Source organism: Lederbergia citrisecunda (assembly GCF_018343695.1).
Classification (GTDB): Bacteria; Bacillota; Bacilli; order Bacillales; family Bacillaceae_C; genus Lederbergia; species Lederbergia citrisecunda.
On the sequence record NZ_JAGYPJ010000001.1, the window covers coordinates 1,483,086 to 1,598,428 of the forward strand.

At 36.3% G+C, this 115,343-nt stretch carries 126 protein-coding genes, 1 pseudogene and 2 riboswitches (2 of these 129 cut by a window edge); of the genes and pseudogenes, 21 read left to right on the plus strand and 106 right to left on the minus strand.

The window, feature by feature from the left end; genetic code table 11:
• Nucleotides 1-696, minus strand: partial view of a DEAD/DEAH box helicase gene (locus KHA93_RS07370; protein WP_285891551.1) — the beginning only. The gene continues 1,587 nt to the left of window position 1, outside the view; the window shows 696 of its 2,283 coding nt (coding positions 1-696); it begins with the start codon at nt 694-696; its stop codon lies off the left edge, out of view.
• A gap of 133 nt (nt 697-829) precedes the next feature.
• On the opposite strand from KHA93_RS07370, the gene KHA93_RS07375 reads away from it, so the two are divergent.
• Nucleotides 830-1,300 carry an Hsp20 family protein gene (locus KHA93_RS07375; protein ID WP_213110147.1) on the plus strand — a complete coding sequence of 157 codons (471 nt, stop codon included), beginning with the start codon at nt 830-832 and terminating at the stop codon, nt 1,298-1,300.
• Nucleotides 1,301-1,687: 387 nt separating this feature from the next.
• Here the strand turns inward: KHA93_RS07375 and KHA93_RS07380 are convergent, their stop codons facing one another.
• The 3 genes from KHA93_RS07380 to KHA93_RS07390 form a co-directional block, all read right to left on the minus strand.
• Nucleotides 1,688-2,188 (minus strand): YppG family protein, encoded by a 501-nt coding sequence (locus KHA93_RS07380; protein ID WP_213110148.1) that lies wholly within the window; start codon nt 2,186-2,188, stop codon nt 1,688-1,690.
• A gap of 61 nt (nt 2,189-2,249) precedes the next feature.
• A complete protein-coding gene (locus KHA93_RS07385) occupies nt 2,250-2,615 on the minus strand; it encodes a YppE family protein (RefSeq protein ID WP_213110149.1) in 366 nt (121 codons plus the stop codon).
• 290 nt (nt 2,616-2,905) lie between these two features.
• The gene (locus KHA93_RS07390) at nt 2,906-3,124 is read right to left on the minus strand and encodes a hypothetical protein (RefSeq protein WP_213110150.1); all 219 of its coding nucleotides are present in this window, start codon (nt 3,122-3,124) and stop codon (nt 2,906-2,908) included.
• Nucleotides 3,125-3,695: 571 nt separating this feature from the next.
• Between KHA93_RS07390 and recU the strand changes: the two genes are divergently transcribed.
• On the plus strand, nt 3,696-4,301 hold the full coding sequence (gene recU / locus KHA93_RS07395) for a Holliday junction resolvase RecU (protein ID WP_213110151.1): 606 nt from the start codon (nt 3,696-3,698) through the stop codon (nt 4,299-4,301).
• 30 nt (nt 4,302-4,331) lie between these two features.
• Nucleotides 4,332-6,992: a penicillin-binding protein 1A gene (locus KHA93_RS07400; protein WP_213110152.1), complete on the plus strand. Its 2,661-nt coding sequence runs from the start codon at nt 4,332-4,334 to the stop codon at nt 6,990-6,992.
• A 69-nt stretch (nt 6,993-7,061) separates the two neighbouring features.
• Here KHA93_RS07400 and nth read toward each other — a convergent pair whose 3' ends face one another.
• The 15 genes from nth to KHA93_RS07475 all read right to left on the minus strand — a co-directional run bounded on the left by nth (nt 7,062) and on the right by KHA93_RS07475 (nt 22,795).
• Nucleotides 7,062-7,706, minus strand: coding sequence for an endonuclease III (gene nth, locus KHA93_RS07405; RefSeq protein ID WP_213110153.1), 645 nt, complete (start codon nt 7,704-7,706; stop codon nt 7,062-7,064).
• Nucleotides 7,707-7,730: 24 nt separating this feature from the next.
• Nucleotides 7,731-8,426: a DnaD domain-containing protein gene (locus KHA93_RS07410; protein WP_213110154.1), complete on the minus strand. Its 696-nt coding sequence runs from the start codon at nt 8,424-8,426 to the stop codon at nt 7,731-7,733.
• Between the two features lie 282 nt (nt 8,427-8,708).
• Nucleotides 8,709-10,001, minus strand: coding sequence for an asparagine--tRNA ligase (asnS, locus tag KHA93_RS07415; RefSeq protein WP_213110155.1), 1,293 nt, complete (start codon nt 9,999-10,001; stop codon nt 8,709-8,711).
• A gap of 48 nt (nt 10,002-10,049) precedes the next feature.
• Entirely contained in the window at nt 10,050-11,246 is a 1,197-nt protein-coding gene (locus tag KHA93_RS07420) for a pyridoxal phosphate-dependent aminotransferase (RefSeq protein ID WP_233711078.1), read from the minus strand.
• 17 nt (nt 11,247-11,263) lie between these two features.
• A complete protein-coding gene (locus KHA93_RS07425) occupies nt 11,264-11,740 on the minus strand; it encodes a cell wall elongation regulator TseB-like domain-containing protein (RefSeq protein WP_213110156.1) in 477 nt (158 codons plus the stop codon).
• 322 nt (nt 11,741-12,062) lie between these two features.
• Nucleotides 12,063-14,861 carry an ATP-dependent DNA helicase DinG gene (gene dinG, locus KHA93_RS07430; protein ID WP_213110157.1) on the minus strand — a complete coding sequence of 933 codons (2,799 nt, stop codon included), beginning with the start codon at nt 14,859-14,861 and terminating at the stop codon, nt 12,063-12,065.
• Nucleotides 14,862-15,038: 177 nt separating this feature from the next.
• Nucleotides 15,039-15,425: an aspartate 1-decarboxylase gene (gene panD / locus KHA93_RS07435; protein ID WP_213110158.1), complete on the minus strand. Its 387-nt coding sequence runs from the start codon at nt 15,423-15,425 to the stop codon at nt 15,039-15,041.
• Between the two features lie 14 nt (nt 15,426-15,439).
• A complete protein-coding gene (gene panC, locus KHA93_RS07440) occupies nt 15,440-16,291 on the minus strand; it encodes a pantoate--beta-alanine ligase (protein WP_213110159.1) in 852 nt (283 codons plus the stop codon).
• Between the two features lies 1 nt (nt 16,292).
• Nucleotides 16,293-17,126 (minus strand): 3-methyl-2-oxobutanoate hydroxymethyltransferase, encoded by an 834-nt coding sequence (gene panB, locus KHA93_RS07445; RefSeq protein ID WP_213110160.1) that lies wholly within the window; start codon nt 17,124-17,126, stop codon nt 16,293-16,295.
• A 260-nt stretch (nt 17,127-17,386) separates the two neighbouring features.
• Nucleotides 17,387-18,370 (minus strand): biotin--[acetyl-CoA-carboxylase] ligase, encoded by a 984-nt coding sequence (locus KHA93_RS07450; RefSeq protein ID WP_213110161.1) that lies wholly within the window; start codon nt 18,368-18,370, stop codon nt 17,387-17,389.
• Complete coding sequence (locus tag KHA93_RS07455; protein ID WP_213110162.1) at nt 18,355-19,548, minus strand: CCA tRNA nucleotidyltransferase; 1,194 nt, start codon at nt 19,546-19,548, stop codon at nt 18,355-18,357. Before KHA93_RS07455 ends, KHA93_RS07450 begins: the two co-directional genes overlap by 16 nt.
• A gap of 2 nt (nt 19,549-19,550) precedes the next feature.
• On the minus strand, nt 19,551-20,693 hold the full coding sequence (gene bshA, locus KHA93_RS07460; RefSeq protein ID WP_213110163.1) for an N-acetyl-alpha-D-glucosaminyl L-malate synthase BshA: 1,143 nt from the start codon (nt 20,691-20,693) through the stop codon (nt 19,551-19,553).
• Nucleotides 20,690-21,406, minus strand: coding sequence for a bacillithiol biosynthesis deacetylase BshB1 (bshB1, locus tag KHA93_RS07465; protein WP_213110164.1), 717 nt, complete (start codon nt 21,404-21,406; stop codon nt 20,690-20,692). The genes bshA and bshB1 overlap by 4 nt, the downstream gene beginning before the upstream one ends.
• A gap of 245 nt (nt 21,407-21,651) precedes the next feature.
• Nucleotides 21,652-22,455: a 4-hydroxy-tetrahydrodipicolinate reductase gene (gene dapB, locus KHA93_RS07470; RefSeq protein ID WP_213110165.1), complete on the minus strand. Its 804-nt coding sequence runs from the start codon at nt 22,453-22,455 to the stop codon at nt 21,652-21,654.
• Nucleotide 22,456: 1 nt separating this feature from the next.
• On the minus strand, nt 22,457-22,795 hold the full coding sequence (locus KHA93_RS07475) for a nucleotide pyrophosphohydrolase (RefSeq protein WP_213110166.1): 339 nt from the start codon (nt 22,793-22,795) through the stop codon (nt 22,457-22,459).
• A 161-nt stretch (nt 22,796-22,956) separates the two neighbouring features.
• On the opposite strand from KHA93_RS07475, the gene KHA93_RS07480 reads away from it, so the two are divergent.
• Nucleotides 22,957-23,832: a YitT family protein gene (locus KHA93_RS07480; RefSeq protein WP_213110167.1), complete on the plus strand. Its 876-nt coding sequence runs from the start codon at nt 22,957-22,959 to the stop codon at nt 23,830-23,832.
• 235 nt (nt 23,833-24,067) lie between these two features.
• Here the strand turns inward: KHA93_RS07480 and purU are convergent, their stop codons facing one another.
• The 37 genes from purU to KHA93_RS07665 all read right to left on the minus strand — a co-directional run bounded on the left by purU (nt 24,068) and on the right by KHA93_RS07665 (nt 56,240).
• Entirely contained in the window at nt 24,068-24,961 is an 894-nt protein-coding gene (purU, locus tag KHA93_RS07485; protein WP_213110168.1) for a formyltetrahydrofolate deformylase, read from the minus strand.
• Nucleotides 24,962-25,065: 104 nt separating this feature from the next.
• Nucleotides 25,066-25,752, minus strand: coding sequence for a zinc metallopeptidase (locus KHA93_RS07490; protein WP_213110169.1), 687 nt, complete (start codon nt 25,750-25,752; stop codon nt 25,066-25,068).
• Nucleotides 25,753-25,809: 57 nt separating this feature from the next.
• The gene (gene ypjB / locus KHA93_RS07495; RefSeq protein WP_213110170.1) at nt 25,810-26,598 is read right to left on the minus strand and encodes a sporulation protein YpjB; all 789 of its coding nucleotides are present in this window, start codon (nt 26,596-26,598) and stop codon (nt 25,810-25,812) included.
• A 78-nt stretch (nt 26,599-26,676) separates the two neighbouring features.
• Nucleotides 26,677-27,273 (minus strand): lipoprotein heptaprenylglyceryl N-acetyltransferase LhaT, encoded by a 597-nt coding sequence (gene lhaT, locus KHA93_RS07500; RefSeq protein WP_213110171.1) that lies wholly within the window; start codon nt 27,271-27,273, stop codon nt 26,677-26,679.
• 63 nt (nt 27,274-27,336) lie between these two features.
• The gene (locus tag KHA93_RS07505) at nt 27,337-28,104 is read right to left on the minus strand and encodes a menaquinol-cytochrome c reductase cytochrome b/c subunit (RefSeq protein ID WP_213110172.1); all 768 of its coding nucleotides are present in this window, start codon (nt 28,102-28,104) and stop codon (nt 27,337-27,339) included.
• A 30-nt stretch (nt 28,105-28,134) separates the two neighbouring features.
• Nucleotides 28,135-28,809 carry a menaquinol-cytochrome c reductase cytochrome b subunit gene (qcrB, locus tag KHA93_RS07510; protein ID WP_213110173.1) on the minus strand — a complete coding sequence of 225 codons (675 nt, stop codon included), beginning with the start codon at nt 28,807-28,809 and terminating at the stop codon, nt 28,135-28,137.
• A 14-nt stretch (nt 28,810-28,823) separates the two neighbouring features.
• Nucleotides 28,824-29,336: a Rieske (2Fe-2S) protein gene (locus KHA93_RS07515; RefSeq protein ID WP_213110174.1), complete on the minus strand. Its 513-nt coding sequence runs from the start codon at nt 29,334-29,336 to the stop codon at nt 28,824-28,826.
• A gap of 145 nt (nt 29,337-29,481) precedes the next feature.
• Nucleotides 29,482-29,943, minus strand: a complete 462-nt coding sequence (locus KHA93_RS07520; protein WP_213110175.1) for a YpiF family protein — start codon at nt 29,941-29,943, stop codon at nt 29,482-29,484.
• A 188-nt stretch (nt 29,944-30,131) separates the two neighbouring features.
• Nucleotides 30,132-30,677, minus strand: coding sequence for a ReoY family proteolytic degradation factor (locus KHA93_RS07525; RefSeq protein WP_213110176.1), 546 nt, complete (start codon nt 30,675-30,677; stop codon nt 30,132-30,134).
• A 28-nt stretch (nt 30,678-30,705) separates the two neighbouring features.
• Nucleotides 30,706-31,950 carry a tetratricopeptide repeat protein gene (locus KHA93_RS07530; protein ID WP_233711079.1) on the minus strand — a complete coding sequence of 415 codons (1,245 nt, stop codon included), beginning with the start codon at nt 31,948-31,950 and terminating at the stop codon, nt 30,706-30,708.
• A 134-nt stretch (nt 31,951-32,084) separates the two neighbouring features.
• Nucleotides 32,085-32,969 carry a hypothetical protein gene (locus KHA93_RS07535; protein ID WP_213110178.1) on the minus strand — a complete coding sequence of 295 codons (885 nt, stop codon included), beginning with the start codon at nt 32,967-32,969 and terminating at the stop codon, nt 32,085-32,087.
• An 83-nt stretch (nt 32,970-33,052) separates the two neighbouring features.
• Nucleotides 33,053-34,144: a 3-dehydroquinate synthase gene (aroB, locus tag KHA93_RS07540; RefSeq protein WP_213110179.1), complete on the minus strand. Its 1,092-nt coding sequence runs from the start codon at nt 34,142-34,144 to the stop codon at nt 33,053-33,055.
• A gap of 8 nt (nt 34,145-34,152) precedes the next feature.
• Nucleotides 34,153-34,932, minus strand: a complete 780-nt coding sequence (locus tag KHA93_RS07545; RefSeq protein WP_213110180.1) for a CheR family methyltransferase — start codon at nt 34,930-34,932, stop codon at nt 34,153-34,155.
• Between the two features lie 107 nt (nt 34,933-35,039).
• On the minus strand, nt 35,040-35,486 hold the full coding sequence (ndk, locus tag KHA93_RS07550; RefSeq protein WP_213110181.1) for a nucleoside-diphosphate kinase: 447 nt from the start codon (nt 35,484-35,486) through the stop codon (nt 35,040-35,042).
• A gap of 131 nt (nt 35,487-35,617) precedes the next feature.
• Nucleotides 35,618-36,580: a heptaprenyl diphosphate synthase component II gene (gene hepT, locus KHA93_RS07555; RefSeq protein WP_213110182.1), complete on the minus strand. Its 963-nt coding sequence runs from the start codon at nt 36,578-36,580 to the stop codon at nt 35,618-35,620.
• Nucleotides 36,581-36,598: 18 nt separating this feature from the next.
• A complete protein-coding gene (locus tag KHA93_RS07560; protein ID WP_213110183.1) occupies nt 36,599-37,303 on the minus strand; it encodes a demethylmenaquinone methyltransferase in 705 nt (234 codons plus the stop codon).
• A 6-nt stretch (nt 37,304-37,309) separates the two neighbouring features.
• Nucleotides 37,310-38,089, minus strand: a complete 780-nt coding sequence (locus KHA93_RS07565; protein ID WP_213110184.1) for a heptaprenyl diphosphate synthase component 1 — start codon at nt 38,087-38,089, stop codon at nt 37,310-37,312.
• A gap of 121 nt (nt 38,090-38,210) precedes the next feature.
• Nucleotides 38,211-38,444 carry a trp RNA-binding attenuation protein MtrB gene (mtrB, locus tag KHA93_RS07570; protein ID WP_213110185.1) on the minus strand — a complete coding sequence of 78 codons (234 nt, stop codon included), beginning with the start codon at nt 38,442-38,444 and terminating at the stop codon, nt 38,211-38,213.
• 21 nt (nt 38,445-38,465) lie between these two features.
• Nucleotides 38,466-39,032: a GTP cyclohydrolase I FolE gene (gene folE, locus KHA93_RS07575; RefSeq protein WP_213110186.1), complete on the minus strand. Its 567-nt coding sequence runs from the start codon at nt 39,030-39,032 to the stop codon at nt 38,466-38,468.
• 130 nt (nt 39,033-39,162) lie between these two features.
• Entirely contained in the window at nt 39,163-39,435 is a 273-nt protein-coding gene (locus tag KHA93_RS07580) for an HU family DNA-binding protein (RefSeq protein WP_213110187.1), read from the minus strand.
• Nucleotides 39,436-39,764: 329 nt separating this feature from the next.
• Nucleotides 39,765-41,243 (minus strand): stage IV sporulation protein A, encoded by a 1,479-nt coding sequence (gene spoIVA / locus KHA93_RS07585; protein ID WP_213110188.1) that lies wholly within the window; start codon nt 41,241-41,243, stop codon nt 39,765-39,767.
• A gap of 156 nt (nt 41,244-41,399) precedes the next feature.
• Nucleotides 41,400-42,107, minus strand: a complete 708-nt coding sequence (locus tag KHA93_RS07590; protein ID WP_213110189.1) for a YphF family lipoprotein — start codon at nt 42,105-42,107, stop codon at nt 41,400-41,402.
• 44 nt (nt 42,108-42,151) lie between these two features.
• The gene (locus KHA93_RS07595) at nt 42,152-42,352 is read right to left on the minus strand and encodes a DUF2768 domain-containing protein (RefSeq protein ID WP_213110190.1); all 201 of its coding nucleotides are present in this window, start codon (nt 42,350-42,352) and stop codon (nt 42,152-42,154) included.
• A gap of 617 nt (nt 42,353-42,969) precedes the next feature.
• Complete coding sequence (locus KHA93_RS07600; protein ID WP_213110191.1) at nt 42,970-44,043, minus strand: NAD(P)H-dependent glycerol-3-phosphate dehydrogenase; 1,074 nt, start codon at nt 44,041-44,043, stop codon at nt 42,970-42,972.
• 9 nt (nt 44,044-44,052) lie between these two features.
• The gene (gene der / locus KHA93_RS07605; protein WP_213110192.1) at nt 44,053-45,363 is read right to left on the minus strand and encodes a ribosome biogenesis GTPase Der; all 1,311 of its coding nucleotides are present in this window, start codon (nt 45,361-45,363) and stop codon (nt 44,053-44,055) included.
• Nucleotides 45,364-45,447: 84 nt separating this feature from the next.
• Nucleotides 45,448-46,044 carry a YphA family membrane protein gene (locus KHA93_RS07610; protein WP_213110193.1) on the minus strand — a complete coding sequence of 199 codons (597 nt, stop codon included), beginning with the start codon at nt 46,042-46,044 and terminating at the stop codon, nt 45,448-45,450.
• 185 nt (nt 46,045-46,229) lie between these two features.
• Nucleotides 46,230-47,363: a 30S ribosomal protein S1 gene (rpsA, locus tag KHA93_RS07615; RefSeq protein ID WP_213110194.1), complete on the minus strand. Its 1,134-nt coding sequence runs from the start codon at nt 47,361-47,363 to the stop codon at nt 46,230-46,232.
• A gap of 292 nt (nt 47,364-47,655) precedes the next feature.
• Nucleotides 47,656-48,246, minus strand: coding sequence for a lysophospholipid acyltransferase family protein (locus KHA93_RS07620; protein WP_213110195.1), 591 nt, complete (start codon nt 48,244-48,246; stop codon nt 47,656-47,658).
• Nucleotides 48,243-48,920, minus strand: coding sequence for a (d)CMP kinase (cmk, locus tag KHA93_RS07625; protein WP_213110196.1), 678 nt, complete (start codon nt 48,918-48,920; stop codon nt 48,243-48,245). The genes KHA93_RS07620 and cmk overlap by 4 nt, the downstream gene beginning before the upstream one ends.
• Nucleotides 48,921-49,011: 91 nt before the next feature.
• Nucleotides 49,012-49,194, minus strand: a complete 183-nt coding sequence (locus KHA93_RS07630) for a DUF5359 family protein (RefSeq protein ID WP_213110197.1) — start codon at nt 49,192-49,194, stop codon at nt 49,012-49,014.
• A gap of 235 nt (nt 49,195-49,429) precedes the next feature.
• Nucleotides 49,430-50,080 carry a flagellar brake protein gene (locus KHA93_RS07635; protein ID WP_213110198.1) on the minus strand — a complete coding sequence of 217 codons (651 nt, stop codon included), beginning with the start codon at nt 50,078-50,080 and terminating at the stop codon, nt 49,430-49,432.
• A gap of 102 nt (nt 50,081-50,182) precedes the next feature.
• A complete protein-coding gene (ypeB, locus tag KHA93_RS07640; protein ID WP_213110199.1) occupies nt 50,183-51,532 on the minus strand; it encodes a germination protein YpeB in 1,350 nt (449 codons plus the stop codon).
• 18 nt (nt 51,533-51,550) lie between these two features.
• Nucleotides 51,551-52,321 (minus strand): spore cortex-lytic enzyme, encoded by a 771-nt coding sequence (gene sleB, locus KHA93_RS07645; RefSeq protein WP_233711434.1) that lies wholly within the window; start codon nt 52,319-52,321, stop codon nt 51,551-51,553.
• Between the two features lie 354 nt (nt 52,322-52,675).
• On the minus strand, nt 52,676-53,365 hold the full coding sequence (gene prsW, locus KHA93_RS07650; protein WP_213110201.1) for a glutamic-type intramembrane protease PrsW: 690 nt from the start codon (nt 53,363-53,365) through the stop codon (nt 52,676-52,678).
• A 386-nt stretch (nt 53,366-53,751) separates the two neighbouring features.
• Nucleotides 53,752-54,711: a YpdA family putative bacillithiol disulfide reductase gene (locus KHA93_RS07655; protein WP_213110202.1), complete on the minus strand. Its 960-nt coding sequence runs from the start codon at nt 54,709-54,711 to the stop codon at nt 53,752-53,754.
• A gap of 125 nt (nt 54,712-54,836) precedes the next feature.
• Nucleotides 54,837-55,409, minus strand: coding sequence for an adaptor protein MecA (locus tag KHA93_RS07660; protein WP_213110203.1), 573 nt, complete (start codon nt 55,407-55,409; stop codon nt 54,837-54,839).
• Between the two features lie 69 nt (nt 55,410-55,478).
• A complete protein-coding gene (locus tag KHA93_RS07665) occupies nt 55,479-56,240 on the minus strand; it encodes a metallophosphoesterase (protein WP_233711080.1) in 762 nt (253 codons plus the stop codon).
• 154 nt (nt 56,241-56,394) lie between these two features.
• Between KHA93_RS07665 and KHA93_RS07670 the strand changes: the two genes are divergently transcribed.
• From KHA93_RS07670 to KHA93_RS07680, 3 genes are read left to right on the plus strand one after another with little or no spacing between them, the layout of a single operon-like run.
• Nucleotides 56,395-56,625: a spore coat associated protein CotJA gene (locus KHA93_RS07670; RefSeq protein WP_213110205.1), complete on the plus strand. Its 231-nt coding sequence runs from the start codon at nt 56,395-56,397 to the stop codon at nt 56,623-56,625.
• Complete coding sequence (locus KHA93_RS07675) at nt 56,622-56,882, plus strand: spore coat protein CotJB (RefSeq protein ID WP_213110206.1); 261 nt, start codon at nt 56,622-56,624, stop codon at nt 56,880-56,882. Before KHA93_RS07670 ends, KHA93_RS07675 begins: the two co-directional genes overlap by 4 nt.
• A 51-nt stretch (nt 56,883-56,933) precedes the next feature.
• Entirely contained in the window at nt 56,934-57,503 is a 570-nt protein-coding gene (locus KHA93_RS07680) for a manganese catalase family protein (protein WP_213110207.1), read from the plus strand.
• Nucleotides 57,504-57,693: 190 nt separating this feature from the next.
• Here KHA93_RS07680 and KHA93_RS23185 read toward each other — a convergent pair.
• From KHA93_RS23185 to KHA93_RS07705, 6 genes and pseudogenes are all read right to left on the minus strand, one after another.
• Nucleotides 57,694-57,866: pseudogene (locus tag KHA93_RS23185) on the minus strand (L,D-transpeptidase); the annotation flags it as partial.
• A 68-nt stretch (nt 57,867-57,934) separates the two neighbouring features.
• Nucleotides 57,935-58,390, minus strand: coding sequence for a DUF2663 family protein (locus KHA93_RS07685; RefSeq protein ID WP_213110208.1), 456 nt, complete (start codon nt 58,388-58,390; stop codon nt 57,935-57,937).
• A 63-nt stretch (nt 58,391-58,453) separates the two neighbouring features.
• Nucleotides 58,454-59,161 (minus strand): LysM peptidoglycan-binding domain-containing protein, encoded by a 708-nt coding sequence (locus KHA93_RS07690; protein WP_213110209.1) that lies wholly within the window; start codon nt 59,159-59,161, stop codon nt 58,454-58,456.
• A gap of 15 nt (nt 59,162-59,176) precedes the next feature.
• Nucleotides 59,177-59,764, minus strand: coding sequence for a CPBP family intramembrane glutamic endopeptidase (locus KHA93_RS07695; RefSeq protein WP_213110210.1), 588 nt, complete (start codon nt 59,762-59,764; stop codon nt 59,177-59,179).
• Entirely contained in the window at nt 59,761-61,212 is a 1,452-nt protein-coding gene (locus KHA93_RS07700) for a RecQ family ATP-dependent DNA helicase (protein ID WP_213110211.1), read from the minus strand. The genes KHA93_RS07695 and KHA93_RS07700 overlap by 4 nt, the downstream gene beginning before the upstream one ends.
• The gene (locus KHA93_RS07705; RefSeq protein WP_213110212.1) at nt 61,209-62,264 is read right to left on the minus strand and encodes a YpbB family protein; all 1,056 of its coding nucleotides are present in this window, start codon (nt 62,262-62,264) and stop codon (nt 61,209-61,211) included. The genes KHA93_RS07700 and KHA93_RS07705 overlap by 4 nt, the downstream gene beginning before the upstream one ends.
• Before the next feature lie 221 nt (nt 62,265-62,485).
• Here KHA93_RS07705 and KHA93_RS07710 point away from each other — a divergent pair, with 221 nt between their 5' ends.
• Complete coding sequence (locus tag KHA93_RS07710) at nt 62,486-62,734, plus strand: ferredoxin (RefSeq protein WP_213110213.1); 249 nt, start codon at nt 62,486-62,488, stop codon at nt 62,732-62,734.
• Nucleotides 62,735-62,766: 32 nt separating this feature from the next.
• On the opposite strand, the gene KHA93_RS07715 is transcribed toward KHA93_RS07710, so the two are convergent.
• The 14 genes from KHA93_RS07715 to KHA93_RS07780 form a co-directional block, all read right to left on the minus strand.
• The gene (locus tag KHA93_RS07715) at nt 62,767-63,348 is read right to left on the minus strand and encodes an ECF transporter S component (protein ID WP_213110214.1); all 582 of its coding nucleotides are present in this window, start codon (nt 63,346-63,348) and stop codon (nt 62,767-62,769) included.
• Nucleotides 63,349-63,499: 151 nt separating this feature from the next.
• Nucleotides 63,500-63,635, minus strand: a riboswitch (FMN riboswitch).
• A gap of 72 nt (nt 63,636-63,707) precedes the next feature.
• The gene (locus KHA93_RS07720; protein WP_213110215.1) at nt 63,708-64,892 is read right to left on the minus strand and encodes a GerMN domain-containing protein; all 1,185 of its coding nucleotides are present in this window, start codon (nt 64,890-64,892) and stop codon (nt 63,708-63,710) included.
• The gene (sigX, locus tag KHA93_RS07725; protein ID WP_213110216.1) at nt 64,879-65,418 is read right to left on the minus strand and encodes an RNA polymerase sigma factor SigX; all 540 of its coding nucleotides are present in this window, start codon (nt 65,416-65,418) and stop codon (nt 64,879-64,881) included. The genes KHA93_RS07720 and sigX overlap by 14 nt, the downstream gene beginning before the upstream one ends.
• 203 nt (nt 65,419-65,621) lie before the next feature.
• On the minus strand, nt 65,622-67,394 hold the full coding sequence (locus tag KHA93_RS07730; protein WP_213110217.1) for an ATP-binding protein: 1,773 nt from the start codon (nt 67,392-67,394) through the stop codon (nt 65,622-65,624).
• Nucleotides 67,391-68,107: a response regulator transcription factor gene (locus KHA93_RS07735; RefSeq protein ID WP_213110218.1), complete on the minus strand. Its 717-nt coding sequence runs from the start codon at nt 68,105-68,107 to the stop codon at nt 67,391-67,393. The genes KHA93_RS07730 and KHA93_RS07735 overlap by 4 nt, the downstream gene beginning before the upstream one ends.
• Nucleotides 68,108-68,195: 88 nt before the next feature.
• Nucleotides 68,196-69,413, minus strand: a complete 1,218-nt coding sequence (ccsA, locus tag KHA93_RS07740) for a cytochrome c biogenesis protein CcsA (RefSeq protein ID WP_285891560.1) — start codon at nt 69,411-69,413, stop codon at nt 68,196-68,198.
• A 155-nt stretch (nt 69,414-69,568) separates the two neighbouring features.
• Nucleotides 69,569-71,194 carry a cytochrome c biogenesis ResB family protein gene (locus KHA93_RS07745; RefSeq protein ID WP_213110219.1) on the minus strand — a complete coding sequence of 542 codons (1,626 nt, stop codon included), beginning with the start codon at nt 71,192-71,194 and terminating at the stop codon, nt 69,569-69,571.
• A 16-nt stretch (nt 71,195-71,210) separates the two neighbouring features.
• Nucleotides 71,211-71,744 (minus strand): thiol-disulfide oxidoreductase ResA, encoded by a 534-nt coding sequence (gene resA / locus KHA93_RS07750; protein WP_213110220.1) that lies wholly within the window; start codon nt 71,742-71,744, stop codon nt 71,211-71,213.
• 101 nt (nt 71,745-71,845) lie between these two features.
• Complete coding sequence (locus KHA93_RS07755) at nt 71,846-72,589, minus strand: pseudouridine synthase (RefSeq protein ID WP_213110221.1); 744 nt, start codon at nt 72,587-72,589, stop codon at nt 71,846-71,848.
• A gap of 135 nt (nt 72,590-72,724) precedes the next feature.
• Nucleotides 72,725-73,258, minus strand: a complete 534-nt coding sequence (locus tag KHA93_RS07760; RefSeq protein ID WP_213110222.1) for a spore maturation protein — start codon at nt 73,256-73,258, stop codon at nt 72,725-72,727.
• A 2-nt stretch (nt 73,259-73,260) separates the two neighbouring features.
• Entirely contained in the window at nt 73,261-73,854 is a 594-nt protein-coding gene (locus tag KHA93_RS07765; protein WP_213110223.1) for a nucleoside recognition domain-containing protein, read from the minus strand.
• Complete coding sequence (locus KHA93_RS07770; RefSeq protein ID WP_213110224.1) at nt 73,847-74,992, minus strand: D-alanyl-D-alanine carboxypeptidase family protein; 1,146 nt, start codon at nt 74,990-74,992, stop codon at nt 73,847-73,849. Before KHA93_RS07770 ends, KHA93_RS07765 begins: the two co-directional genes overlap by 8 nt.
• A 407-nt stretch (nt 74,993-75,399) precedes the next feature.
• The gene (scpB, locus tag KHA93_RS07775) at nt 75,400-75,993 is read right to left on the minus strand and encodes an SMC-Scp complex subunit ScpB (protein WP_213110225.1); all 594 of its coding nucleotides are present in this window, start codon (nt 75,991-75,993) and stop codon (nt 75,400-75,402) included.
• Nucleotides 75,971-76,732, minus strand: coding sequence for a segregation/condensation protein A (locus tag KHA93_RS07780; protein WP_213110226.1), 762 nt, complete (start codon nt 76,730-76,732; stop codon nt 75,971-75,973). The genes scpB and KHA93_RS07780 overlap by 23 nt, the downstream gene beginning before the upstream one ends.
• Before the next feature lie 249 nt (nt 76,733-76,981).
• Between KHA93_RS07780 and KHA93_RS07785 the strand changes: the two genes are divergently transcribed.
• Nucleotides 76,982-77,485, plus strand: a complete 504-nt coding sequence (locus KHA93_RS07785) for a DUF309 domain-containing protein (RefSeq protein WP_213110227.1) — start codon at nt 76,982-76,984, stop codon at nt 77,483-77,485.
• Nucleotides 77,486-77,691: 206 nt separating this feature from the next.
• Here the strand turns inward: KHA93_RS07785 and KHA93_RS07790 are convergent, their stop codons facing one another.
• The 16 genes from KHA93_RS07790 to KHA93_RS07865 all read right to left on the minus strand — a co-directional run bounded on the left by KHA93_RS07790 (nt 77,692) and on the right by KHA93_RS07865 (nt 92,094).
• The gene (locus KHA93_RS07790; protein ID WP_213110228.1) at nt 77,692-78,039 is read right to left on the minus strand and encodes a GNAT family N-acetyltransferase; all 348 of its coding nucleotides are present in this window, start codon (nt 78,037-78,039) and stop codon (nt 77,692-77,694) included.
• Between the two features lie 276 nt (nt 78,040-78,315).
• Nucleotides 78,316-79,635 (minus strand): diaminopimelate decarboxylase, encoded by a 1,320-nt coding sequence (lysA, locus tag KHA93_RS07795; protein ID WP_213110229.1) that lies wholly within the window; start codon nt 79,633-79,635, stop codon nt 78,316-78,318.
• Between the two features lie 137 nt (nt 79,636-79,772).
• Nucleotides 79,773-81,254: a spore germination protein gene (locus tag KHA93_RS07800; protein WP_213110230.1), complete on the minus strand. Its 1,482-nt coding sequence runs from the start codon at nt 81,252-81,254 to the stop codon at nt 79,773-79,775.
• 27 nt (nt 81,255-81,281) lie between these two features.
• Nucleotides 81,282-81,707 carry a stage V sporulation protein AB gene (locus KHA93_RS07805; RefSeq protein WP_213110231.1) on the minus strand — a complete coding sequence of 142 codons (426 nt, stop codon included), beginning with the start codon at nt 81,705-81,707 and terminating at the stop codon, nt 81,282-81,284.
• Nucleotides 81,697-82,335: a stage V sporulation protein AA gene (locus KHA93_RS07810; RefSeq protein ID WP_285891552.1), complete on the minus strand. Its 639-nt coding sequence runs from the start codon at nt 82,333-82,335 to the stop codon at nt 81,697-81,699. The genes KHA93_RS07805 and KHA93_RS07810 overlap by 11 nt, the downstream gene beginning before the upstream one ends.
• 377 nt (nt 82,336-82,712) lie before the next feature.
• Nucleotides 82,713-83,471 (minus strand): RNA polymerase sporulation sigma factor SigF, encoded by a 759-nt coding sequence (gene sigF / locus KHA93_RS07815; protein WP_213110232.1) that lies wholly within the window; start codon nt 83,469-83,471, stop codon nt 82,713-82,715.
• 12 nt (nt 83,472-83,483) lie between these two features.
• Nucleotides 83,484-83,924 (minus strand): anti-sigma F factor, encoded by a 441-nt coding sequence (gene spoIIAB, locus KHA93_RS07820; RefSeq protein WP_213110233.1) that lies wholly within the window; start codon nt 83,922-83,924, stop codon nt 83,484-83,486.
• A gap of 3 nt (nt 83,925-83,927) precedes the next feature.
• On the minus strand, nt 83,928-84,278 hold the full coding sequence (spoIIAA, locus tag KHA93_RS07825) for an anti-sigma F factor antagonist (RefSeq protein ID WP_213110234.1): 351 nt from the start codon (nt 84,276-84,278) through the stop codon (nt 83,928-83,930).
• Nucleotides 84,279-84,524: 246 nt separating this feature from the next.
• Complete coding sequence (locus KHA93_RS07830) at nt 84,525-85,688, minus strand: D-alanyl-D-alanine carboxypeptidase family protein (RefSeq protein ID WP_213110235.1); 1,164 nt, start codon at nt 85,686-85,688, stop codon at nt 84,525-84,527.
• Between the two features lie 336 nt (nt 85,689-86,024).
• Nucleotides 86,025-87,206 carry a phosphopentomutase gene (deoB, locus tag KHA93_RS07835; protein ID WP_213110236.1) on the minus strand — a complete coding sequence of 394 codons (1,182 nt, stop codon included), beginning with the start codon at nt 87,204-87,206 and terminating at the stop codon, nt 86,025-86,027.
• A gap of 123 nt (nt 87,207-87,329) precedes the next feature.
• Nucleotides 87,330-88,223 (minus strand): site-specific tyrosine recombinase XerD, encoded by an 894-nt coding sequence (gene xerD, locus KHA93_RS07840; RefSeq protein WP_213110237.1) that lies wholly within the window; start codon nt 88,221-88,223, stop codon nt 87,330-87,332.
• A gap of 6 nt (nt 88,224-88,229) precedes the next feature.
• On the minus strand, nt 88,230-88,457 hold the full coding sequence (locus KHA93_RS07845; protein WP_213110238.1) for a YqzK family protein: 228 nt from the start codon (nt 88,455-88,457) through the stop codon (nt 88,230-88,232).
• Nucleotides 88,458-88,887: 430 nt separating this feature from the next.
• Nucleotides 88,888-89,367: a ferric iron uptake transcriptional regulator gene (fur, locus tag KHA93_RS07850; protein ID WP_213110239.1), complete on the minus strand. Its 480-nt coding sequence runs from the start codon at nt 89,365-89,367 to the stop codon at nt 88,888-88,890.
• 285 nt (nt 89,368-89,652) lie between these two features.
• Nucleotides 89,653-90,300: a stage II sporulation protein M gene (spoIIM, locus tag KHA93_RS07855; RefSeq protein ID WP_213110240.1), complete on the minus strand. Its 648-nt coding sequence runs from the start codon at nt 90,298-90,300 to the stop codon at nt 89,653-89,655.
• A gap of 80 nt (nt 90,301-90,380) precedes the next feature.
• Nucleotides 90,381-91,544, minus strand: a complete 1,164-nt coding sequence (locus KHA93_RS07860) for an endonuclease Q family protein (RefSeq protein WP_213110241.1) — start codon at nt 91,542-91,544, stop codon at nt 90,381-90,383.
• Nucleotides 91,537-92,094, minus strand: a complete 558-nt coding sequence (locus KHA93_RS07865) for an NUDIX hydrolase (protein ID WP_213112820.1) — start codon at nt 92,092-92,094, stop codon at nt 91,537-91,539. The genes KHA93_RS07860 and KHA93_RS07865 overlap by 8 nt, the downstream gene beginning before the upstream one ends.
• Before the next feature lie 122 nt (nt 92,095-92,216).
• On the opposite strand from KHA93_RS07865, the gene KHA93_RS07870 reads away from it, so the two are divergent.
• The 3 genes from KHA93_RS07870 to KHA93_RS07880 all read left to right on the plus strand — a co-directional run bounded on the left by KHA93_RS07870 (nt 92,217) and on the right by KHA93_RS07880 (nt 94,078).
• Nucleotides 92,217-93,137 (plus strand): aldo/keto reductase, encoded by a 921-nt coding sequence (locus tag KHA93_RS07870; protein ID WP_213110242.1) that lies wholly within the window; start codon nt 92,217-92,219, stop codon nt 93,135-93,137.
• Between the two features lie 245 nt (nt 93,138-93,382).
• A riboswitch (cyclic di-GMP riboswitch) is annotated at nt 93,383-93,469 on the plus strand.
• 27 nt (nt 93,470-93,496) lie between these two features.
• The gene (locus tag KHA93_RS07875; RefSeq protein WP_213110243.1) at nt 93,497-93,631 is read left to right on the plus strand and encodes an anti-repressor SinI family protein; all 135 of its coding nucleotides are present in this window, start codon (nt 93,497-93,499) and stop codon (nt 93,629-93,631) included.
• 123 nt (nt 93,632-93,754) lie between these two features.
• On the plus strand, nt 93,755-94,078 hold the full coding sequence (locus KHA93_RS07880) for a helix-turn-helix domain-containing protein (protein WP_213110244.1): 324 nt from the start codon (nt 93,755-93,757) through the stop codon (nt 94,076-94,078).
• A gap of 114 nt (nt 94,079-94,192) precedes the next feature.
• Here KHA93_RS07880 and KHA93_RS07885 read toward each other — a convergent pair whose 3' ends face one another.
• Both KHA93_RS07885 and KHA93_RS07890 read right to left on the minus strand, forming a co-directional pair.
• Nucleotides 94,193-94,828, minus strand: coding sequence for a 3-oxoacid CoA-transferase subunit B (locus tag KHA93_RS07885; protein ID WP_213112821.1), 636 nt, complete (start codon nt 94,826-94,828; stop codon nt 94,193-94,195).
• A 39-nt stretch (nt 94,829-94,867) separates the two neighbouring features.
• A complete protein-coding gene (locus tag KHA93_RS07890) occupies nt 94,868-95,557 on the minus strand; it encodes a CoA transferase subunit A (protein WP_213110245.1) in 690 nt (229 codons plus the stop codon).
• Nucleotides 95,558-95,714: 157 nt separating this feature from the next.
• Here KHA93_RS07890 and KHA93_RS07895 point away from each other — a divergent pair, with 157 nt between their 5' ends.
• Both KHA93_RS07895 and KHA93_RS07900 read left to right on the plus strand, forming a co-directional pair.
• Nucleotides 95,715-96,365 (plus strand): 5-bromo-4-chloroindolyl phosphate hydrolysis family protein, encoded by a 651-nt coding sequence (locus KHA93_RS07895; protein WP_213110246.1) that lies wholly within the window; start codon nt 95,715-95,717, stop codon nt 96,363-96,365.
• Nucleotides 96,365-97,546: a toxic anion resistance protein gene (locus KHA93_RS07900; protein ID WP_213110247.1), complete on the plus strand. Its 1,182-nt coding sequence runs from the start codon at nt 96,365-96,367 to the stop codon at nt 97,544-97,546. Before KHA93_RS07895 ends, KHA93_RS07900 begins: the two co-directional genes overlap by 1 nt.
• A gap of 74 nt (nt 97,547-97,620) precedes the next feature.
• Here the strand turns inward: KHA93_RS07900 and KHA93_RS07905 are convergent, their stop codons facing one another.
• Nucleotides 97,621-97,989, minus strand: coding sequence for a hypothetical protein (locus KHA93_RS07905; RefSeq protein WP_213110248.1), 369 nt, complete (start codon nt 97,987-97,989; stop codon nt 97,621-97,623).
• Nucleotides 97,990-98,079: 90 nt separating this feature from the next.
• Between KHA93_RS07905 and KHA93_RS07910 the strand changes: the two genes are divergently transcribed.
• Complete coding sequence (locus KHA93_RS07910; RefSeq protein ID WP_213110249.1) at nt 98,080-98,976, plus strand: hydroxymethylglutaryl-CoA lyase; 897 nt, start codon at nt 98,080-98,082, stop codon at nt 98,974-98,976.
• Between the two features lie 299 nt (nt 98,977-99,275).
• Here the strand turns inward: KHA93_RS07910 and KHA93_RS07915 are convergent, their stop codons facing one another.
• Nucleotides 99,276-99,611, minus strand: a complete 336-nt coding sequence (locus tag KHA93_RS07915; protein ID WP_213110250.1) for an iron-sulfur cluster biosynthesis family protein — start codon at nt 99,609-99,611, stop codon at nt 99,276-99,278.
• Nucleotides 99,612-99,725: 114 nt separating this feature from the next.
• On the opposite strand from KHA93_RS07915, the gene KHA93_RS07920 reads away from it, so the two are divergent.
• Nucleotides 99,726-99,938, plus strand: a complete 213-nt coding sequence (locus tag KHA93_RS07920; RefSeq protein ID WP_213110251.1) for a CDGSH iron-sulfur domain-containing protein — start codon at nt 99,726-99,728, stop codon at nt 99,936-99,938.
• A 31-nt stretch (nt 99,939-99,969) separates the two neighbouring features.
• Here KHA93_RS07920 and KHA93_RS07925 read toward each other — a convergent pair whose 3' ends face one another.
• The 4 genes from KHA93_RS07925 to KHA93_RS07940 form a co-directional block, all read right to left on the minus strand.
• Nucleotides 99,970-100,302 (minus strand): YolD-like family protein, encoded by a 333-nt coding sequence (locus KHA93_RS07925; protein ID WP_213110252.1) that lies wholly within the window; start codon nt 100,300-100,302, stop codon nt 99,970-99,972.
• A gap of 43 nt (nt 100,303-100,345) precedes the next feature.
• Nucleotides 100,346-101,608 carry a Y-family DNA polymerase gene (locus KHA93_RS07930; RefSeq protein ID WP_213110253.1) on the minus strand — a complete coding sequence of 421 codons (1,263 nt, stop codon included), beginning with the start codon at nt 101,606-101,608 and terminating at the stop codon, nt 100,346-100,348.
• 583 nt (nt 101,609-102,191) lie between these two features.
• Nucleotides 102,192-102,989: an SDR family NAD(P)-dependent oxidoreductase gene (locus KHA93_RS07935; RefSeq protein ID WP_213112822.1), complete on the minus strand. Its 798-nt coding sequence runs from the start codon at nt 102,987-102,989 to the stop codon at nt 102,192-102,194.
• Nucleotides 102,989-103,963, minus strand: a complete 975-nt coding sequence (locus tag KHA93_RS07940) for an MBL fold metallo-hydrolase (protein ID WP_213110254.1) — start codon at nt 103,961-103,963, stop codon at nt 102,989-102,991. Before KHA93_RS07940 ends, KHA93_RS07935 begins: the two co-directional genes overlap by 1 nt.
• A 491-nt stretch (nt 103,964-104,454) precedes the next feature.
• Here KHA93_RS07940 and proC point away from each other — a divergent pair, with 491 nt between their 5' ends.
• Both proC and namA read left to right on the plus strand, forming a co-directional pair.
• The gene (gene proC / locus KHA93_RS07945; RefSeq protein ID WP_213110255.1) at nt 104,455-105,279 is read left to right on the plus strand and encodes a pyrroline-5-carboxylate reductase; all 825 of its coding nucleotides are present in this window, start codon (nt 104,455-104,457) and stop codon (nt 105,277-105,279) included.
• Between the two features lie 76 nt (nt 105,280-105,355).
• Complete coding sequence (gene namA / locus KHA93_RS07950) at nt 105,356-106,378, plus strand: NADPH dehydrogenase NamA (protein WP_213110256.1); 1,023 nt, start codon at nt 105,356-105,358, stop codon at nt 106,376-106,378.
• Here the strand turns inward: namA and rnz are convergent.
• On the minus strand, nt 106,375-107,304 hold the full coding sequence (gene rnz, locus KHA93_RS07955) for a ribonuclease Z (protein WP_213110257.1): 930 nt from the start codon (nt 107,302-107,304) through the stop codon (nt 106,375-106,377). The genes namA and rnz overlap by 4 nt on opposite strands.
• A gap of 157 nt (nt 107,305-107,461) precedes the next feature.
• On the opposite strand from rnz, the gene zwf reads away from it, so the two are divergent.
• Nucleotides 107,462-108,961: a glucose-6-phosphate dehydrogenase gene (zwf, locus tag KHA93_RS07960; protein WP_213110258.1), complete on the plus strand. Its 1,500-nt coding sequence runs from the start codon at nt 107,462-107,464 to the stop codon at nt 108,959-108,961.
• Nucleotides 108,962-109,351: 390 nt separating this feature from the next.
• Nucleotides 109,352-109,795 (plus strand): YueI family protein, encoded by a 444-nt coding sequence (locus tag KHA93_RS07965; RefSeq protein ID WP_213110259.1) that lies wholly within the window; start codon nt 109,352-109,354, stop codon nt 109,793-109,795.
• 1 nt (nt 109,796) lies between these two features.
• On the opposite strand, the gene KHA93_RS07970 is transcribed toward KHA93_RS07965, so the two are convergent.
• Complete coding sequence (locus KHA93_RS07970; protein ID WP_213110260.1) at nt 109,797-111,011, minus strand: DNA polymerase IV; 1,215 nt, start codon at nt 111,009-111,011, stop codon at nt 109,797-109,799.
• A gap of 115 nt (nt 111,012-111,126) precedes the next feature.
• Nucleotides 111,127-112,260, minus strand: a complete 1,134-nt coding sequence (locus KHA93_RS07975; protein WP_213112823.1) for an MGDG synthase family glycosyltransferase — start codon at nt 112,258-112,260, stop codon at nt 111,127-111,129.
• 133 nt (nt 112,261-112,393) lie between these two features.
• On the opposite strand from KHA93_RS07975, the gene KHA93_RS07980 reads away from it, so the two are divergent.
• Nucleotides 112,394-113,251, plus strand: coding sequence for a metallophosphoesterase (locus tag KHA93_RS07980; RefSeq protein WP_213110261.1), 858 nt, complete (start codon nt 112,394-112,396; stop codon nt 113,249-113,251).
• A gap of 47 nt (nt 113,252-113,298) precedes the next feature.
• Here the strand turns inward: KHA93_RS07980 and KHA93_RS07985 are convergent, their stop codons facing one another.
• From KHA93_RS07985 to KHA93_RS07995, 3 genes are all read right to left on the minus strand, one after another.
• On the minus strand, nt 113,299-113,868 hold the full coding sequence (locus tag KHA93_RS07985; RefSeq protein WP_213112824.1) for a YkoP family protein: 570 nt from the start codon (nt 113,866-113,868) through the stop codon (nt 113,299-113,301).
• Between the two features lie 210 nt (nt 113,869-114,078).
• Nucleotides 114,079-114,549, minus strand: a complete 471-nt coding sequence (locus KHA93_RS07990; protein ID WP_213110262.1) for a chemotaxis protein CheW — start codon at nt 114,547-114,549, stop codon at nt 114,079-114,081.
• 36 nt (nt 114,550-114,585) lie between these two features.
• Nucleotides 114,586-115,343: the 3' portion of a M20/M25/M40 family metallo-hydrolase gene (locus KHA93_RS07995; RefSeq protein ID WP_213110263.1), read on the minus strand. 361 nt of this gene lie beyond the right edge of the window; 758 of the gene's 1,119 nt are visible here — the last part of the coding sequence; its start codon lies beyond the right edge, outside the window; its stop codon occupies nt 114,586-114,588.

The following is a 115,343-nucleotide window of genomic DNA, read 5'->3' on the forward strand; positions in this document are numbered from 1 at the left end:
ATTCGCAATTGTTGCAGATGTACAAATAAAAACGGGATTCGAACCATAAAAGCGACAAATTCTTTTTAACCTGCGAATGACATTTGCTACATGACTTCCAAAAACTCCTCGATAAATATGAAGTTCATCCAGAATAACGAACTTTAAATTTTCAAATAACGAAACCCATTTTGTATGATGAGGCAAAATGGCGGAATGAAGCATATCAGGGTTTGTAATAACGATATTCCCCGCTCTCCTTACTTTTTGGCGAATATTTGCAGGTGTATCCCCATCATACGTATAACTATTTATCGGTAATCCAGCAGCATCAATCACTTCATGTATTTCACTCTTTTGATCTTGCGCAAGGGCTTTTGTTGGAAATATATATAATGCACGAGCCGAATGATTATGTAAAATCGTTTGAAGAACTGGTAAGTTGTAGCATAATGTCTTCCCTGATGCTGTCGGAGTAACAGCTGTTAGGCTGTGATGGGACATTGCGAATTCATAGGCATCTTTTTGATGAATATATAATTCGTTTATCCCTTTATTTTGTAAAGATTTCACTAAATCAGGATGTAAATCGTGAGGGAATGGAGTTGTTTTAGCTGGTTCCTCTTGCAAAGTATGCCAGCCAACAATGTTCTCTTTAAAAGCAGGATTTGTTTTTAACTCCATCAATATATCATTAAAATTCTTTTTCCAATTCAAACTAATCACCTCTTCTTCATTTTAGCGAATAAGCGTTCGTTTTCATAGTGGTTGGAATATGAAATATGATGAAAAGAACTCTTTGTTTTTCTTCTTCATACAATAGGATAAAGTGAGAAGGAGGTGCTTTACAATGGCGGAAAATCGGCCGTCTAAAAGGGAAGAACATCCTTTATTCGAGCCTTTCAACCAACTAATGAGTAATATGAATCGGCTTTTTTCGGAACGGTCAGATAAGAATTTTTTACAAAGTATGGATGACTTTTTTTTACACTCAAAGCCATTTGGCGGATTTGTGGCTGAACTAAAAGAAAACGACAAGGAATATATTGTCCAAGCACAAATCCCAGGGACGAAAAAAGAACAGATCAACATTGAAATTCTTCCACAATATATAACGATAACAGTCAACCATCGAGAATCTGTCACAAAAGAAGATAAAGAAAATACAATTATTCATAAAAAGGAATCTTGGAAGCAATCTTCACGTACAATCCCTTTCTCGAAACCAATTGATCAAGGGAAGGTAACAGCAAATTACGAAGACGGAGTCTTGACCGTCATCGTTCCAAAGAAAAAAGGAAAGAAAATAAATATTGGCTAAAAAGGAAAAAAAGCAATTGGAATTCGAATCAGTGCCGACATGCAACTGTTGTGAGGCAAAAAAGTCTGGTACTTGACTTTTATTGCCTCCGATTCTATTTTGCTAGAATCATGCATCAGAAGCTAATAATTTAAGCAATGTTTAGAAAATGAGTACTTTAATAGATTTTTTCATATAATACAAAAAAGGAATCGCTGTACAACGATTCCTTTTATTCTTTTTACTTTAACTCTTTTATTGTAAATTGCTGTTTTTACTCAAGGCTAAAAATATCTTCCAGGAATGAAGAGCAAGGGAAATCCCCGCAGGCACTTTTAATCACTGAGGAATCGCTTGCCGCCTGCGGATAGCTAGCGTTTGAGAGCAAAATCATAAAGAGCCTTTACTCTAAACTTTGAAAATACCACCTATACCCTTTGCCATATTGGATACTTGATTTATTGCGTTTACTACTTGGCCCGCAGTGTTCACCATTTTATTTATATCAAGTGAACCCGTTTGCGTTTTAAAAGAATTTAAAACTGTATTAAATCCTCCATTAGGAGGTTTTGGTAGTTGAGGCGGTTTAGGATAAGCGTTTGGTAAACCTTGTTGATTAGCATACTTTTCATAAAAATATCCATCCTCAGGCTGTAAAGGGTTTTGAAACAATTGACTCGCTTGATTGTCGTTTCCATTATGATACAACCCTTGATCCGTATGAGTATACGGATACTGCATCCCGTTCATATAAGGCATTTGTGGGTAGGGTGAAGGAATTCCATGCATATTAGAGAATTGCGATGGATACATGCCATAAGGATGGGGGAACTGAGCATTTGTATGTTGATAAGGTGGCCCCATTGGCATTCCCGGTGGCATATGAACATTTCGGTATCGATGCAGCATAAAACAAGCCCCCTGAGTAATTTAAGGTACTATACTATATGCCTATATTCAGAAAAAGGTGTCATGAAGAAACTTCCAGACGTTCTAACATTCTCCTTAAAATAAAATCAATGGATTGAATATGACTCTTAAATTTATTTAAGCTTGTATCAGGAAAAAATGCTCTAACTGAAACCATTTGTATATTTTCCGCAGTATTTCTAATTTGCAACGCATGCAGGTTTTTTGGGCTCTCACTCATTACCCATTCCATTGCCAGCGGTTCCCATTGTTCACAACAATCTTTTACCTTATCTGCAAACGGTTTGACTTCTTTAAAAAAATCTCCCTGCTTACCCGTCTCCCTGGAGAGGATAAAATTTTTCTTTGCTTCCTCATTGTATTGAAGCAGTGTTTCTGTTAAATTGCGTAATTCATCGATTTTCATAGTATAGCTCCCCTTACATACTAAAAAGCAGCTTGATAGCTGCTTTCTGACTGTTGACAAACGCTTACTTTCTTCGTTGCTCGCCTTCTAGTGAAGCTCATTGCGGAGTATGGCAACTTCGCTCCACAGAAGGCTTCGTGCCTCTAAAGACAAGCGTTTTTAACTAGTCTGAATGTACTTTAGAATTAGTTTGAATACAAACAGAAAGCAGCTCAATAGCTGCTTTCTAAATATTTCCTTAATTCTACTGTTTATTTACGATGTTTTCAAGTTTCCTTATCTTACAATGATTAAATTGCTTCACTTAATGCTTCTGACTGATGGCTTCTTTTTTCTTCAAAAGAAGTTTCTAGTTTTCTTATTGTACGTTCTAGCTGCTGCTCGCGTAATTCCATCGAATTATACATTGCTCGCCGATTCTGCAATGATTTTTGTTCTATCATTTTTTCTAGATGATCTATTTGGGAGCTAATTGACTCAAGCCTCTCAATCATTTCATTTTTAGTCATTTTGTCAGCCTCCATTCACACCCTTTTCTATGTTATTCTGTATAATTTTTTTACTTCCTTCGTGACTGACAAAACTAGAAGAGATTCGCTAAACAAAGTGGATAAATAGGAATTTTTTTGGATTTGGTTCGACAAATATTTAGGTTGAAGGTCTATTAGGACCTGTTAACTTTGGGTTCCCTTCTCCAGCTTTTTTTTGCTCATTTCTCTTATTTTCTTTTCTTTGACCTTTTTTGTTTTCCATATTAATATACTCCTATTCATTTTTTTCTTGGGTTCTGTTAAACTTGTATGTTGATTTCCGTGGGTGAAGCAGACTCTTCGGTGATAAACGTACCTGCGGGATCTCTATTTAATCAACAGGAGTCCACCCCTTCTTCTCCAATTAACTTAAAGTCAAAATCAACTTTTTCAAAAAAAGTGAAACATATTGATGCCTTAGTCCGTCAAATAATGTTATAGCGAAATATATTTCCTTTCCATTATCAGGATGGCTCTTAAAACATTTTTTATTCATCTAACAGTCATTTTTCTCTGCTGTGGTATAATTTAGCGAGTGAGGTGTAGGTAAATGGAATTTCATTATCCAAATGGAAGGAAATATACGTCCCAGCAAAAGCTCATACCGAAGAACAAAGAGAAAATTATTTCTTACGGTAAGAGAGGCATGACGCTCGAAGAAGATTTAAATGATACGAATATGTATTATTTATCTAACGGAACTGCTGTTATTCATAAAAAACCAACTCCGATCCAAATAGTTCAAGTAGACTATCAATCTCGAAGTACAGCTGTTATAAAAGAAGCATATTTTCGCCAAGCATCCACTACCGATTATAATGGCGTATACAAAGGTAAATATATCGATTTTGAAGCGAAGGAAACCCAGAGTGCTACATCGTTTCCATTACGGAATTTTCACGAACACCAGATTAACCACATGAAAAATGTGGTGAGTCATAATGGTATTGCATTCGTAATTTTGCGTTTTGTAAGTACAGATGAAGTATTTTTATTAGAAAGCAAAGACTTATTTTTATTTTGGGAACGTATGGAAAACGGAGGAAGAAAATCTATAAAAAAAGATGAAATTATTAGCTGCGGACATCGTATTGAATATGGTTTACATCCGAGAATCGATTATTTAAAAGTAATTCAGCATTTATTACTTGTATAATCATCTCTTAGAAAGTGAGGAATACTGCTTATGGCAGAAAATTATAAAACACGTATGGAGCGAAGAAAAACACAAGCTCCTGTAAAAAAACAAAAAACTAAAAAGAAATCAAAAAAAATAATAAAAGCAATCTTTTTGACTTTCTTTCTTATTGGAGTTGTCGGTCTGATTGCAGGAGCAACTACATTTGCAATTTATGCAAAAGATGCGCCTCCACTTGATAAAGTACTTTTAATCGATCCAATTGCATCTGAAGTGTTAGATAAAAATGGTGATGTATACGCGGTGCTAGGAACTGAAAAAAGAGATTATGTTGAATATGATAAAATTCCTAAAAAAGTCGAAGATGCTGTTTTAGCCGCAGAAGATGCACGGTTTTACAAACATGGTGCCATTGACTTCCGCAGACTTGCTGGAGCCGTTTTTGCTAATGTTACACGTGGATTTGGAGCTGAAGGCGGCTCAACTCTTACTCAACAAATAGTTAAAAAAACTTATTTATCAGACGAGAAAAAACTAAAAAGAAAAGCCCAAGAAGCTTGGTTATCTTATAAACTTGAACAACACTATACGAAGCAGCAAATATTTGAAATGTACGTCAATAAAATTTACTACGGCAATGGAATCCATGGAATTGAAACTGCGTCAAAGTTTTATTTTAATAAAGATCTTGATCACTTAGAGCTCCAAGAAAGAGCCTTTTTAGCTGGGTTACCACAATTACCTAATGGATACGACCCTTACAAACACCCTGAGCGAGCAGAAAAAAGAAAAAATCTTGTGCTTTCTCTTATGTATCAACATGGAAAAATAACGAAAGAGGAAATGGACAAGGCGAAAAAAATTCCTATAACAAAAACATTAGTTCCAGAAGAAAATAATAAGGCGAATCCTTATAAATATGATTCTTTCGTCGATCAAGTTATTCGTGAAGTCGAAGAAATGGGCGAATACAACGTATATGCGGATGGCTTGAAAATCTATACTACCCTGGACCCTGATGCACAAGAATACACTGAGAAAATGTTTTATACAGACGACATCGTCCAATTTCCTGATGATAAAATGCAAGCAGGACTTGTAATGTTAGATACAAAAACAGGTGAAATCAGTGCAATCGGTGGAAACAGATATAAAGATATTAAACGCGGGCGAAATTTTGCAACACAGTTATCAGATCGCCAACCTGGTTCAACAATTAAGCCTATATTGGATTATGGTCCTGCCATCGAATATTTAAACTGGTCAACATACGAACAAATTGTAGATGAACCATATAAATATTCTACTGGTGAAACAATCAATAACTTTGACCAAGGCCATCTTGGACGTATGTCTATCCGTGAAGCACTATATCGTTCTAGAAACATTCCAGCACTAAAGGCATTCCAAGAAGTTGGGGCTGATCGTGCAAAGGAATTTGCTGCTAATATTGGTATGGATTTTGGCAAAGACTTGTATGAATCTGCCTCTATCGGTGGAATAGAAAATGTTTCTCCGTTAAAATTAGCAGGAGCTTATGCTACTTTCGGTAATAACGGGATGTATAACAAGCCTCATACCGTTAAGAAAATTGTTTTACGTGATGGAGAAACAGAAATATCGAATAAAATCAAACCAACCCTTGCAATGAAAGATTCTACTGCTTATATGGTTACAGATATGCTAAAAGACGTATTGTCTTATAAACAAGGTGCAACTGGAAAGTCAGCAATCATTCCAGGACTTCCTGCAGCTGCGAAAACAGGAACAACAAATTATTCCACTGATGATATACAAAAATATGGCCTAAATAGAGGTGATGTACCAGATGCTTGGTTTGCTGGATACACCACGAATTACACCATTGCTGTTTGGACAGGGTATGAAAAACGAAGTATTCCATTACGATATGGTACGAATGACCAACAAATCGCAAAAGAACTTTATACAAATTTAATGACCCATGTATCATCCGGGATCGACACTCCAGATTTTCCAATGCCTAAAAGTGTTGTGAAAACTGCTGTAGAAAAAGGTTCTAATCCTGCTAAAAAACCAAGTAAGTATACACCAAATAGTAATATCATCTATGAATTATTTGTTGCAGGTAAAGAGCCTAAAGAAGTTTCTACTGTATTTGATAAGCTTGATGCTCCTTCTGTTAGCGGTGAATATCGTGAAGCGGAAAATGAAGTTGCATTCGCTTGGGATCATCCGAAGACAAAAGATAAAAAACTTAAGTTTGATGTAACAATTAAGTCATCTGACGGGAAGAAGCAATCTCTAGGAATCATAAACGAGCAAAGTTATACAATCAAAAATGCTAAACCTGAAATCACTTATTCCATTGAAGTTACCGCAGTAACCGATCAACAACGAAGTACACCTGGTACAGCAAGCGTGACTGTGCCAAAAATTGAAGAAGAAGAGCCTGCTCCACCTGACGAGAATCAAAGTAATGATCATGGTAACGGTAAAGACAAGGACAAAGATAAAGACAAAGATAAAGATAAAGATAAAAACAAAGAAAATAATGGTAACAGCGGAAATAACGGAAAAAAACCAGGTCAAGGAGATAATGGATCTGATTCAGGAGGAACAAAGAAACCTACTAATCCTGGAGATGATAATTCCAATCCTGAACCACCTGGAGAAGAGAATCCTGGAGAACCAACTGAGCCAGCCAATGGCTCTGAAGGTGGAAACTAAATAATAATATAAGAACTAGGTGGCTACATCAAAAAGATGAGTGCACCTAGTTCTTTTTTTCTCATTACATTAAATTTTCACTCTCTTTTTCCCTTCCCTACACACTTCTAATAACGGACAAATCGTGCATTGCGGGTTTTGGGCTTTACAATGGTATCTTCCAAAAAATATCAACCGATGATGAGTGACTGACCATTCATCTTTAGGGATTTTCTTCATTAATGTTTTTTCGACTTCCAAAACACTATCCTTCCAACGACAAAACGCCAATCGTTTAGTAACTCTTTCTACATGAGTATCTACTGCGATTGCTGGAATTCCAAATGCTACAGACATTACTACATTGGCTGTTTTCCTGCCAACTCCAGGAAGTTTTATTAATTCTTCATACTCTGAAGGTACTATACCATCGTACTCTTCTATTAGCAATTTAGATAATTTTTGAATATTTTTTGCTTTATTACGAAATAATCCAATCGATCTTATGTCGGATTCAAGTTCAGTTAGAGGCACTGATAAATAATCTTCTGGTGTTTTATATTTCTTAAAAAGATTTTCAGTCACACGGTTGACTAGAGCATCCGTACATTGTGCTGAAAGAGCAACTGCAACTACAAGTTCAAATGGGTTTGAATGAACCAATTCACAATGGGCATCTGGAAACATTTTAGCCATTTCATCTAAGCAAAAACGAATTTGTTGTTTATTTAACATTTATTATCACCTACTTGGCTATGATTACTGCTCTAGCCAGTTATAAAAGGGAACAGTATTGGAACTTTTACTAGGTTGACTTGCTTGTCTTGATTTTTGCCTGTACTTTAAACTATGCACCTTTGCTTGCTCTATGGTTGTAATACCATTCTTTTTCCATTCAAATAAGATTCGATCGATGTATCGAAAATTAACAGTACCAGACATAACCGCTTCTCGTAATGCCGCTTTTATAATAACAGGGTTCTGTCCATCTTGGTCAATCCACATGGCAAGTGATTCACATTCCAGAGGAGAAAGAGGGCGGCCAAATTCTTGTTCAAACGTTGAATAAATATCCTTTTCTTCTTGAAATACCGTTTCAAGATCCAGTTGCTTTTTTTCTGCTATTAATTGTTCAGCTAATTTTAACCATAAAGGCGCTAAAGAATATCTTTCATATCTTACTTCATCATCGGAGTAACCTTTTTCTATTTTAATCATCTCAAGCTGCACAAGCCTTCTTAAGATTGAAGTACACTCACTACTCGTAATTGTCATACGCTTGGCTATTTGTTCGGGTGTAGGGAATTCATTCCCCTTCTCAACAAAAGAAATGATTTGTAATAAAACGACCAGTTCTTTCTCATCAAGACCAATTTCCCGATATTTGCTCATTAATAAATAAGGAACTTGGATCATACCTGATTCAATCCAAGAAACCATCAAATCTTTATTCATGCTTACGCACCTCACTTACATCGATTATACCATGTTCTGTGATTCATATTTTAAAAAGAAGCTCTTTAATACTTGCTGAATCCGCTCGAGGAAGGCGACTCTTAGATGCTTGGTAGCGCCTACGTGCTATCCCTTACCAGTATTTCCCGCAGGATTCTCTCGCCTTATGCACCAATCAACAAAGTGGCAAAATAAACAAAGAGCATTCATACAACAAAAAAATAACAAAATACCCATCTATCGATAAAAAGATGGATGGGTATTAGGACAGATTTCAATTATTTACGGATATAAACGATTTAGCAAGCGTGGGAATGGAATAGTCTCCCTTACGTGTTCAACGCCTGAAATCCACGCCACCGTTCGTTCTAAGCCCAGGCCGAATCCAGAGTGTGGCACAGAACCGTATTTTGAAAGATCTAAGTACCATTCGTACGCCTCTAACGGTAAATGATGTTCCTCAATTCTTTGTTTCAATAATTCATAATCGTGAATCCGTTCCGAACCACCAATGATTTCACCATACCCTTCAGGTGCAATCATATCAGCACATAAGACAACATCGTCACGGTTAGGAGCAGGCTGCATGTAGAAAGGTTTAATGACGGTTGGGTAATGTGTAATGAATACCGGCTTATCGAAATAATCGGCGATAGCTGTTTCATGAGGTGCCCCAAAATCATCTCCCCACTTTATATCATCAAAGCCTTTTTCATGTAAAAATTTAATGGCATCATCGTATGTGATCCTTGGAAACGGAGCCGTAATATTTTCCAATTTCGATTTATCTCTTTCCAATCGATCTAATTCAAGAGAACAATTTTTCAAAACAGATTGAACGATGTATGAAACATATTCTTCTTGAACTTTTAAACTATCCTCGAATTCGTAAAAGGCCATTTCAGGTTCGATCATCCAAAACTCAATTAAATGTCTGCGGGTTTTGGATTTTTCCGCTCTGAATGTTGGACCAAATGAGAAAACTTTTCCTAACGCCATTGCAGCGGCTTCCATGTAAAGCTGTCCACTTTGCGATAAAAAAGCATCTTCATCAAAATATTTAGTTTTAAATAATTCTGTCGTTCCTTCTGGGGCGCTTCCCGTTAATATGGGTGGATCTACCTTTACGAATCCATTTTGATTAAAGAATTCATAAGTAGCACGGATTACTTCATTTCTAATTTTCATTACAGCATGCTGCTTGCGTGATCTTAGCCATAAATGACGATGGTCCATTAAGAACTCAGTGCCATGATTTTTTGGTGTTATCGGATAATCAACCGCTTCATGAATCACTTCAATGTTTGTTACTAAAAGTTCATAACCAAAAGGTGAACGACTATCTTCTTGAATAGTTCCTGTAACATAAAGCGAGGATTCTTGAGATATTGATTTTGCTTTTTGAAATGTATCTTCACTAACATCATTTTTAACGACTACACCTTGAATAAAGCCAGAACCGTCTCTTAATTGTAAAAAGGCGATTTTTCCACTTGAACGTTTATTCGCTACCCATGCTCCTATTCTTACTTCTTGACCTACATATTTATGAACTTCTGAAATCGTTGTTTTCACATTAACATTCCTTTCGAAACCTTTTATGTCTATAGTGGTAACTGTATATTAGCGGCTATTACTTTTTTTCTCGATAAAAGAATGTATGCGGCTTACAGCTTCTTCTAATGCCTCAAGAGATGTGGCATACGATATACGAATATTATTTGGTGAACCGAAGCTTGAACCAGGAATTACGGCAACAAGCGCTTCTTCAAGCAACGCTTCTACTAATTGATCAACATCTTCATATCCAGCAATTCTAGCAGCTTCTCTAAAATTTGGATATAAATAGAAAGCACCTTGTGGCTTTTTGCATTCTACACCAGGAATTGCCACTAATTTATCATATATTATGTTTAACCTTTCTTCAAACGCCTGCCTCATTTGTTCTACAGCTGTTTGTGGTCCATTATATGCTTCGATCGCTCCGTACTGAGATGTAGTAGTCGGATTAGATGTAGAATGACTAGAAAGGTCTGCCATTGCTGCAACAATTTTTTCATGACCTGCTGCATATCCAATTCTCCAACCCGTCATAGAATGAGATTTTGATACACCGTTTATAATAATAGTCATATCTTTTAGAGGTTGTGAAATTTGCGCAATGGATATGTGTTTGTTTTCGTCGTAAACCAATTTTTCATAGATTTCATCCGAAACAATAAGAATATTATGTTCTAAGCATAGTTCACCCAGTGCAGAAAGCTCAGCTTGCGAATAAATCATTCCTGTTGGATTACTCGGAGAATTGATGATAATCGCTTTTGTTTTATTAGTAATGGCAGATTTTAATTGATCAGGTGTAATTTTATAATCATTTTCTTCTTTTCCCTCTACATATACTGGAACTCCACCTGCCAATTTTACTTGTTCAGGATAGCTCACCCAATAAGGAGTAGGAATAATAACCTCATCCCCATCATTTAAAATAACTTGGAAAAGAGTAAATAGAACATGCTTCGCCCCATTTCCAATAATAATTTCTGATGGTTTATATGTAAGACCTTGGTCTCTTTCCAGCTTATTGATGACTGCTTTTTTTAACTCTGGCAGTCCTGCTGCAGGGGTATATTTTGTGAAACCATCCTTCATGGAATGGTAAGCTGCTTCAATAATATTATCTGGTGTGTTAAAATCAGGCTCTCCTGCTCCAAGTCCAATAATGTCTAGCCCTTGTGATTTCAACTCTTTTGCTTTCGCAGTAATCGCTAATGTTGAAGATGGTGTAAGAGCATCAACACGTTGCGCTAAATTGATGGTCATCGTCATTCCTCTTTCTACTATAAATTTTCAATTTTTCTCCACCATTTCCCTGAGTCAAAATGAATGTAATAATAATTGAGTTTTGAGTTTTGGTCTAAATAGGATAATTCCCATATTGGTAAATTTTTTTCCATCCCTAGCCGCGCCCCAAGAATTTTTTTAGGATTTTCTTCTTGAATCAGCTTTGATATTGCATCTTTTTCAGAAATACCATCTGAGGCTTTTTTTATGATAATGTCTTTTTTGCTTTCCTCAGGAATCCAAACAATCGTTTCGGTTCCTTTCTCATTTTTACCTTTGATTACATAATAAGTCTTTGTTCCATGATACACAAAAAATTCATCATTGCTTACTAAATGCGCTTCTGTTTTAGCCCTTTGTTCAGCATATTGCTCGGCTTTTAATAAAGGGGCTCTAGCATCTATATACACATATAAAGATGCAGATATTATTAATATTATTAATGGAAATATGATTAAAATCCACTTTTTCATCGAAAACCACCTTATGTTTTAAAGATAGAAAAATACCTGTATCTTTTTCATTTCTGTCAAGAGCAAGTCCAAACATAAGATCTTTCTCTCTTCATGTCTGATTAAATGCATCGTCAATTTTGATTAGGTTGTAATGGTATTGTTCCTCGTCACCAAACAAAAATTGACATGATAGCATCTACGTTTTTGGTAATACTACAAATACGCATATTCTTCATTATATCAAGAAATATTACGATGCAAGATGAAAAATTGCGGATCCTTTAAAAAATTACAACATAAGCCCACAAATTGAGGTTGTGTCTAAGACACAGCCTCAAATTTATAGCCATTTTTCAATGGATGATAAAATATTATTTAATGGACCACGTTCTATAGATATGTTAGGAATTGAATTTATAAAATTCTTCCCATAGCTCGTCGTTTCAATCCTTCTATCTAATACAATAACTACACCACGATCAGATTCCGTTCTAATTAGTCGACCGAATCCTTGCTTAAATCGGATCACAGCTTCCGGTAAGGCAAACTCAGAAAAAGGATTCTTACCATTATTTTTGATTAATTCATATTTAGCAGCTGTTATTGGTTCATCAGGTGGTGAAAAAGGAAGTCTAACAATTACTAAACATAATAAATCTTCCCCAGGAATGTCCACTCCTTCCCAAAAACTACTTGTACCGAAAAGAATCGATTTATTAAATTGTTGAAAATTCCGTGTAAGCCTTGTTCTACTTCCACCTGTAATCCCCTGCGCAAGAAGAATAAAGTCCTCTAGAGCATTGGAATCTTTAATCAGTTGATATGTTTTACGCAGCATATCATACGATGTAAAAAGAACGAGCATTCTTCCGTCAGTTGCATCAGCTAGTGAAATGATATGACTAGATATCGCCTCAATATATTCATCATTAACAGTTCCGCGAACTTCGGGTAAATCTGAAGGAATCATTAATTTTACCATTTTTTGATAATCAAAAGGTGAGCTAATGACTTTTTCTGTCACAACTTCTTTTGGTAACCCTAATTCCTTTAAAAAATAATCAAAAGAATGATTGACCGTAAGTGTAGCGGAAGTCATGACCACACTCTTTTTTTGATTGAAAAAACGATTAAATAATTCGTTTCCCGGATTTACGGGCTGTGCATATATGCCAATGCTATTAGGAATGGCTCGAATGTCACCCTCTAACCAGAATACATATTCATTTGAAGGCTTTAATAATAACTGATATATTTTTTCCCCGATTTTTAACCAGTCTTTAAAAAAACTATTCATTTCTGCTAAAAAAGCTTGTTCGCGATCAGCAATGTTTTTATTCTCTTGCTTTAGTAACATAAGTCGTTGTTCAAGCTCTTTGCTTATCGTACGGAAATAATCATAAACTCTTTCTGCACATATTATGATGGGTAGCCATTTACGATCTGATATCATTGATTCCGTTATACGTAATTGTTGCTTTGTAGTTTTATTTGATTTTCTTTCATACTGTTGAACAATCTTTTTTCCTAACATGTTAAATAAATCATCAATTTCCATTTCTAGCTGGATAATTAATTGTTCTAATTCAAAAGGATGTAGAGACGGAGACAATCCTTTCTTCTCTAATAGTTTTTCTAATTTGTTAAATATATGATTTTTATCTAATGTTCCTAGACGTCCAATCCAAAATTTCAGACCATTGTACTCAAGCTTTTTTCCAAAACAATTACTAGCTGCCTTCTCTAAATTATGCGCCTCATCAATGACAACATAATGATAATCAGGAAGTATGTTTTGATCTTTTTCCGTATCAACGAGTAACATCGAATGATTCGTTATGACAAGATCAGCACATGAAGCAAGATTTCGAGCATACATATAAAAATCATGCGATAACCATGGGTCTTTTTCTTTTTGAAAAAACCAGCCATCATGTTTAACTCTTTGTTTATATAATTTTCCACCACTTGACACATTTAGTTCATCCATGTCTCCAGTTTCTGTGTGCACTAACCAAACAAGCAATTGCATTTTAGTAATGACAGTATCATAATGGAGATCTTTATCATATAAAGATTGTTCGAATTTCAACATGTTTATGTAGTTGCTGCGCCCTTTTAACGTTGAGGTTTGAAAAGGAAATGGTATCATTTCTTTCAAACGGACTATTTCATTGAAAATTTGATCTTGCATTTGAATTGTGTATGTACTAATGATCAATGGTTGTTTTTGGGTAATTGCAAAATACAAGGATGGCAGTAAATACCCTAATGTTTTTCCCGTACCCGTCCCAGCTTCAATAACAGCTATTTTGTTGTTTAAGAAAGATTGATACACGATATCCATCATTTCCATTTGTCCAGTACGAAGCTTAAAATTCTTTGTGTGCGATAATAGATCCATCTTATCTTCTATACTTATTGGATAAGATAATGATCTCTCATCATGGATTTTTTGTGGGATCATTTTTTTCTTTAGAGCAATTCCTCGAAAAACTTCTAGATCCTCTTGTAAGTTTTCAATGTTTTTTCGTTTTTCTTTTAAAATACTTTGGAAAATGATGTATAAGTCGCTTTTTAACGAATAAGCCATATCTGATAGCTTTTCCAATGTAATAAGCGGTAAAGACCTTGTACGTTCTATTAAAATTAACAACAATTCTGCAGTAACTAAAGCATCACTATCAGCTTGGTGAGGATTTTCATGCTCTAATTGAAGCAATTCGGCCAGTTCAGAAAGCTTATAACTTGATGCAGTAGGGAAAAGAATTTTAGCAAATTCTACTGTATCGATTGAATCCAAGCCAATATTTTCATATCCTTCTTTTTCTAACTCATTTCGTAAAAAACGAAGATCGAATATAACATTATGTGCAACAAAAATAGCATCTTGAAGCAGAGTGTTTATTTTTGTGGCAACATCTTTAAATTCCGGTGCATCTTGAACCATCCCATCATGAATACCCGTTAGTTCCTCTATAAATGGAGGTATGGGAATTCCAGGGTTAATAAAAGTTGTATACTGATCCACGATTTGTAAATTTTCAATCACAACTGCAGAAAATTGAATAATACGATCTCCACGATCATGGGTATTTCCTGTCGTTTCCAAATCGACAACAACATATTTACGCGACATATACATACCACACCCTAATAAAAAAGCGTAAGTACCACGAATATAATGGTACTGAGCTTGCTATTGTACTTTATTTACTCTTGACCAATTGTATCATATATAAGCTATTCAGGAAAAAAACCAGCCCATTTATTACATAATTGGACTGGTTTAATTAACAATATTACCTTCCGCCTATTACTGATAAATTGTCATTTCTGGTTCGTAATGAATCATATCTTTAATTTTATTATCTTTCGTCATAAGAGCAATTTTAGGTCGATGTGAATGTGCTTTTTCTTCAGGAACTAAAGCATATGAAATAATAATGACGATATCACCCGGTTGAACTAGCCTTGCAGCAGCCCCGTTCACACAAATGACACCCGACCCTTTTTCCCCTTCAATAATATATGTTTCAAATCTTGCTCCATTATTATTATTTACAATTTGCACTTTTTCATTTGGCAACATCCCAACTTTTTCTAGAATGTCTCCATCTATTGTAATACTGCCTACATAGTTTAAATTAGCTTCTGTAACTGTAGCTCTATGGATTTTTCCATTCATCATCGTACGAAACATGATGTTGGACCTCCTTATGATTGTGTCTCTAGAATGATATTGTCAATTAATCTTGCTTTAGAAAACTTTACTGCAAGTGCAATAATAATTTTTCCATGCACTTTGTTTAATGCTTCTAGATCTGGAAAACTTAATAATTCAATATAATCTATTTTACCATTTGTATTAGTCTTTATATACTCTTCCACGATATGAATAACAGTTGCTGGATTTATCTCACCATTTCGTATCGCTTCGGCACCTTTTTGTAATCCTTTGTAAAGATGTGGTGCCTGATTGCGTTCTTCATCCGACAAATAAACATTTCTTGAGCTTCTTGCTAGGCCGTCTTCTTCTCTTTCCGTTTCAACAGGTATGAGATGGATTGGAAAATTAAAATCTTTGATTAAAGAATCGACTACTGCTACTTGTTGAGCATCTTTCATGCCGAAGTAAACTTTTTCAGGCATTATGATATTAAAAAGCTTGATTAAAATGGTCGCAACACCGTTAAAATGTCCTGGCCGGCTTCTGCCACAAAGGACATCCGTTCTTTTCGCCACATTTATTTCAAACGATGGTTCGTTTGGATACATATCAGAGCGCTCAGGTAAAAATAAAATACTCACTCCTGCATTATCCGCTAGCTTTTTATCTCTTTCAACATCTCGAGGATAAGCATCAAAGTCTTCGTTTGGTCCAAATTGAAGGGGATTTACAAATATACTCATAACCGTTATATCATTCTGTTGCGAAGAATGTTTGACTAATTTTAAATGACCTTCGTGCAAAAATCCCATTGTCGGGGTAAAGCCAATAGAATGTCCTTGTTTTTTCAGTTCTATAGCTCGTTCTTGCATAGCTTTTGTTGAAGTGATAATTTCCATATTACTTTCCTCCATACAACAACTCTAATTCAGTATCATTCATCGTAAATGAATGTTTTTCCTCAGGAAAAGAAGAATTCTTCACTTCGGCAACGTATTGCTGGATACTTTCCTTCGTTAATGTATTAATATCACCATATTGTTTTACAAATTTCGGCACACGATCAACCCCGAATGTCAATAAATCATGATAGACAAGAACTTGGCCATCCGTTTCATTTCCAGCACCAATACCTATTGTCGGAATATCCAGTCTAGAAGAAACAAGACTCGCAAGCTGCTTTGGGATGCATTCAAGTACAATCGCAAATGCACCAGCTTCCTGACATTTGATTGATTCATTTACTAGTTCATTTGCTGCTTCTGCACTTTTACCTTGGACTTTGTACCCTCCTAAAACGCCAACTGCCTGTGGTGTCAGTCCTAAATGCGCCATAACGGGTACGCCTGCTGAAGTAAGTGTTTTAATTGTTTGAATAACTTCACCGCCGCCTTCAACTTTTACTGCATGTGCACCGCCTTCTTGCATAAGTGCAGCTGCAGATCTTAAAGCATCTTCTTTGCTAACGTGATAAGTCATAAATGGCAGATCAGAAACAATAAATGTATCTTTTGCTCCTCTTTTTACAGCCTTCGTATGATGAATCATATCTTGTAGTGTGACAGGTATCGTAGATTCATATCCCAATACAACCATCCCTAATGAATCGCCTACTAGGAGCATATCTACTCCTGAATGTTCAGCAAGCTTAGCTTGTGGAAAATCGTATGCCGTTACCATGGCAATTTTTTCTCCAGATTTTTTCATTTTTGAAAAATCCGTTGTTTGCTTCATTCTTTATTCTCCTCCTTTACTTTCAGAGGAAACGAATTATTTCGAGTGGTTTCTTTTACGTAAAAAAAGAGTCCTCTCCAAATAGGCAGAAGGACTCCTGTAATTCTTCACTCGTTTCGGTCCTCTGTCCCCGTCCCTTTGGATCAAGGCAGAAATCAAATATTTAATAAGTGATGAAAGGTGCAGTTCTGAAAAAAGATACCGCCCATTTGCCACAAATTATTCATCAAGAGCATTATAACAAAATTTTTTAAAGATGACTATGTAGGAAACTCAATATCCGCTGAATAAATATGGTGAATAGTACCTTCATCATCTTCTACTTTCAGAATGCCCTCATTTGAAATACCAAGTGCTATCCCTGAAATTTCTCCGGTAATCGTTCTTGCGATGATTGGTTTCCCAATCCCAGCTGCATAGCTTTCCCACAATATTTTCAATGGAGCAAAACCTTTTTCCATATATAGTTCATAGTATTTTTCAAAGTATTTCAGGATTTTTTGAATCATCTCGATTTTCGACACTTTATGGCCAGCTTCAATCTCTAAGGAAGAAGCTATTTCTTTAACGTGCTCAGGAAAATCCTCTTTCTTCTGGTTAACATTCATGCCAATTCCAATTACAAGAAAATTTACTTTATCTGCTTCACCTTGAAGTTCTGTGAGTATTCCCGTCAGTTTTTTTCCTTTATAAAGTATATCGTTCGGCCATTTTATATTAGTTTCTAATCCAGTGACTTCTTCGATTGCACGTGCACAAGCAATTGCGGTAATAAGTGTAAATTGTGGGGCTTTTTCAGGTGGGAGCTTCGGTCTAATAATTAAGCTCATCCAAATCCCTTGCTGTTTGGAAGAATGCCAAGGACGAGCCATTCTCCCCTTCCCACCTGTTTGCTCTCCTGCAATAACAAGAGTTCCTTCCGGTGCTTCTTCTCGAGCAACCTTATGAGCAATAAGTTGTGTCGATTCCACAGATTCATAATAGTGAACATGGCGACCAATTGTTTTCGTTTCCAAACCGATTAATATTTCATGATCTGAAAGTTTGTCTGGTTTACTGATCAACCGATATCCTTTTTTCCTTACTGCCTCTAATTCGAAACCCGATTTTCGTAATTCTTCAATGTGCTTCCATATTGCAGTTCTAGAACACCCAATAATGTCAGCTAGAGCTTGTCCCGATAGATACTCTCCATCAGCATTTGCGAGTGCTTCGTATAATTGTTTTTTTACGGAAGATGACAAGACTTAACCCACCTTTTAATTTCAGCCGCTTCATTGATAATCTCTTTATTAATTACCGCTTTTTCTACACTTTCAATTACCTCTTTCACCCAAGGACCTGCTTGTTTATTACACCATTTCAATAAGTCTTCTCCCGAGATGTTTAGGTCACTACGCGATAAAATAGGCATTCGCATAAAAATCTTTTCAATATTGGTTTCAATCTTTGAAATATCTTGATTGAGACTTGTTTGATAGACCCTCTCTACTACAGTAGAAATTTCCTTTCCAGCCCGGTAATAATCATAATGAGTCCATTCGTATTCCCTACGCCATTTCAAATAGGAGAGAGCACGTAAAATAAACTGGATTTTTTTACTAGGTAGCTTCCATTTTTTTAATAATTCATTTGAAAGAGGTTGGTTAACTATATATGTACAAAGAATCCATAATTCCAATTCATTTAATGACTTTGTCTTCAAAGCCAAAATGGACTGTATGATGTTTTTATCATTAAATAAAGTCGGCCAGTAGGAATATAGTTTTGTTTCTATCGCTATTTTTAAAGCTTTTTCTCTATATATCCCGTTAAGTAGTTTCGTCATTTCTGCCGTTATTCTTTCAATAGAAATACGTTGTAGTAAATAGGATGAATTGGCCATTTCTCTTTCGGTGTTCTCATCTAAGCTGAAACCTAATTGACTGACGAACCGGATTGCCCTCATGATGCGCAATGCATCTTCCTTAAATCTTTCGGAGGCCTCTCCGACTGTTTCTATTACTTGATGATTGATCGCGCTCTTTCCGTTATATGGATCGATTAATCTTCCCTCTCTATCCATAGCCATTGCATTCATCGTAAAGTCTCTACGACGTAAATCTTCCTGTAGGGACCTTATAAATGTAACAGACTTCGGCCTTCGAAAATCTTCATAATCTGCTTCCGATCTAAATGTAGTGACTTCAAATCCTTGTCCTTTATATAGGACTAGGATGGTCCCGTGTTCGATTCCAACGTCGACAGTTGATGGAAAAATATCTTTAATTTCTTGAGGTGTGGCTGAAGTGGCAATGTCAACGTCATGAATATCTCTATTGAGAAGATGATCTCTAACTGCACCTCCAACAAAGTATGCTTCATAGCCTGCCTTTTCTATTTTTTCAAGTATGGGAATTGCAGCTAGAAAGCTTTTATTCATGGCTACCATCCTTGTCCAACACTTTGCATTAAAGATTCATAAAGCTTTTCATATTCATCTACAATCATACTGGATTGAAAACGTTCCAAAGGAGTTATACTTGCGTTATAAGAAAATTCTTGGAGCAGGGAATCATTTTGCAAAAGACTAAGTGCCTTCTTACTTATTTCTCCTAGATCTCCTAATTTGCAAATAAATCCATTGTATCCATCTGTAATCACTTCAGGAATTCCGCCAACATTCGTACCGATACATGGGACACCACAAGCCATCGCTTCTAACGCAACAAGACCAAAGCTTTCTTTTTCAGACAATAATAACATTAAATCACTGATGGAATACAATTCCTCCAAATGATCTTGTCTTCCTAAAAATAAAACTTTATCTTCAATATTTAATTCCTTTACGAGCTTGCAAAGTCTTGAAATTTCTGGGCCATCCCCAACTAATAACAGTTTAGCAGGAATAGCAGTTGCTATTTTTGCAAAGGCTGCGACTACATCACTTACTCTTTTTACTTTTCGGAAGTTGGACACATGAATGATTACTTTTTCATCATCCTGTATTCCGTAAGCTTGCTTTAAATGATCTGCCTCAACTTTCCTATAAATTCGTTCGTCAATAAAATTATGAATGACATTAATTTCTTTATCAGCATTAACCACTTCATTTGTTTGCAATTTTAGTGCATTCGAAACAGCTGTAACAGAATCGGATTTTTCAATACCAAATTTAATTGCTTCTGCAAGGGTTTCATCATAACCTAGTACTGTAATATCCGTACCGTGCAAAGTAGTAACAATCTTTACATCAGTGCCCGCCATTTGTTTTGCCAAAATAGCACAAACTGCATGTGGTATAGCATAATGAACGTGTAAAATATCAAGCTGTTCACGTTTTATTACTTCGGCCATTTTACTAGCTAAAGCGATATCATATGGAGGATATTGAAAAACGGAATATTGATTTACACTAACTTGATGAAAAAATATATTATGGTGCAATACATCCAGTCTAAAAGGAACATTCGATGTGATAAAATGGATTTCATGACCTTTTTCAGCTAACATTTTTCCGAGCTCTGTTGCTATTACTCCAGAGCCTCCGACAGTAGGATAACATGTAATTCCTATCTTTAATTTCATAAGCCTTCTCCAAACAAATTATGATTTAGTAATAATGGTTTACTAGAAAGAAATCCTTCCGCATACTTTACACCGACTTCTTTTCCAAACAGTTTATCCCTTGCTGTCACAGTTTCAATATATCCTTCTGTTAAAGGTGTTTGTACTCCACCATCAGGAATGTAAAATTGCGATTCGTATGATTGCAGTGCATTCACTTTTTTGTCAATAAAGTCTGAAGTATCAACTACAAAATGAGGTGAAGCAAATCCATTAATCATATATTGGTATAAATATGATGCCTTATGAGGTGGATAATCACCCTCTACTTCAAACTTTCTAATTCCAGCAGAAAAAAAAGCTTCTTGCACAAGACGAAAACAATTTCCATGATCCGGGTGACGATCGTTGTGGTACGGTGCAAAAATGACTTTAGGCTTGTATTTTCGAATGACATTTGCAATTTTTCTAATATGATCATCTGTTAAAAATAACCCTCGATCAGCTAAACATAAATTTACTCGATCAACTGCACCCATTATATCAGCTGCTGTTTTCGCTTCCTTTTTTCTTGTTTCCACATTGCCATTTGATGACAATTCAGCTTCTGTTAAATCACAAATAACAATTTTCTTTCCTTCCGCTGACCACTTTGCCAATGAACCGGCCATTCCAATTTCTACATCGTCTGCATGTGCTCCAAAAGCTAGAATATCTACCGTGTGATGGTTCATAAAAGCCGCCCCTTAATGATTAGTACAATTCACATGTAAGACTGTTCTCATATGAATAATTGATTAACCTTTTAAAAAAAAGCTTTGATAATCCTGAATGTTGATTTCCGCTCCAAGGACTTGCTTGACACGACTGTGAGTTTCCACTTACCCGTATTAGCTACGCCTTTCACTCCAATCAACAAATAGCTTTAAAAAGCCTTTTTATAAATAATATTCAATACGAGAACAGTCTGTTAGAAACCTTATTCCAAAATATGCTCCAAACCGTAAACGAGTGTATTCAATTTCATGACTGTTTCTACGGACATTTTAACTCCTGTCATAAAGGAAGCACGATTATATGAATCGTGGCGGATTGTTAATGTTTCGCCTGGTGCCCCAAATATTACTTGTTGATGTGCAACAAGTCCAGGTAATCTTACACTATGAATACGCATCCCTTCAAAGTTGGCACCTCTAGCACCACGAATCGTTTCTTTTTCATTTGGATGGCCCTGTTTCTTTTTTTCTCGATTATTAGACATCATTTGTGCCGTTTTAAGGGCTGTACCAGATGGTGCGTCAAGTTTTTGATCATGATGCAGTTCAATGATTTCAACGTTATTGAAATATTTAGCTGCCATTTGAGAAAACTTCATCATTAAGATTGCACCAATAGCGAAATTCGGTGCGATGATGCAGCCGATGTCTCTTTCTTCTGCCAATTTTCTCAATTCAGATATCTCTTCTTCTGTAAATCCTGTTGTCCCTACTACAGGTCGGACACCGTGTAATAATGCGGTTTTAGTATGTAAATAGCCGGTTTCAGGTACGGTCAAGTCTATTAATACATCAGCATCGACATTTTGAAAGCATTCTTCCACATCTGTATAGATTCTTACATCAAGATTAGAAAATCCATCTATCTCGGAGAGCAGCATTCCGTTATGTTTCCTATCTAGTACTGCAACCAATTCAAATTCCGGAGTCTCATTTACTAAATTTACTGCCTCTTTCCCCATTCTTCCACGCGGTCCAGCCACTACAATTTTTATTGGTTTCCCCATTTTATTCACCCTCACTTTTTCTTGTCCATCTGTCTTTATCACGAGTGTTAAATTTATTCATCACTATATCGTGAGAAGACTGCAAATCAATATTTAAGGAATTTGCCAAGCAAACTAACACAAATAACAAATCTCCTATTTCTTCCTCAATTGCCTTTTCTTCTTCTGTTGATTTTTTAGGTTTTTCACCATAATGATGATTAAGCTCTCTAGCTAATTCTCCTAGTTCTTCAGTCAGCCTAGCAAGCATTGCAAGTGGACTAAAATAACCCTCTTTAAACTGACTAATGTATGAGTCTACTTCTTCTTGTATTTGCTTAATTGTCTTCTGTTCAGTCATAATGTATCACCTTTCACCATTATGTTAGCTAATACTATTTTTATATTCAAATAATATTGCTTTAGTGTAGTATTTTTGTACACTTTGTCAAAGATTGGTTATAATGAATTAGCTTCTACACAAATAGTACATAATATTTCTTCATACCCGGAGGCGATAATATGCTAGCTGGAATAAAGTTGAAAAATGTTTTCTTCATTCTTCTAGGCGCTGCCATCTTTTCATTTGGTATAGTTCACTTTAATATGCAAAATAATTTAGCAGAAGGTGGATTTACAGGTATAACATTATTGCTCTATTTTGTTTTTCATATTGATCCTTCTATTTCCAACCTAATATTGAACGTTCCCTTATTTTTTGTTGGATGGAAGTTACTAGGCAGCAAATCTTTTATTTATACAATCATTGGAACGCTATCGGTATCATTATTTTTATTTATTTTTCAAAAATATCAACTTAGCATTCCTTTGAACGGCGACTTATTTTTAGCTGCCTTATTTGCCGGAGTGTTTATCGGCATTGGTCTAGGCATCACGTTTCGATACGGAGGAACAACAGGAGGAGTCGATATTATTGCTCGCCTATTCCTTAAATATAAAGGATTCAGTATGGGAAGAACAATGTTTATGTTTGATGCGATTGTCATCACTGCGTCCCTTTTGACGTATTTAAATCATGTGCAAGCTATGTACACTCTCGTTGCCGTTTTTGTTGGTGCAAGAGTCATTGATTTCATGCAGGAAGGATCATATGCCGCAAGAGGTGCTATGATTATTTCCGAAATGCAGCATGAAAAAATAGCTGATGAAATATTAATGCAAATGGGAAGAGGTGTCACGGTTTTACGTGGCTACGGATCGTTTACTAAACAAAATAAAGAAATCTTATATTGCGTCGTAGCCAAGAATGAAATCGTCAATTTAAAAAGAATCATCAATGCCATTGATCCCCATGCGTTCGTCTCAGTAACCATTGTTCATGATGTAATGGGAGAAGGCTTTACATTAGACGAAAATAAAAGACCTTATGACGTATAAATCGCCTTTCCTCTAAATTAACTTGAGGAAAGGCTTTTTTCTTGTTTAGCACTACTAAACTTGTATGTTGATTTCCGCTACTGGCACTCGCTTTCCGCGGGCAGTTCGTGAGCCTCCTCAGCGCTTAACGCGCCTGTGGGGTCTCACGTTTACTGTTTTTCCCGCAGGAGTCTCGCGCCCTCCGCTCCAATCAACAATAAAAAAAGACTATTTTAATTTACTATCACAAAAGTTATTAAAAAACGATTGTTTTATTCCCATCAACAATAACACGATCTTGAAGATGCCATTTTACTGCACGTGCTAACACGCTTCTTTCAATATTTCTTCCAATTCTTTTTAAATCATCCACTTTATCATGATGGCTCACTCTTTCCACGCCTTGTTCAATGATCGGTCCCTCATCAAGGTCATTCGTTACATAATGCGATGTCGCTCCAATTAATTTAACACCTCTCGCATATGCCCGCTCGTAAGGCCTAGCTCCGATAAATGCAGGTAAAAAGGAATGGTGAATATTAATAATTTGATTCGGATAATGGGAAACAAAATTTGGTGTCAAAATTTGCATATATCGTGCTAGTATAATGAGTTCAATATCATGCTCTTTTAAAATTTCCAACTGACGTTCTTCTACTTGCGCTCGAATATCTTTATTCGCAGGTATATAATAAAATGGAATATTTAACGATTTCGCTAATTGCTCTGCATTCTCGTTATTACTAATAATACAGCCGATATCCATCATCAAGTCCCCATTTTGCCACTCCCAAAGCAGCTCCATTAAACAATGTTGTTCTTTTGAGACAAAAATAGCTGTTTTTTTAACGTCACTTACATAAAGAAATTGAAATTCCATATTAAATTTTGTAGATACTTCGTGAAAAGATTGCTCAATCTCTATTCGTCTATTATGTAAATCCAGGCAACTAAATTCCATTCTTATAAAAAAATTCCCACCTTCAGGATCTGCAGAATACTGGCTCGACTCTATAATGTTAGCTCCATTATTCATTAGAAAGGTTGACACAGCGGATACAATTCCAGGTTGGTCAGGACATTTAATAAGTAGTCTTGCTCGATCTTTATTTTGTTCACGAAAATGATGATATAATTCTATATTTGTCATCCATACGTCCCTCTTTAAATGTTTTTAGCTATTTTACTTTTTTTCTGCAAAATTTGCAAAAAAATAAATAAAAACCCGGCGTAAATGACCGGGTTATACATTCATTAATCATTTCTAGTAATGTTAGTGAAAATCAATATTAACCTTACCAATTCGAGGACTGCAACTGCTGCTGCAGCTACATATGTCATTGCTGCTGCATTTAATACTTTTCTTGCATCTCGCTCTTCAGTGTTGCTGATAAGTCCAAGTGAAACAATTTGATCCATCGCTCTCGATGATGCATTAAACTCAACTGGCAATGTAACAATTTGAAATAATACTCCAGCTGCCATTAAAACAATACCAATTAATAGTAAGTTTGAAAACACAGTAGAAAAAATGATCCCAACCATAATAAAAATCCAAGCCAGTTTTGAGCTTATATTTGCAACTGGAACAAGTGCATGACGAAAACGTAATGCAGCATACCGTTCTTTATCCTGTATGGCATGACCAACTTCATGTGCCGCAACGGCTGCACCAGCTACTGAATGATGGTGATAATTAGACGAAGAAAGGTATACGGTTTTATTCATTGGATTGTAATGATCACTTAAAACTCCTTGCGTCTCTCGAACTGCTACGTTTTCCAATCCGTTTGCGTCTAATATTCTACGAGCAACTTCTGCACCACTCATACTTGCTGAAGTTGGGATTTTTGAATATTTTGTGTATGCGCTTTTCACTTTCATTTGTGCCCAAATTGGGATAATGATAATGATCGCCAAATAAATTAAATATCCTCCCATTTTAAACCCCCATTTCTAGTTGTTTAACTTCTATTTTATTTGATGGTAGGGTTTTGGTCAATCATTTAGATCTTTTCGCTTCTGCTTTTGAAGCTTTTGCCCCCTATACTTTCGCCAACTTACATATGATAAGGTTGAAACGATAATGCCACCCGTCATGAACATCACCCACCAAATAGAAGGATCTGTATCATCTTTATTTATTTCCGAAAACAATTTTTTTAAATCGGCCTCAAGCCCCTCCAGTTCTTGCATCCATTTTTGTTCAGAAAATGTGGAGCGATATCGATCTATATAGGCAATTCTAGAATCTAGCCTTTGAACTTTCTCTACAGGCACAGAAATTTTGATACTAGGTTGGATGACGGAATAGGTGGATAAAAATTCATTTAATTCAGTATTATATAAATTTTCATCTCCTTCTAATGCGGCACTTTTAACATCTTCAAAGGCATTCATAATCGGTCTTTCCATCTCTGACCATAATGGCTGATACTTTGAAATAATCGCATCTGTTGCTAATCGAAATGCAGTTACTTTTTTCACTCTCTCATTTGTATTTAATCCAACGCTTGCTAATGCTTTTAAAGCCTCATGATGAGCTGCAGTGACAATTCTTAGTTCATCCATCGTAAATTGCCGTTCGATTACCCCTTTTTCTGAAAATAATTCTCCGAATCTTTCCATGATATTTTTTGCTTCTTCAAAGCGGCCAAACCGTGTCAACTGTAAAGCTTCATCAGCAAGCTGATCTAATTCGGTCATAGAGGATTTTGAGTCGGCTTGTACAGAAAAGCCAGAAAACAATACGTTCAGCACTAGAAGGATGATCAATTTTCCCCTCATACTTGTCCCTCCCCATACTACTGATAATATGTATGTAAAATGGGACAAGAATAGACCTAGCAATTACATATTTCTAGGTCAATATATCTGAAGTTGATTTCCTTGTTTACATCTTCGTGCATAATATAATGCGATTCCCGTACCGATAATACTGAGCCAAAATGTAAAATAACCGATTTCCCTTACATAGATCTCTAGTCCTGGATATTTTGGATATTGCATAAATACATAATCAATTACATCGTTGTGCAACGTCCATACTGCGGCAACGAGAACATGCCAAAATTTCATTTTATAAAATCGTGCATATAATATTCCTTGAATCGCCATTGCTGCGTGTGAACAAATTAACATATAGCCTTGCCATCCTATATCTCCCATTACCGCAAGAGAAAGGAAATTCATCACTACCGCCCAAATACCATACTTAAATAATGTAATAATGGCCAACGCTTCAAATAATGGCCAATTCGTCCGCAATAAAAAAGCGGCAAGGACAAATACGAAAAATAAACTTGCTGTTGGACTATCCGGTACAAAAGGTATGAATATAGTAGGGGTCACGGCAATCTGCGGTTCATACCAGTAATATCCGTACAATGTTCCTGCTGTATTAATGATTAATAAGAGCCATAAAAAACGGCGGTCTGCCAAATATGTATAAATAAAATTCATCGCTCTCAGCCTTCCATAAAATGTGGAAAAAGCCGGCAAATTGCCGGCTTGAATAAAAAATTATTATTTTTTTGCAACTTCTGCTACATAGTCTGCAAGCTTATCCAATTCATCGTCAGTTCCTTTGAATATACCTGCAGGCATTTTTTTGAAACCATTACGGGCGATATCTTTAACTTCATCCGCTGTATGTCCAGTTCCTACTAAAGCAGGACCTACCCCAGACTTACCCTCTAGATTTTCACCGTGACAGCCGATACAGCTTTGAGAATAAATTTTATACCCTTCTGCTTCCTTATCAACTTCAACAGTTTTTGTAATTTTCCCTTGTTGCTCAGCAGCAGCCCAATCGTGCATGTCAACAGCTTGCCAAGTCAAATAGAAAATACCTGCAAAGGCTAGAAGCATAAATCCAGTAGCAAATGGACGCTTAGATGGACGACGCTCAGGTCCACGATCAATAAATGGCGCGAGCAATAATCCACCAAATGCAAGTCCAGGAATTACAACTGTTCCAAGAATATTATAAGGTCCTGAAGCATACGTGTATTTCAATAATTGATATAAAAATAAGAAATACCAGTCCGGTAACGGAATATATCCAGTGTCAGTTGGATCCGCAATACGTTCAAGCGGACTTGGATGTGCGATAGTTAAACATAAATAGCCAATTAAGAAAACAGCACCGACAAGCCATTCTTTTAAAAGAAAGTCAGGCCAAAATGCTTCTGTTTTTCCAGGATATTCGGAATAATCTTTTGGAATATTCGGCTTGCGTTCAGCAGATACACGTGAATCGCCGACGAACTTCATTCCTTTTCCACGATGCATTGTGTCCCCTCCTTTTTGCGTAAACTAATTTTACAATGGTCCAGAAATTCCTTGTCTCCGGATCATTACAAAGTGAGCACCCATTAATGCCAATAATGCAGCTGGCAAGAAAAACACATGAATCGCAAAGAAACGAGTTAATGTTTGTGCTCCTACAATCGTTGGATCACCCGCTATTAATGTTTTCGCATAAACACCGATGAGCGGAACAGATTCAACGATTTCAAGTGTTACCTTTGTTGCGAATAATGCTTTCATATCCCAAGGAAGAAGATATCCAGTAAGCCCAAGAGCTAGCATAACAAAAAAGATAAGTACTCCAACAACCCAGTTTAGCTCACGAGGCTTCTTGTATGCTCCTTGAAAGAACACGCGAAGTGTATGTAAAAACATCATTACGATGACAAGACTTGCACCCCAATGGTGCATACCACGGACAATTTGTCCGAAAGCAACTTGATTTTGCAGATAATATACGGATTCCCAAGCGTTTTTAATATCAGGTACATAATACATCGTCAAAAACATACCTGAAAGTATTTGGATAACAGTAATAAAAAATGTCAATCCACCAAAACAGTATACAAACGCAGAAAAGTGGTGCGCAGGGTTAACATGCTCAGGCACTTCATGGTCTGCAATGTCTCTCCATATTGGCGTAATATCCATACGCTCGTCAATCCAGTCGTACATTTTGTTAAGCAAGATTTGTGCCTCCTTTACTTCCTTACGAATGGATTTGTTCCAGGTGATCCTAGCATTAAAAAGCCGTCTTTTTCTTGCGTTGGATAAGCATCCAATGGTCCCCTTGGCGGAGTACCTGGTACATTTTCGCCATTCTTATGATAAAGACCCATATGGCAAGGACAAAAGAACATATTTGGATGTTTTTCGCTTCCTTCCCAAGCTACAGTACAGCCTAAATGCTTACAAACTGGTGAAAGAGCGACAATTTCGCCTCCTTCATTTTTGTAAACCCAAGCTGTTTGTGTTACTTCAGAAGTGTACCACGCATCTTGCTGTTCGTATTTAAAATCGACGCGGACTGGATCTGACGTAATGTCAGCAATTTTCTTATCCGTCATTTTAAAATCGCCTGCCGCATGTGCTTTTAACATTGGATCTACAGCGAAACGAAGCATTGGCATCAACATTCCAGCAGCCATAAACCCACCTACTCCAGTGAGTGTGTAGCTTAAAAATTGACGTCTTGTTACAGGATTTTTGCTCATCCTTTTCCCCCCTCTGTCAGTAAGGTAAGTCCATCGGACATTTATGCACATTAATACAAACTAGGACATAATTATGATATATCAATACAACGACAAGGTCAATAATATTGAAAGCTAAACATTGTCAACAATGTGGCAAAATTAGTTAATCATTTCTCCCTTGCCATGCCTGGACGATTTTCTCAATCAGAGTTTTAAGCTGATTTTCCATGACAGTATGCTTATGTTGTTCATCCATATGTTCAAATGGAATAGACGGAATATGAATTAACGTACCCTTACATTCGTCCTGAATAGACTGCCATCTCGGATCTGAAGTTAAATAAAACACATAAGAAAAGCCAGCCTCTTTCGCATGCATTGTCCAACTTTCTAATGCTTCTATATTTTCATTTGGCTCCTTCATGTATGAAAAAGAAGGCAATATAAGGGTCCTTCCTTTAAACTGTCTCTCTAAATGTAACGATAAAAGTTGAATGAATTCACCTTGCTCTGCCGCACGCTTTATTCCGTCTCCGAGAACAACTGGCACTAGCGGAATAACGGCTGTATCAATGTACTCTCTCTCTGTCATGAAAATGTTGATATCCTTCGTGTTCCAATTCAAAGTGTACACCTCTTTATCTAATATGTTCTAAATGGTATTCTATCATTCATTTTAAATAAACGTGTAGAAAATGCTTTTAAAACAAAAGACTTTTTCTAACTTCTATACTAATACCCTCTCCATTAAACATAGTGCAAGATCTTATTGCTAAAAAGAAAAAGTCCTCCCATTTCATTTTGTGGGAGGATTTATGTTTTCCGTAATTCATTTAATTGCTTTGCTAGTTTAGTAAAGGCTCCATGATCTCGTTTTTCAAGCGCTTCATCAATGGCCTTTAATAATTTTCCTTCGTGAAACATTTTAATACTTTCTTCCAATATTTTCTCTGCAACCATTTTATCTTTTTCCGTTAAGTATACTTTATTTTTAACGAATGGATTTTCTTCCAGCACAGCTGCGTATTGATGCGAAAGATTTGAGGCTCTAAAGTTAATTTGTATATATATGTCCTCGTCCCGATTTAGTCTAATATCATGGAATGACTTTTCAGCATCCGTTGTCATAATATTTTCTTTATAAAAACGGAATGGAACTTCTCTCGTACAATGCGTGGACATAATTAGACCTCTCGGACAGCATTGAGCATCTTCTACAAAATGAACCTTTTCCATTAGTTGGTCGTGACTCATTAAATAGTTGAGTATCCAAACTGATTCTCTTCTTTTTAATTGATACCGATTTAAAAACCAGCGAATAAACTCTTTCTTCTCGTTGACAGAAACAGGGGTCGCCATTTTATTTCCCTCCTCTGCAAATTAATAATCAATATTCTTCAAGTCTTTCTAATAAGGAAATCCACTCCTCATTAGCAGGATCTTTCTCAGCTAGCATCTTGAAAATTTCAGCAGCCGCCCTTCCATTCCCTTCTTCCATTAAGAAATATCCATAATCAACTAAAAAATCTTGATTATTTTTTAAATCATTATATGCATGCTCATATTCATTTAATGCCTGCGCGTATTGCTCTGTATGTTGATAACTAACGGCTGCGTCCCAATGAAACTGAGGATCAGCGCCTCCTCCTTCAAAAAACATTTCTGTTATTTCCAAAACGGATTCGTATCTTTCTTGATGAATTAAAAGCCTATTTAAAGAGATGGCAGACTCCGTATATTCAGGATCCAATACAAGCGCTTGCCTAAAAAAATGTTCCGCTTTATTTTCATCCCCTATTTTAAGAGCAAGCTTACCTGCAAAATAATGTAAATCCTTATTAAACTCATCTTCCTTAAGACCGGCTTCAGCGACTTCCAAAGCCTCGTCCAATTTTTCTTCATGCTCTAAACTCCGGGCTAAATATAAATATAATGAATGATAATGTGGGTCTATATCACGCAGTTGTTTAAATGCTCTTATAGCCACCTTGTATTGAGCGGATTGATAAGCAGTTAACCCGTAGGCGAATAACAGATCAATATCCGTTTTATTTTTTAATGATTTCTTATAATATGCTAAGGCATCTTCAAACGCTCCACCTGCACTTAACGCTTCAGCCATTCTACTATTTATGTCTACACCTTCAATTACATTACTTTCTTCCGTAAGTAAAATACTAAAGGATCTCGCAGCCTCCAGAAATCGACCTTGTGTCATATAAAGTTCTCCGAGTGCATAGTCAACAACTGATTCATCTGGTACAATCTCTTTCGCTTTTAGAAGCTTGTTTTCGCTAACCTCAAATAAACCTTGCATCTCGTATAAATCAGCTTCAACGAGTAAGGATGCAGGATAATTGGGATCATCTTTGGAGATTGATTCTAAGTATTGGAGTGCTTCATCATCTTGATCCATTTCAACCAAAAGTTCGGCAAGATTTAATTTCAATTCGCCTTCATCGGGGTAAAAACGGAGTAAAATTTCATATAATTCTTTCGCTTCATCCAAATATCCATACTGTGCCAAACTTGTAGCAAGCATGTACTTTTCATCGTCTGTTCCACTGATCTTAACTTTTTTAAATTGTTTTTCCGCTTTCGAAAGATTTTGTTCTTCGATGTATTTAAGCATAAGTTCCGCGTTGTTCATTACCAAAATCCTTTCTTATATGTCTAGCTCCAGCATACAGCTTCTCGAAGACAATATGATATGTCTGTCTCTATCGCATTACATTAGTACTTCTTAATCTTAGCCTACACTCCTCTTTAAATAAATAATGATGTCTTTTTAATCGTAATTTCATCACCATATCCCGGACGAAAAATTGGATTTTCATTAATACAAACAAATTTTCCTTTTTGAACACATATAGAAGGGCTTTCTTGACCATTAATTGCCTTAAAATCATTCCCACCCTCATATTGTAAAAATAGATTATAACTTAATTCGCCGCCAACTTTCAAAATCCCTTTTTTAGGATACAAACCAATTTTCTTTATTATTTCCAAATTCAAAGGTAGATCTGCTTGCAGTGGTTGTGATAGATGTGGAAGTTTTACACTTTTAAGAATACTGTTCCACTTCCGTAATAGTAGTTTTTGGCGATAAGTTTTGATTGATGAAGGAAAAACTGGAATGAAAATAGGATTGTACGGAAATGATACATCTTTTATCCATCCCCATGGGATACTTTCTAGTTCATTGATACGACTTAATTCTACAAATATAATTGGTATTTTTTGCGATTTACATTTTATAATGAGCGAGGTGTTCAGAATTGCCGCCGGAACCGTTACACCAAGTAAATAATCAATAGGGCTACTAAGAAGGGATTTACGTCTAAGTGTAAGCATTTTATCAAAATCCATCAGTCGAGAAATATAAAAATTAGAAATAATTGTTCCGCAGCCTTTCTTAACGAAACGATTGGAAAAATACACTTTAAATTCTTCGAATGGTAAATCTGGAATATTAGGAGCGAAATAGATAGAAGACGGTGAAATGACAAAAGAGCGGGCATCCATTTTAATTAGAGAATGGTTTAGAGTTTTTGAACCAAAATAACGAATTTCCTGATTCCTGACTAGTATCGATACTTTTGATCTTTGCCCGTCTTCTATTGACAATGCATTTTCAATAATATAATTCATGTTTTCCTACCTTTCTAATCCTTTTAAAACAATCTATGTCAAAAAGGTAGGAATCATGAAATGTTTCTTTAGCTAAACTCTTTTTATTTCTTAAGTTCGGTAGATGAAAGAAAGGTTGTATAAACCTTTTCCAATAGTTCCTTGTCCAGCTCTTTTACGAGAGGTTCACCTACTTTGTCTAATAGAACGAATCTCGGTTGATTAGAGTATGACTTTTTATCCCTAGTCATACTAGTAAAGGCATTATTAAAATCAAATCCGTCTGGAATTTCTAAACTATATCCAAGTTTTTTAATCCACAACTCAAATTCAGTAATATTAAATTCCAAATCTAAAACTTCCTTGCTTAAATACAAAGCATATATCATACCCGTCATAACCGCCTCGCCATGAGATACTTTTCCGTATCCAGCCGAGGATTCTATTACATGTCCTAGAGTATGTCCAAAATTTAAGAATGCGCGAATTCCCGATTCTCTCTCGTCTTGTGAGACGATATTTGCTTTTATTTCAATTCCTCTTTGTAAAAAATAGATGAGGTGTTCATCCTTAATGGAGTGTAAATCGATTACATTCGACATTAAAAATTCGAGTAATGATACGTCCGCAATTAAAGCATGCTTGACAGCTTCTGCAAAGCCAGATCGAATTTCTGATTGTGGTAACGTTTTAAGAAATTCGGTTTGATAAATGACTGCTTCCGGTTGATGGAAGGAACCGATCATATTTTTTCCTAATGGATGATTGATTCCGGTTTTGCCTCCAACCGCACTATCATGAGCTAATATTGTAGTCGGAACTTGGATGAAAGGAATTCCTCTCATATATGTTGCAGCAACGAATCCTGCTAAATCACCAACACTCCCCCCACCCAATGCAATAATGCAAGATTTCCGGTCTAAACCTTTTTCCAGCGCAAACGATAAACTCGCTTCATATATTGCAAATTGTTTTGCCTTTTCTCCGGGAGGGACTACGTATATAAAAGTCTCATACGATTGTGGAATAGCTGATTGCAATTCTTCCAAATGCAGTTTACCAACCGTTTCATCTGTAATAATAAGAAGTTTCGTATAGTGAGTCGATTGCAAATGCAAGCTTAATGAATCTAAAACATTGTTTCCTATGTAAACAGAATAAGATTTTGATGGTGTCTTAATATCGATTTTCACCATTTCTCCCCCTACGATTTGACTTTTCGATAAAAAAATGTATCTTCAACCTCTAAATCATATTGTCCTGGATTAAAAATTTGTTCTGTACTCCCAACGAATAGCACTCCATCATCAGCTAATGAATTGGAGAATTTTTTATACAGATCATCTTTTGCTTCTTCTGTAAAATAGATTAATACATTTCGGCAAATGATTAAATCAAAATCTTTTTGAAAGGGATCCCCTAGCAAATTTAATTTTCGAAAATCAACAGTCTTTTTTATCGTTTCGTCGATCTTAAAAACGCTACCTTCCTTTTTAAAAAATGTTGTTAGCAAGGAAGAAGGAATTTCCGCAAGCGAACGTTCAGAATATATCCCTGCCTTTGCTGCCGCTAATGCTTGGTCATCAATATCAGTCGCCAAAATGGAAATTTGATCAAGTGGCATATATCTCGATAATATCATGGAAATGGTATATGGCTCTTCACCTGTAGATGATGCAGCGCTCCATACTTTCAGTTTCTTCTTTTTCGATAAAAGGCGTGGCAAAATTTTGTTTTCCAATACTTCCCAACGTTTACTATTACGAAAAAATTCCGTTACATTAATTGTCATTTTATCAAGAAAGTCATACATATTTTGTTGATCTGATAATATACCAGCATAAAATTCTTTAAAAGAAGAAAATCCTTTTTTTTGATAAAGAGACGTTAGTCTTCTTTTCATTTGCGCTTCTTTATATAAAGAAAGATCAATCCCTGTTTTTTGTTTTATTTGAACAATAAAATGATGATAATCTTGACCCATAATCCCCCACTACTTTCTCTATGTACTATTATTATTATATCGTATTCTAGTTTAGTAATTAAGATGGAAAAACCACCTAGAAATAGTTCCAGGTGGTCTTATATATGTTAATATATCCAGCTGTTGATTAGCTTAGAATACTCTTCAAGCTCAGCATCTTTAAAAAACAGTGATATTTCTCTCTCAGCACTTTCAGTTGAATCAGATCCGTGTATGATATTTTTTCCGACTGTTAAGCCAAAATCTCCTCGAATCGTTCCTTGTACCGCGTCTTTTGGATTCGTAGAACCCATCATTTGACGCGCTGTATGTATAACATTCTCACCTTGCCATACCATAGCAAAAACTGGTCCAGATGTAATGAATTCAACTAAATCACCAAAAAAAGGACGCTCTTTATGTTCACCATAATGTTGTTCAGCAAGTTCTTTCGAAATCGTCATTAATTTCGCTCCAACAAGCTGGAATCCTTTTTTTTCAAAGCGTGATACGATTTCGCCAATTAATCCTCTTTGTACTCCATCTGGTTTTACCATTAGAAAAGTCTTTTCCATTGTTATCACTCCTGCAATTATCTCGGGAAAAAGTTCGAAATCCCATGAAAATAATAACATTGATTTCCAACGATAGCAAATTGACATCAGGATTGGCACATCAATAATAAACTCACAAGAAAACCGCCATTTTAATATTTTCGTTTTCCGATATAAAATGCGATATCTCGAAGTATTTTTTTTGCTTTAATAGGAGGTAGTTCGTCTAAAACAGTAATCGCTTTTTTTAAATACATCCTGCTTACCGAATATGCCTTTTCTATCGCTCCTGAGTTTTTTATCGCGGAAATAATGTCAACCATCTCTTCGTTTGTAGTATGCTCGTTGACTTTTAATATACTAGGTCTTAACGTTTCATTTTTCATTGCATAAAGGACCGGCAAAGTGATATTTCCTTGCCTTAAATCTTCACCTGCAGGTTTTCCAAGTTCTTTTTCTGAACCGGTAAAATCTAATATGTCATCTATGATTTGATAAGACATTCCAATGAAATAACCGAATTTATATAGTTTTCGGTGGATCTTTTCATCAGCACCAGCCGATACCGCCCCTAATTGGCAGCTTACCGCGATAAGTAAGGCCGTTTTTCGTTTAATCCTTCTAAAATAATCTCTTAAATTTTGATTAAAACGATATTTATCTTTTATCTGATCAATTTCCCCCATACAAACTTCAATAATAGCGTTCGAAAGAATTTGATGAGCCAATGCATTATGAATATTGGTCATATATTCAAGAGAACGTGCCAAAATATAATCTCCTGTATACATGGCAATTCGCTCATCCCATATATAATTAATCGTTGGCTGCCCTCTTCTAAGCTGGGCATCATCAATTACATCATCATGTACTAGGGAAGCCATATGTATGAGTTCTAAAGCAACGGCAGTATTTTTAATTGATTGTATGTTATAGGTGCCAAATTTGGCTGATAGTAGGACAAAAACAGGACGGATTCTTTTTCCCCCTGCTTTTAGCAGCTGAACCGACGCCTTTTGAAGCAGCCCCATCTCAGATTGAATGGCTAATTCCATCTCTTTTTCGATGATGTCGAAGTCAGCTTTTAAGGTCGAACTTAGTAATGTTAGTTTCATTTCATTTCCACCTAGGCATTATTTCTTTTTGTTTCCAATATGGGCTGCTGCAACACCACCGTTAAAAGATTTGTAAATGACATCGACAAATCCGGCTTTCCAGAACATTTGCGCCAATTCTTCTGATCCCGGAAAATCCCGAGCAGATTCTTGTAGCCATGAATATTCTTTGAAACTTTTAGCAAAAAATTTTCCGAATAGCGGCATGATATAGCGGAAATACAAATAATAAATTTGCTTATAAACGGGGAGGGTTGGTTGAGATGTTTCCAAGCATACAGCCATTCCACCTGGTTTTAACACTCTATTCATTTCTTTTAATACTTGCATATAATCCGGAACATTGCGTAATCCAAAACCGATTGTAACGTAATCAAATGAATCGTCCTCAAATGGAAGCTCCATTGCGTTCCCTTGTATTAACTCTATTTGATGCAATTGCTCTTTTTCTTTTTTTTCTTTTGCTACTTGCAGCATATTGGAACTAAAGTCTAACCCTGTCACTTTGCCCTCACTGCCGACAGTTTGCGCAAGGGCAATAGTCCAATCTCCCGTGCCACAGCACAAATCAAGAGCATGTGCCCCCAATGGAACATTCATCTTTTTCATAGTCTCTTTACGCCACTTTATATGTTGTTGAAAGCTGATAATCGAGTTCATTTTATCATAATTATCATGTATTTTTTCAAACACACTATGTACACGTTCCTCTTTTGATTGCATCGTTTTTCAACAACCTCCATTTAAAGAGCCAGCCAACTCATCGATACGCATGTGCACAAATGATGGTAAGAATTTCATGTCCTTCATCATGTCATCTAGCTTTTTCTTTGATTCGTTCAATATATCAAATAATATTTTTTTCTCTTCTTCCAATGATAGCTCTGTGCTGTTTTGTCTATAAAGATTTTTTAATCCATCCATAATAAGCGAGAATTTCCCATTAATTAACCATTTCAGTTCCTTGGCAACCCTTTTAAAAAATAAAAACTCTGTAAAAAAGTTAATATATTTGGAAGGTGTCTGAAAATGAACGCAAAATTGTTCCAAAAGCCCTGACTCAACTTTTTTCACACTATTAAGGTAAGAATTCAAATTTTCACTTGTAAAATGGATGATGTTTATTTTATGTTCGTTAATTGTTTTGATTGCTGAAGCTAAAGCTTTTATCAGTTCAATATTTTGTAATTCAGATAATAAGTTATAGTACATTCCACTATAATAATCTCCAGCCAACACCGTCAGCTGACGAGCCTTCATTGATATATTTGGATTAGACACATTTTCATGTGTTTCTAATGCCAAGTTCGCAAGCATAGTGGCAATGATGTATATTTCACATTCTTCCGCAGACAAGCTGGAATCCCGCAGTGAGTATGCCATGAGATGAATTTGGTCAACATCGAGCTCAGGCGGTTCAATATGTTTATATAAAAAATGATGAGAGCATGTTTGCTGCAACTTTCTTTTTATAGAATCCACTTGCTGTTCAAAATTACAAACCGCCATAACAAAATCCTCGTTTCTATTACTAATAAAAATCATAGAATACATACAAGTTTAATTATAACATATACAATTAACGAATGGCGATTCTGATGGTTTCATTAGGAGCGAGATTTCCTTAATGCTATTTGTTATTTTCACTCTCTACTTCTCCAAATGAAGTTTTAATGTTTGCATTGCCTCTAATTTTGATTGCTGAAGTATGTTCAGTAAATTGGGCAACCATCACTTCGCCGGCATCTAACTTTTCCGCATGATGAAATCTAGTATCTGAACCCCTTGTTAATCCAATAACATTTACTCCATCTTCTAATGCCTTAATGATAATGAAATCTGATTGTCCGCGACCGTTGCTCATTTCTTCACCTCATGAAAAATTTTAATCTTTTATTAAGGAAAGCACTTCTGCTCGTGCTTGACCATCGGTAGCAAGTATTCCTCTAACAGCAGAAGTTACGGTTTTTGAACCTGGTTTTTTTACACCTCTCATGGTCATACACATATGTTCTGCTTCTAATATTACCATTACTCCATGAGGTTCGAGTTTTTTCATCATTACATCAGCTATTGTAGATGTTATTCGTTCTTGTAACTGCGGTCGTGCTGCTACTGTTTCAACAGCTCTTGCAAGTTTACTTAAACCTGCAACCTTTCCATTTTGTGGAATGTATGCAACATGTGCTTTTCCGAAGAAAGGCACTAAATGATGTTCACACATGGAAAAAAACGGGATATCTTTAACAAGAACAAGTTCCTCGTGATCTTCTCCGAATATTGTGTCAAAATACTCTCCGGGATTTTTCCCTAAACCAGAAAAAACTTCTTCATACATTTTGGCGACTCGTTTTGGAGTATCTATTAAACCTTCCCTATTCGGGTCTTCTCCAATCGCCTCTAATATCATTCGAACCGCTTCTTCTATTTGTGAGCGATTTACTTCTATCATTCTTCTTCCTCCTACTAGTTGCAACAAGACATCTTTTGTATTCCCATATTAGCATAATTAACAAAATAAATAAAAAAGAACTGCCGATGTTTTCGGCAGTTCTTTTCGTCACGCTAAAGAATGTATGTAATTATTTCACAGCATCTTTAAGCGCTTTACCTGGTTTGAACGCTGGTACTTTGCTTGCAGCGATCTCGATTTCTTGACCAGTTTGAGGGTTACGTCCTTTACGAGCAGCACGCTCACGCACTTCAAAGTTACCAAAACCGATTAAAGCTACTTTATCACCGTTAGCCAAAGCATTTTGGATGGATTGGAAAACAGCATCAACAGCTTTAGTAGCGTCTTTTTTAGAAAGCTCAGCTGTTTCAGCTACAGAATTGATTAGTTCAGTTTTGTTCATACCATTCACCTCCTCCCAAAATAGAGAGATCTTGTTCCGCAAGTGCTATTACATTTGTGAACAATTTTTAAGATTTCTAAACATAAAAATGTTAGAATCCGGATAAATTACTGGTAAATAAGGGATTTAACAGCAATTCTGTTTAAAAGATTATCATATAAATTTTATGATAGCAAGAATAAAAGGCGTAAAAAATGGAAAAGATGCCGAATATCGTCGTATTCGGCATCTTTTTATTCGATTTGTTAAACTTGTATGGTGATTTACACTCCTACAGCTCCGATAAAATACCTAGCAAAATCAACTATGTTTATCAACAAAGCCTTTTATTAAAGAATTATAGCTATTAATCCACCTGAACCTTCATTAATAATTCTTTCAAGCGTCTCTTTTAATTTATATCTTGCATTTTCAGGCATCATTGCGATTTTTGCTTGTATTCCTTCCCTAACTAATGAGCTTAAGCTTCTACCAAATATATCTGAATTCCAGATTGATAATGGATCATCTTCAAAATCTTGCATGAGATAGCGTACTAGCTCTTCGCTTTGTTTTTCAGTTCCAATAATCGGAGAAAATTCAGATTCGACATCCACTTTTATCATATGAATGGAAGGAGCCATTGCTTTCAGTCTTACGCCGAAACGTGCGCCTTGCCTAATAATTTCTGGCTCATCAAGACTCATATCAGCTAAAGATGGGGCTGCAATTCCGTAGCCTGTTTGCCTGACCATTGCGAGTGCGTCAGCTACTTGATCATATTCCCGTTTAGCATCAGCAAAATCCTGCATCAATTCAAGCAAGTGGTCTTTTCCTCTTACTTCGACCCCAACAACTTCCTTAAGGACATTATCATATAAATCATCTGGAGCAAATAAATCAATTTCCGCAATTCCTTGCCCCATATCCACGCCTGCCAGACCTGCATTTTCAATAAAGTCAAACTCATAAAATTGCTGTACGACTCTATCCACATCTCTTAATCTCTTTATATCTTTAACAGTTTCCTTCACAGCCTCTTGGTAGTTTGTACGGAGCCAGTGATTCTCTTTTAACACCATGACCCAGCTAGGGAGATTTACATTCACCTCTAGCACAGGGAATTCATATAATGCCTCCCGAAGTACATTCATTACATCTGCTTCCCGCATACTCTCAACTGACATCGTAAGTACAGGAATATCGTATTTCGCTTCAAGCTGCTTGCGTAAGTTATCTGTTTCAGCATGATGTGGACGCGAGGAGTTAATGACCATAATAAATGGTTTGCCAACCTCTTTTAATTCTTCTATTACGCGTTCTTCCGCATTTACATAGTCTGAACGTGGTATTTCTCCTATCGTTCCATCCGTAGTAATGACCACGCCAAGCACTGAATGCTCTTGGATAACCTTACGAGTTCCAATTTCTGCAGCTTCATGAAAGGAAATAGGTTCTTCATACCATGGCGTATGAATCATTCTCGGCCCATTTTCATCTTCATATCCCTTCGCACCTGGCACTGTGTAGCCTACACAATCAACAAGCCTTACATTCACTTCAAGTCCTTCATCGACTTGTACTGCAACAGCTTGATTCGGTACAAATTTCGGCTCAGTCGTCATGATCGTTCTTCCTGCCGCGCTTTGAGGTAATTCATCTTGCGCACGAGCTCTATCTGCTTCATTCTTGATGTTCGGTAATACAGCGAGTTCCATAAACTTTTTAATAAATGTGGATTTACCTGTTCGAACAGCTCCAACTACACCCAAATAAATATCTCCGCCTGTTCTTTCAGCAATATCTTTGAAAATATCCACCTTTTCCAAGAGGTTCCCTCCTATCATTGAGTTCAAGGGACAAAACACTCCATAAACGATTGGACAATAGCTGTTTATGATGTTGTCCGATTCTTATATGACCATATTAAGAAGTAAATAAAAAATCCTTCTTCCACATTATATTGAGTGAAAGAAGGATTATTCCTATTTTTCCATGTAAATCGGCTCGTTGTTTTTATCGACAGTATAAGAAAGTGAATAAGCAGGAACAAATAACGAATGTTCTGTAAGAACGCTTGTAATATCCTCACCTTGCTTATAGGTTTTCCCAGTTTCTTTTAATGTCAGGTAAAGGTCACTAATATAATCTACGAAAACTTCGCCATCTATATTAATGACAAGAGGTAAATTATTTTTTGTAAAAGGTGAAATGATATAAGGCTCACTCTTATATCCTAGTCTTTTATAATCCAAACTATAAATATTATTAGAAATTGCCTCTTTAAATGGTGGATAGCCCTGCGTTTTAATTCTCAATTTAACTTCTCTAATCTTTTCGGCAATACGTAAATCAAACACCTTTACCGTCGGGTTCGTTTCTACGTCTATTAAAACATATTGAAATACGCCTCCACTTTCATACGCATTTCCTGGAGGTGCCGCCAGAAATCGAGGAGCTAGTTTTGAAAACTCTATCGGATATTTTATGTATATAGGTGTATCATTTTCACGAGTTTTAATTGGTATGAGTCCATCGTTCAATTCTCTATATTGATCGACAGCTGTCTGAACAGACTTAATCTGATCTTCATAAGGTATTTGATTCTCAACTCTTTTTTCTTGAGGGTACAAACAACCACTTAATAAAAAAGAGGTTAGCAATAATATCGCTATATTCAAATATAATTTCATTAATTACTTCTTCCCTTCAGCATCTTCCAAGATGATAGTGAAATTCAGCTGGTTGGGCCTGTCAAGACAACGAATAGCATTATAAGCCCACCAATAATCATAAATAGCCAAGCTGAGATGGCGGTAACTATTTTTAATATTTTATTATTCAACTTATAACGACTGAGGTATATTGTAAACATCGCCAGAGCCAGCAACAACATCCCTATGATAGAAATCCACATTTTTTGCATTGATGGTGACATATATTTTCCTCCACTACTATAATGACGCATTAAAAATCATTATATCATGTTTTGTCTAATAAAAAGATGTTATTCCTTTACAAAATAGTGATTAAGAACAAATGCGCAAGCGCTTGTTAAGCGACGTATAGGCCCACAGGATGTGGGTCCGTCGACGTTGCCACAGGGACGTGGCGGTATTAGTAGACGTTCCTTTTTTACAGATCTGACGAGATAAGGAAACACGGTAAGCCTCGAAAAGCGGAAGGCGCTTGATTTGGGGCGACAAGTAATGTTCTCCCGACCGGGAAGTTGTTCTTTAACTTCCTTGTCGGGAGGTTAATTGATCTCAAGCCCCTAGCGCCTGTATTTGGACCTTGGCGAACCGATGTTGACTTTATCGTAAGAAGAAACCGAAAGTTTGCTAGGCGCTAGAGCTAGACATTAAATAAAGTATCGCAAAATAATATAAACATATTTTATTCTTTTCTTAAAATAGCAAAAAAAAAAGATGAAGCAATGGATGACCCTTGCTTCAAAGATGACAAACTAATACCCATTCCGCCTGTTTAAGCAATTTACTTCAAAGCATTATATGCACTTAAAAAAAGAACGCATCCTCTTTTGCCTAGAGCTGCTTATAGTTGTTCCATTTGTTCGCTTAATATATCGACAAGATCTTCCATTTCATTCGTCTTTAATCTTGCCATTAATTGTTCACCGGCTTCTTTGGCATTCACGTCATTAAATAATATATGATGAAGAATTTCAGTAATCGGCATTCTGCAATTATATTTATGAGCAAGCTGATACGCTGCCTTAGTTGTTCTTACACCTTCTACTACCATTCCCATGTTGTTTAGAACATCTTCTAATTTTTGGCCTTTGCCAAGCATATTTCCCGCACGCCAATTTCGAGAATGCACACTTGTACACGTTACAATTAAGTCACCAATTCCTGCTAAGCCTGAAAACGTTAATGGATTTGCACCCATTTTTGTCCCTAACCGGGAGATTTCTGCTAACCCTCTTGTGATAAGTGCAGCTTTCGCATTATCACCATAGCCCAAGCCGTCAGAAATACCCGCTGCCAATGCAATGATGTTTTTAAGAGCGCCTCCTATCTCGACCCCAATTAAATCCGGGTTCGTATAGACGCGGAAATTTTGATTCATAAACAAATCTTGTATTTTTTCAGCCGCCTCCATGTTTTTCGATGATACAGCAACTGTTGTAGGGTGTCTCAAGCTTACTTCTTCAGCATGGCTTGGTCCTGAAAGTACAACGATGTCTTTGAGGATTCGTTTTGGGATTTCCTCATCGATCATTTCAGAAATACGCAGCAAACTATCTGGTTCAATCCCTTTGCTTACGTGAACGAAGGTAAGGGGCTGCATTTGAAATTTAATGATTTCCCTTAACGTTTGCCTTATCGCCTTCGTAGGCACAGCCAGGACGACCGTTTCAATCCCATTTAATGCGTCCTCCAGTGATGTGTACGCAGTGATTAGTTCCGGGAGATTAATCCCAGGCAAGTATTTTTGATTCGTATGGTCGTGATTAATTTCGTCTTTTTGCTCTTCATTTCGAGTCCACAATTGAATAGAATGTTCATTATCCGCTAACACGAGAGCTAATGCGGTACCCCAGCTTCCTGCTCCGATAACGGCAACCGTTTCTTTTTCATTATTCAAGTTGATCACCACTTTCATTCCTTCAACTTATTTTCTTTGTCTTGTAATAATATGAATAGGCGTCCCTTCGAAACCAAAAGCTTCCCTGATTCGATTTTGTAAAAATCTTTCATAAGAAAAATGCATGATTTCTGGATCATTTACGAATACAACAAAAGTAGGCGGTTTAATCCCTACTTGTGTGACATAGAAGATTTTTAATTTCCGGCCTTTATCTGAAGGAGTTGGATTCATAGCTATCGCGTCTGCTATCACGTCGTTCAAAACACTCGACTGCACACGCATCTCATGGTTTTCACTTGCCATTTTTATTGCTGGAAACAGATTTGTTAAACGTTTTTTTGTTTTTGCAGAAACAAATACTATCGGTGCATAATCTAAGAATAAAAAATGGGCTCTTATTTTTTCTTCAAATTCCTTCATTGTTTTCTCATCTTTTTCAACTGCATCCCATTTATTTACAACGATGATAACAGCTCTTCCTGCTTCATGAGCATAACCTGCGATTTTTTTGTCCTGTTCTTGTATTCCTTCTTCTCCATTTAATACAACAAGAACGACATCTGAACGATCAATCGCCTTTAGAGCCCTTAACACACTATATTTTTCGGTGTTTTCATAAACTTTCCCCTTTTTCCTCATTCCAGCCGTATCAATAATCGTGTATTTTTGTTCATCAAATTCATAAGTAGAGTCTATTGCATCCCGAGTTGTTCCTGCTATATCGCTGACAATTACTCTTTCCTCACCTAGTAAAGCATTAACGATAGAGGATTTCCCAACATTTGGTCTTCCAATTAAACTAAACTTTATGACATCTTCTTCCTCATTTTCCTCCTTGCTTTCAGGAAAATGATTAACAACCTCATCAAGCAAATCTCCTAGTCCAAGACCATGTGAACCCGAAATCGGAAAAGGTTCATTGAATCCAAGGGCATAGAAATCATAAATATCAGCACGCATTTCGGGATTATCCACTTTATTTACAGCTAAAACGACAGGTTTCTTGGAACGAAACAATATTTTCGCCACTTCTTCATCAGCGGAAGTAACCCCTTCTCTACTATTAACGATAAAAATAATGACATCTGCTTCCTCAATTGCAATTTCTGCTTGTAATCGGATCTCTTCTAAAAATGGAGCATCACCAATTTCAATTCCACCAGTATCGATTATATGAAATTCGTGTGAAAGCCATTCACCTGTACCATAAATCCGATCTCTTGTTACTCCTGGTGTATCTTCAACTATTGATATACGTTCTCCTACAATACGATTAAAAATTGTTGATTTTCCTACGTTAGGACGACCTACGATTGCCACAGTCGGTTTATTCATTTCAAATCCACTCACTTTAAGTTAATCTTAAGTTCTACTGAGAAATCGTACCATATTATTTGAAGAAAAGGTAATGAAAATCATTTAGTGGTACATTTTCTTACTTCCCTTCATTCTCGTAATGGCAGTTATATTAGATATATAATTAATAAATATAATAGAAAAGATCGTAATTGATATAATGTCTAAATATTCTTTCGAACCGATGATATAAGGCATATTCCATTTGCTTAAAAACAACGCAAAAATAATATCTCCTTGTAGTGTACCGAGACATACCAAAAGAATTCTCGTAATAACTGAAGAGGAATATACAAAATAACTAAATATAAATAAAAAAAATGAAATAAGGACAACTCTATCGATGAACATCCATATAGGATCATACATTTCAAATAAAAGAAATCCCGTATATCCTATCATTAATGTAAATACAGTAAATAATAAATGTAGCTGCTTTTTCAACGGAAGTCTCGATGCCAAATAATAACAGATAGCTAACATTAATATGGATGGAACCGTTAAATGAAGAGAATAAGAACTAAATGAAAAATCTTTTATTATGATAAAAATTAAAGAGAACATTGCAATTGGCCATCTGTACATTGATTTTTTATCCATGATAAATGTTGAATATATCCAAGTGACCCAAGCTGTAAGTAAAAATATCATCCCAGCCATATCATCACCTCCGCTATCAGTATAGGGAAGGTGATGAAAATTTAATCATAAAGAAGCAAATAATAAGCTATTGATCATGTTCTATTGATGGAAAAAGGAAACCCCACAGGCGTCAAACTAGTCTGAGTGCGATATATGTCTATAATCTGAAACTAAAAAACCTCCCGAAAGTCGGGAGGTCTTAATTATTTAAACCCTTTTAATTTATCACCAATCATATCACTTAATTGGAATCCTTTAGTTTCTTCCGGTAGTTCGTAATCTTTTACTTGATCATCTTGATCTTCAAGCTCTTTCATGCTTAAAGAAAGTCGTTGATCACCTTCATTTACATCCAACACTTTGACTTTAACAGTTTGACCTTCTTGTAAAACCTCGTGAGGTGTACCGATATGTTTGTGAGAGATTTGGGAAATATGGATAAGTCCTTCTACTCCTGGGTAAACCTCAACAAACGCTCCAAAAGATACTAAACGTTTTACTGTTCCTTCTAATATTGTACCTCGTGGGGCCTTTTCTGCAATATTTGTCCACGGTCCCGGAAGTGTTTCTTTGATCGATAAAGAAATTCTTTCATTATCACGATCTACTGACAGAACTTTAACTTTGACTTTCTCGCCTTCTTTTACAACATCGGATGGCTTATCAATATGTTCATGTGAAAGTTGGGAAATGTGGACGAGACCATCAACACCGCCAATATCTACAAATGCACCAAAATCTGTAAGTCTTTGTATAGTGCCTTCAATAACTTTTCCAGGTTCTAATTTTTCAAGAAGCGCTTGTTTCTCTCGTCCTTTTTCTTCTTCGACTACGATGCGGTGAGAAAGAATTAAACGATTTTTTTCTTTGTCTAACTCGACAATTTTAAAAGATAAGGTTTTTCCTTGATAATCAGAAAAATCCTCCACAAAATGATCCTCTACCATAGATGCTGGAACAAATCCTCGAACACCTAAATCTACTACTAGACCGCCTTTAACAATTTCATTTACCTCTGCATCGAATACTTCATTATTTTGGAAACGCTTTTCAAGTGTTTCCCAAGCATTCTCTGCATCGACTTTACGCTTTGAAAGTACGAGGAGCTCTTCTTCCACTTTAGTAACAATCAAATCTAATGTTTCACCTTCGTGGACCACGTCAGATGCTTTTTCTACATGAAGGCTTGACAGTTCGCTTATTGGAATAATGCCATCAAGTTTGCTCCCTTCCAGATCAACTAAGACCTGCTTTTCTTCAATCTTAGTCACCGTTCCTTTTACTCGGTCTCCTTCAGAGAAACTTTTCACTTCAATATTATTCATATCCTCCGTCATATGTACTCCTCCTATCCTACTTTTCAAAAATGCAAGGTTAGCTTTGATAAATCCTCACATTATTCTAAAAAATCGTCTTGTAATAAACTTCTTATAAATGCTGTATTTTGTCAAGCAATAGCATTTATACTTTCTAACTAATATTATTTTATTCTGTCTAAGACCTATCGACTAGCAAACTTCTTGTCCTTTTCTTTTGCGTAAGTCAACATCAATTCGTCCTATCGGACTCATTGTGTTTCCTTTATCTCAGTCAAAGGCCCTGAAGTTGGTACGTCGATAAGCAAGGCGCTTACGCTTTTCTTCTATGTTCCTCTACTAATTTACTAATCTCTGACATAATAACGTCAGTGGCAGCTTCTGCAGATATTTTATTTTCTCTCATTTCTGTAAAATCGATTGGTCGGCCATATATTACATATAATTTTTTAAACGGCTTATATGGGCCAACTACCGCACAAGGAACTACCAGTGCGTTTGATCTAAGGGCAAAAAATCCTGCACCAGCAAGTCCTTTACCAACTTCTCCAGTAAGATTCCTAGTTCCTTCAGGGAAAAGTCCCACTACTTTCCCCTCTTTTAAATATTTCAAACCAGTTCTTAGTGCCTCTCTATCACTCAATCCACGTTTTACTGGAAATGCATTTATATTTTCCATTAGTTTCTTACTTAAATAATATTTAAATAATTCTGCCTTGGCCATAAAATAAACTGGCCTCGGAGCCGTTATGCCAACAACGGGAGGATCCAAATTATCAATATGGTTCGCACAAAGCAAAACACTTCCTTCTTTCGGAAAATGTTCAGTACCCCTCACTTCAATTCTATAAAATGTTTTAAGGATGGTATTTGCTACTGCCCTTGCAAATGAATAAAAATTCATTTAGCTTCAATCCTTTCCAGCGCCATGTCCAATATTTTTTCAGCTACTTCTTTTATCGATAATGAAGATGTATCAATTTCTATCGCATCTTCCGCTTTTCTTAAGGGTGAAATCTCTCTCTCTGAATCTTGTTTATCACGGAGCATGATTTCTTCTTTTAATGTATCCAAATTTGAAGGAAATCCTTTTTGTAAATTTTCGCGGTGACGTCTCTCTGCTCTTATATCCACGCTTGCAAGTAAAAATATTTTTAACTCAGCATTAGGCATTACTTTTGTACCTATGTCTCGTCCGTCCATTACAACTCCGCCGTCTATACCAAACTTCTGCTGACGTATAACCATTTCTTCACGTACAGCTTTTATGGCAGCAACTTTAGATACTTTATTCGTGACTTCTTCTCCTCGAATTTGGTTTGTTACATCTTTGCCATCTAAAAAAATAAGCTGACCATTGATAGACGGTTTTAATTCAATAATGGTGTGTAATAATAAACGTTCCATTTCCATTTCGTCATTTATATCAACTTCTTCTACAATAGCTTTATACGTTAATGACCTATACATAGCTCCAGTATCTACGTAAATATAGGATAGTTTTTCAGCAATCATTTTTGCAACTGTGCTTTTTCCCGCTGCTGCCGGGCCATCAATAGCTATACTAATTTTCTTCATTTCTTTTTCACCTGCTTCATCTTTTTCAAAATCTATATTACCATATTAAACATTGGGACAAGCCAAATAATAAATAAAAAAATGAAGACATTCATGAGTCCTCATTTTTAAAAACATTTATTTTCGGCTGTTTTTCTATTCCTGCTGTCCCTTCGTATAAAACTAATTTATTCGTATATTTGAGAAATCCCATTCCATGGAAACCTTGAACAACGATTAAGATAATAAGATGAATCAATACGAGTTTTAGTAAAATGCGTTCCATGGTATTCATGTGATCACCCCGTTTTTTCTCATGCTCTCCAGCTCCAGCGCCTATCGACTAGCAAACTTCTTTTCCTCTTCCCTACGATAAGTCAAAGGCCGAAAGAGGTACGTCGACTAAAACCGCCACGTTCCTGTGGCATCGTCGACGGACCCTCATCCTGAGGGCCTGTACGTCGATAAGCAAGGCGCTTCCGCTTTTCCTATCATCGGTAAAAAAAACGAGATCTATACGTAAAGATGGATTAATTTGTTATTCCTCTTTTTCGAAATTCTAGTTGCTTTTCAAAACAAAATCGCATTAGTTGCTGTTGTTCTTTATTATTTACGTTTAAAAATTGAATAGATACGAGTTGACGTTTATTTTTATCAAATGATCGAATGATTCTACAATCGAGGTTTAAATAGACATACTCTCCAGACTGCATCGGCAATACAATACAAATCTTACCTAATGCACCTCTATGTATATTTACATTTTGAGGTAAAATTACGGCACAACCTCCCGCGCTAAAATCATCCGTAATGGTTGGAAATGTCTCCTCTGATTCTAGCAGATGTAATGAAACATCAATTGCAACATCAATTCGTACAAATTCCCTTCTTTGAATTTTCAATAAGTTTTCCTCATCGGGAAAGCTTAGTACAAGCATTGGAATATGATTTTTAACCCGATCGATGATTTTGGTTTTAAATAAATAAGCTCCTGATTCCTCATCAACAAAGGTAGCATACAAATTTGTATCTGTACGTAAAAAAATTGTTTTATTACTCTTTACTCCTAAAGGATAAGAAATATATATTTTGTTTCCATCAAAATCTGCAATTTTTGCTTTATACTTTTCTTCATTTTGATTATCTGTCTCCAAAATAAGATCCATTCCAACCTTTAACATGAATGCCACACCCCGTAGTATTAATAAGCAATTAATACCATTATCTCATGGAAATGGAAAAAAATATAGGCAGAAACGTATAGTTTCTGCCATTTTGAATAGTTATATTGTTTCTTCATATATTGGTTCAGCATTTTTTAGTTTTTCTACCTTTTCCTCAATACCATTTTCAGCATTTATATAAATTCGGTATGTGTCTTGATCCATCGTACCGATAAACTCATAACAAAGAACTTCCTTACCAAGTTCATTTATTATAACTGCGAGGCGATCCTCCATTACTTTTACATTTGTATTTAAATAGCCTTTGGCATCATTGAGTGATAACTTTGGCTTTGAAATTTTCCTATCTTTTCTTCCTTTTAAATAATCATTAGCTGCAAAACCGATAATTTGCCCATTGTCTAGCGCAACCTTCACTTTAATTGATTCAGGATAAATTCTTACTCCGTTTTGATTTGTCACGTAAGTAAATAAACCGATCGTATCATACTGCATGCTTTCAGCAGCGTCAAGCTTTTCAAAGCCATGATTTTTTAAGAAATCACTTGCTTTTACCATAGCATCATTCAAACTTAATTTTTGACTTCCGATATCCCGATGATTAATAAGCCAAATAGGATACCCACCTTTTTTTGTAATATCTAAACTTGCACCGTCCCCTTTTCCATCATCAAGGTTCACACTGTAAAAATCGAACGGAGATCCTTTTCCGTTTTCAACAACTCTTGATTCGTTTACAGACTTAATTCCTGAATACTTTTTAGCAAGAGCAATCGCTTCATCTTTTGAAATGGTGTTTCCTTTTAAATGATCATAATTTTGCTCCTTTTTTTGGAAAGCTACAACGGTAGGGTCTTGCAGATTTTCTTCGTCAAATCCTTTCGCTCTCATATCTACTGTTTTAAACCCATCTATGATTGTATTATCTGCATTTTCCTTTCCAGTAGCGAGAGCCATTTCAACGTCCATCCAGCGCAAATTATTTTTCAACACTAAATGTTGGACTTTTCGCAGTTCATTGCGAATCTCATCACTTTGACTATACATTTTCTTTAATAGCGTGTATTCATTATTTGAAAGCGGTTCTTTGTCTAAGTCTCTTACTGCGGTTCTATAACTGAAATTACCGATATTTGTTAAAAAGTCTTCCGTTTTATTAAATGGCATTAATGTAAGAGGGAGCTGCCCTACCTGGCCACGTGCATCAGAAGTTATTCTCCAAACATCAGCAAGCGCTGGTGATAGAGATTTTTTTGAGTTCATTGCTAATGCAGTACCAATTTTCTCATGAAGAACATCCATCTGATAAGATAGGTCATGAAAGGCCCTTTGATAATTATTTTCCGTGTTTATTAATATTGCATTTTTCTCTTGATGTTCCTGATATCCCCAATAGGTGGTGCCAGCGATTCCTATAATTAGAACTACGATCAATATATTCCTTATCATAAAGAGTCACCTCCTATATTAATTACAAAATATATGTTCTCCGATTTGTTTGATTTGTGGTCTTGTCCATATCCAGGCGCTTGTCGCTGTGTTGGGATTAAAGTAATACAATGCACCAGTCGATGGATCCCAACCGTTTATCGCATCAAGAACAGCCCGTTTAGAAGTTTCATTTGGAGTTAAATATATTTGACCATCTGAAACAGCAGTAAAGGCACCCGGCTCAAAGATTACTCCAGCTACTGTATTCGGAAATGTGGAGCTATTCACACGGTTTAAAATGACAGCAGCTACTGCAACCTGGCCTTCATATGGTTCCCCTCTTGCTTCTCCGTGGACTGCATTTGCCATTAAATTAATATCATTTTGAGAAAACCCTGTAGGAGTGTTAGCGGCTGTAGGCTTTGGTGCTTTAGTTGGCGCTTTAGTTGTAGTTGTTTTTTTTCCGGGTCCTGTTTGTTTTCCTAAATTAGTTCCTCCATAATGGGAAAATGATTTCCCTTTATTAATTTGTTCCTTTACAAATTGTTTATTATATTGGGTAGCCTTTACTAATTTTGCTTTTGTCCCAGGACCTGCCAGGCCATCTACTTTCATCCCAAATTCATATTGAAAATTCCTTAATGCCCAATAAGTACCCCATCCAAAAACTCCATCAATTTTCCCGTTATAGAATCCAATATATTGGAGCCTCGATTGAAGCTCAATCACATCCTCCCCAACGGCACCTCTTTGAATCACTTGATTCGTAAAGGCGCTTGATTGATTTACATTTGTGGTTGATATCATTAATGTACATAAAAATAAAAGGAAAATAAGTCTTACCATTTTGTAATATCTCATTTTCATTTCCTCCAACAATAAATTTCATAGGATTAGTTTCCGAAAATAGGAGGTTTTTATGCACAAAATTCTTTTTGATAAGAAAAGTGTAACCGCCTTGTTTATCGACGTACAAACTACAAGGATTATTAACTTAGATATAGGGAACAAAGGATAAGAAGTTTGCTAGTCGATAGGTAATGAAGCTAGAAGGTAGAAGCATATGTTCAATAATGTTGCCTTATCTTTCAAAGAAATTATTTTTTCAATACCTATGAGAGCGATGCAAAAAAAAAAAAGAAAAAAATACTGTAATCATTTTCAGATTACAGCGCTTTTGTCTTTTTTGTTTTCGTAATGATATTTTTTTGTAAGCACGTGGGCGTGCTTCACTTTTCTTAATCCGAAAAACCAAAGCATTAGCATAAAAGGAAGAATATAATATAGCCATTGTTTCCCTGACACCAGAATATAGTCATACAAACCGTGTAAAACAAATGGCACAAAAAAAGAGGCAAATAACCATTGTTTGCTTTTCCCGTTAATATGAAATTTCGCTTTTCCTAAATAATAACCCATAAAGACGCCGAACAAAGCGTGGCTTGAAACAGGAAACAAGGCACGCCCAAAGGCATATTCAATCCCATTTGCAATTAAATATAATATATTTTCCACTGTGGCAAATCCAAGTGATAAGCTTGCCGCATAAACAATTCCATCATAAGGCTCATTAAAGTCTGCATGTTCATAAACCGCAAAGAAAATAATAAACCACTTAAAAAACTCTTCCAGCAAAGAGGCGGAAATAAAAGATTGTAAAAAAACGTTCCCAACTACCCCTTCTTTTGCGAGGACATACTGAAGAAACATGATGGGAAAAGTTAAAAAGGCACCAAATAAAAAAACCTTAAATACATTTAGTACCGGTTCTTGCTCGTATTGATCGCGCAAATAAAAATAGCTGATAAGAGCTAATCCCGGAGCAATACCAGCAGATAAAACGCCTAGCATAATATAGTCCTCTTTTCTTATTCTTTCCTTAATGGTAACACGGAAATAATAATAATTAAATGATAATTAATAGTAAAAACATCCCTTCAATTGAAGGCATATAAATTGTTTCGTTTTTCAAATGATTAAATAACAGCATCAAAAAAGACGACCTGAGTATCCATTTTTTTATTTCTCAAGTCGTCTTTTTAGAAGTAATTACTATTATTAACACTGTTTATTGGAGCGGAAGGCATGCAGACTCCAACGGGACTACAGGGCTTTGGAGACCCAAGAGATTAGAAAAGCGAAGCGCCTATAGCGCAAATCAACAATCATGTTTAATATTATCTTTCATTTTTAGAGGACTTTTTCTGTGCCCTTCTACAGTTAGAAAATGTTCATACCTATTTAGATTGAATAGATTTTGCAATAAGGCTGCCATGATGGCGTCCATTTTCAATAAAGATTTCATTTGCATCATTTCCAGCTGCAATGACTCCAGCAATATATAAGTTTTCTATATTCGTTTCCATTGATTCTATGTCGAGCAATGGTTTCCCAGTATCAGGTTCAATCTCAACACCCATTTTTCGGATAAAATCGTGGTCTGGATGATAGCCCGTCATGGCAAATACAAAATCATTTTTTATTTCTTGTTTTACGAAATCAACTTCATATATTACAGAATCTGGCTTAATTTCCACAGCATTCGCATTAAAAATCATATTGATCTCATTGCTTCTGACTAATGCCTGAAATTCAGGGATAATCCATGGTTTTACACTTGAAGAATAATCATTACCTCTATATAAACAAGTTACATTTGCCCCTGCTTTGTGTAATTCCAAAGCTGCGTCTACAGCTGAATTTTTTCCACCGATAACGACTACATCTGTATCAAAATATGGATGACCTTCTTTAAAATAATGTAAAACCTTGCTCAGGTTTTCACCGGGAATTCCCATATAGTTAGGATGATCATAATATCCCGTTGCAATGATGACATATGCTGCTTCATAGTCGCGTACACTTGTATTTATTTTAAAAATATTATTTTCCTTCACGACACTTTTAACAGTTTCAAATCTATTAATTCTTAAATCCTTAATCTTTACAACTTCCCTGTAATATGTAAGAGCCTGATTTCTTTTTGGCTTCCTCTCAACCGTAATAAATGGAACATTTCCAATAGATAACTTTTCACTTGAACTGAAAAATGTTTGATGAGTTGGATAATGATATAGTGCGTTCACAATATTCCCTTTTTCAATAATCAAAGGGTTCATACCAATCTCTTTCAATGCAATGGCCGCAGCTAATCCACAAGGCCCTCCCCCGACAATAATACAATCTTCACGTTGCATATGACGACTCTCCTTCTACAAATCAATGACGCTCTTGGCTATATTGCGCTTAAATTATGTAACGAATAAAAAATCTCCCATCTATCATGATAGGAGATTTCTATATATGGTGCAAAGATTATGAATCAAAAGTAATGATGCAATGTTTGCAACGCAGTATCCTTTATAATGATTCTTCCATAATCCTCCAAAAATTCAATTGGCATGTTTGCCAGATCCCCAAATTCCTCACAAATAGCATAAAGAGTGTCATGTCTAATTCCTTCTTTTATAATTGACAAATAGTATTTAGATTTAAAGGAAAATAAAGAGCTTTGCAGCGACTTACCGTTTCGCTGTGAAAGACTTTTTGCCAATAAAATGCAATATTCAATATCATCAAACGCTACGACAATCATATGGCCATCAACAATATGATGCTTTTTTTTGCTATCAGTTGACGTATCCTTCATGTCTTCTTCATCCAATGTTAATATCAATACTAACTCTTTTGATGTCAAAGAATATATATCAATAGATACGGCCCCGTATGTGTCAAGTTCATACATACGGCTCGCCTCATCAAGCATTTCATCAAATAAGGAATCCCAAATAAATGTATCTTTAACCATTTCCTCTTGTAGGAATCCTTTGCATGATAACTCTTCGAATGAAATGGAATACTTTATTTGATTTGTTGATATGCGCTCTAGCTTCATGAAACCGCCCCCTGAATGTTGCTCTTATCCCATTGTATGAAAGAGGTAGTGGATGGTTCATGATAATGGTTATACAAAATATCCACTTTTAATCGAAATCAAATGAGTTTCCGCTTTAGCCCCAAGTCTAAGTGGGACTAAGGTTGTTCCATATCCATTGCTAATAAGAAGTGTTGTTTCTTTCACCTTCCTAATTCCACCTTTGCTGTATGGCCCAATTCCAAATATGCGAATTTGGCCACCATGGGTATGCCCGCTTAACACAAACGCAATGTTTTGGATATTTGGAACCATATGCATAGTATCAGGGTTATGGCAAATTAAAATTTTAAAAGAACTTTCTTCTACTTGATCCATAAAAAGGTCAAGTGCAGGTAATTCTTGTGAAAAGTCGTCTAAACCAATTAAAGCAATTTTTTTACCATTTCTATTTATATAATAAACAGCATTTAATAGCTCGTTCACTCCTATTGAGTGAAAAGCCTCTCTTAAATGACCTTGGTCAATTTCATAATCATTGTTTCCCCATACAAAAAAAACCGGAGCAATCCTTTTAAGTTTTTTTAAATTTTCGGTTACCCGTGAAATAGGAACTCCCTTTTCCGTCAAGTCACCACCGATAATGACGATATCGGTTTTTCCTTTAATTTGTTCTAAAATACGATCACTTATCTCACGTCTATGGATATCGGAAATAAAAAAAATATGGAATTCACCTATTTCCTTAGGGAAGTTTGGAAATTGTAATGTTTCCATTTTAACCTCATCTGTAAATGCTTCACGATACATATAAATGAGAAGCATTAACGCCAATAAAACAAAAACGATCATAAAAAGTTCCATAACATCACCTTATTTTTTTCCATAGAATATAAAAATTATATCATGAACCCCATTTTAATATCTTTATTCTATTCTGACGGTTTCGAATTAAGACGAGCATTAACTCATACAATGAAATGATGACAGTTTAGGGAGGTATTGTATGCCAAGCTTTTATAAATCTTACATGCCCTATATAAGTCCATTTGACCCTTGCCCCCCAATGACCGTAAAAACTTTTTCAACACCGCCTAATTTATACATGGGTTTCCAACCGCCAAATTTACCACAATTTACTCCAAAGGAAGCGTTAAAAAAAGGGACACTGTGGAAAGCTTTTTATGATCCTTATTTTAGTCCATATGAAAGGGCGCTGGAGGAGGCAGAAACATGAAACAGTTGCCTCAAAAATATTATGAACTATTGGAAGAATTACAAGCCGTGGACTTCGTTATTCTTGAATTGGCACTCTATTTGGACACACACCCAAACGACCATGACGCAATCCAACAGTATAATGCTTATGTCCAAATGAGAAAAACATTGAAAAAGCAATTTGAACAAGAATTTGGCTCGTTAACAAGCTTTGGGAGTAGCTATTCAAAATATCCATGGGATTGGGAAGAAGCTCCGTGGCCATGGCAAGTATAGTAAGTATTGGTTGGAGCTCCTTCAAATCAACGGTAGGAGGGTGTAGTCTACATGTGGGTGTACGAGAAAAAATTGCAATACCCAGTAAGAGTCAGCCAATGTAACCCGATGCTAGCAAAATTTTTAATTGAGCAATATGGCGGAGCAGACGGAGAACTTGCGGCAGCCCTCCGTTATTTAAATCAACGGTATTCCATTCCTGATAAAGTGATAGGATTATTGACTGATATTGGAACCGAAGAGTTTGCACATCTTGAAATGATTGCCACAATGGTTTATAAACTAACAAAAGATGCCACACCCGAACAGATGAAAGAAGCTGGATTAGGTGCCCATTATGCGAATCATGAAAAAGCACTCTATTACGAAAATGCAGGTGGCTCTCCATTTACTGTCACTTATATTCAAGCTAAAGGAGACCCTATTGCTGATTTATATGAAGATATTGCTGCAGAAGAAAAAGCAAGGGCAACATATCAATGGATTATTAATATGAGTGACGATCCTGATTTAAATGATGGTCTTCGTTTTTTAAGAGAAAGAGAAATTATCCATTCACAAAGGTTTAGAGAAGCAGTGGAAATATTGAAAGAGGAAAGAGACCAAAAGAAAATATTTTGATTATTGGACTTGAGCAAACACCTTTCTATTTATGTATTTTTTAGAAATCTTTATTTAAGTCATTTGATTAAATGATATATATCTGATCCGTTCAGGTTTTGGTATAATACTTAATCAAATAAATATTGAAAAACACCGTCTGAGAAATGCTCCATACGGTGTTTTATGTTCTTCTGTAATATAGCAAAAGCAGTTTTTCAACATCTTTATTCCGCAATCTAATACAACCACTGCTTACTTTTTGTCCAATAATCTTGATTTATTCGTACCATGGATTCCATACATGCCCCAAGGGACATATAATCCTAACCATCTCGTTCCAAATCAACCACCCCATGATGTTGCTTTGTAGATTACTTGGAACACCAATACAAGTAGGAGATACTTCTTCTCTGATTTTTACACAAAAAAAGCAAAGTTCCAAAATCGAATCATTTGCTCTCGTGATACAGATTAATATCGTATTTTTTCTTCATTTGCTCGAATACCATATGACGTTGAATCCATTTATCACCTTTCCATAAGTTTTTGCTTTTTTCAATGATTTCACATCTTAAAGCGTGATACTCCTTCTCGGACTTCTCTTTTTTTTCAAAAATGACTTTAACGGAGCCAAATAAAGCAAAGGCTATAAAGAAGAGTGTTAATAAATGATTTTTCCTTACAAATAAAGAAAACATATCAAGCATATTAGAACTACTTGTTTGAATCGATATTTTATAAAAAAAGGTAAAAACAAAAAATCCAAAAACAAAGGCAGTCGTGAGCAAGAGAAAATGAATATATTTATATCGATTGTATTTCATTCTTTTGTCAATTAAGTTTTGCAGCATTTGTTTAGTCGTCTGATCGGTATGTTCACCTAAATCTACTAAAAATTGTTCCATCTTTTCACCTTCCGACATCTAGTCCATATTAGATAATATGAACTAGATAATCGGAGTATGACCTTAAGGGAGTGGTATTTTTAATGATTGACCTACTTTGATTTCGTTCCCTGTAATTCCATTAGCCTCTTTTATTTTTTCAATCCCACTTTGGTTTTTATAGTAGTTCATTGAAATTCTAAAAAGTGTTTCCCCTTTTTTAACAGTATGGTAAACGACTTTTCCTTCTTCTTGTTGCGCCGGTGATTCTTCAATCTTCTCTTCTTGTTCTACTTGTTCTACTTGTTCTTCTTGATCCTTATTGTTATTGGGCTGAGTTTCTGTTTGTTTTGGCTCCTCAGTTTTCTTTTCTGCCTCTTTTTGCTCTTTGTTTACTTTTTCAGATTCCTGATCCCTTGTCTTTTCCTCATCTTCTTTTTCATCATCTACTACTTCAACAGGAGTATTCGAGGAGTCTTTATTGTCGATAGAAGTTTCGATACTATTATCTTCAACAAAGGAAATTTCTTCACCAACTCCGTTTTCAGAAGAAGCAGGCGCTTTTTCTTTATTAAATAAATAAATGGCGTATGCTCCAGGAAGTGCTAGAAGAATGACTAATAAAACAAGCGGAATTGTAATGTTAAATTTCTTTTTTGTGGGCTGTTCATCATCTCCACTGTTTTTACTTTTTCTTTTTCGATTTTTATGACCGTGAACCTCCGTCCTAGATGGAAGCTTTCTTAGCAACTCGTCTAAATCCCGCTGCTTTTCTTTTTCATAATTAGACATATTTTGTTCCCTTCTTTAATCAATATAGGTGGAACTGCGACTTATTTTTATTCCTAACAAAAAGTCAATTGTAAAATGCATGAGTATTACCGGGAAAATTTGTTGACCAGACCATTCATATACAAGGCCAATCCAAAGGCTTAATAAACAAACATTCAGTAATAAGTACCAATTCGCTAAATATCGAATATGGACGAGTGCAAATATGATACTAGCAACCCAAAAACCAAAATTTGTTTGGATTACTCCACGAAAAAGCCATTCTTCCGCAAATGCGATTATTAATGAAAGTAACCCAATTTTCCAAATAGGCATATTAGAAAAAAGCTTTTCATTTATACCACCATCATCATAATATTCGGGTGGAACTTTTTTCATTAATAACAAATCAAGTCCAACAATTGCTAGACCGCTGCAAACTCCGAAAATAACCCAAATGTTATCCCATTGAAATAAATGTAAAAAAGCCGGTATATCCGAAAAAAATATCCAACTGCAAATAATAGACAATAATATGATAAACAATTGAGTCAAAAGTAAATGAAAAACAAGTTGCTTCCCTGTTAAATTTTTTGCGATTTCTGCCTGCCTATTTTTTTTCATTGTAATCCGCTTTCTAAAAGCAATAATTGTTGTAGTCTTTTTTCCCAAGAAGAATCGACCGTGTTATGATCGACTTTCTTTTTTTCTTGAAAATCGTCAAGGTTGATTTTACATATATCACAGCATTTCACTGGAGAATCTAGTAGAATCTCATTAAAATAAGTCATGACACGCTTTCTTCTACAACCGTTGGAATGTACCCACTTCATCAGCTGTTGAAGTTTATTTATTTTAATTGAATATCTTTCTTGCTTTATGGCTTTAACTTGATCTACATTCATATTGGATGAATGATAAGACTGTAAGAACCGGAACTGAGTTTCGGTCAAATTAAGTTCTTCTTGGATTTGTTCATAATTCCCAGTAGGCAAAGCATAAAATGAATCAATTTGCGAATTAGTTGGGAGCTCATTTTCAATTAGTTGAATCTGCAATGCTTCGTCTCCACTACAATACAACATGATTGCAATGCTTTGTTCAGAATCCCTTCCAGCTCTTCCTATTTCCTGTAAATACGATTCTATTTGTCCAGGTACATGATAATGAATAATAAAGCGAATATTATTCTTATTAATTCCCATTCCAAATGCACTTGTTGCACAAATAATATTCATTTGGCCGTATAGAAACTGCTGTTGAATTAAAATCCGTTGTTCTTGCTCCATACCTCCATGATATGCTGCCGTATCATGAAAACCATTTTGACGTAAAAAATCGGCTGTTTCCTCAGCGAGACGTTTACTGGAAAAGTAAATCACCCCTGGCTTCTTTAAAAAACTAATTAATTCAACCAATCTTTGTTTTTTCTCTAAGTGATTTTCTAATTTCTCAACAACTAAACTAATATTCGGCCTATCAACAGAATAAATAAATTCCTTTGGTTTATATAAATGCAAGTATTGTTTAATATCATTACGTACTTCTTTTGTTGCGGTTGCCGTTAATGCTAGAACAGGAGCATCCCCCAACTTATATCTAATGGTTCCAAGATTTAAATAATCCGGACGAAAATCATGTCCCCATTGTGAAATACAGTGCGCCTCATCAATTACGAATAAAGATATATTAATTGTTTGAAGCTTTTCTATAATATATTCTGAACCTAGCATTTCAGGTGAAATATAAATGAATCGGTAAAGAGAAAGATTTTGTAAAACTCTATTTTTCTCTTTTATGCTTAAAAAAGAATTTAGTGCAACTGCTCTCTTTTCCCCTATCATTCTAAGTTGTTCAACTTGATCCTGCATCAATGATATTAAAGGAGAAACGATTAGAACTGCTCCTTTTAATACATACCCTGGCAACTGATAGCAAAGGGATTTTCCTGTTCCGGTCGGAAGCATTGCTAATACATCGGACTGATTTAAAACGGCATCGATAATCTCTTCTTGCCCATTTCTAAACGATGTAAATCCAAATATCTTTTTTAATGCCTCATTTTTCTTCACATCTTTTCACCTGCCTTCGCGAGTACTAGGCGAATTTGAAAATAGGAGCTATCCTTCACTTTTTCTCTAATTGGTTTTAGCTTTTTTTGACCAAGTTCTTTTGCTGTTTCCAATATTGCCACTGCCTGCTTACGTTCAACAAAAGGCTCAATGGAAAATTGTGAATCCATTAATGCAATTTCGATAATATGATCTTCTACTGTACCTTCTTTAATATTTCTCATTTTAGCAATTTGCGGAATTGTATACTCTTGTTGAAGTAAGTTGTATGTACGGATTGTTGAATTTGTAAGCGGCAAGTGTCTATAAATATCTGACGTTAACGTAAATAAGATAGGAAAATGACTTTTTTCTTTAATGACCGTTTGAATCATAAAATGCAACCCATTTAAAAAACGGAAATATGATTCTATTTCTTCTAAACCAAAAAATTCGGATACTTGTTTTTGGGTTAAACCGATCATTTCAAAACCGCTAAGTCTGGAAACAATATAATAAGGATCTTCCGGAAAGTCCGTAGAAAACATTTTGTATAACTCGGCGTATAGTTCTTTAGAAATATGCGCACGATTACCACGATATGTTCCAATAAATTTTCTTATCCATGCAAAGACTTCTTCATCTCGCTGAATAGGAAAATAACGATTTACGGAATGATTTATATGGGATAATGCTTGTACAAGTAATGTAAACCTCTTCCAAAATTGAATCGACGTATCTTGAAATTTCCACCCGTGAATATAGTCAAATTTTTCACGCTCATCAAAGTAAAGAGAATACGCTTTTTTCCCTTCTATGGTTACTATACACTTTGATGTATCTTCTTGGAGATTTATATATGATTTCTTGTAAAGCTCTTTAATATAGCTGTCAAACTGCTGTCTTTTTAATCCGGGCAACGTTTTAAATAGATGGGATAAACGATATAAATGAGCATCCTGTATTGTCTGAGAGGATTTCTTTCCTGCAAGTAAATGATACACAGAGTAAACCGTTCGTTCAGCATTTATCAGGTCCAAACATCTTAATATCAAAGCATGCAAAAAAGTCATAATAACGCTTCTCCTAAAAACTTTTTAGTCTCTATATTTTACCATGTAATCGATATTTCGACTATGTTTACGGCTATTTGATTTAATTCGACATACCGTACTTGTGCTATTCCCTTCATATTTGTTGAAAAGTCATCTTAGGAGACTTAAAATAAGATGTGGTAAAGCTTATATGATAAGTGTTGTTATTGATTGTAGATGAGGATTAGGAGGTTCAACTCGTGCCAAAATATACGATTGTCGATAAAGATACTTGTATAGCATGTGGAGCTTGCGGAGCATCAGCGCCTGATATATATGATTATGATGATGAGGGTCTTGCATATGTTGTTCTTGATAATAATCAAGGAACAGCAGAAGTTCCAGAAATTTTAGAGGATGATTTAATGGATGCATTCGAAGGTTGCCCAACTGATTCCATTAAAGTAGCAGATGCCTCATTCGATGGCGATCCGCTAAAGTATGAATAAAAGGAGATGCTAAAATAGCATCTCCTTTTGTTTTACACATTTTTTACTGTCATATTCTTATTTAATCTACTACCTAGACGGCTGTAAAGTAGAAGAAATACAATTGTGATTATAATTCCCTTTACTACATTGAAAGGAAGTATAGATGCAACAACCATTTTACGAAGTGCCTCATTGCTCATTGGATCCCAGCCAAGCAATACAATATAAGCTGGCAATAGAACAAAATAATTTAGAATGCTCATAAAAATCGCCATAAACAGTGTGCCCACAATAAGGGAAATCAACAATCCCCATTTCGCTTTTACGACTTTAAAAACATAGTACGTAGGCAAGACGAACAATATTCCAGCTAGAAAATTGGCCATATGTCCAATCGGAATTCCCGTTGCACTGCTTGAAATGAAATAATCCAAGATGTTCTTAAATAATTCCACAAGAATAGCGGCAATCGGTCCAAACATTAGCGCAGCGATTATTGCAGGGATATCGCTAAAATCTACTGTTAAGTATGGTGGAAATGGTGGTATCGGAAATTTGATCAGCATTAAAATAAATGATAAACTGCTGAGCATTCCAATCGTTACAAATGATTTGACACTTAACTTTTTCATAATCCTCTCTCCTTAGAGATTCATCCCTAGTTGAAGAAAGGAGCCTATGTATGCACCAATGAAAAACCCTCAAAGAAAATATCTTTGAGGGAGATCGATCAGGCATGCTTTAATAAGCGTCCAAAACCTGCATTTTTGAACACAAGGCATCCTTCATCTTCTCCCATCCAGACTATACTGTCGGCTTTGGAATCACACCAAAATCCTGCCTCATTAAAGGCTCGCGGGCTTGTAGGCAATGCCTCATTACCGCCGGTGGGGAATTTCGCCCCGCCCCGAAGATGAATCATATTTTATTATTATCATTTGTAATTATACACTATTTTCTTTTGTATGTGAAGATAGATACAAGCTTTTAATTATCGCTTTATTAGATTAGGTGCAATTGGTACCGTTATTGGTTGATCAAATTGAAAACTTTCCCAATGCGACGGTTCGATATTTTCAAATTGGACTTCCGTTTTTCCGAATTCTTTTGCCGTCAATAAAATTCCTTCAATGAGCTGCATATTTTTGAGCTGGTCGCCTTGATCCAATTCAATTCGTTTATCAAATTTTATGGTTACATCTGACGTATCTTCTTTTACAACTTCTGCAGAAACGGCATTAGGAATGACGGATTTATAATCGCTGTTAGGCTTTGTTTTCATGTCTTTTAAAGCATCTGCAAGACTGTCTGAAGGAAGATCAGCCGGGACTAGATACTGTGAGTCTTGAGTAACTGAATATAGGAAATACGCTTTTCTCAAGTTTTTTTCAATATGAACGTCTGGAACGACTCCAAAATGAGAAAGTTCAACAGGCTCATCATTTTCATTTACAAATTTAACAACTTCAATATTGTGAGGCCGCAGTAAATATTGAATCATATACTCTAATTGTTGCTCATTTGTTTCAAAAAACGGACGATTTTCAGGAATTATGGTGACTTTGGCTTCACGTGATTCTACATTAAGTTTCATTGCATCCAATAATGGTGAAACATCTCGGAAACCGTAAGCTGTAGCATTCAGCGATTCTGCCTCTTTCTTGCTTTGAATTAACCAATCTTCATTTGGACTTTCTTGTACTAATAATGTAATAGGTATAGCAATAGCATCTTTAGTAACTACACCAAAAGTATACACTTCATTTCCTAATGTTTCTTCTTCATAAACAGCTGTTTTCAGAGTAGACTTAACATCCATTGCTTTTTCCGTATACATTGTAATTTTTTCATCTTCTTGATTCATATCTTTATCTAATTTCCTTGATTCAGCAGCCTGATTCATCATACCGCCTGAATCGGCAGACTCTTTTACTTTTGATTGAGAGCTAAGATAATCAATCGGCGATGTTTGAAAAATGAACGGAAAGACGAGTAAGAAAATTAAAAGACCAGCAACACTTGTCAAGACAGGAACAAAAATAGGTCTCTTTTGTTTTTTATTCATGCCAAGTTTTATATTTCGATATATTTCATCCATTGAGCGTTTATCTTCTACGGTTGGCAGCTTTTTTAATAATTGTATAACATCATCATTTTCGCGATCAGATTGACGCATGATGATCGTCCTCCTTTCTACGTTCATTTTCCATTTTTTCCTTTATTGATTTTAATGCTCTATGTTGAGTCGTTTTTACTTTGCTTTCACTCCAATTTAAAGCCTCGGCTGTTTCTGCAATCGATAAGCCATTTAAAAAACGCATAATCAATACGATGCGATGATTTGTCGCACACGTATCTAGACATTCCTTTAAAATCTTTACTTCCTCATTTTGAATAACTGTATCTTCAGGAAGTGTTTTTGAATCTTTAATTTCTCTACGCTCCCAATCGAATTTATCAAATAAACGATCCTTCCAGCCCCTTTGCTTTCGAAAGTGATCAATGGCTACATTTTTGGCAATGGAAAAAAGCCAAGTTTTCTCAGAGCTTTTCCCTTCAAACTTGTCGTACGATTTTAATACACGGATATATACTTCCTGTACTAAATCTTCAGCTTCTACTCGATTTTTCACCATATAATAAAGAAATTGAAAAAGATCTTGATGATATTTCGTATATAAGTCGTGAAACACGGAGTTCATACCTTGCCCTCCCCGTTAATGAATTAGTCGTTATTTAAAGAAAATAGTTACACACTAAAATATTACAAATATATTAAAATTGTTTTTTAAACAACTTAATTTTCCCATAAAAAAACGGATTGAACAACCTTGTATAGATTATCCAATCCGTTTTGTCTGTTTCTCATGAAACAAGATTTTGTTGCAACTTTCTACATATTCATCTAAATTTCTGGAATAAAGAAAGTAAAGGTTGTTCCATTTCCTAACTTACTCTGGACGGATATGTGTCCACTATGTGCATCAATAATGTTTTTCGCAATCGCTAATCCTAAACCAGTTCCTGCCCTTCCTCTTGTCCGTGCTTTATCTGCTTTGTAAAATCGTTCAAAAACAAAAGGAAGATCTTCTTCTGGAATGCCGGATCCATTATCTTGGACTGAAATGGTGATTCCTTTTGCATTTCTTGTTTGAGTAATTAATATTGAGCCATCTTCTTGTGTATGTCGAATCGCATTGTCGATTAAGTTCGTTAATACTTGTTCAATTCTATCTGGATCCATATGGAACGACTCTCCATATGAATCAATTTTACTATGGAGATCTACCTTATTTTCTTTGGCAACCCCACCAAATTTATTCATGATGCGATGAATGAATCTTTCAATATCGACATCTTCATAATTAAGTGCGATATGTCCTGCTTCCATTCTTGCCAAATCCAACAGTTCATTGACAAGTCGACCAATACGAAGTGATTCGTCATAAATAATTTTTGCCAATTCTTTCTTCTCTTCCTCAGATTCAGCCACATCATCAATAATGGCTTCACTATAACCTTGAAGCATCGATATCGGTGTTCTTAGCTCATGCGATACGTTTGCAACGAAATCGATTCGCAGTTTATCAAGTCGTCTTTCTTCCGTCATATCGCGAATGACGGCAACCGCTCCTCTGACACTTTCCTGATTTTGTGTGTATAAAGGACTTACAATAATGACATAATAACGACCTTGTAAAATAAGTTCTCCCGTTTGTTCTGTTTCCGTCTTTATTGCTTGTGACAATAAATTGGCCAATTCAGGAGGCATCTGATTAGCTTCATTATCGCTTTCAAAATGCCATTGCTGCAAAAATCGTTCCGCAGGAGGGTTTGTAATTAAAATCGAGCCCCCTTGGCTAAAGGTCATGACACCATCAGCCATACTACTTAATATACTTTTTAACTGCTCTTTTTCCTGACTCAAAACACTCATATTAATTTTTAGCCTTTTCCCCATCTGGTTAAAGGCAATCGCTAATTCACCAATTTCATCATGACTTAAGAAAGGTACTTTCGTATCAAATTTTCCTTTTGACACTTCAAAAGCCGCTTCCTTCATTTTTCTTAATGGCGAGGTGATTCTTGTAGATAAGAAAAAGGCAAAGAATGTTGTTAACATAATTGCAATTCCTGCAGCCAACAAAATAAGCTTCGTCGTTTCTTGCGTTGTTTCTTTTAAAACAGCTAGGGAGCGGTATATATAAATAGCTCCTTTTTGTCCGTCAATATTAAGCGGTACACCTGCAACGATTAGGTTATCATACCTGTTCCCTTTTAAATCCATATCAGAAGGTGCTATTTCCTTCATTACTTTTTTTCGTTCTGTAAATACTTTAACTAAATCTTTATCCTTTAAAAATGTATCAACTGGAATGATTCCTTTGTATGAACCATAAGGAGAAAACAAGAAATCATCTTTGTTATAGGCAATCGCCACACCTAATGGCTCATCCAATACTTCTAATACGATTTCTTCACCGAGACCATCATGAGCATGCGCTTCAATAATACGTGATATTTTAGTTGCCTGTTCGGTCAATCCTTGTTCAATTTGATTTACATGATATTTTTGAAAAAATTCGAGAAGAAGCATCGTTAAGATGATAAGTACAAAGGAAACTAAGAGTAGGATCGTCATCCATAGTTTTCCTACAACACTACGCCATAGTCTCATTCATTACCTGCCTCGAATTTATAACCTACTCCCCAGACCGTTACAATCATCCCTGCTGCTTTTTCCGATACTCGATTTAATTTTTCACGAAGTCTTTTTACATGTGTATCTACAGTTCTTAAATCTCCGAAAAACTCATATTGCCAAACTTCTTTTAATAAATGCTCACGGTCAAAGACTTTATCAGGTGATTTTGCCAAAAAGTGTAGCAATTCATATTCTTTAGGAGTTAGATTTACTTCATTTCCATCTGCCATAACACGATGGGCATCATGGTCAATGGATAAATGCGGATAGACAATAATATCCCTTGCCGAAGCACCTGATTGTGAAAATTCAGTATGTGCCGTTCTTCTTAATAAAGCTTTTACTCTTAATACGACTTCCCGTGGGCTGAAAGGTTTTACGATATAATCGTCTGTCCCAGCTTCAAATCCTTGTATGCGATTCGTTTCCTCACCTTTTGCCGTCAACATGATCACAGGTGTAGCTTTTATCTCACGCAGCTCATTACATACTTCAATTCCATCTTTTCCCGGCATCATTAAATCAAGAAGAATGCAGCTATAATCATTTTGTAATGCCATTTCCAACGCCTCATCACCATTTGCTGCTTCATCAATTTCATAATTTTCCCGTTCTAGATACATTCTAAGTAATCTACGAATACGATCTTCATCGTCCACAACAAGAACTCTAACTTTTTGTTCCATTTACAATCCCCCTAGGCAAATAAACAGATTATATTATTATCATATTATAAAAGAGACCTCACTTAAAGAGTGAGGCCACTTATTGGTTTTATGCAGCATATGAATGTAAGCCTGCAAGAACTAGATTAACTGCTATAAGGTTAAACATAATAATGGCAAAGCCAATGACGGCTAACCATGCTGACTTTTCACCATGCCATCCTCTAGAAAGGCGCAAGTGTAAGAATGCAGCGTAGAATAAGAAAGTAATAAGCGCCCATACTTCCTTAGGATCCCATCCCCAAAAGCGCGTCCAGGCTATTTGAGCCCAAATCATCGCAAATATGAGGCCCCCTAACGTAAACACTGGAAACCCAATTAATACTGAGCGATATCCTACTTCATCTATTAAATCTAAATTCACTTTTTTAACGAGTGGCTTTAATAATGTACTAATGCGTTTTCTGCAAATAAGCCTAATAACCCAATATAGAATGGTTCCTGTGATAAGAGTCCATATTACGGAATTCAAGCGTTTGGCATCGATAATAGCCGGCATGTGTATCGCAGGATTTAGTTTATTTTCAGTTAAAAGTTCACCCTCATGTGGCCCCACTAGAGCGGGCATAGCGTATGAAGCAACTTTTTCTTGCCCTTCTTTATTAATCCAATTAAAGTCTGCTTTATAATGTGTCATTGAAAAAGCAGTCGAAACAATCATGAATCCGATTGCTAGAATCATTGTGTACATAATCGCTTCCAACCAAAATGATCTTTTCCCTTTTGCTTCTGTATCTACTGCTTTAAGTAAATAAATAACTCCCGCGACGAAGCTTAAAATAAGTATTGACTGTCCAATAGCCGCTGTCGTCACATGGATATAAAGCCAATGGCTATTTAACGAAGGAATTAGTGGACTGATATCACTAGGAAACATACTTGCGTATGCAATTAAGAGCATAGCAACGACAAGTGCAAAAATACCTAATGTGTTTAATTTATAAATAAAATAAATAATGATAAATGCTCCTACTAACATCATGCCAAAAAATGTCGTAAATTCAAACATGTTACTGACAGGAGCGTGTCCACCTGCAATCCAACGTAAAATGAAATATCCTAGCTGTGAAATAAAGCCAAGGATCGTTATAAAAATTGCAATTTTAGACCATCTGTTTGGTCCTGCATTTTTATCTCGACCTCTATTTTCTCTAATTCCACCACCAAAAAATAGTGTTGCAATTAAATACAAAATAAATGCAGTTTCTAAAAGGTTACTGCTTAATTGTACGAGATCCTTCATTTGTTTTCCTACTTTCTTTGCCATAATTCCCACTATATAGCCCCTCGTACAGGATGTGGGTTGTTTGAAAAAGCTGCTCATTTATATATTTCTTTTTACCGCCTAATTTCAGTGACTAACGACATGCATCCGTCTTGTTTCATTTAACTAGTTAGGTCTGGATGTCGTTAAACAGGAGTTTATGCTTTTTTGTCGTTCTGATCAATAGGTTCCGGTACTGTAGTATCTTTAACAATCATCTCGATCTCTCTTTTCAAGCCAAACCAATTCTTATTTGTATGAGCAGCAATCAAGACGTCTCCTTTTATCCGTTGTAACCAAATACGGCGGTGGTTCCAATAAGAGCCTTGGATGACACCTAGCATAAATATAGCTCCGCCTATTCCAAGAATCCATAAAGTTAAATCTTTCCTGACGATTAAAGCAGTAGCATTTTGTGTCGTAATCCCTTTAAAGGCCATTTTATATTCTGTTTCACCAAGAGGTTCTAATGTTTGCCTAATAGCTGCAAAACTTTTTTCCCCATCAGGATGTTCTGGTGAAATCATATTAAATAAAAACGCTGGATTATTCGGAGTCGGTGAATCGGTTTGCGGCTCTCCATTCTTCGCAAATCCGGAAAAGTCAGGATAAAAGCCAAGCAACTCTACTTTGTAACCATTACCTAAATCATATTCTTCCTTAGGATCAAATAAGTCGATTGTAACCTCACCTTTAATGTCTTCATTAGCTTTTTTCAAAAAATTAAAGGTCATTGTTTTAAATTCATTGAGTTTATAATCAATTTGGTATATAGCATAGTGATCAAATTTCAAAGGTTCATTCACTCGAATGACTTGTTCTTTTCTTTTGAGAAGATTATCGTTATCTCCAATAGTGCTATCGGGGCTACGTTCATAGAGAACGACTTCAGATTCAAAACTTTTAACAACAGTCCCTACTCGATCAAGGGCTGCCCCATATACTTGTTTATCCTTTTCCTTATCATATAATTCCATTGAAAACTTTTTATTTTCCAACACATATTGCTTGTGCGTACCTGGAATCGTTTTAATTTCGCCGTCTCGCAACCATAGTTCTTCATCTACATACATTCCGGGTACAAATCTAAGCATTCCACCAATAAGAAAAATAATAAGACCAATATGATTTACGTAAGGACCCCATCGTGAAAATCTACCTTTTTCGGCTAATATATTTCCCTCTTCTTCTCGAATGCGATACCTTTTTTCTTTTAAGCGTTGTTTGATTAGATCGAAATCTTGTTCTGTTTGATTAGATGCATCTACACGATTATATAATCTTTGCCGCTTTAAAAATCCTTCATGTCGACTGACTCGCTGATTTTTCAAAGCTCGATATAGTGGAACGAATCTATCTATACTACAAATTACAAGTGATACTCCAATTGATGCAATTAGGAGTAAATACCACCATGAACTATATAAATCATGAAATCCGAGAACATAATATAAAGTTCCAAATATTCCATATTGTTCGTTATAGTATGTAGCAGGATCAACATTTCTCGGTATATACATGACCTGAGGCAACAGAGTTCCTAGAGATGAAGCAATCAACGTGATAACAATTAGCCAAATACCTACTTTAACAGATGAAAAAAAGTTCCAAATCTTATCAATAACACTTTTGTTATATGTTTGAGATCTGCGGGCACTTCCCTCATAACGCATATCATGCAAAGTCTCTTTTTGCGCCTCTTCTGTAAGAGCACGTCCGCAAGCTTCACATAAAATGGTACCTGGTGGATTCACATGCCCACATTCACATTTTACTTCTTTCATGATTAAGCTCTCCTACTTAAGGCTTGATGCTTTCCATCATAGCTATTATTTTTTCCTCTGGAAGTTCTCCTTCAATTATTTCGACGATTTTCCCTTCCGGATTAATTAAAATCGTAGCCGGTAAATTGTAAATATCATATACTCCCATGACATCTTTATTTGAATCTTTCAAGATTGGAAAAGTTAAATCATATTTCTCCACAAACTTTTTGATTGAAAATTCCGGTTGTCCGACGTTAACGGCAAGAATTTCAACGCCTTGTTTTTGAAATGCTTGATATTGATTATCCATATAAGGCATTTCTCGCTCACATGGCTTACACCACGTAGCCCAAAAATTTAAAAATACACCTTTTCCTTTATAATCAGAGAGCTTATGCTTATTACCCTCCATATCCATGAGAACGAAATCAGGAGCCTGATCGCCGACAGCAATTTTTTCATGCTTATCTTTCGTAAAATTTGCATACAATGTATATACGACTGCGGCCGTTAGAATCGTTAGTATAATGGTTCTTAACAAGTGCCGTCTTTTTTTCTTTTCCGACATATTTCTTCATCTTACCTCCTAGCAAATTGCCAGACTTATCATTCATTATATCATTAACAATTGAGCGTATATGGCCATGTTTTGAAGGTTATGTGAAATTTTCAATGGATTCGATGCCATCCTTTTCCTGTCTCAGCAAGCGTTCTTAGTTGTTTCACTTCATGTGGAGTCAATTCTCTGGACTCTCCTGCGTTTAATCCACGTAAAGATAAAGTACCATATTGCTCACGTTTTAGTTTGAGCACAGGATGACCAATCGCTTCCATCATTCTTCTAACCTGGCGATTTTTGCCTTCGTGAATGATAATCTCAATAATTGAGGTTCCCTTTCTCTTATCCAAAGATAATAATTTCACTTTTGCCGGTGCCGTTTTTCCATCTTCCAAATGAATTCCTCGCTCTAACTTTTTTAATGATTCTTTTAAAGGAATTTCTTTTACTTTTGCAATGTATACCTTTGGAACTCCATAACGAGGATGTGCAAGTAAATTCGTAAATTCTCCGTCATTAGATAGGATTAACAGTCCAGAAGTATCATAATCCAATCTTCCAATTGGGTAGATTCTTTCTTCGATATGCGGAAAAAAATCTGTGACTACTTTTCTGCCTTTATCATCTTTTACTGCAGAAATGACTCCGCGAGGTTTATAGAATAAAAAATACTTTTTTTCTTCCTGAACGAGAGGGATTTCATTCACTTCAATTTTATCTGAAGGAGACACTTTTGTTCCAAGTTCCTTAACGATTTGACCGTTTACCTTCACTTTTCCTTGAAGAATCAATTCTTCTGCCTTTCTCCGAGATGCTACCCCAGCATAAGCTATCACTTTTTGTAAACGTTCCATTTATAGACCACCTCATAATTAATAATGCTAAACGAGACTTATCAAGCTTTCACTTTATGAATTATTACACTAAGTATAGTGAAAATCAAAAAAAGACACCTTTTTTAGAGATAAAAAAATAAAAAAATGTCCAGATTAAGAACTGAACATTATTGTTATGATTATAATGGCAGCCGAAATGCCTACAAGGTCTGCTAACAGTCCTACTTTTAAGGCATCTCCCATTTTTTTTATTCCAACTGCACCAAAATAGACAGTCAATACGTAAAAGGTCGTATCAGTACTTCCTTGAATTGTTGATGCAAGCCTTCCAATAAACGAATCAGGACCGTGCTGTGAGATTAAGTCACTCATTAATCCGAGCGCCGCATTCCCCGATATAGGTCTAATTAATGCAAGTGGTACTACTTCTGCAGGTACTCCTAATATATTTATTACTGGTCTTAACAGCTGAATAAAGAAATCGAGTGCTCCAGACGTTCTAAAAACTGTAATAGCGACAAGCATTCCGACCAAAAAAGGAATAATAGAAACGGCAATTTTGATACCTTCTTTTCCACCTTCGACAAAGTGTTCATAAGTAGGTACTTTTTTTAATGTACTATATATCAAAATCAAACCAATGATTACTGGTATAATCCATAATGATATGAGAGATATCATTTGCACGCTTACTTCACGCCCTTTCTACTTCGGCGCAAATAAAAGAATCGATCAATTACAATTGCTGCAATGGTAGCGACTGTCGTAGCCAATAAGGTCGGTCCGACGATTTCTGTCGGAGAAGCAGATTGGTAATTCATTCGAATAGCAATCACGGTTGTTGGAATAAGGGTTAATCCAGAAGTATTTAATGCAAGAAAGGTGATCATTGACCTAGAGGCAACATTTTTCCCTCCATTCAGTTCTTTTAGTTGTTCCATTGCTTTTATTCCTAATGGAGTTGCAGCATTGCCTAGCCCAAACATATTGGCAATAATGTTAGATAAAATATATCCTACTGCTGGGTGATCTGCAGGGACTTCGGGAAATAGTTTTAATATGATGGGTTTGAAGAGATTTGAAAGCTTGCCTAATAGTCCAGATTCTTGGGCAATTCGCATCATTCCTAGCCAAAAAACAAGAATGCTTATTAATCCAATACATAGTGTTACCGCTTCATTCGCAGATTGAAATATAGCCTCATTTACATCTTTCATTTTTCCATTTAGGCTTGCAAATACTAAGCCAATTAATGTCATACCGACCCATATATAATTAATCATAATAAATCACACCCATCTGGCTAAATAAAAGATTTTTTAATTTCTCCCACCAGCTTTCTTCATTATCTTTGTGAATTTGCCTTATATAAATAGGGACTTTTTCTAAAGGCTTCTCTTGTAAATGAAATATCGCTGTTCCTACTATTCCTTTATTTGTTTTAGCCAAAATCTTAGGGTTTAGAAGTTGATACTCTAATCGAATATCACTAGTTTCATTATTTGATATTGGGTATTTAATAGAATTTTTCACATATAATTCCTTATTCTTTGTCCCTTTGGCATCAATGGAAAGAATCCCTTTTGGAACAATCGTTTTCACTGGGTATTCTTTAAAACCTCGCTCATACATAGTAATGTGGTCGTTCCAGTCATCCGATGCTTTCAATGTCACCGCAATTAGCTCAGTCCCGTTTTTTTCTGCAGTGGTAACAAGCGTCCTACCTGCTTTTTTTGTAAAGCCTGTTTTCCCTCCTGTACAATATTTATACTTTTCGGTTAGCAGACGATTTTTATTAATCCAGCTTTGCGGTCCATTTTCCCTTTTAAATTTATATACCTTCGTTCCCGATATTTTTTGATATAGTTTATTATTCATCGCATACCTTGTTAACAATGCCATATCATAGGCAGTTGAATAATGATTTTCCTTGTTATCCAACCCATGAGGATTTGCAAATTTTGTATTCGTCATTCCCAATTCCTCTGCTTTCCGGTTCATTAAAAAAACAAATCCTTCGATACTCCCACCCACATATTCGGCGATTGCATTAGCAGCGTCATTTCCAGACCTAAGCATTAATCCATAAATAAGATCTTCTAGCCTAATCTTTTCTCCAATTTGAAGATAGATGGACGATCCTTCGGCATAGACAGCCTCTTTTTTTATAGTGACAATATCATTCATCTCTCCTGATTCAATTGCAAGAATGGCAGTCATTATTTTAGTAATGGATGCAATGTTGTGTATCTCATTGGCGTTTTTTTCAAAAAGCACTCTCCCGGAATCTTTTTCCATTAAGATTGCACCTGAGGCACTCACAGGTATAGTGCCAACTGCACTTATTTCACTAGGAAAGTAAATCAATTGCATCAGTAGTAAACTCGTAAAAAAGATGCCCATTACTCTTCGTGCTTTCATTCGTTCGCTCCCCACAAATATGCCATTGTTTTATTTGTACAAGTCTATGCTGTTTGACCGATGATATGACTAGAAAAGCATAAGCACCTTGCTTATCGGTACAGGCCCAGGCAGGAGTCTCGCCCCTTCCGCTCCAATCCACAGTGTTTACACAGCAAATACAAAAAGGAATAATAGTAACATTCTTAAAGGGTAGGTACTTTATTCAAAATCAACAATCAATGATTTTCAGTCAATACAGCTACAGTAAATCTAAAAAGAATATTGAAGCTGATTGACATAAAATAAGGTGAATTGTAATTCTCAATTAACAAAAAAACGACTCATAAATTCACCTTCTGAATTCATGAGTCGTTTTTTACTAGTACTTAATTCATCTGAAAATATGTTTCCGACAGTTTTTACTTTTACTCTATTTGGTCTTTAAATGTGGAGAAAAATAATTCAGCGTCCTCCTGAAGTTCATCTTCATCCGTTTGTTTCGGAAGTTCAGGAAGTTCCTTTAAATGATTGAGTCCAAAATAATCAAGAAATTCCCTCGTCGTTCCGTATAATTTCGCCCTTCCACTTCCCTCGGCTCTTCCAACTTCCATAATTAAGCCTTTGGCAATTAATGTTTGCAATGGACGTTCCGTCTTAACTCCTCTTATATCCTCTATTTCCATTCTCGTTATCGGTTGTTTATATGCGACAATAGCGAGAGTTTCAAGACCTGCTTGGGAAAGTGTTGATGTCCCAGGACTTTCCACAAGTCTGGTTAAATACTCAGCAAATTCCCTCTTTGTAGCAAGCTGGTAAGTTTCAGCTAGGGCCGTTACCGTAATACCACGCGCAGGATCCTGATTATAATACGTTTGAAGTTCATTTATTAATGATATTGCTTGTTCATCATTAATATCCATAGTGGAACAAATTTGTTTTATTGATAACCCTTCATCGCCTGCTGCGAATAAAAGGCATTCGAGAATACCTAGTAGTTTAGAATTCTCCAATAGCTCCATTCTCCTTTCTTGCTGTCAAGTAAATTTCGCCAAATATACCATCTTGTTCGACAATAATTTCATTACGCTTCATTAATTCCAGCATTGCAAGAAACGTAATGACAATATGTTGTCTATCATCATGCGGGAACATATGAAAAAAACTAATACGAGTACTCTGACTTCTAAGTTCATGTAAAATTTCTGTCATTCTATCATCTATCGAAATATCTTGATGTGTAATTTTCGTAGATAATGGTTTTTGGAGTTTTTTCCTCCTTAATAACTTATGATAAGCACCGAGCATATCGTAGATTGAGAATCCATATTCGATTAGCTCATGCTGGCTTTTATCTGCATATGCCGATAAATCGATTGGGGGCTTCGTATACATTTGACCTCTTTCAAATTCTTTTTGCTTTAACGTATCAGCTGCTTCTTTAAATCGTTTATATTCGATGAGTTGCTCTACTAACTCATCACGAGGATCTTCCTCTTCATAAAAATACTCATCATCCATCTCTTCTTCATATTTCGGTAACAGCATTTTGCTTTTTATAGCGAGCAGTGTGGCAGCCATTACTAAATACTCACTCGCAACATCAAGTTGCAGTTCAGTCATTGTATTTATATAGAACAAATATTGTTCCGATATTTCCGCCATTGGTATATCATATATATCAATTTCTAAACGATTGATTAAATGAAGCAGTAAGTCTAACGGTCCTTCAAAAGCATCTATTTTGACATGATATTCCATTTCATCACCAATTTCACACGAATATTAAGGCTCTTTTCTCAAACATTGTTGCTTATTAGCTGTAAAAGCGGCTTTTAATGCTTTTACAAAAACAATAACTTTACGAAAACATCCAATATTAATGAATATGCCTTATTATCATATAATACGACGCAAGGAAAATGAAGAAAAATTCGTTTTTAGCACATGATTCTCTTACAAATATCGTGATATAATAGAAGATATTCATTTAGGAAGGGAGTAGGATGATTGTCGTTTTCAGAAGCATATATAGCGTTTTTAATCCACTTTCATGCAGATCGGGATTATTTTGAATGCCATGAAGTTTTAGAGGAACATTGGAAAAAGAACGGTATGACCAGAGACTCAATCTGGGTGGGGTTCATTCAAGTAGCTGTCAGTTATTATCATTATCGGCGAGGAAATGTGAAAGGCTCGCTGAAAATGATGGATAAAGCGCTCCACCTTTTATCATATAAGAAAGATGAAGTACTAGCACTCGGTGTCGATTATGACCTTTTAATAAGAAGACTAAATAAAAGTAGGGCAAAGATGATTGATCACAAACCGTATGAGGCGATTAACATTCCAATTGAAAATCAACTGTTACTAGCTATTTGTAAAAATCATTACGCAGCCAAAGGGTATGAATGGGGAAATCTTTTTGACGAAGCTCCTGAATACATCGTACACAAACATACATTACGTGATCGTTCAAAGGTGGTCCCAAATCGGAAGTATGTTCTTGTATAACAAACCAGACAATTTATCACGGTTTCAGATAGTTGAAAAACTCTATCTTTCTTCGTTGCTCGTCTACTTGTGTTGATCATTGCCCACTTAGCAAAAACCTTTTTTACAGAAGGCACCGTGAATCGAAAGACCAATTAGTATAAAAGTACTTGAGAAATAGTTTTCTACAAACTAAAACCGGGCAACTTAGCCCGGTTTTTCATTGTCTAATATTCCATATCACATTTATCAAAAAAAGCTGCTGTATGCTCCGTAGGAACAACATCCTTATCTTGGTAAATCCGCATTACAGATTTAAGCATATTTTTACCAATTCCCTCATATCGATGCGAAGGATTGACGGATATATGCTGGACTTCAGCCTTTTCGTCAGAAAGAAGTACTCCAATTAAACCTGTAATATCTTCTTCCTTCCATAAAAAAAGCTGCCAATTATCTTCAGATTCATAATTTTTCATCGTCTGTTGAAGCTTCTTTAAATCTTTCTCATTCGGCATAAATGAGAGAAGACCCATGGCGATCTTTTCATAGGCTTTCTTATATCGAATTAACATTTCAGACCCCTCGTTTAACTTTATTACAGCTAAAAGCTGTTAACGGATCAAGAAGAGGTGTTTAACGATTTGGCACAATAAAAAGCCAATAACTAACTCCCCACAAAATGGCTATGATGAAGATCAAGACGAATACGATACTATTCTTGTTACGCAAAGAACTTACTCCCTTACACCATCTTAAGCACACGTACAAAAGGTGTGACCATAAAATTAATTGTACAGTCTATTTCATTTATCTGCAACTTAATAGAGCCGTAAACGTCCTATTTTCAATTAAATCTTTGTTTTTTCTTTAAAAGGAAGATCTAACCTTAATAAATCTTCATATGATTCACGTTTAACCACGAGTTGATCATATCCATTTTCCACAAATACAACTGGCGGTCTAGGAATACGATTATAATTATTTGCCATTGAATATCCATAAGCACCCGTACAAAATACCGCTAGTATATCATTTGTTCCTACATCAGGTAGTGGCAAGTCCCAAATTAGCATATCACCAGATTCACAGCATTTTCCAGCGATGGATACTTTTTCTTTAGGTTGTTCATTTGCTCTATTCGCTAGTACTGCTTCATATTTCGCATCATATAGTGCTGGCCTAATATTATCAGTCATTCCGCCATCTACAGCAATATATTTCCTAATGTTTGGAACATCTTTACTTGATCCAATGGAATATAACGTTGTGCCCGCATCTCCTACAAGCGATCTACCAGGTTCAATCCAAATTTCTGGCATTGGGAGCGATAGGCGCTCAGTTTCTTTTTTAACCTCATTTATCATTTCTTCAACGTATAAAGAAGGTTCCAATGGTTGATCTTCATCCGTATAGCGAATCCCGAATCCTCCACCAAGATTTAATACACTTGGTGTAAAATTATATTTTTCTTGCCATGTCGACATTTTCTCAAGGATTTTTTGCGCTGCCAAAATAAAACCAGTTGTTTCAAAAATTTGGGAGCCAATATGGCAATGCAACCCTAATACATTCAAATATTTGCTTTCCATTGCAATAAGTAAAGCTGTTTCTGCTTGACCATTTTGCAAATCAAATCCAAACTTGGAATCCTCTTGGCCAGTTAATATATAATCATGTGTATGAGCTTCTATTCCTGGTGTAACCCGTAATAAAATATTTACATTTTGATTTTTTTCAGAACATAGATGATGAAGTGTATGAAGTTCGTGAAAATTATCGACTACGATACAACCAATATGGTAATCCAATGCCATCTTAAGTTCTTCATCACTTTTATTATTTCCATGAAAGTGAATTTTTTCTACCGGAAAGTCAGCCTTAATGGCCGTATATAGCTCTCCTCCAGATACTACATCAAGAGAAAGACCTTCCTCCTTAATGAGCTGGAGTATCGCAATTGTGGAAAACGCCTTACTTGCATATGCTACCTGTGCTGTAACACCTAATTTATCAAATGTATTTTTAAAAGCTCTTGCACGCTTTCGAATTAACTCAACATCATATACATATAGTGGAGTACCATATTTTGTGGCTAGCTCCACCGTATCTTTTCCCCCTATTTCCAAGTGACCATTTTCATCGATTTTAGCCGTTCCAAATAAATGCATGTTTCTCCCTCCACTAACTGACAAGCCGCTATGACTCAACTTTTTTCTGTTCTCGTACCGGAATATATCTAAAATCTCTTCCTAATAAGTAGCATAAACTTTACCATACAATAATTAATTCTGCAATGGACCCTTTTCTATTTAGGCGGCTGGCGAAAACGGTCCCTAGGATGCACAATGCTTGGTCTTAATAACGCACCAGGAATAGTGCGCCTAATTAAAATATGAACAAAAGCTGCAGGATTAAAGGGTAAAAGTGGCCATAAATATGGAGCGTTTAAAGGCCTGAGTTGTGCTAAAAAAATGATATATACTGTAGCTCCGATCATAAATCCTGGCGCTTTAAATATGGCCACAAATATCAGCAGAGTCATTCTAATCATTTTATTTGCAACACTCAACTCATAACTTGGAGTTGAAAATGTACCAACTGCGGCTATGGCAACATATAAAATAACTTCTGATTGAAATAATCCTACATCAACTGCTATTTGACCAATAAGTACAGCAGCTATTAATCCCATTGCAGTTGCTAAAGGGGTTGGTGTATGTATGGCTGCTATCCTTAAAAACTCCACCCCTAGATCAGCGATCAGCAATTGGATGATTAAAGGTATATCGGATTGCTCATTAGGACCAATAAATGACAATCTATCTGGGAGCATTGATGGCTCAATTGCGAATAAAAACCATAATGGCAGTAGAAAAATGGATGCCCAAATCCCTAGAAATCTTGTCCAGCGAACGAAAGTCCCCACTGAAGGAGATTGACGATATTCCTCAACATGTTGAACGTGATGAAAAAAGGTAGCCGGTGTTATTATTACACTTGGAGACGTATCAATATAGATAAGTACATGACCTTCCAGCAAATGAATAGCTCCAACATCTGCTCGTTCTGTATACCTTACAAGTGGATACGGATTATAGCCTTGTTTCATTAAATATTCTTCAATTGTTTTATCTGCCATCGTGATGCCATCAATTTTAATATTGGATAGTTCTTTTTTTATCGTATCTATTAATTCAGGATTAGCAATCCCCTTTATATACCCAATTGCCACATCTGTTTTTGACCTTTCACCGATTTTTATCATTTCAAACCTTAAACGTTCATCACGAATCCGCCTGCGGGTTAAGGCAGTATTAACAATAATATTTTCCACATATCCATCCCTCGAACCACGAATAACCTTTTCAGTATCAGGCTCTTCTGGCTGCCTACCAGGGTACGAGCGAACGTCAATAATTAATGCTTCTTGTTCTCCTTCTACTACTAGCGCTATAAGACCTGATAGCACTTGATCGACCATCTCATCTTTGGTCTTTACTTTTTCAACAGACTCATGGACAATCCGATTTTCAATAAGCTCATAAATTTTTGCTGTCGGTTTTTCATGATCATTAAGATTGACTAATTCTTTTATAATATTTGTAATAAATAATGTTTCGACTAAGCCATTAACATAATAAATCTGGACTTGTTTCTTTAAAACAACGAATTTCCTAACTCCAATATCAAAGCTAGTCCCTAATCCAATCCTTTCTTTAAAATACCTTTCAAGGTCATCAAGATTTTTGTCGATTGCATCCTTTGATGTTCGATACCGAGTTGACATTCAATCTGCTCCTCTTTATAGATTCCTTTAAATATTATTAAAGTAAAGCCATTGGAATAATGAACCGATAATCTTACCGAGAACAATTGCCATCAACAACGTCAATAATTGTTTTTCAAGCCCAATCCGTTTGGATAAGATTGGAATAACATTAAGAACTTCTGTTAATGCTGCTGCAAGCATTCCTATAAACAGACCGCACATAAGACCGATTATCACTATTAGGAAAGAAAGATGAATATGTAAAGTATGATCTCGGAGATCCACCCAACCAGAACAAACAGCCCCGAGGATCACCGCCCACTCATACATTTGAATCATACTATTTGTTTTCGATAACTGTGTAAGACGAGGTATAATTCCAAGAACAGTTAAAAAAGCTACAAAACCACTGCCTACAGCTAAACCACCTGCCAAGCCAATCAATATGACGATTACGATTTCAATCAACATCCAAATGTTTAACACTTTCGTTGTTTTCTTTTATAGATACATAATGATCAATGTCCTGTTGATAATTAAACATTTCAATTTCAAGCGGACTTGGTTCTTCGTTGAATCTTTTTTTGAAAATATGATTAAAAAACAAAATCATTCCCATTCCAATACCAAATGAATATGGGATCTGAAGAAGTAATGGTTTTGCAACTTCTTTTCCTGTGATGATCCAATATAATTTTTGATGAACGATCTGCATACTCACTTCTTCATGAAAGTTTAGAATCGCTAAACCAGATCCGATGAAAAGCAATATCCATACAAAAAGAAATAATGGCCATGATGTTATTTTCTTATCCTTGATGATTTCAATGATAGTTTGAGTAGGACCGATCGTTTGAACTTCACTATTGGGAAATTGTACAGATATGATGTTAATAATTCGCATCACATCAAGGACAACGAGCTGATTATCAACTTTCTTAAGTTCGTATACAACAAGCTTGTGCAAATCTGGGAAATATTGATCCGGTGCTATAATTTGTGCAGTTTGTGAAAGGGTGATTTTTTGACACTCCTTTGTTTCAACACGACTACGCATACGAATATAAATGGTGCTTACCATCATTTTCACTTCCTGCATTTCTTGATTTTCAATAGGCTCTTTAAGATTCAGTTATTTTACATTGTAAGTCCGCCGATTAATGTGGCAATGATTTTGTGGTTTGGCTAACAACCGACCTTCATTAAGGGGAACTATTGAAAGTAAGTGGCGACCTTTGCTATATATTTTTCAGTAGCGAAGAGCGTAATCACACGATTGTCTACCTACTTAATGCTTTTTTGAACATGAGGGAGTCAATACCTTTACATCGCGATTTTCAACCATTGAAGACCAATCCTGCAAATGCGTCCCTATCCCTAATTAGCTATTCAGCTATTCAGCTTTATTAGTATGTGAAAACCTATATTGTTTCATGCAGGAAAACGGGTAAATCCGAAAGAACACATCGACGCCTTTCAGGCATCCATGTGTTCTTTCATTTGCTCTAATATTTTCTTTTCAAGACGTGAAACTTGAACTTGTGAAATTCCGAGGCGGTTAGCAACTTCCGATTGAGTTTGATCTTTATAATATCTAAGATAAACGATTAGTCTTTCTCGCTCATCCAGTCCACGAATCGCTTCTTCCAACGCGATTTTATCAAACCATTTATGATCGTTATGGTCTGCAATTTGATCAATAAGAGTAATGGGATCACCGTCATTTTCATAAACCGTTTCATGAATCGAAGTCGGAGAACGCCCAGCGTCTTGGGCCATAATGACTTCTTCACGAGAGACACCTAAATAATCAGCAATTTCCCCTACTGTAGGAACTTTTTCATTTCTTTTTGCTAGCTCATCTCTCGCTTTTCTTATCCGATTCGCCAATTCTTTTAATGATCTGCTTACCTTAACTGTCCCATCATCACGAATAAATCGTTGGATTTCTCCGATAATCATAGGTACAGCATAAGTTGAAAATTTAACATCGTACGAAAGATCAAATTTATCAACAGATTTTAATAAACCAATGCTGCCTATTTGAAATAGATCATCCGGTTCATAGCCTCTGTTCAAAAAGCGCTGGACGACAGACCAAACGAGACGGACGTTTTTTTCTACAAGGATGTCCCTTGCCTCTTGATCTCCTTCTTGGCTTCTTCTAATATACTCTTTGACTTCAGCATCCTTCAAAAAGCCTTTATTTGCCTCTTTCTTCAGTTCCACATCCATAGGCGCGGCTCCTTAATTGCATAACGCTTTGTTTTTGGTTACATTTTTGATTAAGCGAATGGTTGTGCCTGTACCTGGGTGTGATTCGATTTCTATTTGATCCATAAAATTTTCCATGATTGTAAAACCCATTCCTGATCTTTCTAATTCAGGCTTTGTCGTAAACAGCGGCTGCCTTGCTTCTTCTATGTCTTCAATCCCGACGCCATTATCTCGAATGACCAAATCAATCATATCGTCCTCAATTGCTACTGAAATGTATACAATTCCTGCCGGATTTTGTTCATATCCATGAATGATCGCATTTGTTACAGCTTCAGAAACGACGGTTTTAATTTCTGTCAACTCGTCCAAGGTTGGATCTAATTGAGCAATGAATGCAGCAACTGTAACTCTAGCAAATGATTCGTTTTGGCTTAATGCACTAAACTGAATTTGCATTTCATTTCTCATCTGTTAGGCTACCCCCAATCTTTCAAGTGCAAATTGTTCAGATGGTTCCAGTCTTATGATTTTAAATAAACCGGACATTTCAAACAATCTTTTCACTGGGGGTGTAATCGCACAAACTACCATTTCACCATTTCTTAATTTTATTTGTTTATACCTTCCTAACACGACTCCAAGACCAGAGCTATCCATAAACGTTAATTTTTCAAGATTCATGACGATATGGAGGATTTGGTGTTTTTCAATGGCATTGGTTACTTTATTTTTCAGCTCCTCAGCCGCATGATGGTCCAGTTCACCTGATAGTCTAATGCATAAAACTTCTTGTCTTACTTCTAAATCAATTGATAGACTCACTTATCTTTTGCCTCCTCGCTTAAGAGTATAGTGAGTCAATTCTACTTTTTATCTCTAGATTCCTTCTTCATGACAAAACTAGAAGAGATTCGCCAACATTTTTTCATTTCTGTCTAGTGCAAACAGCCATCGGCTAGCAAACGTCCTGTCCTTTCCATACCAACTTGTTCCTTGTCATGTTGCTTTTCTAGCAAGACTTTGGCCTGAAGTTTGTAAGTCGATAGACAGTCGCTACCACTTTTGTACTTAATTTGATTTAGTAAACATGCCGAACGTACGTTTATAAAGCTCCCACCAAGTAGCCTTCTTTACATTTTTCTCAGCTATCAGTTTTGTTTGCGCGAGCGTTTTCCCGTTTTCCGTGATGGTTAACGTTCCAACTTCATCACCTTTATTGATGGGTGCCTTTAAATGATTGTTTAATTTTATATCTTTTGTAATTTTTGTTAGCTGCTCCCCTTTTTTCGTCAAAACCGAAACAGGTTCGCCTGTTACTGCTTTAATTTCTTTTACATTTCCTTTGCTGATCTTTACTTTCCCAAGTGATTCACCTTTTTTATAGACAGAATGCGAAGCGTAATTTGCGAAAGCAAAGTCAAGCATTTTCGTTATTTGGGCATTTCTACTTTTAGAAGTCGGTGCACCGAATACCACTGCAATAACACGCATGCCATCTTTTTTTGCAGTTGCCGTTAAACAATACATGGCCTCTCTCGTAAAACCCGTTTTTAACCCGTCAACACCTGGATAAAATTTTACTAGTTTATTTGTATTCACTAACCAAAACTTTTTGTCCGTTCCTTCTCGTAAATAGGACTCATACATTTTTGTAAAATCGGTGATTTCTTCATACTTTAATAACTCTTTTGCCATAATAGCCATATCATGCGCTGTGCTGTAATGATCATCGACTGGTAAGCCCGTCGTATTTTGAAATTTTGTATTTTTTAATCCTAGTTCCTCAACTTTTTTGTTCATCATACTTACGAAGTTTTCTTCACTGCCTGCTACTTTTTCAGCTAAGGCGACGGAAGCATCATTTGCTGAACCAATGGAAACAGCTAGAAGTAGCTCATCTACTTTCATTTCTTCACCGGGTTCTAAAAAGATTTGTGAGCCCCCCATTGAAGCAGCATGTTCACTCGTAGCCACTTTATCTTCGAATGAAAGTTTACGATTATCGATCGCTTCCATAACGAGAAGCATCGTCATAATTTTAGTCATGGAGGCAGGTGAGTATTTTTCGTGCATATTTTTTTCGTAAAGAACTGTTCCAGTATCTCGTTCTATTAAGATAGCGGATTTTGATTCATTTGAAAGCTCAGCTTGCTTCTCTTCTGCCATTACAGTTTGAGATAGTAGTGAAAAAAACATAAATATACCAATGCATGAACTAATCCATTTCTTCATACTAGTCCCTCCAACTTTCATAAATGTATAAACGGAAATGATTTCCATATTTTTCATTGTCGCCTATGTGGAATTGATTTATACAAAGTAAAAAGAAAAAAGCTTGCTGGGAATCACGAGTATTCCCAACAAGCTTTGATTTTGTCGAATTTTTTACTTGTTTGTTGATTTCCGCTTCAGACACACGCCTTCCGCGGGCAGTTCGGTATCCTCCTCTTCGCTTAAAGCGCCAACTGAGTCTCCCGTTAAGTGGTTTTCCTACTGAAGTCTCGTGCCTTCCGTTCCAATCAACATAGAAAAAATTTAGTCATTGGACATTATCATTTACAGCATTAATCAAACTAATCTTTCTAAAAAGCTCTCTCCTTCTCCTTGCCATTTAATGTGGAAGTTATTTGCCACCGTCGCACCTAAATCTGCAAATGTTTTCCGTAGTGGAAGTTCCCCACCGCCATTAAATTGTTTTGAATAAACAATTAGCGGTACAAATTCCCTTGTATGGTCCGTTCCGTGGTGAATCGGATCATTCCCATGATCAGCTGTAATGATTAGCAAATCATCCTCTTTCAGCCTTTCGATTATTTCCGGTATCCGGTCGTCGAATTCTTCAAGGGCTTTTCCATATCCATCTGGATCTCTCCTATGTCCATATAATGCATCAAAGTCAACTAGATTGACAAAGCTTAGTCCAGTGAAATCCTGCTCTATCACGTCAAGCAGTTTGTCAACACCATCCATATTAGAAATCGTTCGTAACGCTTTTGTTATTCCTTCGCCATCATATATGTCATTAATTTTTCCTATAGCAATCACATCTAGACCAGCGTCTTTTAATTCATTCATGACTGTTTTATCAAAAGGCTTAAGTGCGTAATCATGACGATTGGCTGTTCTCTTAAAGTTCCCTGGTTCACCAACAAATGGGCGTGCTATAACCCGTCCAACTTTATATTCATCTACTAATGTCATCTTACGAGCTTTCTCACATATTTCGTATAATTCATCAATGGGAACAATTTCCTCATGGGCTGCAATTTGCAAGACGGAATCTGCTGAAGTGTAGACGATCAGCGCTCCCGTTTTCATATGCTCCTCACCGAGACGTTCGAGAATTTCAGTTCCACTAGCCGGTATATTTCCTATAACACTTCTTCCTGATGCTTGCTCAAGTTGAGAAATGAGTAATTCGGGAAAACCATTAGGAAATACTTTGAAAGGATGGCTGGTGATCAACCCCATTATTTCCCAATGACCTGTCATTGTATCTTTACCTTTTGAAGCTTCTTGCATTTTAGTGTAATAAGCTAGTGGATGTTCCGTCTCGCTTATCCCTTTTATTTTTTTTATATTGGAAAGCCCAAACTTTTCCATATTCGGCATCTTTAAACCATTCATTTTTTCTGCGATATGCCCTAATGTATCCGCGCCTTCGTCATTGAAAGCTGCTGCATCAGGAGCCTCACCGATTCCGACCGAGTCAAGTACAATTAAATGAATTCTTTTAAAATTTGCGTTCATATAGTTGCCACCTCTTATGTTGATATTCGAATATACTTGTATCTTACCCTTATTCGTAAAAGAAAAAAACCGCATTTTGCGGTTGAATCTATTTAATGTTTTAATTTCTGTTCTAGCACTTTTCTATGCTCGTGGATGAAATTTTGTATAGACGTCTTTTAATCTTGTTTTCGTTACATGGGTATAAATTTGTGTTGTTGAAATATCGGCATGGCCGAGCATTTCTTGCACAGCTCTTAAATCAGCACCATTTTCCAGCAAATGAGTTGCAAATGAATGACGAAGCGTATGAGGAGTTAATTCTTTTTCTATTTTCGCTTCGGATGCAAGTCTTTTAATGATCTTCCAAAATCCCTGTCTTGTAAGACGGTTACCGTGATGATTGAGGAACAATGCCTCTGTTCGATTTTTAGGGTTATTCAGTTTAGGTCGGGACTCCATTATGTATTGTTCGATGACATTTTGAGCCATTTTTCCAATAGGAATAATCCTTTCCTTATTTCCTTTCCCAACACATCGTACAAAACCCATTGTTAAATGGACATTATCCATATTAAGATTAATTAGCTCACTCACACGAATTCCTGTAGCATATAATAGCTCTATCATCGCTTTGTCCCTTAATCCAAAAGACGAGGATGGGTCAGGAGTATTCAATAATGATTCTACTTCCCCAAAACTTAACACCTTCGGAAGTGTTCTTTCCATTTGTGGTGTTTCAATATGGACGGAAGGATCTTGTTCAACTGCTTTTTCCCGTAGTAAAAATTGGTGAAATGCTCTTATAGACGCAATATGCCTTGCAAGTGTTTTCGCCGATTTTCCTTCACCTTTTAAAAAAGACAAAAACTGAACGATATGGATTCTTGAAACATCGTTCAGTGATTTCAATTGTTCAACTTGCAGTAAATATTTTAGATATCGCTTAAGATCACGTTCATAAGAAATAATCGTATTTTGAGCCAGTCCTTTTTCTACGATCATAAAATGAATAAAATCCTGCAGCCGATCTTGCATTGTACCCTACTCTCCATTCTGATAAAACAGCAGAAGACGTGAAAACCAGCCGTTATCTTCATTTCCAAACGACTGAAAAGCCTTTACCGCTGTTCCTTCCGGCTCGTCATAACGCCGATAATTTTCATATTCTTGATTTACCCACATAATACCATAATAAAAGAGGATGGTGCACCCTGCAAATAATAAAAGCAATCTTAATGTTCCGAAAAAAACTTTGAGCATATTTTTCATAAAACCATTCCTTTTAGTCTGCTATACTTTTGTCTAGCTCCTGGCCCCAGCCCCTCGAGGTCAAAAATCAAACTTCTTTTCCTCAGAACATATGCTGTCGGGGCTGATCGAGCGCCTCTCGCTTTTCTTACTACAAGCATATGCCCAGCTTGTCTAAAATTATTCATGGTTACTTAAGAAAAGTACAAATGCTTGCTCATCGACGTACAGGCCCACGGTATGAAGGTCCTTCGACGAAGACATAAGGACGTGGTCGGCTTTAGTAAACGTATCTCTTTTTGCGATAAAGAAAACACCGTGTGGAATGAATCGATGTAACCTATCGTAGGTGTGGATAAGAACTATGTTTGTCGATGACTGTTTGCTCTGGAAAACAAGACATACGTCATTAAAAAATAGTAAAAGCCTTTTCCCGAAAGAAAAGGCTCCATTATTTTTCTTCTTCATTTTTAGTTTTGTTTTCTTCATCAGTCTTTTTATGGCAGCGCCAGCAAATTCCGTGGAAGGTGAGTCGGTGATCTTTTATTTTAAAATTCCAATCACGCTCTACGATTTTTTCAACATCCCCTAAAAGGTCTTCTTGAATTTCATCCACTGCCCCACATTCGATGCAAACTAAATGGTGATGAAAATGGGCTGCCCCTTCTTTCCGCAAGTCATAGCGAGAAACACCGTCACCAAAATTGATCTTATCTACAACTTTTAATTCTGTTAAAAGTTCCAATGTTCGATAAACTGTAGCAAGCCCAATTTCTGGCGCCTTTTCTTTAACGAGCAGATAAACATCTTCTGCACTTAAATGGTCTTCTTCATGTTCAAGCAACACCCGAACCGTGGCCTCACGCTGGGGAGTAAGCTTATAGCTTGCAGAATGCAGTTGTTTCTTTATGCGATCAATGCGACTTTCCATACTATGTATCCTCCCTCGCCACTATCCACTTTATTATAGCAGAAGGGAAGTCATAATCAAACTAAAATGATTATTATTTAGAAAAGCTACCTTGAAAATAAGCCGTGTTAAACAACTGAGGATTCAATACAAACAAAACTCTTTATTTTTATAGCGATGGCGCAATTTTTTGCATGAGGTCTCTGTAAAAAAATGCTTATTGGAGCTCTAAGCACTGACTTTCCGCTGACGATTCGGGAGCCTACTTAACGACTGTGTTCTTGCGTGATTGCCCTTACAATTTAGTTAATTTGTAATCGAGTGAATAATGGACTTCATTAGCATTGGCGAAACATATGCTTCCAAACTTGCAGCGATTGTAATAAAGGCAATTGCGCCAATATAGGATAAAAAGTATCTCGTAAAAACAGGAACAAGATGAAAGGAAAGTGATTGGCGAATAAAAATTTTCTTTATTAATTTCATTGAAAGTGCAATGGAACAAACTGAAATAAATATAAGAATGGGGATAATCAATAAGTTTTGTGGAAGCAATGAAACAAACGCCAATAATAGACCGTTCCATCCCATTTGATTTACAAGAAAACCTACAGAAAATCCTACAACGATTCCTTTTATAAAAATTAAAATAAAGATGAGCGGAAAACCAATAATCGATATTCCTAAAATCCAGATAAGACCAGCAAATTTTACATTATGCCAAAAACTTAATTTTAATAATTCCTCCGAAGGAACCATCTTTCCTTCGCCAACTTGTCCAAAAAACTGGTTTAAGTAATAAAAGAGATCTTCTTTTTGGTGAAGTGATAAACTGTTAACAAAAATGGAACCAAAAATAACTCCCATTAAAAAAAGTACCATGATGAATGTGTAGATGGATGAATGCTCTTGAAAATGACGACTGATAATATTAGTGGAAAGTCTGTTGCGCATCTTTTGCTCCTCCTGTCCCGCGATTGGTACATTTTATGATGGACTAGCCATAAGTATGCCAACAACAACCTCACAAATCACTAATCTAATTTTTGAATCCTTCCATACTTTCCGCCTCCGCCCGCATCAAATGCCAAACTACCCTCCCGAGCTTGGATGATCAATTCGGCAAGGTCCTCTTTCACAACCTTCTTTAATTCTGATATATGGACACGGTGCAAAATATTCATTTCAGTTCCGAAATGATTTAATAAGTTTTCCATCGTTTTTGGCCCTAAGCCCGGAATGAATTCCAATGGTACTTGGTGTATATAAGGCGGCCTATTAGGTTTATCGTCCGCATCCGCCAGTTGAGTGATTCGCTCAAAAACACCCATTGTAAATTTTTTCGAACCGCAATTTGGACAAACTTCCTCTTGCTTTGGAATTAAACAATTTGCACAAGTTGTTCGATAATATTTTCCTAAAAATGGATTCAACCCATAATTAGCCACAATCCTGTTTTCATCCTTATATTTCAAAGAACATTCCAATGCCTTAAAAGTTGGCTCTTCTAGTTTAAGGACCTGATATTCTCTTGCCATTTTCCCGAGAGAGTGAGCATCAGAATTCGTTAAAAAACTATAGCTGTGTAGTTCGGAAAGCTGATCAGCCATGTTTGTATCCGAACTTAAACCTAACTCGACTGCATCAATCAAAGCTGGATTGAAAACTTCTGTTAATGATTTTCCAACACCTTTTCCATATAGACTTTTAAAAGGTGTAAACACATGGGCAGGAATAAACAAACCATTAACTGCTTTGACTTTTTCCTGTACGACTTTTGCTTCTTCATATATTCTTTGCGTACTAAGCTGAATATTGGTCACTTTTTCCGAAAGCCATTTTGAAAATTCTTTAAGCGAAAGCATAGTTGGAAAGTATGTAAGGACGTGGATTGGTCCTTTGCAATGGTGATCATTTATCTCTATTTCCGATCCTGGAATAAGAACCACACCATTTTCATATTGGAAACCCCCGTCTTTCAGTTCTACAAGTTTACCTGTTTCGATTAAATGTTCCATTTCAAAAATTACGTCAGGTGAATGGCAATCAATAACACCTACAATATCTAAGCCCTTCGGAAATTTAGCCTTTTTTAATATATTGTTTAAAGTGAGATTTCTACTTGCTGTTATTTTTACAGGTTTTCCTGTTATTGTTCTGCCAATATGAATATGTAAATCAGAAAAAAAATCATTCATTAGGTGTCATCGCCATTTTTAGTTGTAAATAAAGGACTGCGTATGCAGTTTTTGCGTCATATATCCGCTTTTCTTCAACATATTGAACTGCTTCTTCTAGCGTTATTTCGTAAAGCTCTACAAACTCGTCTTCATCGCCAATTTTCGGATTATCGATCTTTTTTAAATCAGTTGCTATATAAAGATGGATCAATTCATCCGCAAATCCTGGAGAAGTGTAAAACGATATTAAATGCTCCATTTTTCCAGCTGCATAGCCCGTTTCTTCTTCAAGTTCACGCTCTGCAGTCACTAGAGGTTCTTCTCCATACTCTAGCTTCCCAGCAGGAATCTCAAGTAAAGAACGTTCCAACGGTTTTCGATACTGCTCGACCATAATTATTTTATTTTCATCATTAATGGCGATCACTGCTACGGCTCCCGGATGCTTCACAATTTCACGTTTCGCCATATTTCCATCAGGAAGGACTACATCATCAATTTGTAGACGAATTATTTTTCCATTATATATTTCTTTACTATGGATTGTTTTTTCTTCAAACTTCTTCATCATATTTCGCTCCTTCTTTTTCGCTTTTCCAATCATAACATAAAGCAGTTGGAACATTAATTTTGTTATCATGGATGACTTTCTATTAAAATGAAGAAAAGAACTTGAAAGGTGATGAGGAGATGGAAAAAAGACAACTAGGCAGTTCTAATTTACGTGTTTCTATGATTGGTCTTGGCTGTATGTCAATTGGGACAGATGCTAATAAGGCGCAAAAAATTATTGAAGCGGCCCTTGATTCTGGAATTAATTACTTTGATACAGCAGACTTATATGACTACGGAGTAAACGAAGAAATTATCGGTAGGACTCTATCAAGTAAAAGAGAAGATGTCATCATCGCGACTAAAGTGGGAAATCGTTGGAATGAAAATAAGGATGGTTGGAGGTGGGATCCATCTAAGGTCTACATAAAAGAAGCTGTAAAGAACAGTCTTCATAGACTAAAGACCGATTATATTGATTTATATCAACTTCATGGTGGAACGATCGATGATCCTATCGAAGAAACAATTCAAGCGTTTGAGGAGTTAAAGGAAGAAGGATTCATTCGATACTATGGTATTTCTTCTATTCGCCCAAATGTTATTCGCAAATATGTTAAGGATTCTTCCATTATTAGCAATATGATGCAATACAATTTATTAGACAGGCGTCCAGAAGCCATAATGCCGCTATTACAAGAACATAAAATTAGTATCGTAACTAGGGGTTCCGTGGCAAAAGGCATATTAAGTGATAAAACACTTGAATTAATTGAAGCAGATGATTTTAATGCTAATTTTCTTGATTATTCATCTGAAGAAATAAAGGAATTAATTGAAAGCATAAAAGCGAAACTTTTATTCTCACGTTCTTTAAACGAGGTCTCTCTTCAATTTAATTTAGCCCACGAGACGGTTGCATCCGTTGTGACTGGGGCTAGTTCTGTCGAACAATTACTTGATAATGTAAGAGCCGTAAATTCAACACCTCTTTCTAAGGAGGAACTTGGATATTTAGAAATGATTACAAAGAAAAGTAATTATACAGAACATATATAATTTTTAAAATTTTCGTTCGCCATTTATTTTTATATTTCAACAAAGATATTTCCTTTTCCACGTTAAAGCAGTATAACTTTTTTGCCTTTTCCAACTATTTATAACTTAGATTTCTATACTACGACAAAAACCTACTCATAAATGACTGTTTTTCTATCTGCTTCATTCATTTCGACATCGACAAAATTTGTACGACTGTGACTTTTGTAATGTCTATAATGATGGATGAATATAAATGAAATGATATTAGATAAAGGCAAGTCTGAACGAAAGACAGATACGCAAAGCCACAGGCCTAAGGTTTAATCAACTATGGCAGCTGGGTTACCTAAATACTCTATGTATTTTAGGAGGTCATTATGCAGAAAGCAATTGTAAAACCTGAACGACTCGATGAAGAATGGGTGGAGTTAATTCTAGCTGCATTAAATGCGGGGATTAGTACAGAAACCATCAGAGATTTTTTGAATATTCATAAACGAATAAAGCACTAGTTTATCTTTCTTTTGGACTATTTTTCACAAAAGGACAAAATTTTTTTATTACTGTGGTGTTCTAAATATGAAACAAACCTTCGTTATATGGTATAATTTACTGTAAGGAAGGTGAAGATTTACATGATTGGCGAACGATTACGTGATTATCGAAAACAGAAAAAAATGTCTCTATCAGAATTAGCGGAAAAAGCAGGGGTTGCAAAATCATATTTAAGTTCTATTGAACGAAATATCCAATCCAACCCTTCTATTCATTTCTTAGAGAAAGTATCCGAAGTGTTAGGAATTTCCGTTAACGCTTTACTTCATGATGACCAAGAAGGAGCCATCGGTTTGGATCCAGATTGGGAAGATCTTGTTCGTGAAGCGATGACATCAGGTGTATCGAAAGAAGAATTTCGGGAGTTTCTAGAGTTTAATAAATGGAAATTAGACAATAAGTGAAAATAAAAAGCCATGGCTCGATTGTCTCAAGCCATGGTTCATTCATTTCAAAAGATACTATAACAATGATTTATCATTACTCATTTAGGTTGTATCTCTAGCTCAGCGTTTTTTTTAATAGGCTTCCATCATTATATTTTCATCCAGTTGTAAATCTGGTTCTGTAGAGGAAAGTATCTCTTCAATCGTGTAGCCGATTGCGACTTCTTTTAATACGAGACCGGATTCCGTTACATCAATGACAGCTTGATCTGTAATAATCCGATCTACAACCTGCTTGCCAGTTAGAGGTAGACTACAGGAATTCAATATTTTTGGTTTGCCGCTCTTGTTTACATGTTCCATCATGACGATTATTTTTCCAGCACCGTGAACGAGATCCATCGCTCCCCCCATCCCCTTGATCATTTTTCCGGGAATCATCCAATTCGCTAGGTCCCCATTCTTCGAAACTTCCATACCACCTAATATAGCAAGGTCAATATGCCCTCCTCGAATCATAGCAAACGATTCTGCACTATCAAAATAGGCTGCACCTTGGATAGCTGTGACAGTTTCTTTTCCAGCATTAATTAAATCAGCATCTAGTTCGGATTCTTCTGGATAAGGACCAATGCCAAGCAAACCATTTTCAGATTGAAGAACAACTTGTTTTTCGGATGATATATAATTGGCTACTAAAGTTGGCATCCCAATACCTAAATTAACATAAAACCCATTTTTAATTTCTTTTTCAACACGCCTTGCCATTTTCTTTCGATTATTTGATCGTTCCACATTCAGTCCCCCTCATCCATTAACCGTTTTCCTCTCAATCCTTTTTTCCTGATCGCCCTGAATGATTCTCTGTACATAAACATTTGGTGTATGAATTGTATTTGGGTCTATTTCTCCTGCTCTACACAGTATTTCCACCTCAGCAATCGTCACTTTACCTGCTGTAGCTATAATGGGGTTAAAATTACGTGCTGTTTTACGATACAGGAGATTCCCTATTTCGTCCCCTTTCCAAGCTCTCACAATACTAAAATCAGCAACAAACGCCTCTTCGAGTACATATTTTCTCCCATTGAATTCCCGTATTTCTTTTTGTTCCGCCACCAACGTCCCAACACCTGCTGGAGTATAAAAAGCAGGAATCCCTGCACCTCCAGCACGGATTTTCTCAGCCAAGGTTCCTTGCGGAATTAATTCTACTTCTATTTCTCCCGAAAGAACCTGTCTTTCAAACTCTTTATTTTCACCAACATATGATCCAATCATTTTTTTAATCTGTTTGTTTTTTAGCAATAAACCAAGTCCCCAATCATCCACTCCGCAATTATTCGAAATAATGGTTAAATCTTTAACACTCTTATCTCGTAGCGCCAATATCAGATTTTCTGGTATCCCACAGAGACCAAAACCGCCTATCATTAGAGTAGAGCCATCTTGAATATCACCTATGACCTCTTGAAAGGATGTATATACTTTTTTCAAATTTCCATCCTCCTTTATTATCCTTCTGTTTTTATCAAACGTTTTCGTCTTTCATTAAATTGCATTTTTCCTTATAATAGATATGAATGAAACCTTTATTTAACCATCAACGTAAATCATTTATATAGAAAAGAAGCGATAAGGAGTAGATGCGGGCATGAAACCTGTTTTTACATTTTTTCTCGGCATGTTTGCAGCCGCGGAAATCATTTTACTATGGGTCATTTTATTTAATGGTTCCATCTTAGGATTTTTACCTTCTACCGTCTCCGCATTCCTTGCAGGGGGGCTTACATTTTTTGGAATAAAACTATATTCTGATCATAAATTTTTGAAAAAAAATAAATTGACAAGAAAAGAATATGTGTATATACAAAAAAACTTGGTGGAAGCAAAGAAAAAAATCAGCAGACTGCAAAAAGCTTTTTTTTCTGTTAGAACGATGGGTGCTTTTAAACAGTTATATGAATTAAGCAAATTATCAAAGCGGATGTACGCCATCATCAATAAAGAACCAAGACGTTTTTACCAATCTGAGCGTTTCTTCTTCTATCATCTTGATTCTGTTGTGGAGCTCTCCGAAAAGTATGCGTTGCTCGCCGCCCAGCCTGTAAAAAATGAAAAAATGTATATTTCCCTTAAGGAAACTCAGAGTACGTTGGGAGACCTAAGTGAATCGATCAAAAAAGATATTTATCACGTACTTTCATCAGATATTGACGACTTGAACTTTGAATTAGATGTTGCAAAACATTCTCTGAAAAAATTGGAGTATAACCCCCTCGAGGATGAAAGGAGAACGAAATAATGAGTTCACAAAATAAAGAAACTGAAACAGTATTAAAAACAGATTTTTCAAGCCTTGATGATCTTCTAGCTAATCCATTTGGTGAACAAGAGATCGTGCCAATAAAGCAGGAACCATTACAACAAGAGGTTAAACCTGTCAGACTCGTGGACAGCTTGCCTGATGAGAATCGAAAGCGAGCACTCGAGCTTGCCAAACAGATTGATCCTGCTAATCATCAAGCTGTAATTGCTTATGGCACGCACGCACAGTCTCAATTATTAAATTTTTCAAGTTCAATGTTGGATCATGTTCAAAGTAAAGACATTGGTCCAATTGGTGATATTTTAAGTGAGTTAATGGGTAAGCTCCGGGATGTTAATCCCGATGAGCTTTCACCTGAAAAAAAGAACTTTTTCTCAAAGATGTTCGGCAAGATTTCCAATTCCATTCAAGAGGTAATGTCCAAATACCAAAAAACGGGAGCGCAAATTGACCGAATTACTGTGAAATTGAATCAATCTAAGCAAACGTTGATAGATGATTTAAAGATGCTTGAACAATTATATGAGAAAAACAAGGAATACTTTCATGCTTTGAATATTTATATTGCAGCAGGAGAGTTAAAAATTGAAGAGTTAACGACTAAGACGATTCCAGAGCTAAAGAAAAGAGCTGAAGCCTCCGGCGATCAAATGACGTATCAGGAAGTTAATGATATGGTTCAATTTGCAGATCGTCTTGAAAAGAGGCTTTATGATTTAAAACTAAGCAGACAAATTACGATCCAAAGTGCGCCGCAAATCAGAATGATTCAAAATACGAATCAGGCACTCGCTGAGAAAATTCAAACTTCGATTATGACGGCCATTCCGCTTTGGAAAAATCAAATTGCTATAGCATTAACACTTATTCGTCAACGCCAGGCTGTAGAAGCACAAAAGCAAGTTTCTAAAACAACGAATGATTTACTACTCAAAAATGCTGAGATGTTAAAAACAAATACAATTGAAACAGCAAGAGAAAATGAACGTGGACTTGTTGATATTGAAACATTGAAAAAGACACAATCTAATTTAATTACAACACTAGAGGAGACAATCAAAATTCAACAAGAAGGCCGGGCAAAACGCGCCCAGGCGGAGCAAGAACTTGTTTCAATGGAAAACGAACTAAAACAAAAATTATTGAAGCTTACGTAATGCACTAGGACTTAATAAAAATGACAATGCCTAAAAAAATAGACTTGTTCCATTATTATTTGAAAGGAACAGGTCTATTTTTTTTCTTTATTTTTTGCTGGTGAAGTGTAACTAGTTGTTTTCTTGTCAGCGTAAGGCATTCTTGTAATGACAATTGGATCCTTTAAATGAGTGTTGGGAATTTGTTGTGGTTTCAAACCATTTGGCATATATTCAATATTCTTAGCTTCTGGCGGAAGAGGGATATAAACAGAATCCATGATGATGATTTTTTGTTTATACTGTTTACTTTTTGTTTCCTGTGCTACTTCCGTGTTGCTACAAGCAAATAAAGTAATGCTTAACGTAGAAATGAATGTACATATTATTAACTTTTTCATGAACACCATCCCTTTATACTCAGTTTTATTTAATAGACAAAATAATAATCCTCTTGGTTTCATTAGTTTTCACCTTTAGGACATAAGCTACCCTACTTTTCATATTTTAAAGTAATCGCATTTTTTCTAAATCTTCTTTTAGGAGGAGTTAGGTTGGTTTTACCAGAAAAGGTGACAATCATTGAAGTAGGGCCACGAGATGGATTGCAAAATGAAGACAACTTTGTCGATACTGAGACTAAGAAAGAATTCATTGGAAAATTGGAACTAGCGGGAATTCTGGAAATGGAAATCACTTCTTTCGTTTCACCAAAATGGGTTCCACAAATGAGGGATGCTGTTTCGATTGTGACTTCTCGCCCTAAAGGGATTCGCAGCATTGCTTTAGTTCCAAATCGTAAAGGAATGGAAAAACTATTGGAAACCGATTGTAAAAATATTGCGGTTTTCGTGGGTGTGAGTGATAGTTTTAACCGGAAAAATATAAATAAATCAACACGGAATAGTATGGAGGAATTAATCCCAATGATTGCTGGATTAAAAGCTAAAGGATTTTTTGTCCGCGCCTGTATATCCACTGCTTTCTACTGTCCGTATGAAGGGAAAGTTTCGATAGTAGACACAGTAAAGCTTTGCAGTGAATTCGCTGCAGTCGGAGTCGATGAACTAAGTGTCGCAGATACAATTGGAATGGCGACTCCCGTAGAGTCTTTTATACTTTTTTCCGAACTAAAGAAAGAGCTGCCCTTTGTTATGATTGCAGCCCATTTTCACGATACGCGCAAAATGGCGCTTGCTAATATTTATGCTTCCCTTCAAGCGGGGATCGACCGTTTTGATTCTTCCGCCGGAGGGATAGGCGGTTGCCCTTTCGCGCCAGGATCGAGCGGCAATGTTGCTACTGAAGATGTAGTTTATATGCTCGAACGAATGGGAATTGAAACCGGAATTGACCTTGATAAACTTGTTGATGCGATTGATGTAATCGCCCCTCACCTTTCGAGAGAAATTGACTCAGGCTATTATCGACTCTCAAAGGTTAAGCTTTAGGTAGTTGATTGACGCCCCTTCTTTTATTCGAGACAAATGTCACTGATGTTCCAATTTCATCCCGAATAACCCTTTGATTCACGATGAAATTCACTTATTTTCCATTTTCATCGTGAATAACGCATTGATTCGAGATGAACCTTACCGATTTTCTATTTTCATCGCGAATTACGCGGATTAGTTACCTCCACCATTAAAATCAGACCAGCTTAGGGCATCAATACTTAGATTGGTTACCTTCATCATTGGAATCAACCCAACATAGTGCGTTAATCGAATCAAGAGGCATTGAACGCCTCTCAACTCAATACGATATTGCAGCTCATTCGTCCATTTAATATTTGCCCTGGACTTGTTAAGCGAAATGATTGGGTTTCTTGGGAGTAATCGATTTTCATTTCTTCATCAAAAAAAATAGCCTTTGATTTTTCTATATAAATGTCCAGTTTATCCGTCTCAATTAACATATCGTTCGAATCCAAATCCTGCTTGTTTATTAATTGCAATGTTGGAACACCGCTGACAACACAGCCGCAGCCGTCCGTTTCATATTTCAATTTTAAGATTAGATTTTTTTCGCCCATTTTCTGTTTGATTTGTCGTGAAGCCGCTTCGGAAATTGATATTTTCATCATGTTCTCCCCTTCCTTCCTTTCATTTTAACACATAGCTTTCGAAGTAAGGTTGCATTTCCTCTTCGTTCCTTCTACTATTAATAGGAACAGTCTTTTTACAAGGGGGATATGAATTTGGAAAAAGTACAAATTAAAGTAATGGATAACGGCTCTTATCGAGTAACGGGAGACGTTGAATTAATTGATGTTGATGGTAATGTATTTGAAACAAAACAAGTATTTTCTTTATGCCGCTGTGGCCTTTCAAGTCGCAAACCGTTTTGTGACGGCACACATAAAGGGAACTTTGAATCATGCGTCCGTGCAGAAAAAGTATTAAATGATTAATTTGGAACGCCCGCAGCTCTGCGGGCTTTTTCTATTCTATGATGATCATTTGATCAATTTTTTCGACTGAAATCTTTATAACACGTTCGTTTTTATCCACTACACGAAATTCTTTATTTATTGGATCAAAATAATGAATCTTTCCTAATACTTCTTCATAATGATGATCGTTAAAACGTGTGATCATCACTTCTTTCCCAAATTCCATTGCCATACCCGCTATTTCATTTAGCATTTCCAATTTTTGTTCATCCAATTGCTTTAATTTTTCATGCGTGTCTTCTTCCGCCCATTTCCGGAGCATTGTGACATGCTCTGGAAGCATAAGCGAACTCCATTTGATACGACCACGATCCCGAATCATTTCACACACCCTTTCCTTTGCACAAATCTGCAATATTATTGGTTTATGCTTTATGTCCTCCTACAAGAGCTGCCCTCTTTCTTGCCGTTCCTGCCTTCGTATAGGAAATTGCCCGTAATAAGGACACTCCTCCATGCCGCCTACGAATTCGATCTACGGTGTAGCCTAGCTTTTTCTCACTTATTTTTCTAGGCTCAAATAAATTTAACTGAACATACTTATCATCCATCACATTCGATAATGCAATGGAAATTTGCCGTACTGTCTTGCCTGTATAATGTGTTTGAAACAATCGCAAACAGATACGATACAAATCCATTGTTGTATTAGTTGGTTCCTCTACTGAGTACGAACGTAAAAATCCACCGCCAAATTCTTTATCGCTATAGCCAATACCGAGGCTGATGGTCCTTCCAGCCTTTTTACGCTCTCTTGCCCTTCGCGCCACCTCTTCACACATTTCGAGAATGACACAAATAATCTCCTCTTTATCCTTATAATCACGAAGCAAGATTTGACTTTTTCCAAAGCTGATTTGCCCTTCTATAATCGGGGCCCCTAATTCGGACAAATCTACTCCCCACGCATGGTAGTAAAGTTGGTTCCCCATCACTCCAAATTTTTTCTCCAGCAAGTGCAACTCCGAATGGGCAAGCTGTCCTACATTAAAAATTCCCATACCATTTAGCGTTCTTTCTACCCTTCTTCCGATTCCCCACATCTCGCTAAGTGGAGCCACAGACCATAGTTTTTCCGGAACATCTTCATAAGTCCATTCCGCTATACCGGTTTTTTTTGCTTCAAGATCAAGGCAAAGTTTGGAAAGAAGCATATTCGGTCCGATACCGATAGAACATGTTAGCTGGAACTCTCGAAACAACTCATCTTTAATTTTCTCGGCAACTAAACGAGCATCCCCCCATAGGTCACTCGTTCCATCGATTTTGATAAAGCTCTCATCCACGCTATACACGTGAATCGCTTCTTTCGGAACGTAACGATGAAAAAGATGTGTAATTTCAGTAGCAATCCTTAAATACGTGCTCATCTTTGCCTCTTCAAGCAGAATTCTTTTATCATTCGGAATTTCAAAAAGCCTAGAACCCGTTTTGATTCCAAAATCTTTTTTCAAACGTGGGGATGCGGCGAGCACGACACTCCCGGGTTGCTTCAAATTTCCAACAACTGCAAGATGGCATTCTAATGGATCACATCCAAGCATCACCGCCGAACAGCTCGCATAAAAGCTCTTCATATCAACACATAATATTTTGTCGTGTGGAAGCTTACTGTAATCAACACCCATATTTATGCCTCCTATTAGAAATGCGTAAGCGCCTCGTTCAGCCCCGACAAGCAAATGTTCTGGGGCGAAAAAGTCGTTCTTTGACTTTTATGCCTCAGGTTATTTGACCTCGAGGGGCTAGGCGCTGAAGCTGGACAAAGAAATGCGTAAGCGCCTCGGAAATGGAAGAAAGGCTAAAAGCGCAACATCCTGTTGCAGGCTCAAGCAGCGACGTTCTGTCGCCTCGCCTGCACTTGTACATCCGTGTACGTCGCAACGCCTTTCTGACCCGCGTCCTGCGGGCCTCCGACAAGCAAATGTTCTGAGGCAAACAGTTCACCTTTTAATTTTTATCGCTTTTAGTTATATTTTACGAACGTTTGTTCTATTATATGCAATATATTAGCCGAAAGTACCTATTTTTTCAAATGGTACTTTTTTCTAAATTAAGGGTCCTGTTAAACGTGTATGGTGATTTCCGCTTCACTCCTAACAAAATAGGAAAATCAAGAATGAGCTTTAGCGAAGAAAAATTTTAAAAAAACTGCTACCAATAAGAAAAAACTCATACCTAAACCTCGATTTTAGAGATTTAGGTATGAGTTTATTTTTTAAAAAACGCTTTTCTCCCCAAAGATTCAACCGTCCTTGGTGCTATTGTATGCAAAGTCGCTGTCCAATTCATCCAGCGTGGCATATTGATTTCCCGGTGATTTTTAAGCATGACGCTAACTATATTTCTGGCAACCTTTTTGGGATCCAGAATAAATTGACCTAGTTTTTTCAAATATGATCCTTCTGGATCGGCTTTTTGAAAAAAATCAGTATGTATGGGTCCGGGATTAACAGCCGTTACAAATACACCGTGCTCAGATAATTCCATCCTCAAGCTGTTCGAAAATCCAAGTACTGCATGTTTCGTAGCAGCATATACACTTGATTTAGGAGTTGCAAGCTTTCCGGCTTGGGAGGCAATATTTATAATATGACCGGATTTTCTTTTACACATATACGGAATGACTTCCCTTGTACACGTAATTAAACCGATTACGTTGACGGCAAACATTCCTTCCAAATCAGCAAAATTGATATCAATCGCATTAGAAAAAATCCCGTAACCGGCATTATTCACTAAAACATCAATCTCTCCTTCTGTTTCATAGATGCGTTTGAATACTTGAGATATTTGTTCCGGCTTGGATACATCTAGCTCAAAGCCTTTGCATTTCACTCCATATTGGTCGCGAATTCGGGTAGATAATTGATTCAGCTTTTCGATATTACGTGCAAGTAAAATTAAGTCAGCTCCATTTTGTGCACACAAGTAAGCAATCTGCTCCCCGAGTCCTCCAGAAGCTCCCGTTATGGCAACTGTTTTCCCTTTAATGCGTTCATTTATCATCATGACATACCCTCAACGGCAGAAAAGAATGCAACACCATTATCATCCATTTGCTTCTTAATAAGACCAAGTGAGAGTAAATAATCCAACTGAGCCGTTGATTCAGATAATGTTAATCCTAGTTCCTTTTGATACACAGCTGGAAAAAGTTCTTTCGTAATCGAAAAGGTTGTTAATTGACGGTTTTTCAATAATTCCAGTACTTGTAATGCCCGCTCATGCTGGCGCTGCAGACGACGTTTCACAAGTTCATGAACTCTCTGAATATCCGCTCCGTGCCCTGTGTATGCAATGCGAATATCCAACTTTAAAAGCTTTTCGAGAGATTCATTATATTGCAGTTGCGGTTTTGGGCGCTCAGAAGATGGTTCTAATGCAGGCTCAAGAAATGGATTGGAAGAGATCGTTGCAAGTAAATGATCTCCTGATAACATGACACCATCATTTTCTCGAAAAAACGATATATGGCTTTGAGCATGCCCGGGAGTTTCTAGAATCGACCATTTTTCTAATCCAGGGATGGTATCCCCTTCGGCAATTTCTTTCGCAAGCGGCGCCGAACTAGAATACTGAAGAGGAGATTTCAAAACATGTAACATTTTTTCCACATTGCCCTTTAAACCAAATTCTTTAAATAATCTTCTATAAAAATTATCATGGGCGGAGAAAAAAACGGAATCCTCTTCAATCCACGGGCGTACATATTTATGTCCGTAAATTGGCACTTCCGGTAACCATTCTAAAAGTCCAACATGATCGGGGTGGTGGTGTGTAAGTACAACTTGTTCAATATCTTCAGGAATCAATCCGTACTTGGCCAGTTGAAAGGTAAATGCCTCCCAAGCTGCTTCTGTCTTCACTCCGGCATCGATTAGAGTAAGGGCATCCCCTTTTACAACATAAACATTCACATCGCCTACTGCAAATGGAGTTGGCAATTCAAGTTTTATTATTTTTTCATCAAAACTAACCATTATAATCCCTCAACTTCAAAAAGATAAGTAATTACAGTGTATCGAGTAATGACAAAAAAGTCATTATATTCATATTATACTCAGAGTATTGAAAAAACTTTTTCTTGACATTTATCCATTCGATAATCATAATCATATATAATATTTTAACTAAACACTGATTGAACCGCGATGAACTGGGAATAGTAAAACAGAAATGATGCAAGAGATTGGAGCCCAAAGGCTGGAAGGCTCCGACATCCCCTTTTTGTTTGAACCTGCCTAGCGAGCTGTCAGCAAAACTGACCGTATTCCTGCGTTAAGGGCCAGAGATGATTGCAGCAAATAGGCAATCAATGAAGGTGGTACCACGGAAGCTATTCCCTTTCGTCCTTTTTTACAGGATGAGAGGGTTTTTTGTTGTTGATCAAGGCACTTTGTTGATTAAAACGAAAGTCAACATACAAGTTTAACAAGGCCATTTATGGAGTACGAGAACAGGAGGAATACCGATGAAAATATCGTTTATTGGAGCTGGCTCCATCGCAGAAGCCATGATTGCAGGGTTAATTGAAAAAAATATATGTAATCGTGAAAACATCTGCATAACGAATCGGAATAATAAATTAAAAATGACGGAACTCGAAGAAAAGTTCGGAATAAGTACCACTTATGATATGAATGAGCTTATTCATAATGCGGATATGGTTATTTTTGCCGTAAAGCCAAAAGATGCAAACGAGGCATTGGATAAGATCAGACCATATATAAGTGAAAATACTTTCTTTGTTTCCGTTATGGCAGGGATATCTATCGAATTTATAACGGATAAGCTAAAAACCAATTGCGCCATTGCTAGAGCAATGCCAAACACTTCTGCAAGTGTCGGAAAATCTGCAACTGCCATTACATTTAATCCTTTTGCTTCTAATCGACAAAAGGAAATGGCGCTCTCTATTTTTTCTGCCATTGGAATTACAGAGGAAGTGGAAGAACGCCAAATGGATGCCATTACAGCACTTTCAGGCAGCGGCCCAGCGTATTTTTATTATATGGTGGAAGCGATGGAACGAGCGGCAGAACAATTTGGCTTGGAAAAAGACACATCCAATAAACTCATTATCCAAACTTTACTAGGTGCTGCCGAAATGCTTTCTGTATCGGGAAAAAAAGCTGCAGATCTTAGGCAAGAAGTGACAAGCCCTGGTGGAACAACAGAAGCGGGAATTTCCGTCCTTCAACAAACAGAAATGCAGGAAGCGTTCGTGGCTTGTATCCAGGCCGCCTATGAGCAATCAAAGCAGTTGGGAATCATGTATGAATCCAAAATCACATAATTCATAAGTTCTCACAAATGCAAAAAACGCCTCCACCTTGCTATAATAGAGCGAAAGCAAATTAGGAGGCAAAAGAATGACTGTAAAACTTTTTACACCCTTTACGGTTAAAAATATTACGATGAAAAATCGGATTGTTATGTCGCCAATGTGTATGTATTCTTGCTTCAATGAGGATGGAATGGTTGGAGACTGGCACTATACCCATTATACAAGTCGTGCGGTTGGGCAAGTCGGATTAATTATCGTTGAAGCAACAGCTGTGACACCGCAAGGAAGAATCAGCCCTCGTGATTTAGGAATATGGAGTGATGACCATATTGAGGGGCTTTCGAGACTTACTAAAATGATGGAAGAGCACGGTACTGTCAGTGGAATTCAAATTGCTCATGCCGGTCGAAAAGCAGTGCTCGATGGAGAAATCATTGCGCCAAGTGCAATTCCTTTTAACGAAAGTATGAAGACGCCAAAAGAAATGAGCATTGATGAAATTAAAGAAACGATTATAGCATTTGGAAAAGCTGCGGAAAGAGCAAAAAAAGCTGGATTTAAAATAATCGAAATTCATGGAGCCCACGGGTATCTAATCAATGAATTTCTTTCACCGCTCACAAATAAGCGCAGCGATGAATACGGAGGTACTCCAGAAAATCGTTATCGCTTCTTAAGAGAAGTCATAGAGGAAGTTAAATCGGTTTGGGAAGGTCCTTTATTCGTCCGTGTTTCAGCGAATGATTATAGTGTTGGAGGTCTTGTCCCCGCAGATTATGTAAGGATAACAAATTGGATGAAAGAACAAGGAGTCGATTTAGTAGATGTTAGTTCAGGTGCTGTGGTACCTGCGAATATTCCTACTTTTCCAGGCTATCAAGTTCCACTTGCAGATCAAATTAGAAATGAAGCAAATATCCCGACTGGAGCAGTAGGTTTGATCACAAATGGAACTCAAGCGGAGGAAATTTTACAAAATGGTCGCGCTGACTTAGTTTTTATCGCCCGCGCGCTATTACGCGATCCATACTGGTCACGAACTGCAGCAAAAGAACTGAAATATGAACTAGAGGCTCCAGAGCAATACCGACGAGGCTGGATGATCTAATTTTTATGTGGATCGATTGTCATTTCTAGGAAATCATATGCCATTTTCGTGTTAGGAAATATTACTTTAGCTTCTTCTGTTAGCTGATTCCAATGTTCATTAAGATAGCGTGAACTAATATGATTCAAACACAGGCTATGTGCTCGTGCATGTAAAGCAAGTCTCGCTGCTTGGGCAGTCGTTGAATGAAAATAATTATTTGCCATTTCTTCACTATCCGCGGCAAATGTAGCTTCATGAACTACAACATCTGCTTCTGAAGCGAGAATAGCTGCATTTTCGCACGGACGTGTATCGCCAAGAATACAAATGACTCTACCTTTTATTTCAGGGCCTAAATAATTGTTTCCATTTAACACTTTTCCATTTTCCAGTGTGACCGTTTCACCCTTTTTTAGGCGCTTATAAACCGGACCTGGTAATATGCCATCAGAGCGAAGTCGTTCGGCATCGAGAGTTCCTTTTTTATCCTTTTCGGTAATACGGAATCCGTAGCTTGCAATCCCGTGATCAAGTAATAAAGTTTCAATCATAAATTGCTCATCTTCGAAAATGATCCCATTCTCAATTTCGATAATATTTAAAGGATATTTTACATGGGTTTGACTTATTTTAAGAGAAACATCGACATATTCTCGAATACCTTTCGGACCGTAAATGGTAAGCTCTGTTTCTCCACCTTGGAAAGAACGACTACCTAATAATCCCGGGAGGCCAAAAATATGATCTCCATGAAGATGAGTTATAAATATTTTTTCAATTTTCCTAGGTTTTAATGAAGTATGTAAAATTTGGTGCTGGGTTGCTTCACCACAATCAAAAAGCCATATGGAATTTCTCTCTTCCAATAGCATTAAAGCTAAGGAAGAAACATTTCTAGGCTTTGCCGGTACTCCCGCACCAGTTCCGAGAAAGAGTAGTTTCATATTAACCCTCCATATAAATAATATTTATTTTATCATAATTACCAGTAAACGATTTAAAAATAGATACTTGACTAGTCGTGTTTTTTCAGAATAATTGGTAAGATAGAGTATAATCAATGTTGGAAAAGTTTACGAAGGAAAAGAGAGGTTTTTCATTATGATTCAATCAGAAACACCCGCATCGCTTATAATGATATTCGGAGCTACTGGAGATTTAGCCAAGAGGAAGCTATATCCTTCCCTTTATCATCTTTTTAGAAAAGGGAAATTAGCAGAGCATTTTGCGGTTATTGGTGTGGCGAGACGCCCATGGACCAATGAAATATTGAGAGAGCATGTTAAAGACTCTGTTTTAACATCTATTAAAGATGCGGAGAATGTTGAGGAATTTGTTTCTCATTTTTATTATAAACCTCATGATGTCAGCGACTCACAATCATACATACAATTAAAAAATCTTGCAAATGAGCTCGATCAAAAGTATGGTCTAGACGGTAACCGAATCTTTTATCTAGCTATGGCTCCAGAATTTTTTGGTACCATTGCTGAGCATTTAAAAATTGACGGATTAACAGATACGGAAGGCTTCCATAGACTTGTCATAGAAAAACCATTTGGGCATGATCTTGAATCCGCAATTGAATTAAATAAAAGAATTAGAAATGTCTTTTCTGAAAATGATATTTACCGTATTGATCATTATCTTGGAAAAGAAATGGTTCAAAATATTGAAGTAATCCGTTTTGCCAATGCTATTTTTGAACCTTTATGGAACAATCGATTCATCTCAAATATTCAAATTACCTCAAGTGAAATGTTGGGTGTAGAAGAACGTGGCGGGTATTACGAAACGAGTGGTGCTCTTCGCGATATGGTTCAAAATCATATGCTGCAAATGGTAGCTCTGCTTGCTATGGAGCCGCCTATCCGTCTCACACCAAAAGAAATTCGTAGCGAAAAAGTAAAAGTGTTAGGTGCCCTTCGCACTATTGAGCATGATGAAATCCCGAATTACTTCGTAAGAGGACAATATGGTTCTGGTGAGATTAACGGAGAAAAAGTAATAGGATATCGTGATGAGCAAAACGTAAATAAGGAATCCAATACTGATACTTATGTAGCGGGCAAATTAATGATTGATAATTTCCGTTGGGCGGGCGTGCCATTTTATATTCGAACTGGTAAAAGAATGACAGCTAAGTCAACGAAGATTGTAATTCAATTTAAGGATATTCCGATGAACCTTTATTATAAATCGGAAAAGGATCTCGATCCGAATCTTCTTGTCATTCATATCCAACCAGAAGAAGGAATTACCCTTCATTTGAATGCGAAAGACACTGGACAAATGATGGAAACAACACCAGTGAAGCTTAATTTTTCCAATAATCATACTCCAGGTCTTAATACTCCTGAAGCGTATGAAAAACTTTTGTTTGATTGCCTCAGAGGTGATGCAACAAACTTTACGCACTGGGATGAAGTCGCCCTCTCTTGGAGCTTTGTTGATAAGATTAGCCATTACTGGGAAAGCAAAAAAGCGGAATTTCCAAATTATAGCGCTGGGACAATGGGTCCTAAGGAAGCAGATGAACTGCTTAAAAAGGAAGGATTTTCATGGTGGCCGGTTACAGATCTTGATGTAAAGGATTGTTAATAAGAAAAGCGGCAGGCTCCTGAAGCAGAAGGAAGGCTAAGAGCGCAACGTCTTGTTGCAACGCCTTCTTGACCCTCATCCTGCGGGCTTCCGACAAGCAAATAACCTGAGGGACTAGAGACTGCAGCTAAACAAGACGAGACGATGTTGACTTTTCTTAGGGAGAAGGACAAGAAGATTGCTAGTCGTCGGCTGCTTGCGCAAGACAAAAAGAAAGACCTATCGGCTGTTCGAAAACAGGAAACCTGTCGAACAGCCTTTTTTTTGCCTTTTTTTTTGCCTTTTTTTAATACAGATACCTAATGATAACTGCTATACTAAATCTATATACATAAATCATTTTTAACAAATATACAACATACAGAATATATTACCGCGGAGGTGTTTGCCGTGAAAAGCTCCAATGTGGATGATTACTTACAAAAGGGAATGTACGGGGTAAAAGAAATAAAGCCCGAAGAACGAAGGAAATTTTTAGGGACGATTAGAGAAAGAATTGTAGTAGCATTAACGAAAAGCCAAGTAATGGAAAAAGGTGTTTATCCAGAAGTAATACAATTGATGAAAGAGCATCCGAGAGCAACATTGCTTCTAAATGGAGATCTTGACTACTCCTATTTATCAGAATACATTCATAAAGCAAGATCAAACCATATTCAATTTTCTATTGTTGCGAATAAAAATTATGATACGAATATCGGGCTCGTCCTAACGTACGATCATGCAATTGATAAAGAGGAAATCTATATTCAAAAAAATAAAGAAAAAACTGTAACCATTTCTAAGAAAAAAAAGAAGCCGTTCGCTAGCCTTTTTAGTTTTCTAAAGAAATAGATCACAGTTTCTTTTGTTTCATTTCCTTCTGAAGATCGCTGCCTTTTTGAAGTATAGATGTGCCATATTTACTTTTTATTTTATCAATGGCGTTATAAAGCGGCTCTTTTTGAGCTGCTTTTTCATATGAAAATAAATTAAGCTGCTCATAAGCATAATCTTCATCTAATAAATCTTGACCTGTTATACCTAACAGCCTTACTGGATCTCCCTTCCAGTTATTCAAAAATAAGGTCTTTGCTGCTAGAAAAATATCTTTAGCTTCTACAATCGGATTGATTATTTTTTTCCCTCTTGAAATGGTTTTTCGATCATGATAGCGAATCGTAATCGCAATATTTTTCGTTACATACCCTTTTTTCTTTAGCCTTGTTGATACACTTTCAGCAAGGGATTCGAGAGTTTCTAATAATTTGGATTGATTGGAAATATCTTTTGGCAATGTAACAGAATTTCCAACGCTTTTGTTTTCCCCTGCTGCATCTGGGTCAACATGTCGAGTATCAATTCCATTAGCCCTCTCCTTTAATTGTAACCCACGAATTCCTAAATGAGCCTTGAGCTGAAAATCACTTGCTTTTGCCAAATCACCAATCGAATGAATGTGGAGCGTTGACAGCTTAGCTGCCGTTTTATCGCCAATCCCGTGCATTTCAACTGTAGGCAATGGCCATATAACTTTAGCAATATCTCTTTTTCTCAAAACCGTAATACCAAGTGGTTTTTTCATATCTGATGCCATTTTAGCTAAAAATTTATTAGGGGCAATCCCAATACTGCACGGCAAATCAAGTTGATTAAGTAAACTTTTTTGAATGTCTTTAGCAATCTCCAAAGGGGAGCCCAATTCAAAGCTATCTGTAATATCGAGGTAACCTTCATCAATTGAAACTGGCTCTACTAAATCGGAGTATTGACCCAATATCTCAAACATCGCTTGTGAAGCATTCCGATATCGGTCGAAATTAGGTCTTTTTATAATTAGATGAGGACAAAGCTTTTTTGCTTCCCAAACAGGCATGGTTGTTTTCACACCATATTTACGTGCTTCATAGCTGCATGTGACAACAATCCCTTTGCGTGCTTCTTCATCCCCTGCAACCGCGAGTGGCTTATCTTTTAATGAAGGATCATAGGCCATTTCAACAGATGCAAAAAAACTATTCATATCAACATGCAGTATGACACGACCATTTTTAGGATAGAATGCCTTCATTTCAATCACCTTTTTTGCTGCTCAAAATTTATCGATAATTCCTATAAAATAAAAATACCACAGTATTATAGACCATGGTAGGATAAAATATTGAGCCCCATCAATGTGAGACTTTTTAATTAGGTTGTCCGATCAATAAATCACCAATAATTTTTGCAGGTTCTGTTGAATAAATATTCACATGATAATTTTCTACATGAATTTGATATTTTTCCCATTCATTACCATCAGAAAATATGGAATGTATTTGTTCGTAAATATCACCCTTGTTGAGATGGTAAACGACTCCTAATTCCTTTAGATACTTCAAATTAATTTCCTCTTGGCCAGGCAGAGCATCGTAAATGAAAATGGTCTTGCGTTTAAAAAGGCATTCACTTATCGTTACTCCACCGGGCTTTGTTAAAATGGCATCCATTTGATCGTAAAGACTGTTCATTTCCTCCCTACTATGGATATACGGAAACGGAATAATATGGCTTTTTTGCATACTATTGAGTTTTTGATACAACTTCTTGTTTTTTCCGCATAATACATAAAATTTGATTTGCCGATTAGGCCCGCCTTCCCCGATATGCCGAATTAACTCTTCAATAGCGCCAACCCCAAGGTTCCCACCTGCTATTAAAACCGATAGTTTGAAAAGGCTCGCCGGTGCAACTGCTTTTTTTTGTTTTATTATTTTCGAATGAATTGGAATTCCTGTAATGTAAATATGTTCATCCTTGATTCCTTTTTGAATTAAATATTTTTTCATTTGATAAGATGGTACAAAATGAAAGTCTATATACTTCACACCCCAAAAACGGTGGATGAAATAATCTGTGTACACATTGATGACCGGAATCGTCAGTCCGCCCTTCTCTTTCAAGTAACTCATCATGTACGCAGGTAAGGCATGTGTGCATACAATAAGGTCTGGTTGCTTTTCTTTTATGAGCTTTTTCATATTGGAAATAAATAACCATTCATATAGCCAATAGCGCTTGTTTTTTTCGATATTTTTATAGACGGTATTTTTATATATAAAATGATACATTCCGGGGAAAGCATCAATCCATTTGAGATATATGTTCGAAACAAGTGATTCAACTTTTCCATAACTGTAAGAAAGAACATCTACTTTATCACATGTAATTTGTGGATGTAAGGTCTGAAGTCCATCAATTAAGGCATTTGCTGTTTGATGGTGTCCAGAAGGGATTTGTAAAAAAGGTAAGAATAGCACAGATTTATTTAGTTTTTTCATATACACCTCTTCTAAACATTCTTTTCTTGAAACGCGTTTGGAATTCACTGCCATGGGATTCCTCCCATCAATTGCTTGTAAAAATGGCAGCATTTTTCTAGTATAATCTTTCTTATGGAAGGAGTGATTACAATTGAACTTTTTATTCTATACTGCATTCGCTATACTTCTTTTTTATTTCTTTAAAAAAGCCTATACCAACACGAAAGAAATCGTGATAAATAAAGTTAACATCAATCAAGATCAATCTAACGGACAAATAAATCCAAAATTAACGATACTTCAACTATCCGATTTGCATCTTGAAAATATTTCAATTTCGCCTGCTGAACTATATGCAATACTCAAAGATAAGCCTATTGATTTAATTGCACTTACTGGAGATTTCCTTGATCGAAAACGGACCATTCCAAAGCTTGTCCCATATTTGGAAGTCTTGAACAAATTAAACGCCAAATATGGAATATATGCCGTACTTGGAAACCACGACTATGTTCTACAGCAACAAAACTTACAAACATTAATTAAGACACTCGAACAATATAACTGCAAAGTAATGCGAAACGAAAATGAGCTAATTTTTGTACTAGGTAGACCAGTCAATATAATTGGAATCGATGATTTTAGTACAAAACGAAGCAATTTGGGATCTTCATACGAAGGAATTAAACAAGGAACAAACCTCGTATTAACCCATGATCCCAATATTGTTTTGCATATGGAAAAATATCATTTTGATTATTTGCTTGCCGGGCATTTTCATGGAGGTCAAATCTGCTACCCTAAAGCATATCACCTAGCCAAAATGGGTAAGCTCCCAAGAATGAATATTGTTAAAGGACTTCATATGCATGATGGAAAACCTTTCTATATTAATGAAGGTCTTGGTCAAACCGGAGTAAATATTCGGATAGGAAGCCGTCCTGAAATCACCATTCATGAATTATCATTGGCCGCAGCTAGTAAGTCTGAACCAGCTGCTGCAATCTGATGGAAAGAGCTGTTTATATAACAGCTTTTTTTTATTGGCATATAAGGCTATCGTATAGAGTTCTTATACAATGTAGATAATCTATTTTTCGACATGAATAAATATTTAGGCGCTTGTTTCATAAAAATATTCTTAAGCGACATATTTTGTTGCGAGAGAAGCGCAATTGGAAAAAAAGATACAAACTTAAACAATCGGTACATAGGATGAGTAATATCAACCACCTCAAAACCAAGGCGTTCACAGCCTTTATGTAGTAAGGTGATACCGACAATCCCTTTTATCTTTTCAGAACAATAATGGTCCTGAATGTAAAATTCAACCCCTGATAAAGACTTTTGAACATACCGATAAATGATTTTCGCTTTTTTTAATTCACTCTCAATGTCTTTTAATTCTTTCAAGAGTCTTACATTATGCAGATGAATTTTTACCAAGATATCGTTTTTTTGGATTTCCGTCCCATCTGATAGGACAATTTTTCGCCCTTTATATTTTGTCAGCCTGATCCTAAAAATATTCTGAGTTGACTCTTCATAAGCCACGTATGTGAGGCGCGTAAAATGATAGTAAACAGGATCCAGAAAACTCCAAATTGAAATGAGGTAACTTCTCATCACTACTGCACCTCCCTTTTATACAACTTTTTTATTTTATTTTTTATCGAAAGCTTAAAACTTATTTGTGGTAAAATTGGCCTGTCAACGATGTAATACTCGTAAAAACAAAGGACAAAAAAAAGATAGATAAACAGGGAGTCTCCTCTGTTTATCTATCCATTTCATAAGAATTATTAAAAAAAGTTGTTTATCTTACTCAGTTAATTTTTATGCTTCTTGTTTTTGCTCATTTAAATAATCTTTAATTTCTTTAACTCCCTCAAGGACTTCAAGCATACTAACCGGGTCAATCATCGTAATGATTCTATCCTCGAGATTGGCGATTGAAGAAAAGTATTTTGTTTTTTGATAAGCAACAAGTCCCATTTGCTGCAACGCGTTTTCAGGAATTTCCAAGATTTCCTTTGCTTCGTTTACGAGTAAAGAAAAAGATAGTTCCTCTGTTTGGATGACAATCATTCTGACTTCAGCATCATTTTCAATATGTCGATTATATAAAATATGACCAAGGTCAAGTACAGGAATTAATTCCCCTCTAGATTTTACAACGCCTCTAATGTAAGCCGGTAAATGTGGTACTGGATTCACATCTTCATATTTCTCAATTGAAATAATAAAAGGGACAGGAATCGCATACTCCTCTTGACCTGCATTAAATACGATTGCAGTAACTGCCATTTCATCTCACCTCACCTATAATAAATGTAATCTGACTTAGCTGTTTGATACTTCCTCAACGATAGCTACTACCATTTCTGCTAATTTCACGAGCTCTTCTATCGGCATCCGCTCATTAGTTGTATGAATTTCTTCATATCCAACTGCAAGATTGACAGTAGGGATATTAAAGCCGGCAATGACATTCGCATCGCTACCTCCCCCACTCTTTAGCAATTCTGGTGTACGGCCGATTTTCAGCGCTGCCTTTTTCGCTATTTCGACTACTTCGTCACCATCAGAATATTTAAATCCGGGATACATAACTTCAATATCTACATCGGCAGAACCGCCCATTTCTTTAGCTGCTTCTTCAAATGCTTCCTTCATTTTTGCAGCTTGGGATTGCATTTTCTCGTTCACAAGTGATCTTGCTTCTGCCAATACGATCGCTTGGTCCGCTACGATGTTTGTCGCTTGGCCACCTTCAAAACGTCCAATATTTGCAGTCGTTTCATCATCAATACGGCCAAGTGGCATTCTAGCTACAGCCTTTGCAGCAATGGTAATAGCGGAAATCCCTTTTTCAGGTGCAACACCTGCATGTGCGGTTTTTCCATGAACAACTGCTTTAATTCTCGCCTGTGTTGGTGCAGCAACGATAATATTGCCAACTTTTCCATCGCTATCAAGAGCAAAGCCATATTTTGCCTTAACGAGAGCAGAATCAAGAGCTTTTGCACCAACGAGGCCGGATTCTTCACCGACTGTAATGATAAATTGAATATCGCCGTGGTCTATGTTTTGTTCCTTTA

Bases quoted from the DNA above. Each gene is read 5' to 3' on its own strand.
- KHA93_RS07375 (WP_213110147.1), top strand. From the start codon at position 830: ATGGCGGAAAATCGGCCGTCTAAAAGGGAAGAACATCCTTTATTCGAG.
- KHA93_RS07380 (WP_213110148.1), bottom strand. From the start codon at position 2,188: ATGCTGCATCGATACCGAAATGTTCATATGCCACCGGGAATGCCAATG.
- KHA93_RS07385 (WP_213110149.1), bottom strand. From the start codon at position 2,615: ATGAAAATCGATGAATTACGCAATTTAACAGAAACACTGCTTCAATAC.
- KHA93_RS07390 (WP_213110150.1), bottom strand. From the start codon at position 3,124: ATGACTAAAAATGAAATGATTGAGAGGCTTGAGTCAATTAGCTCCCAA.
- recU (WP_213110151.1), top strand. From the start codon at position 3,696: ATGGAATTTCATTATCCAAATGGAAGGAAATATACGTCCCAGCAAAAG.
- KHA93_RS07400 (WP_213110152.1), top strand. From the start codon at position 4,332: ATGGCAGAAAATTATAAAACACGTATGGAGCGAAGAAAAACACAAGCT.
- nth (WP_213110153.1), bottom strand. From the start codon at position 7,706: ATGTTAAATAAACAACAAATTCGTTTTTGCTTAGATGAAATGGCTAAA.
- KHA93_RS07410 (WP_213110154.1), bottom strand. From the start codon at position 8,426: ATGAATAAAGATTTGATGGTTTCTTGGATTGAATCAGGTATGATCCAA.
- KHA93_RS07420 (WP_233711078.1), bottom strand. From the start codon at position 11,246: ATGACCATCAATTTAGCGCAACGTGTTGATGCTCTTACACCATCTTCA.
- KHA93_RS07425 (WP_213110156.1), bottom strand. From the start codon at position 11,740: ATGAAAAAGTGGATTTTAATCATATTTCCATTAATAATATTAATAATA.
- dinG (WP_213110157.1), bottom strand. From the start codon at position 14,861: ATGTCGCGTAAATATGTTGTTGTCGATTTGGAAACGACAGGAAATACC.
- panD (WP_213110158.1), bottom strand. From the start codon at position 15,425: ATGTTTCGTACGATGATGAATGGAAAAATCCATAGAGCTACAGTTACA.
- panC (WP_213110159.1), bottom strand. From the start codon at position 16,291: ATGGAAATTATCACTTCAACAAAAGCTATGCAAGAACGAGCTATAGAA.
- panB (WP_213110160.1), bottom strand. From the start codon at position 17,126: ATGAAGCAAACAACGGATTTTTCAAAAATGAAAAAATCTGGAGAAAAA.
- KHA93_RS07455 (WP_213110162.1), bottom strand. From the start codon at position 19,548: ATGAATAAAAGCTTTCTAGCTGCAATTCCCATACTTGAAAAAATAGAA.
- bshA (WP_213110163.1), bottom strand. From the start codon at position 20,693: ATGAAATTAAAGATAGGAATTACATGTTATCCTACTGTCGGAGGCTCT.
- bshB1 (WP_213110164.1), bottom strand. From the start codon at position 21,406: ATGAACCATCACACGGTAGATATTCTAGCTTTTGGAGCACATGCAGAC.
- dapB (WP_213110165.1), bottom strand. From the start codon at position 22,455: ATGGGGAAACCAATAAAAATTGTAGTGGCTGGACCGCGTGGAAGAATG.
- KHA93_RS07475 (WP_213110166.1), bottom strand. From the start codon at position 22,795: ATGACTGAACAGAAGACAATTAAGCAAATACAAGAAGAAGTAGACTCA.
- KHA93_RS07480 (WP_213110167.1), top strand. From the start codon at position 22,957: ATGCTAGCTGGAATAAAGTTGAAAAATGTTTTCTTCATTCTTCTAGGC.
- purU (WP_213110168.1), bottom strand. From the start codon at position 24,961: ATGACAAATATAGAATTATATCATCATTTTCGTGAACAAAATAAAGAT.
- KHA93_RS07490 (WP_213110169.1), bottom strand. From the start codon at position 25,752: ATGGGAGGATATTTAATTTATTTGGCGATCATTATCATTATCCCAATT.
- ypjB (WP_213110170.1), bottom strand. From the start codon at position 26,598: ATGAGGGGAAAATTGATCATCCTTCTAGTGCTGAACGTATTGTTTTCT.
- lhaT (WP_213110171.1), bottom strand. From the start codon at position 27,273: ATGAATTTTATTTATACATATTTGGCAGACCGCCGTTTTTTATGGCTC.
- KHA93_RS07505 (WP_213110172.1), bottom strand. From the start codon at position 28,104: ATGCATCGTGGAAAAGGAATGAAGTTCGTCGGCGATTCACGTGTATCT.
- KHA93_RS07515 (WP_213110174.1), bottom strand. From the start codon at position 29,336: ATGAGCAAAAATCCTGTAACAAGACGTCAATTTTTAAGCTACACACTC.
- KHA93_RS07525 (WP_213110176.1), bottom strand. From the start codon at position 30,677: ATGGCGACCCCTGTTTCTGTCAACGAGAAGAAAGAGTTTATTCGCTGG.
- KHA93_RS07530 (WP_233711079.1), bottom strand. From the start codon at position 31,950: ATGCTTAAATACATCGAAGAACAAAATCTTTCGAAAGCGGAAAAACAA.
- KHA93_RS07535 (WP_213110178.1), bottom strand. From the start codon at position 32,969: ATGAATTATATTATTGAAAATGCATTGTCAATAGAAGACGGGCAAAGA.
- aroB (WP_213110179.1), bottom strand. From the start codon at position 34,144: ATGGTGAAAATCGATATTAAGACACCATCAAAATCTTATTCTGTTTAC.
- KHA93_RS07545 (WP_213110180.1), bottom strand. From the start codon at position 34,932: ATGGGTCAAGATTATCATCATTTTATTGTTCAAATAAAACAAAAAACA.
- ndk (WP_213110181.1), bottom strand. From the start codon at position 35,486: ATGGAAAAGACTTTTCTAATGGTAAAACCAGATGGAGTACAAAGAGGA.
- hepT (WP_213110182.1), bottom strand. From the start codon at position 36,580: ATGAAACTAACATTACTAAGTTCGACCTTAAAAGCTGACTTCGACATC.
- KHA93_RS07560 (WP_213110183.1), bottom strand. From the start codon at position 37,303: ATGCAATCAAAAGAGGAACGTGTACATAGTGTGTTTGAAAAAATACAT.
- KHA93_RS07565 (WP_213110184.1), bottom strand. From the start codon at position 38,089: ATGGCGGTTTGTAATTTTGAACAGCAAGTGGATTCTATAAAAAGAAAG.
- mtrB (WP_213110185.1), bottom strand. From the start codon at position 38,444: ATGAGCAACGGTCGCGGACAATCAGATTTCATTATCATTAAGGCATTA.
- folE (WP_213110186.1), bottom strand. From the start codon at position 39,032: ATGATAGAAGTAAATCGCTCACAAATAGAAGAAGCGGTTCGAATGATA.
- KHA93_RS07580 (WP_213110187.1), bottom strand. From the start codon at position 39,435: ATGAACAAAACTGAACTAATCAATTCTGTAGCTGAAACAGCTGAGCTT.
- KHA93_RS07590 (WP_213110189.1), bottom strand. From the start codon at position 42,107: ATGAAATTATATTTGAATATAGCGATATTATTGCTAACCTCTTTTTTA.
- KHA93_RS07595 (WP_213110190.1), bottom strand. From the start codon at position 42,352: ATGTCACCATCAATGCAAAAAATGTGGATTTCTATCATAGGGATGTTG.
- KHA93_RS07600 (WP_213110191.1), bottom strand. From the start codon at position 44,043: ATGAAAGTGGTGATCAACTTGAATAATGAAAAAGAAACGGTTGCCGTT.
- der (WP_213110192.1), bottom strand. From the start codon at position 45,363: ATGAATAAACCGACTGTGGCAATCGTAGGTCGTCCTAACGTAGGAAAA.
- KHA93_RS07610 (WP_213110193.1), bottom strand. From the start codon at position 46,044: ATGGCTGGGATGATATTTTTACTTACAGCTTGGGTCACTTGGATATAT.
- rpsA (WP_213110194.1), bottom strand. From the start codon at position 47,363: ATGACGGAGGATATGAATAATATTGAAGTGAAAAGTTTCTCTGAAGGA.
- KHA93_RS07620 (WP_213110195.1), bottom strand. From the start codon at position 48,246: ATGAATTTTTATTCATTTGCAAGGGCAGTAGCAAATACCATCCTTAAA.
- cmk (WP_213110196.1), bottom strand. From the start codon at position 48,920: ATGAAGAAAATTAGTATAGCTATTGATGGCCCGGCAGCAGCGGGAAAA.
- KHA93_RS07630 (WP_213110197.1), bottom strand. From the start codon at position 49,194: ATGAATACCATGGAACGCATTTTACTAAAACTCGTATTGATTCATCTT.
- KHA93_RS07635 (WP_213110198.1), bottom strand. From the start codon at position 50,080: ATGTTAAAGGTTGGAATGGATCTTATTTTGGAGACAGATAATCAAAAT.
- ypeB (WP_213110199.1), bottom strand. From the start codon at position 51,532: ATGATAAGGAATATATTGATCGTAGTTCTAATTATAGGAATCGCTGGC.
- sleB (WP_233711434.1), bottom strand. From the start codon at position 52,321: ATGATATCAACCACAAATGTAAATCAATCAAGCGCCTTTACGAATCAA.
- prsW (WP_213110201.1), bottom strand. From the start codon at position 53,365: ATGCTAGGCGTTTTATCTGCTGGTATTGCTCCGGGATTAGCTCTTATC.
- KHA93_RS07655 (WP_213110202.1), bottom strand. From the start codon at position 54,711: ATGCAACGTGAAGATTGTATTATTGTCGGGGGAGGGCCTTGTGGATTA.
- KHA93_RS07660 (WP_213110203.1), bottom strand. From the start codon at position 55,409: ATGAAGCTAGAGCGCATATCAACAAATCAAATAAAGTATTCCATTTCA.
- KHA93_RS07665 (WP_233711080.1), bottom strand. From the start codon at position 56,240: ATGATCGTTTTTGTTTTATTGGCGTTAATGCTTCTCATTTATATGTAT.
- KHA93_RS07670 (WP_213110205.1), top strand. From the start codon at position 56,395: ATGCCAAGCTTTTATAAATCTTACATGCCCTATATAAGTCCATTTGAC.
- KHA93_RS07675 (WP_213110206.1), top strand. From the start codon at position 56,622: ATGAAACAGTTGCCTCAAAAATATTATGAACTATTGGAAGAATTACAA.
- KHA93_RS07680 (WP_213110207.1), top strand. From the start codon at position 56,934: ATGTGGGTGTACGAGAAAAAATTGCAATACCCAGTAAGAGTCAGCCAA.
- KHA93_RS07685 (WP_213110208.1), bottom strand. From the start codon at position 58,390: ATGGAACAATTTTTAGTAGATTTAGGTGAACATACCGATCAGACGACT.
- KHA93_RS07690 (WP_213110209.1), bottom strand. From the start codon at position 59,161: ATGTCTAATTATGAAAAAGAAAAGCAGCGGGATTTAGACGAGTTGCTA.
- KHA93_RS07695 (WP_213110210.1), bottom strand. From the start codon at position 59,764: ATGAAAAAAAATAGGCAGGCAGAAATCGCAAAAAATTTAACAGGGAAG.
- KHA93_RS07705 (WP_213110212.1), bottom strand. From the start codon at position 62,264: ATGACTTTTTTGCATGCTTTGATATTAAGATGTTTGGACCTGATAAAT.
- KHA93_RS07715 (WP_213110214.1), bottom strand. From the start codon at position 63,348: ATGAAAAAGTTAAGTGTCAAATCATTTGTAACGATTGGAATGCTCAGC.
- KHA93_RS07720 (WP_213110215.1), bottom strand. From the start codon at position 64,892: ATGCGTCAATCTGATCGCGAAAATGATGATGTTATACAATTATTAAAA.
- sigX (WP_213110216.1), bottom strand. From the start codon at position 65,418: ATGAACTCCGTGTTTCACGACTTATATACGAAATATCATCAAGATCTT.
- KHA93_RS07730 (WP_213110217.1), bottom strand. From the start codon at position 67,394: ATGAGACTATGGCGTAGTGTTGTAGGAAAACTATGGATGACGATCCTA.
- KHA93_RS07735 (WP_213110218.1), bottom strand. From the start codon at position 68,107: ATGGAACAAAAAGTTAGAGTTCTTGTTGTGGACGATGAAGATCGTATT.
- ccsA (WP_285891560.1), bottom strand. From the start codon at position 69,413: ATGGCAAAGAAAGTAGGAAAACAAATGAAGGATCTCGTACAATTAAGC.
- KHA93_RS07745 (WP_213110219.1), bottom strand. From the start codon at position 71,194: ATGAAAGAAGTAAAATGTGAATGTGGGCATGTGAATCCACCAGGTACC.
- resA (WP_213110220.1), bottom strand. From the start codon at position 71,744: ATGTCGGAAAAGAAAAAAAGACGGCACTTGTTAAGAACCATTATACTA.
- KHA93_RS07755 (WP_213110221.1), bottom strand. From the start codon at position 72,589: ATGGAACGTTTACAAAAAGTGATAGCTTATGCTGGGGTAGCATCTCGG.
- KHA93_RS07765 (WP_213110223.1), bottom strand. From the start codon at position 73,854: ATGATTAATTATATATGGGTCGGTATGACATTAATTGGCTTAGTATTT.
- KHA93_RS07770 (WP_213110224.1), bottom strand. From the start codon at position 74,992: ATGAAAGCACGAAGAGTAATGGGCATCTTTTTTACGAGTTTACTACTG.
- scpB (WP_213110225.1), bottom strand. From the start codon at position 75,993: ATGGAGCTATTGGAGAATTCTAAACTACTAGGTATTCTCGAATGCCTT.
- KHA93_RS07780 (WP_213110226.1), bottom strand. From the start codon at position 76,732: ATGGAATATCATGTCAAAATAGATGCTTTTGAAGGACCGTTAGACTTA.
- KHA93_RS07790 (WP_213110228.1), bottom strand. From the start codon at position 78,039: ATGTTAATTCGATATAAGAAAGCCTATGAAAAGATCGCCATGGGTCTT.
- lysA (WP_213110229.1), bottom strand. From the start codon at position 79,635: ATGCATTTATTTGGAACGGCTAAAATCGATGAAAATGGTCACTTGGAA.
- KHA93_RS07800 (WP_213110230.1), bottom strand. From the start codon at position 81,254: ATGTCAACTCGGTATCGAACATCAAAGGATGCAATCGACAAAAATCTT.
- KHA93_RS07805 (WP_213110231.1), bottom strand. From the start codon at position 81,707: ATGTTGATTGAAATCGTAATCGTCATATTGATTGGCTTGGCAGGTGGT.
- KHA93_RS07810 (WP_285891552.1), bottom strand. From the start codon at position 82,335: ATGCAGGAAGTGAAAATGATGGTAAGCACCATTTATATTCGTATGCGT.
- sigF (WP_213110232.1), bottom strand. From the start codon at position 83,471: ATGGATGTGGAACTGAAGAAAGAGGCAAATAAAGGCTTTTTGAAGGAT.
- spoIIAB (WP_213110233.1), bottom strand. From the start codon at position 83,924: ATGAGAAATGAAATGCAAATTCAGTTTAGTGCATTAAGCCAAAACGAA.
- KHA93_RS07830 (WP_213110235.1), bottom strand. From the start codon at position 85,688: ATGAAGAAATGGATTAGTTCATGCATTGGTATATTTATGTTTTTTTCA.
- deoB (WP_213110236.1), bottom strand. From the start codon at position 87,206: ATGAACGCAAATTTTAAAAGAATTCATTTAATTGTACTTGACTCGGTC.
- xerD (WP_213110237.1), bottom strand. From the start codon at position 88,223: ATGCAAGATCGGCTGCAGGATTTTATTCATTTTATGATCGTAGAAAAA.
- KHA93_RS07845 (WP_213110238.1), bottom strand. From the start codon at position 88,457: ATGAAAAATATGCTCAAAGTTTTTTTCGGAACATTAAGATTGCTTTTA.
- fur (WP_213110239.1), bottom strand. From the start codon at position 89,367: ATGGAAAGTCGCATTGATCGCATAAAGAAACAACTGCATTCTGCAAGC.
- spoIIM (WP_213110240.1), bottom strand. From the start codon at position 90,300: ATGCGCAACAGACTTTCCACTAATATTATCAGTCGTCATTTTCAAGAG.
- KHA93_RS07860 (WP_213110241.1), bottom strand. From the start codon at position 91,544: ATGAATGATTTTTTTTCTGATTTACATATTCATATTGGCAGAACAATA.
- KHA93_RS07865 (WP_213112820.1), bottom strand. From the start codon at position 92,094: ATGAAGAAGTTTGAAGAAAAAACAATCCATAGTAAAGAAATATATAAT.
- KHA93_RS07870 (WP_213110242.1), top strand. From the start codon at position 92,217: ATGGAAAAAAGACAACTAGGCAGTTCTAATTTACGTGTTTCTATGATT.
- KHA93_RS07875 (WP_213110243.1), top strand. From the start codon at position 93,497: ATGCAGAAAGCAATTGTAAAACCTGAACGACTCGATGAAGAATGGGTG.
- KHA93_RS07880 (WP_213110244.1), top strand. From the start codon at position 93,755: ATGATTGGCGAACGATTACGTGATTATCGAAAACAGAAAAAAATGTCT.
- KHA93_RS07885 (WP_213112821.1), bottom strand. From the start codon at position 94,828: ATGGCAAGGCGTGTTGAAAAAGAAATTAAAAATGGGTTTTATGTTAAT.
- KHA93_RS07895 (WP_213110246.1), top strand. From the start codon at position 95,715: ATGAAACCTGTTTTTACATTTTTTCTCGGCATGTTTGCAGCCGCGGAA.
- KHA93_RS07900 (WP_213110247.1), top strand. From the start codon at position 96,365: ATGAGTTCACAAAATAAAGAAACTGAAACAGTATTAAAAACAGATTTT.
- KHA93_RS07905 (WP_213110248.1), bottom strand. From the start codon at position 97,989: ATGAAACCAAGAGGATTATTATTTTGTCTATTAAATAAAACTGAGTAT.
- KHA93_RS07915 (WP_213110250.1), bottom strand. From the start codon at position 99,611: ATGATGAAAATATCAATTTCCGAAGCGGCTTCACGACAAATCAAACAG.
- KHA93_RS07925 (WP_213110252.1), bottom strand. From the start codon at position 100,302: ATGATTCGGGATCGTGGTCGTATCAAATGGAGTTCGCTTATGCTTCCA.
- KHA93_RS07930 (WP_213110253.1), bottom strand. From the start codon at position 101,608: ATGGGTGTTGATTACAGTAAGCTTCCACACGACAAAATATTATGTGTT.
- KHA93_RS07935 (WP_213112822.1), bottom strand. From the start codon at position 102,989: ATGATAAATGAACGCATTAAAGGGAAAACAGTTGCCATAACGGGAGCT.
- KHA93_RS07940 (WP_213110254.1), bottom strand. From the start codon at position 103,963: ATGGTTAGTTTTGATGAAAAAATAATAAAACTTGAATTGCCAACTCCA.
- proC (WP_213110255.1), top strand. From the start codon at position 104,455: ATGAAAATATCGTTTATTGGAGCTGGCTCCATCGCAGAAGCCATGATT.
- namA (WP_213110256.1), top strand. From the start codon at position 105,356: ATGACTGTAAAACTTTTTACACCCTTTACGGTTAAAAATATTACGATG.
- rnz (WP_213110257.1), bottom strand. From the start codon at position 107,304: ATGAAACTACTCTTTCTCGGAACTGGTGCGGGAGTACCGGCAAAGCCT.
- zwf (WP_213110258.1), top strand. From the start codon at position 107,462: ATGATTCAATCAGAAACACCCGCATCGCTTATAATGATATTCGGAGCT.
- KHA93_RS07970 (WP_213110260.1), bottom strand. From the start codon at position 111,011: ATGAAGGCATTCTATCCTAAAAATGGTCGTGTCATACTGCATGTTGAT.
- KHA93_RS07975 (WP_213112823.1), bottom strand. From the start codon at position 112,260: ATGAAAAAACTAAATAAATCTGTGCTATTCTTACCTTTTTTACAAATC.
- KHA93_RS07985 (WP_213112824.1), bottom strand. From the start codon at position 113,868: ATGAGAAGTTACCTCATTTCAATTTGGAGTTTTCTGGATCCTGTTTAC.
- KHA93_RS07990 (WP_213110262.1), bottom strand. From the start codon at position 114,549: ATGGCAGTTACTGCAATCGTATTTAATGCAGGTCAAGAGGAGTATGCG.